This window comes from Streptomyces sp. NPDC042638, from assembly GCF_040647235.1.
Classification (GTDB): domain Bacteria; phylum Actinomycetota; class Actinomycetes; order Streptomycetales; family Streptomycetaceae; genus Streptomyces; species Streptomyces rameus.
The window spans coordinates 1-114,678 of the sequence record NZ_JBEZBT010000009.1; the positions used below are offsets into that span (position 1 = coordinate 1).

A 114,678-nucleotide genomic window follows, 5' to 3' on the forward strand; every position below is an offset into this window, starting at 1 on the left:
GAAACCCCAGGTCACACCCAACAACTGAGATCTCTACCGAACCCGGAACGGTTCAAAGTTGGCGTTCCCGCTCCTGTTGCACGTGCCGCTGTGACGGATGGAAGAGCTCGCCCCATGCCTCAGCAGTGGATGCTCCGCCGCCGCCATGCCTGCGCCGCCGCCAGCCGACCGAGGTAAAGAGGATCAGCCATAGGCAGATGACGACACTGCCAGTCGCAAGAAGCAAGGGTTCTCACCTTCCGGGCACCGCTGGTTCGTGCTGACAGTCTGCTGACAACCGTGCACAACAGCCAGTGCAAGCCGAGCCAATGACTTGGCGGTAGGAGAGGCAGCTCAGCCGCCGGTGTCTCATGAGACACCTCGCAGTCTGGAGAAGGACGGCTTCCGCGCCCAGCTCGCCGTACAGCCCGGCGGGCGAGTGCTACTGCACTCAAGGCAAGGCACCAGCATGACCGGCTTGTTCCCCGAGATCCGCGCCGCTGTGCTCACGCAGCTGCCCGCGGACGCCGGCCTGGACGGCGAGCCGGTGGGAGCGCACCGGTCCGAGGGCGCGTCCGCGCACCTGGCAGGAGTCGCACCGATCCCGGCCTCGTCCGGACGAACCCACCACCACCGCCTCAACCGCGGTGGCGACCGGGCGGCGAACAACGCCCTGCACGCCATCGTCCTCACTCGCACGCGCTTCGACGAACGCACCCGCGCCTGCGTCGACCCCCGCACCAGGAAGGGCTGAACGATAGGTCATCCGCCATCGCCCTCATGTCATGGGGCCGGCGTCACTCGGGGAAGGCGTCTGTGTCCACCGTCGGGGCAGGCAGTTCCGCCCAGATGATCTTTCCGTCAGCGGTGTGGCGGGTGCCCCAGCGCGCGGCGAACTGCGCCACCAGGAAGAGGCCGCGGCCCCCCTCCTCCACGATCTTCGCCCGTCGCATGTGGGGCGAGGTACTACTCCCGTCCGAGACCGCGCAGATGAGACGGCTCTCCGTCCGGATCAGCCGCAGGGAGACAGGGCCGCGCCCATGCCGGATCGCATTGGTGACCAGTTCGCTGACGATCAGCTCGGCCGAGAAGGTCAGATCCTCAAGCCCCCATTGGGCAAGGCGCTCGCTGCTCAGCGCGCGGGCCCTTCCGGCCGTTTCCGGTGCGAAGGCCAGTCTCCAGGACGCAACGTTGCCGACGGGCAGCGGGCGGGGCCGGGCAACCAGGAAGGCGACATCGTCCGGAGGATGATCGGGCAGCAGGATGCGCTCCAGCGTGCCGGTGATCTCCTCCAGGGGACGGTCCGGATGGGCGAGCGTGAAGCTCAGTCGAGCCAGTCCGATGTCCGGATCGGTTGAGGACGCTGTGATGAGGCCGTCGGTGTACAGGGCCAGGACGCAGTCGTCCGGAATGTCACACTCCACTGCTTCGAAGGGCATGCCGCCCACGCCGAGCGGGGGGCCGGTCGGGATATCGCAGAACTCGACCGGTTTGTCCCTGTGCGCGAGGGCAGGCGGTGGGTGTCCGGCGCTGGCGAACGTCGCACGTCGCGTGACCGAGTCGTAGACGCCGTACAGACAGGTGGCGCCGACCACACCCTCGGCGCCGTAGGGATGCGCCGTCTCGGCCTCATCGGCCAGGCGTTGCACCAGGTCGTCGAGGTGTGCCAGCAGTTCGTCGGGCGGCAGGTCCAGGTCGGCGAGCGTGTGCACAGCCGTGCGCAGCCGGCCCATCGTGGCAGCGGCTCGCAGCCCGTGTCCGATGACATCGCCGACCACCAGCCCCACCCGGCCACAGGCCAGGGGCAGCACATCGAACCAGTCACCGCCCACTCCCGCCTCCGTGTCGGCGGGCAGATAGCGGTAGGCGGCTTCCACGGCCGCGTGAGCAGGCGGTTCGTGCGGAAGCAGGCTGCGCTGGAGCATGAGGGCCGAGTGGCGCTCTCTCGTGAAGCGGCGTGCGTTGTCGATGCATACCGCGGCCCGGGCCGCGAGTTCCTCGACGGTGAGCAGATCCTCCTGCGTGAAGGGTTCGGGAGTGCGCCACCGCATCAGGGTCGCCACGCCCATGGTGACGTCCCGCGCCCGGAGCGGGACCACCATGTGGGAGTGAATGCCCAGCTCCCGCATGCGGGAACCGCGTACATCGTCCGCGGCCAACCAGGAGCTCGACGGCGCCAGCACGGCGTCCAGGACGGGTTCTCCGTGTGCCAGGCACCGCCACTGCGGAGACCCTTGCGCGTATCCGACCGCGCCGCCGGGTGGGACAACGACTTCTGGCAGGTCCTCGCGGACGGACTGGTGGAAGACCCTGCGCATGTCGCCTGTGCGGCCGACCGACCGAGCGTCCGGCTCCCGGCTGTCCAGTACCGCACCGAGCAAGTCGACAGCGATGAAGTCGGCGATCTCGGGCACGGCGATTGCAGCGAACTCCTGTGCGGTGCGGCCCAGGTCCAGGGTGCTGCCGATCCGGGCGGCGGCCTTGTTCAGCAGTGTCAGTCTCTGCCGGGCCCGGTACATGTCGGTGACGTCGACCGATTCCTCACAGACCCCCAGGGGCCGGCCGGCTGCGTCCTGCAGTCGGTAGTAGGACAGTGACCACACGTGCTCGCGGTCCGGGTCCGCGAGCGTATGCCCCCGGTACGGCAGGTCGACGACGGACTGCCCGGTGAGGAGCACTTCGCTCATCAGATGCGTCACCGAGGGCGGGCCGCCGGTGGACAGTACCTGTCTGCCGGGGTAGAGATCGCCTTCGCCGAGCCCCACATACTGTGTGAACTCCCCCGGCAGTTCCTTGCGCGCCGCGGCATTGGCCCATACCATCCGCAAGTCGGGGCCGTAGATCGTCAGGGCGATCGGGGACTCGGCTGCGAGACCGTGCAGCATGGCCTGCCGTAGTTGCCACTCCGCATGTTCCTCGGCGTCCGCCAGCAGCAGGAGGTAAGCGGTGCCGGCCGCCTCCGGGAGCCTGCACAGCGATGTCGCCGCCCGGAGCAGGTGGCCGGACCGATGACGGAGGACCAGGCGCCCAAGGGATCCGCTGTCCGGTTGGGAGCTCAGCCAGTCCGAGTTCGCCACGCCTGCCTGTGCCGACAGCGAGCCGATCGTTTGGCCAAGCACCTCCATGGCCTGGTAGCCGAGCATCTGTTCGGCCTGCGGACTCCAGCCGGTCACCTGTGTCCGGTCGTTCAGCATGACAACGGCTGCCCGCGTGATACTCAGCGGGTCGCCCTGATCGTCCGCCCCGGGGGCAGGTGTCAAGCTGGTCACCACATGTCCGTCCTCGCTGTGTCACTGTCGAGGGCGCCGTCAGCGCTCTACCTTCCAAGCATCTGCTTGCAGGAGCGGACGCACAACGGCTGCACCCCTCGACGGCGCCACGGTCCGAGCAGCGACTCGCACGCTCCGCAGTCCCCCGCGCTGAGCTGCGCGCCATTGACCTCGGTCCGCCCCGTCCTTCGTAGGGCGTGCCCGGGCCGATTCGTTGCCAGCCGTAGGGGACGAGGTCGGCGCGCAGTGACCGCCATCGGTGACGCCGAGGACCGAACCGGACGGGAGCGATGGCGGACGCGTGGCAACGAACGGGGGCACCGGATCCCGGCTGATCACACCCTCGCCCCCAGGTCGCATGCAGCGCCCCACCGGCCGAAACGCAGACAGGATCGTTGCGCAGACCGGAAGCGGGCCGGACGGCTGCCAGCCGCCCGCCAGCGGAGACCGGCGTGGAAGGGACGGCTCGTGGTTCCGATGCAGCACCGCACGAAAGGGCCTGGCGTACTCGGCGCCACGCCGGAGCAGCCCATCGGGCCATTCGGCTGGTGGGAGGACGACAACCGGGGCGAAGACGCCCTCTCGTCCGGGACACCGACGGGTTCCGCGACTTCGCAGAGTACGGACGGGGACCACTGTGCCTGGGTCACCCATCCCGCACGCCTCGCGCAGGGTGCCCGGGAGCGAGGAGATGCGGGAGATGCCGGCTGTCCTCGTGCTGGTCATGGGCCGTGCCGCCCGGAGACCGGTGCCGGCGTCACGGATGGTTACCGGGGCGCTCGAACGTAGACCTGATGCACCAGGAGACCTTCTCCGCATGGATGAGGATGCCTCCATGGCCACGCGGTCACCGGGGCTGCCGGCTGCTTCTGCTCAGTGCGGGAGCACTCATACGACCGTGGCGAGGTTCTTCGGTGAGAACCGGGCGAACCGCTGGTCGGCGTGTGCCGAACGAAGACGGCGGCTTTTGTGGCTCGCCCCTCTCCTCGACCACGGGGTGAGCCTGACATACGGACGCCGATGGCACCGAGCACCAGACCTTTTGAGCCTTCGGCTCGGGCCCTCGCCCCGCCGACGGGGTCACAAGCCACCGACATCGGTATCTCACACCGTCGCCGTCGGTGTGTCCGCCCACCTGATCTTTCGCGGCTCGGGAACGGCAGTCGATGATTCAGCTCAATACCCGGCCGGCGTGGCGCCCACGCCGGGGATCACCACCAAGGGCGACCGGGCTGCTTGCTCAGTGAGACTTCCGGCTGTGCGCCCGGGAACCAGGCCGGGAACACGCCGCGGAGGGGAACGCAGGACGGCACCGGAACAGCCCTGCTGGGGCGCTGTCTCGAAAGCTGAGCGGATCGCGGTCCGGGACACGGGCCGATGTGGCCCCGGTCTCCTGCTGCACCCCCCGGCGCGCTGCACGGGTTACCCAGACCGGTTCCTCGTCGCCGCTCCCGCCCCCGACAGCACCCGTCGGAGACGGGTGAACACGGCGCCGGGCCGAGAGCTGCCCAATCCGGCCACGATGGCCGCCACACGCCCCGAGGGAGCCTTTACCGGCTCCGCGCATCGCCAAGCACTGGGAGGGAGGTGTTTCGACCGTATGCACAGGGGGATCCGGTGGGCGGAGGACGCATCGCGTGCGGGTTCGGAAGTGAGCGCGCACCCCATACGCCCGCCCGCCCTGCCGTCCGGCTTCTCACGCGGGCGGCAGCGGTGTGGTGATCTCGCTGTCGCTGCTCGGAACCGCTGACACCTCGGCCTTCACTCATCGCGGAGATGACAGCGGCAACCCGCAGCCGGGCCTGAGCCATACCGGTACCGGCGCAGTTCCTTCTGTCTGTCGAAGGGCCCGTACGTGGCGCGCCGTGGGGAAGCCCAAGGCGAACTGATCGGCTGGTCGGGGAAGACCCTTGCACCGCTGGCGAGTAACGCCTGTGTCGGCGGTCTCTGAACCTGGGTTCTGGATCACTTTCAGTGCCGGGGCCACGGAGGGTCACCACAACCGCGATCATGAACGGCCTCACGCCGCGAGGAGGACCCGCTTGCGGAGCAGGTCGAAGTTGGCGCGGCCGAACATCTGCCGCTTGATCATCTTGATCTTGTTGTTGTGGCCCTCGACGGCGCCGGAGCTGTAGCGGAGGCTGAGCCCGGCGACGACGGCGTCGAGGTCTTGGCCGAGGCCATTGACGAAGCCGTGCAGGGCGGACAGATCGTCAGCCTGCACGCGATCCATCCATTGACCGAGGTCCTGGCCCCGGCGGTCGTTCATCAACTCGGCGAAGGCACGGACGTGTTCGGCAGTTCGGTCGAGGGCGGGGCAGCGGACGAGGATCTGCTTGAGCCGCTGGGCCTGGTCGTCGTCGAGGCGGTCGGGACGGCGGGTGATCCAGCTGGCCACATCCCGCACGGATGGGTGCTTGCGGGGCGGATCGTCGTGCGGGAAAGCTTCGCGGAGCCGTTGGACGTACCTTTTCACCACGCTCTCGCCACCGGGATAGCCTCGCTCGCGGACTTACTCGAACAGACGGCCGGCGACGGTGCAGCCTTCCGCCCACCGCTGATGCAGATAGGGCTTGTAGGGGTCGAGGATGCTGGTCCGGCCGGTCCACCGTCCGACCAGGAGCTCGTCCGCGGTGGCCGCATGGGCGAGGCGGCGGACGGTGTTGCGGGCCAGGCCCAGCCGACGGGCGATCGGCCGCAGCCCGAGCCCCTCATCCAGCAGGGCGTGGACGGCCGCGTGCTGCTCGCGCACCCGGTCGGACAGACGGCCCGACTGTCGTGGTTCACCCGGGGAGGACGGTGCGGGATCCAGGCTCTCCGGGGGTTCGGCGGCGTGGACCGGGGCGGTGTTCTCCGGCTCGCGCAGTAGGGCGCGGTGCTGGATGACCGTCTTTTCGACGGCCTCGGCCAGGTTCTTCCAGACGTGCCACCGATCCGCGACGTGGACCGCGTCCGGGGCGCCGAGTCGTCCGGCCTCGGCGTATGCGGTGGACCGGTCACGGCAGATCACCTCGACGCCGGGGTGGTCGGCGAGCCAGGCGGCCACCGTCGCTGTGGTCCGGTCGGGCAGCAGATCGATGGGCCGGCGCGTGTCGATGTCCACCAGGATCGTGCCGTAGTTGTGTCCCTTGCGCAGGGCGAAGTCGTCCACCCCGAGGACCCGCGGCGTGTGCGCTTCGGGCTCCGGCAGACGGCGTATCAGCCGTAGGAGCGTCGACCGGCTCGTCCGGACCGCGAGCGTGTTCGCCAGGCGGGCGCCCGCCCGGCCGGCCAGCATCACCGCTAGCTGTTGCAGCACCGTCTGCAGCCCGGTGCTTCGCCGTCCGTGCCGGACGGTGAGTCCGTCGACCTGCTCGACGAACGTGGCCTGCCGGCAGGCGCGGTCACGGCAGCGGAACCGCCGGACCTGTAACTCGATCACCACGGGACGCCCGGCGACTGCAGTATCGGCGAGGCGGCGTACGTACCGGCTGTGCACCCGGCCCGACATCGTTCCGCAGGCGGGACACGTGGCCCGCCCTGCCGATGCGCGGCCCGCACGATGACCAACTCACCGTCGACCACTGCGTTTTCGATCACTACGCCGTCGACCTGGTGGAACCACAGGTCCTGGAGGAACACATCACCCACGGCCGTTCATGATCGCGGTTGTGGTGACCCTCCGTGGCCCCGGCACTGAAAGTGATCCAGAACCACGGTTCACGGAGCGGCGACACGCCTGTCCAGCCACTCGATCGACCAGGTTACCTCCGCTGCCTCGACGGCACACCGACGTCCTAAGGACTCCCGAACCGCGTTGGAAGGAACCGGAAAGCGATGCGGCCAAGGGGGTCTTCCGCCGTGACCTGCCGCAGTGAAATCCATCTGGTGCAGGAACACTTCATATCGGCCGCGTGATCACATGACGAGATGACATGCTTCGCTTCAGCAAGCGTGCGCGTCGTGGTTGACCGCTCCACGTCGCCCCGGGACGCGCGTTCCGCATCAGGTCGTAGCGCATGCTGCCGATGCGCGCTTGCTTCGCCAGCCCTCAAGAGGACAACCGATTGCGAAGCCGCCCACACCGGCGTCATCACCCACCTGCTCAGAAGCCACGTCAGGCCGCACCCGCGGGGCTCCTCGTCGCACGGACGCCTCTATAACGCGGGGGCGCGAGAAATCAGTCTGACCAGGTTGAAGACCTCGCGGGCGGCATATCGCTTGAGGCATCGGATGATCTCACGGCGGGTCTTGCCCTCCTGGGTGCGGCGTTCGTAGTACACCTGGGTGCGCGGGTCGTGGCGCAGGCGGGTGAACACGATGCGGTGCAGGGCGGCGTTCGCCTGCCGGTCGCCGCCGTAGTTGAGCCGACGCGTGCTCCGACGGCCCGACGAAAACTCAACGGGGCTGACTCCGCAAAGGGCAGCAAAAGAAGCCTCGGTGTTCAGCCGCTCGGGGTTGTCCCCCATGGTGATCAGGAGAGTGACGGCACTGTCCGGGCCGATGAGTCATGGTGGTTCGCCTCCCGCGTGGTGACGTGCTGGGTGGATGGCACCGGCCCGTTCGGGCGGTCTGAACCGTGATGGCGCCTGAAAAGACGGCTAGCCTGTGACTGGACACTGTGGTCATAGATCTCATGAGTCAGACCCCCGCCCTGGACGGCACGGCGCAAGCGTCCCATCGATCCCGCCACAACGGCGCGACTCGGTCACCGCCGGATGGCTTCGAACGAACCGACGCTCAACCTGTCCTGGGCGAGCTCACAATGAGCTGTCTCTTCGTCCACTCGGGACCGGCATTGACGGATTGCCTTGTGGGCTGTCTTACCAACAGTCCTTCATCGACCATGGCACGAACGGCCCGACGACGCGGGACAGGGCTGACTCCGCACAGCGCGGCGAAGGACGCCGAGTTGCCCAGGCGTTCCAGGTTGTCCCTACCGCGTTGATGGCCTCAGGCAGCGATCGCGGTGGGACGGGCGGCGAGATCCTGCGGCTGTGTCCGTACGTCGTCGACCGCGGCGGCCTGGTACGGGCGCGCCGCGCCCAGCGAGGTGTGAAGCCGAGAGGCCACAAGAGTGGAGTCGCCGCGACAGCGCTCCGGTGTGCAACGCCGCGATGACGCCGCCGTCCATCAGAAGGTCGGAGCCGGTGATTAAGACCGTGTCCTATGTGGCGGGTCGTCGTTGACCGGCGAGTGCTGGGCCGCAGCCAAGAGCGGCCGGTGCCGCCCCGCCATCCGACAGCCTCTGCGACCTACACGCTGTCGACGGCGGTCACCAGCTCCACATCCAGAGCCAGCAGAAGCGGCCCCAGATCAGCGCCTCCGCAGTGCTGGTAGGGGTTGCTGAGCGGGAGCTGGGCGACGTTATTCAAGAAACCAGATGTGTGCACGGTTTCGGCCACAGCCTTGCTTGTGTGATCGATGGTGATACAAGTGTTGTCGAATGCCGGGCTTCCGATGACACCGATACCCCCGGCTGCCGCCGGCTCGGCGCTAGCGATTCCAGCACCCATCGCTACAGCCGTCAGGCCCACCGCCACAGTGCCTCTGCATGTTTTCATGCTTCAGCCAACGACACATGCCCCTCCCAGTCACGGCGAGTAGTTAACAAGCCAGCCTGCCGGCCGAGCTGGAACGCCGCCGCCTCGGCGACCTCGTCGGGGTGCCGACGCGCCCGGCGGCCGAGGTCTCGATCATGCGGTGGTATCCCTCGCTGCCGGGTCCGGACATCTCGTCCCGGGCCAGCGGAGTGAGGATGATGCCAGGGCTGATGCAGTTGACGCGTGCCCCGCGCTCGCCCCAGACGACGGCCTGGGCCTCCTGGCAGTACGGCAGCACTCGGTCATCCAGTCCCGCGTCCACAGCGACGGCTCCGACTGCACGCCGCCGTCAACCAGCCCTTCGGTGTGGCGGCACCCACCACCTACCGCCTACAGGAACTGCTCTTGAGACCCGGGGACCGCCTGGTCCTGCTCACCGACGGATTGCAGGAACGCGGTGCCGCGGCCGTCGACCTGCCCTCGGTCATTCACGACACACGCGCGCTGCACCCCGAGAAGCCGTTCAAACCCTGACCGCGGCGGTGTACAACGGCTGCCACGGCAGCCTCAAGGACGACGCCACGGTCCTGATACTGGACTGGCACAGCGATCGCAGCCGTCCGGCGGGATGCAGCCCCGACCCCGCAGCCATGATGGCCTACTCCTGATTCCCTACCCGGAGCGAGCCTGTTCGACGGTGGGGTGGCGGGGATGACCATGGTGATACCCAGTCACCTGTGAGCGTCACCCACGCCCCGGTGAGCGGTGGTGAAGACGTTGATCGGTCGCTCTCGGGTCGTTGATAGCTGGCCCGGCCGATGGGGTGTGGCGTGAGGCCGCCGGCTTGGACCTCGCAGACGATCTGGTCGCTCTCGGCCCGGCTCCGCAGTGGGCCCGAGTCGGTGCCGTGGACGACGCTGTTGGTGGTGAGCTCCGCCACCGCGCTCAGGAGTCGAGGCTGAGTTCGGCCCAAACCGTTTTGCCGGGGTGACCCGGGGTGACGTCCCAGCGTCGGGCGAGTCGGTCGAGGAGTTGCATGCCAAAACCGCCGGGCTCGGTGTTCGCAGTGGCGCGCTTGCGGGGCCAGCGGTCGCTGGAATCGCTGACGGCTATGCGCAACCACCGCCCGTTCCAGGTGAGCTGGATCAGGGGTGAACCGGAGCCGTGGCGGATGGCATTGGTGATCAGTTCCGATACGAGCAGTTCGGCGGTCTCGATCATCCGGTGCTGGCGCAGCGGGCCGCCGAAACCGTCCGCGCAGTCGCGGACCCAGTGTCGGGCCGCGGTGATGCTCGCCCTGACTGCGGGGAAGCGCATCTCGCAGGATGGGATAGTCGATTCGCCGTTCACGCGGTTCCTCCAGCACGGATGGCTTTGGGCCGCCGCCGACCAGTGCTCTGCACAGCCGATGGGAGCCATCTGCCGGGTTACTCATGCCTGCCCGGCGAACCATCTGTATCTACCGGGTGACCAGCAGGTCCCGCGAAGTCATCCGGCGTGAGTCCGACAGTGCCGGTATCTGCTGGGCGAGTGCGCTGCAGCACCCTCGCCGCCTTCGGCACTTGGATGGACGACAGGCTGCGTCGTGTAGGCGGATTACCTCCTCGCGACAGATCCGCGATTCCGCGAGCACGGTGACTGAGGCGGCGTATGGCGTCGGTGCAGCCCAGCGCGTGAGCGCCCTCTGAGATCGCGGTGCCCTGTTCCCCGAGAGCCAGGACCGACCCGGCACACACGCAGTGAAGGCCCGGTGGATGCCTGGCCATAGGTATGGCCGGGTACCCCTGCCCTGGCGCCGTCACTCCGGGCCGAAGCGCACGGTCCGCACGACCGCTGCAATCGCCCCGAGGTCCACGCCCTCATAGGCGGCCGAGACGGCACTGATCGGCAGCAGTTCTCGGGCGCCGTACCACTCCCCGGCGGCCCTGCCCGGCGCTGCCGCGGATGCGCACGCCCGGCAGCAACAGGCGGGCGGCCCTGCCGTCAGCGCGCTCCGTGCCGGACGGTGGGCAAGCGCGACGGACACGGTCGGCAGCGCGAAGCCCAGAAGCCCTCGCCGGTCTGGTGGTGAAACGAAGGTCGAGTGGCCCGGCGGTGACGGTTCGGGCGTCGTCCGTGACGCTCACCTCGACCGGGACGACACGGATCGCGTCGCATACGTAGGTGCCGCTAATGAAGTTCGCAGTGTCGCGTCTCGGGGCAGCAGCAGTCCGTCCCGCCGGCCCCCCTCCAGCATCACGTCGCTGACTGCTCCGAAGGGCGAGCCCTGCTGGTGCCCGAGCACGATCCGTGTGCCGAAGGAGGTTCCCACCGCCCGCGATCCAGCCGTCGAAGCGCACTCGCGGGCGTCGGGTGACGGCGCCGGAACCGCGGCGAGGGGTGTCAGGACGGATGGGAGACGCGCTCCGGGATGCACGGCCTGGAGGGTCCGAGCCGTAGATACCTGACTCCACCCGAGAAGTGCACCAGGGGCTCACCGAGGGGGGCTCCGCGAAGGCCCGCCGTGGGTCGTTTCGCTCGGATGGGTTCGGAGACCCGGTGAGCGGAGGTCGCGTCGCATGTGGGTTCGGAAGTGAGCTGGCATTCAATTCGTCCGCCCGCTCTGCCGCCCGGCTTCGATCGCGGGCACTGTGCTGTGTTCAGGGCGCGGCGGCCGGTGTTGTGTCAAGAGCGGCGCGCATCCAGTGGCACGTGTCGCGACAGGGCAGAGGCGAGGTGGTGCCCCCTCACCTTGTCGGCCCTCGGCTGTGAGGTGCACACCCTTACGAGCAGCCGCAGTATCACCACCGTTCTGACGTTGGAGAACGGCCCATCAGGTGACGCGGCCCCTACCTGTGCCGTGCCCTTCGACCCAGCCGCTTCCGGTTGCGGCCGACGTACGGTTGAAGTACCGAGGGCATCACGCACTCCGGCTGCCACGCCGGGTCGTCCTTGGCGAGAGACGAGTGAATCCGGGTCGCCCCAGTGGTCGGCGCGGAGACGGGTCGAGGCCATGTACGCCGCGGTCGAAGCAACTCAGCGCGAGCTCATCACGGCAAGGGCTGCGCTGAGCGCCCGTGCAGGTCCGCAACCCCGCCGAGGGGAGACGTGATGACCTTTTCCCGGCTGGACATCCATCGGCGGAACCTAGGAGAGCGGACGCTCGTCACGCTTGCCGGCGACATAGGGCCGGCCACGACGCCGCTGCTGCGGGCCGCAGTGGAGCAGTGTCTGCTGGACGGTGTCACCGTGATCGACATCGACCTGACCACGGTCGGCTCCTGCGACGCCAGGGGCTTGGACGTCCTGCTGTCGGCAGCACAGCGCGCCGACCGGGTCCACGCTCGCCTGCGGCTGCACCATCCGTGCGCTCAGATCACCCGGCTCCTTGATGCCACGGGATCGACTTCGCTGCTCCCTACGGCCCCCACGAGTCCTGTGCCGCCCGCCGCGTCCGACGACCTCATGAGTGCCGCGACGGGGGCGCCCGAGGACCCCGCTCGCCGACCGGACCAGCCGGTCCTCAAGGACGGGATCCGCCTTCGTCGGCTGACCCGCTGGCAGGCAGAAGACATGCGCGCGGACATCGCGGACCTGGCTGCGGAGTCCGTCGCAGGCACCACGGGCGAGCGGTACCACAATCGCGGGGACTTCCTGCACCGCTTGTCGATCACCGCCCGCCGCCCCGGCTTCGCCCTGCTGGTCGCCGAGACGACGGTGCTGGTCGGTTGCGCCTTCGGTTGTCCGATGGGCTCTGAAGGCTCCGGCAGCCGGGGGTCCGACGGAACGCTCCAGGCGATCATCCAGCGGCTCACCTCCCGCGCACGGTTCGTCGCCCTCACCCAGGTCGTGGCCCACCCGCACGTTCAGCACCGCGACATCGCCCGCCGGCTGCAACAGCGTCTGCTCACAGAGCTGCACTCCTCCCTCGGGATCACCCTGCTGCATCCTGCCGACCGGGCAGGACAGGCCGCCTTCTCGTCCTGGGGCTGGCAGAACGTAGGGGAGGTCGTCGGGCTGCCCGGCTCCATTGCCCCATGCGTGTTGACTCTGTCCCTCGAAGGGCAGCTCTCGGCACGCCGATGACGTGGCAGAGGAGCGATGAGCCGGCGGTCGTACGGCCGGGGCGGTCACGTGACCCGTTGTCCGCCGTACCGAGGTGTCTCCACGGGATGGCTGCCTGCTTCTCGGCGCGATGGCTGCGCACCACGCCGCCCGCCACGGCTGGGAGTAGCGTGTCAGCTACCGAGAACTTCCGGGCGCACGACCACGGCGGCGCCGTTCCCGGCGAGTGACTGACACCGGCAGCCGGAAAGCAGCGCCCGGAACGGGATCACACGATGAACGCCATCACAAAGCCCGCCGAGGGTACCGCGCCAGGTCACGGACACTCCTACCGGATGCCCATACCCCGGCTGCGCCTCACGCCGGACGTCAGCCACGGCCCGCTGGACGGCGCATGGTGGCCGCGCTGCGACGCACTCGAACTCGAATTGCCCGCACTGGTCGGTTCCCTGGATCCGAGCAGCGGCACCGTCACCCGCGTGACCGTGGGGACCGCCGCCTGGCCCGGTGCCCCGCAGGAGGTGATGGCGCCCGGCCACGTGATCGAGGTGGTCCTGACCGAGTCCGCCGCCGAGGCGCATGCCATCACCGTGGACTGTGGCACCGTGGGACGCTGGGAACTGCTGGTGATCCCCCCGGACGAGCCGGCCGGAGCAGCCACCCGGCTGCTGACCGCCGCCGCCGACCCCGAGAACACATTGTCGGCTCCGCGCCTGCTGGCACTCGCCGAGAGCGGCCTCGACGGACAGGACGCTTGGGAGTCGGAAGGCGGAGCCGGACCGAGATGGGCAGCCCGACCCGGCCGACTCCGTGACCGGCAGGCCGGGGCGTCCACGACCACGTGATGGAGCCATGGCACCGACAGACCCTTCGTCGTCCTGGCCCGCCCCCACACGAAGCGTGACTGCGGCAGGTGAGGGGATGACGGCAGGACAGCGTACGGACCGGTCCGAAAGCTTCGGGGAAGCTCTCCTGGGAAAGATCCTCGACAGCGCCCACGAACTCCCGCCCCACCTCATCGGGCCTCTGGTCGCCGACGTCGTGGAGCGGCTCGGTGGCCGCCGTCCACAGGTGCTGTTGCAGGACTACGGCCAGTTGCTGCTCGTACCGCTGCCTGGTGAGGGTCTCGCCGGCGGGGAACCACAGGTGATCGACGGCTCCGAGGCGGGCCGCTGCTTTCTCGACGCGGTCCCCGTGGAGGTGCCCCGGGAGGACGGCGTCCGGATCCATCTGCCTCTGCTGGACGGCGGTGACCAGGTAGGGGTCATGGCGGTGACGCTGGACAGCATCGACGCCCACGACCGCCGCCTGCTGCTCAGGATCTCCGGCCTGGTGGCCGACCTTCTGGTGACCAAGCACGGCTACTCCGACCTGTTCTTCGACGTCCGACGCGGTGAGGCGATGAGCGTCGCAGCGGAGATCCAGTGGTCACTGCTGCCACCACTCGCGATGATCATGCCCCGGGTCGCCGTGGCCGGGATCCTGGAACCCGCCTACGACGTGGGCGGCGACAGCTTCGACTACGCGCTCAATCACGACGTCCTCCACGTGGCCATGATCGACGCGATGGGCCACGGACTGGACGCGGCCACCATGGCCACCGTGACCATCGGCGCCTACCGCCACGCCCGCCGCGCCGGCATCGGACTGTCGGAGACCTACGCGTTCATGGACCGCGCCGTGGCCCGGCAATTCGGTCCCGAGCATTTCGTCACCGCGCAGATGATGCAGCTGGACACGACGACGGGACGGGTGCAGTGGGTCAACGCCGGACACCCGCCGCCGATCCTCGTCCGCGACCACCGCGTCGCGCGGCGTCTGGCCGCCCCGACGACCCTCCCCGTCGGCCTCGGTGGTTCGGAGCCCCGGATCAGCGAGCTGGGGCTGGTGCCCGGGGACCGAGTCCTCTGCTTCACCGACGGAGTGGTCGAGGAGCACAGGAGCGGTGGGGAGGAGTTCGGGGAGGACCAGCTGATCGACTGCGTGAACCACCTGGAGAGGACCGGCCGCGGCATCCGGGCGGTGACGCGCTCCCTGTCCCACACGCTCAAGCAGGCGCGGGGCGGACAGACCAGCGATGACGCAACGCTGCTCATGGTGGAGTGGCGCGGCTGATCTCCCCCGCCGTCCGACACCGCTCGGCCGGTCACGCCCAGCGGCAGGCCCGTCAGCCCGGCGAACCGTGCCCGCTCACGGTGTCGATGAGAATCTGTTCCGCCTGGCTGATGTTGTCTGCCCGGACCGCCTGGGCCATCGCGGCGCGGGCGGCGTCCGGTGCCGCGTCCGGCGGGACTTATAGGCGCGAAAGCTGGACCTGGGAGCCTCCCCTGAGTGGTAGACCCGTCCCGCAGTCGGTCGACGGCCACCGGGTTGGTCAGGTCAGCGCCCGGACCGGCGAGATCGCCGTGGGGGGACAGCGCGGCCACCGCCTCGTCATTCACGTCCCTACCCGCGCGTGGCCGGGGCGCGCCATGCGCTACGCGGATCGTTACAGACGAGTAGGAGGGTGCGATCGCAAATCAGGCACTCCCAGATCGTCGCAGGAACCCAGACTGCGTGAGCCGCCGACTGCATCGTCCGCGCCAGCGCAGCCGGTCTCACGGCGCAGCCGCACCGGAGCGATCCGGTGCGGCTGCGCCGTCTCAGGGCTCCGCGTAGAGTCCCGGCAGGAAGGACCCCGGCGGGGCCTCGTCGTATCACTGACGCCCCTATAACGGGGGAACGCTGGATACCGTTCTGACCAGGTTGAAGACCTCGCGGGCGGCATATCGTTTGAGGCATCGGATGATCTCGCGCCGGGTCTTGCCTTCCTGGGTGCGGCGTTCGTAGTACGCCTGGGTTCGGGGGTCGTGGCGCAGGCGGGTGAACACGATGCGGTGCAGGGCGGCGTTGGCCTGCCGGTCGCCGCCGTGGTTGAGCCGTCGCGTGATGCGCCGCCCGGAGGAGTACTCGATGGGGCTGACTCCGCAAAGGGCAGCAAAGGACGCCTCGGTGTTCAGCCGCTCGGGATTGTCCCCCATGGTGATCAGGAGAGTGACGGCGCTGTCCGGGCCGATGCCCATCGGTACGAGCAGTTGCGGCGCGTGGCGTTCGACGAGCCGGGTCAGGCGTTGGTTCAGCTCGTTGATCTGCCCGGTGAGCTGTTCGATGCGTTCGGCGAGCATGCGTAATGTCATGTGGGTGGCCTGGACCACCGCGTCCTCGTCTCCCCCACCCTCGGGAGAGCCGAGGCGCGCGCAGGTGCGGAACAGCTCGGCATTGCCCAAGCTCGACAACCGTTCCCGCAGGGCGGGGTCGGCGATCACTAGGACGGCCTTGAGCTGGTTGATCGCCTGTGTGCGGGCCTTGACCGCGGAGTCCTTGGCGAGTTTGTAGATCCGGGCGCCTTGCACGGGTCCGTCGCCGGACTTGGCCTGGGCCCGGGTGCGACCGCTGAGCACGGCTCGCGCTGCGGCCTGCGCATCGAGCGGGTCCGACTTCCCCAGCAGCCGGCGGGCCGACCGGTCGGGCCGGTTTACCTCATACACCTCGACCTGCTGAGCCAGCAGGTAGCGGGACAGGCCCGCGCCAAAGGTGCCGGTGCCCTCAACACCAGCCCGGCGCACCGTACCCCGCTTGCGGGCCCACCCGAGCAACTGTCGGTAGCCGGCCGCCGTCGCCGGAAAGGACTCGGTGCCCAAGATCTTCCCCAGCGGGGACACCACGGCGGCGACGTGCACCTCACCGTGCGTGTCCACGCCCAGTACGACCTCTCTCGGCACGGGAGGATCCGTACTGGAGGAGGTGCTGCGCTGTCTGATCGTCAAGGTGGTTCGCCTCCCGCGTGGTGACATGCTGAGTGGACGGCACCGGCCCGCTCGGGCGGTCTGAACCGTGATGGCGCCTGAACTCGGCAAGGCCCCTATAGGGACACGCCCCCGTAGCTCGGTACCTGCAGGTGCTGTCCCGCAACGTCAGTCGACACGCCTGTGACTGGACACTTCGGTCATATATCTCATGAGTCAGACCCCCGTCCGGGACGGCACTGCGCAGCCGTCCCATCGATCCCGGTACAACGGCATGACCCGACCACAGCCGAAAAGCTTCGCCCGAACCGGTGCTCAACATGGCCCGGACGAGCTGCCCCTGTGTTGACTCTTCGTCTACTCACGACCGGCATTGACGGACAGCCTTGCCGCCCGCCTTACGAGCTGTGGTTCGTCGACCATGGCACGAACGGCCCGAGACACCGTCCACGGGGCGGGCCTCGCGCAGCCCGGCGAAGGACTCCTCACTGCCGAGGCGTCTCGGGTCGTCCCCCGTCGAGCAGCTGCGGGCGTGATGTTTCCCGAGTCGGACCGGTCGGCCTTCACTTCCTGCCTGAGTTGCCTGCTTCGCATGGCCAGCCGGCACGAGGTGATTCGGGTGTCCTACGACTTCGCCTCTTCACTATCTTGGTTGTTCTTGCCGACCTCGGTGAGCCGTGCGCAGGAAGGAAATGCTTGTATGGTTCCGCCCGGCTTCGCCGCCAGGCGGCCCGTGAAGGCCGCCTGTGCAGATGCAGTCCGTTCCGGCGAGATCACCGCCGCCCTCGAACCGCTCGCGCTCCTGCTCAACGCATGGGATAATTTCCATGATTACACCGTAATGATGCAACTCAGGTCGGGTGCTGCGCCTTCGGCGACTGCCCCATTCTGTAGTTGACCCGTTTCCAGACCGGGCCCCAGCGTGCTCGGACATTGGGCCTCCTGGCAGATACCAGGTACCCGGACCGGACTCACACCGGCCAGCGACGACGGGCTTACGACGAAAGATCACCTGCACGAGGTCGCCTCCCGTCTGCTGGGCGCATGAATGATCAGAGTTAGTGCCGAGGCGATGGATAGTTTTCGGACAAGGGTGGATCAACAGCGGCGACCTCCGCCAGTCGCCGACAGTGCCGGGCACACTCGGGACCATCAAGTCCAGCAGTACTCAAAGGCTGTACTTGGCCGCCAGATATTACTCGGGTGGAGTTCAGCAGAGCCACAAGCATTGAACGAACGGGACAAGCGAGACCGACTTGGAGGAGCGACAGATGTCATCCGAGTTCGTTCGTTATACCCCTGAGGTCGAGACCATCGATCCCCATCTCGACGAGCTGCTGGCACAGATCATCGATTTCTGGGAGAAAAAGGGCCGTGAATCGCCGAGTACCGAGGGCACCGGGCGGGCCGTCCGTGGCGCGCACGCGAAGTCATTCGGCCTGGTCAAGGCAGAAGTCGAGATCTTGGCTGATGTGCCGGCGGCGTATGCGCAGGGCATCTATGCCAAGCCGGGCCGCCACGGCGCACTGATTCGCTTCTCCAGCACGTCCACCCACCTGGGCACGGACGCACAACTCGGACCCGGCCTTGGCTTCGCGATCAAAATATTCGATATCGACGGACCAAAACTCGTCGAAGACGAGCCGGACTCGACCACCTTCGACCTCGTGCTCAAAAATAATCCCATCTTCATCAGCAATACGGCGAAACACTACCTGTTCATCGAGGACATCGCGAACAACGCGCAGGACTACGTGACGCGCGGCAAGGCGGGTCTCCACGAGCTGCTGGCGGATGTGCTCACGGGCAAGGGCCAGCTGCAGCAGCAAGAGTGGGCATGGGACGAGGTATTCGCGATCGTGAGAGTGGCAACGCAGACGCATGTGCGCAATCCGCTGCTCACCACGTTCTGGAGCATGGGCGCGGTACGTCATGGGGACTACATCGCCAAGATCCGTGTCGCGCCGGCCGCGGAGAGCGCCACGCACGTGATCCATCGTGAACTCGACCTCACGATTGGCCCGGACGTGTTTTATCCGACGCTGGCGGACGAGCTACAGGCGAGACCATTCGATTTCGATCTTCAGGTCCAGCTGTGCACGGACCTCGCGGCGATGCCAGTGAATGTCCTGACCGTGGAATGGCCCGAAAAGTTGTCTCCCTTTGTCACCGTGGGACGCGTGCATCTACCGCGCCAGGACATCTCGGGACCCGAGAACTTCGAGAAGGGTGACGCGCTCGCGTTCAATCAGTGGCGCGTCACGTCCGCTCACCGCCCGCTGGGCGAAATCATGAACGTGCGACGGATCTACGCGGCGTCGGCCAAGGTCCGCCGCACGCTCAACCACCAGCCGCAAACCGAGCCGACCAGTGCCGATTCGGTGTTGCCGTGATCAGAGGCCCACGGGCCCGGCTCAGGCCGCGGCGCATCGGTGGGTCGTGTGGCCATTATCCGGGCGCAGGAATCGAACCGGATCGAAAGGACAGGACAGCTATGACAATGCAAGAAGGGACAGCGACCGCACCGGAACCCGATCAGGCCGTGGAGCAGAACATGCAGAAGCTGCGAGAGCTCTACGCCGACGCGCCGGAGGTGGGAAAGCACGCGTTGGAGAACGTACTCCAAAAAGGCGCGACGTCGTTTGTGGGGAAGCCGCGAACGCGGATGGAATCCGCTGGCCGGGTCGGCAGCCGTCAGGGCAGGGTCTCGGAGCTCACCCTGATCGCTCCGTTCGTGGAAGGTGGAGCGGAGCGACTGCGCGCCTTCCTGCAGCTGCGGGACGGAAACTTCGATGACACAGACAGGGTTGGCACCGTCCACGATATGCGCTTCGTATTCCTTGACAATGACACGAAGCTGCTCTTCTGCACCGCCTACGACGATGAGTGGGACCCCTACATCGACGACTTCGCAACGAAGATCCCGGACGAACTGGATCTGTTTATGTGCAATTGCGTGGGATGGCCGGGAACGCGCAGCCCGTCGGTGAAGGACTGGATCGCGAAGTACCAGATCCCGGCCGATGGCTGGTACGTCGCGAATCCAGATCTGACGGTGGCGGAGACCAGGCGGCTGAACCGCATCGGCCACGCGCTGGAAGAATTCCTGGACAAGATCAGCGACTAGTCCAGCCACCCGGACAGTCTGCGGGGTGCGGCCGCGCCACCCGGCGAGAGTGTCCCCGTGAGCCGGCTCGTCTCGGTTTCTTGTGGGAGAACGCCATGCCGCTCGTCGATCGCCTAGGAGGCGACCTTCCGCGTGCCCCCGTCACCGTGGAGCTCGACGACATCCAGGCGACGGTGCTGCGCTACCGGCCCGAGCCCTACTACGGCACGCACGTCATGCTCCACGTGGAGGATGCCCAGGCCGGCCGAGAATTCGTGCAGCGGCTGACACCCTATGTCGACTCCGCCGCCGACTGGTGGCAGGCCGGCGACGTCTGGACCTCAATCGCCATCAGCTCCACCGGGCTGGTGGCTCTAGGTCTGCCGGAGGATTCTTTCCGGTCCTTCCCCGAAGCATTCCGCGTGGGGATGGCCGCACGCGCCGACAAGCTCCGGGACTACGGACCAAACGACCCGACGAACTGGGAAAGGCCCTTCGGCACCGGGGAGATCCACATCGCGGTCAGCATTTTTAGCGACACGGAAGACAAGTGGCGCCGCGCGATGGAGACCGCGGGCCGGCAGTATCAGGGGTTCTCCGGCGTCACCGTCATGCTGATGCGGGACTTCGGCGCCCAGCCAGGCGACCTCAATCCGCTGGGCTACAGAGATTCGATCGGCCAGCCGGCCATCGAGGGCTGCGGCGTCGACTCGTTGCCCGGCCAGGGACCACCGATCAAGGCCGGCGAATTCATCCTCGGCTACCCCGGCGAGGCCGGCGTGCCGCTGCCGATGCCGCGTCCGGACGTGCTGGGCCGCAACGGCACCTTCGTCGGGCTGCGCAACTACCAGGCCCGCGTCGGGACGTTCAACCGGTTCCTGCGCGAGCACGCGCAGACCGAGCAGGAGCGGGAACTGCTCGCCGCGAAGCTGGTGGGCCGCTGGCGCAGCGGCGCGCCCTTGACGCTCGCCCCGACGCAGGACGACCCAGCGCTCGGCGCGGACGCGCGCCGGAACAACGACTTCACCTACGTCGCGGATCCGCACGGCTGGCAGGTGCCGCTCGGCTCACACATGCGGCGCATGAACCCGCGCGACACCGAGATGGCCCTACTCGCCGACGTGAACGTTCACCGGATCATCCGGCGCAGCACGACCTACGGGGCACCCTACGACCCTGACGCGACCTCGGAGCAGGACGACGAGGTACGGCGCGGCACCTACTTCATCTTCCTCAGCGCCAAGGCAATGGCCACGATGGAGTTCCTGCAGCAGGAGTGGATCGACAACGGCAACTTCATGGACCTGGGCGACGAACGCGATCCGAACGTCGGGCTGCAGGAGGACGGGGCGACGTTCACCATCCCGCAACATCCGGTGCGGCGTCGCATCCACGGCATCCAGACATTCAACGTGTTGCGCGGCGGCGAATACTTCTTCATGCCCTCCCTGTCCGCCTTGAGATGGATCGGGGAGCTCCGCCAATCCAGCGGCCACGCTGATGCACGAGCCGAACCATCCTGAAAGCCGTCGCGACCCCCTGACGACCGCAAGCTTCACGAACCCCCGAGTTGCACCGATCTGGGTCAGTGTCGGCGACGGCTGAAAAGTGGACCAGCGGCGACGCTTGAAAGTTGACCCCCTCCAGGGGCTTGGCTCGTTGAGTCAGGCCGGGAGGAGTGGTGATCAGCGTGGAGGACTGGGCGGAGATCCGGCGGCTTCATCGGGCCGAGCAGATGCCGGTGCGGGCGATCGCGAGGAAGCTGGGGATCGCGAGGAACACGGTCCGCAGAGCGATCGCGGACGACGCGCCGCCGAAGTATCAGCGGGCCCCGAAGGGGTCGATCGTGGACGCGGTCGAGCCGCAGATCCGTGAACTGCTCGAGCAGTGGCCGGAGATGCCGGCGACGGTGATCGCCGAGCGAATCGGTTGGGACCGCGGTCTGACTGTGCTCAAGGACCGGGTCCGGGACCTGCGGCCGGCTTATCGGCCGGCGGATCCGGCCTCGCGGACCGTCTATGAGCCGGGCGAGATCGGCCAGTGCGACCTGTGGTTCCCACCCGCCGACATCCCGCTCGGCTTCGGCCAGGTCGGGCGGCCGCCGGTGCTGGTCATGGTCGCGGGCTACTCGCGGTGGATCACCGCCCGGATGTTGCCCTCCAGGTCGGCGGCCGACCTGATCGCCGGGCACTGGCGGCTGCTGACCGAGCTGGGCGCCGTCCCGCGGGTGCTGGTCTGGGACAACGAGGGAGCCGTCGGTTCCTGGCGGTCCGGTGGTCCTCAACTGACTGACGACTTTGCGGCGTTCGCCGGACTGCTGGGCGTCAAGTTCCTGCTCTGCAGGCCCCGTGACCCCGAGGCCAAGGGCCTGGTCGAGCGGGCCAACGGCTATCTCGAGACGTCGTTCCTGCCCGGGCGGGTGTTCACGTCACCGGCGGACTTCAACATTCAGCTCGCCGACTGGCTGACCAGGGCGAACCGGCGCATCCACCGGACCTTGCAGGCCCGCCCGGCAGACCGGCTGGAAGCGGACCGCTCCCGGATGCTGGCTCTGCCGCCGATCGCCCCGCCGGGCTGGTGGAAGGCGTCCCTGCGGCTGCCCCGGGACCACTACGTCCGCCTGGACACCTGCGACTACTCGGTGCATCCGCTGGCCGTCGGCCGCCGCATCGAGGTCGCCGCCGACCTGGACCAGGTCCTGGTGACCTGCGACGGCGTCGAGGTCGCCCGCCATGCCCGCAGCTGGGCCCGCCACCAGACCATCACCGACCCGGACCACGCGGCCGCTGCCGCAGCCGCCCGCAAGGCGGCCGCCGGCACGAAACCGGCGCCGGTGGACGTGACGGAGGTCGAGGAGCGGTCGCTGGACACCTATGACCGGATCTTCGGTGTCATCGACGGCGGGCTGAGCACGGGTGAAGGGGCAGCGTGATGAGCACGAAGAACGGCACGAACCAGGCCCGGGCCAGCCGCGACGTCGGCTCCGAACTGATCTACCTGACCAAGGCGTTGAAGGCCCCGGCCCTGCGGGATGCGGCCACCCGGCTCGCCGAACGGGCTCGCGACGAGGGCTGGAGCCACGAGGAGTATTTGGCCGCATGCCTGCAGCGGGAGGTCGCAGCCCGTGACTCCCACGGCGCCGAGGGACGCATCCGGGCGGCTCGTTTCCCCTCTCGCAAGTCGCTGGAGGACTTCGATTTCGACCACCAACGGTCCGTGAAACGCGAGGTCATCGCCCATCTGGGGACGCTGGACTTCGTCGCCGGAAAGGAGAACGTGATCTTCCTGGGGCCGCCCGGCACCGGCAAGACCCACCTCGCCACCGGGCTCGGTATCCGGGCCTGCCAGGCCGGACACCGGGTCGCCTTCGGCACCGCCGCTCAGTGGGTCACCCGCCTAGCCGAGGCTCATCAGGCCGGACGTCTGAGCGACGAGTTGACCCGGCTGGGACGGATTCCGCTGATCGTGGTCGACGAAGTGGGTTACATCCCTTTCGAGCCCGAGGCGGCGAACCTATTCTTCCAGTTCATCTCGGGCCGCTACGAACGCGCCTCCGTGATCGTGACCAGCAACAAGCCCTTCGGGCGCTGGGGCGAGGTCTTCGGCGACGACACCGTCGCCGCGGCGATGATCGATCGACTCGTTCATCATGCCGAGGTGATCTCGCTGAAGGGCGACAGTTACCGCATGCGCGGCCGCGACCTCGGACGGGTTCCCGCCGCCAACACCGGGGAATGACCAACATCAACTGACGCAGCGGGGGTCAATTTTCACCCGCCGGAACCGGCTCACTATTCAAGCGTCGCCGACAGGTCAGGACGCGCGGACCTGGCCCGCTGAGGACGGGAGGTGCCCGCGGTGGGCGAGGGTACGGCCGGCCCCGATGCCGGGAGCGGCGCTTCTGCTCGTGGCCTGACCATCAACAAGTTCGAGACCGATCCCACACACGCCTCTTGCCGTCCACGGCTCGTCCACCAGAAGCGACCGTGTTGATGTTGACTCAGGCGGATTCGAGCAGGTGCCGGCCGTCATGTGAGCGGACGTGCGGAGCGGTTGCGGTGTCCAGGGCATCGAGCACACGGACCGCGTAGACCTCCCCCATCGCCCCCTCGACTTCCTCCGGGGTCAGCCATCTCACGGCGGTCGACTCGCTTGACGTGCGTTCTGCACCGGCGACCGGTCGACACAGGAAGACGAGAGCAACGACGCCACGGCTCATGTTCTTGTAGAGCGCCGTGTGAGCGCCCTCCCTGGCCGTCCTCGGGCCGTCGAAGGACGCTCAGTCGCCGCCACGTCACAGCGGATCGATGGCGACAGAGCAGAGAAGCAGCGCGGCTGAGGCCGGTGGGGGACCGGCGAGGCATACGCGCGCCTGAACGGTCAGCGCACCCGTCGTCGTGGCCGGCTGTCGTCGGCTGAGGCTCATTAGGGTGCTCCGCATGACCGAAGAAGCCCCGGCCTGTCCAGAGTGCAGCCAGCCCATGCGGTTCGGCGGCTTCGTGCTCTGCAAGCGGGAGGACGATGGCCGGCGGACCTGTCGGGCGCTGTGGTGGTGTGCCGGTCGGCACGTCTGGTGGGGCTGGGCCGACCGGCCGGATGAGCCGCTGGAGGTCTGCCCCTTCCCAAAGCTGGGCCTCTGACATCCACGAGTGACATCAACGGCAGCGGACGGCGACGACAACCAGCAGCCGCGTGCGGTACCAGTGCATGAGGCGAGCCCCCGCCGGACCGGGACGAGAACGAACCCCTGAAGCGGGTGTCGCAGGTTCGAATCCTGCCGGGGACACCAGCCGAAAGGCCCCGGACCGATCATGGTCCGGGGCCTTTGACATCTACTTCTGACATCAACGTGGGTGGTCACTGACGACCAGGACGCTTCCTCAGCAGCCGATCCATGTGACTCATGGCCTCGCGCTGCGCGTCCTGGACGACGTGGGTCTACACGTCCATGGTGATGCTGATCTGGGTGAGTGCCCGAGGATCTCCATCACGACACGGGGCGCGACTCCGGCCGCGGTGAGGAGCGTGACCGTGCCGTGGCGAGCGTCGTGCAGGCGGATGACGCGGAGGCCGGCGGACTGGGCGATGCGGGTGAAGGAGCGGTAGACGTTCCGCGGCTCGGCCGGGCGGCCGGTCCGGGTGGTGAAGACGTAGTCCGAGTCCGGCCACAGCTCCCCTGCCTTCGCGCGAGCAGCTGCCTGCCGCATGCGGTGCCAGCGTAGAGGCGCCATGCAACCGGTGCGGGGGCGGCAGGCGTGACGGCACGGGGCACCGGCGCCACGGGGGCCGGGGCGGGGCGGGGTCCTGGGGCGGGTACTTCGGCGTGAGCACGATGGTTCTCCTTTCGAGTCGGGATTAGTTGAGGAGGGATCCGACGACGGGGCCGAGGAAGCTGTGGGCGAGGAGGTAGCCGCCGAGGAGGAGGGCCACGAGCCACCTCGACGGGCGGGCGAGCTTGATGCCATCTCTGAGACTTGGCGGACGCCGACAAGCTGCGGATGTGGCCCGCAGGGGCAGGGCGTAACGTGGGCCATACATCCGGACCGCGCCCGCTGGGCGTGAAGTCCCGCGTGCCCCGCACCCATTGTTCTGTAGCTGGGGGTGCGCTTGGACGAGCGGAGGATCTGCGATGGGTACGGTCACGACCGACGACGGCACCACGATCTTCTACAAGGACTGGGGTCCGCGGGATGGGGAGCCGATCGTCTTCCACCACGGGTGGCCGCTGAGCGCCGACGACTGGGACAACCAGATGTTGTTCTTCCTGGCGCAGGGCTACCGAGTCATCGCCCACGACCGCCGTGGCCACGGACGCTCCACCCAGACCGCGACCGGCCACGACATGGACACGTACGCCGCGGACGTGACCGCGCTGACCGACGCCCTCGACCTGCGGGGTGCCGTGCACATCGGCCACTCCACCGGCGGTGGCGAGGTCGCCCGCTACGTCGCCCGCGCCAAGCCCGGCCGTGTCTCCAAGGCGGTCCTGGTGGGCGCGGTGCCACCGCTGATGCTGAAGACGGAGGCCAACCCGGGCGGCTTGCCGATGGAGGTCTTCGACGGCTTCCGTGAGGGCGTTGCCGGCAACCGGGCTCAGTCGTTCATCGATATTCCCTCGGGGCCGTTCTACGGCTTCAACCGTCCCGGAGCTCAGGTGTCGCAGGGTTTGATCGACAACTGGTGGCGCCAGGGCATGATGGGCGCGGCGAACGCCCACTATGAGTGCGTTGCGGCGTTCTCCGAGACCGACTTCACCGAGGACTTGCAGCAGATCGAGGTGCCCGTCCTCGTCGCGCACGGAACCGACGACCAGGTCGTCCCGTACGACGACTCGGCACCCCTGACGGTCAAGATCCTGAAGAACGGGACCCTCAAGTCCTACGAGGGCTATCCGCACGGGATGCTGTCGACGCACCCGGAGGTCCTCAACCCGGACATCCTCGCGTTCATCCGTTCCTGACCCCGGCGGGCTGGCTCAGCGTCCGGCCCGTTCCCCGGCGTACCCGTAGTTCGCATGGGGGAGCGCACCTGGTCAGGCGGACGTCCGGCCGTCTCAGTTTCCGTCTCATTCAGCGACGGACACCACCGTTCAGGCAGGTCCGGTCCTCACCTCGCAATGAGCGCTCTGCTGATGGATCAGCGCGGCGCGAGAGCTGCTGTGGCCCCGGCCGCCAAGAGCTTGCTGCGCCGGCTCCGCACGCGGGCGGTAGTCACATCGGCCACCGTTCCGGCCCCGAAGGTCGGGAGAACGCCCCCCCGGTTGCGTCCTGGCCGTGCGGGCCGCAGTCTGCCGACATGGTCTACAGCCCGGAAGCAGGCATGCGGCCCATTCTGGTGACCGGTGCTGCGGGCAGCGTCGGGGCTGTCGGCAGGACCGTGGTCCAGGGTCTGCGGCGCCGGGGTCTCCAGGTCCGTGCTCTGGTGCGCCGTGATGACGACCGTGCTCAGGCGCTGCGCGCGACGGGCGCCGAGGTCGTGGTCGGAGATCTGACGTGTGCGCGTGATGTCACCGACGCCCTCGACGGCTGCGGTCGGATGTATTTCGGCATGGCCGTGTCAGACCAGTATCTGCTGGCTGCCGTGACCACGGCGGCGGTCGCGCGCGCCTACGGAAGGCTGGAGGCGTTCGTGAACATGTCGCAGCTGACCGTCTCCGAGATGGACTCCACCAGCGGCTCCGAGTCGCACCAGCATCGACAGCAGTGGCTGGTCGAGCAGGTTCTCGACTGGTCGGGCCTGCCCGTGGTTCAGGTGAGGCCCACCGTCTTCATAGAGAACCCGCTCTTCCAGACCGTGTTTTCCTCGATCGCCGAGGACGGCGTGATCAGGTGGCCCTTCGGCGAGGCGCGAACCTCCCCGATCGCGGCCGATGACGTTGCCGCGGTTGTCGAGGAGATCCTGGCCGACCCGGCCGGTCACATCGGCCGGAGCTACGAGCTGACCGGCCCCCGGTCACAGGACGCCGCCGGCCTGGCCGCGGAGATTTCCGATGCTTTGCACCGTACGGTCGGCTACACGGCCGTTCCGTTGCAGGAATGGCTGGACAACGATCTCGCGGCGCTGGAACTGCCGGCCCATGTACGTCAGCACATCTCCACCATGGCTCGCCTGCACCTGGACGGCCGCTATGACCGGCAGGCAGAAGGCATGGCAGAGGTCACCGGGCGGTCCGCCGAAGGAGTAGCCGACTTCGTCCGCAAGAACCCCGAGCTGTTCACGCGCTGACGCCGACAGCCGCCGTGAGAACCAGACCCGACGCCGGCCGAAGAGAGAGACCCTGCTCAGGCACGAGATCACCCAGGTTCCTCCCATGTCGGCCCTCTGGTGTTCGGGCCCGTAGCGTCACGCCTGTGGCACGACCTTCACCCCGACCGTGGGGTCAGGTGGCGACCCACGTGCGTCGCCGCCTCAGGCGGGGACGCAGGCCCACCAGGATGGCGGCGATCAGCGCCCACAGGGCGAGGGTGGTCAATGGCTGCACCGCCTGCGCGCCGTGGAAGTAGCTCAGGTCGGTCACGGCGCGGACGGCCGCACCCGGCGGCAGCAGGGCGGAGACGGCGTGTGCGGCGGCGGGCAGGAGGTCCGGGCCGATGGCCGCTCCGCTGGTGGAGTTGCCGACGGTGAGCAGCAACAGGGTGGCGACGGGCACGCCGACCGGGCCGAGGTAGGTGCCCAGCAGCTTGGTGGTGAACGCGGCTGCCCCGGCAAGCAGGGTGAGGGCGAAGGCCAGCGGCATCACCGGCGCGGGCACCGCCCCGAGGATGGGTCCGGCGATGACGGTGGCGACGATGCCGATGGCCACAGAGGCGCCGGACAGCAGCCAGAACCGGTGTCGCAGGTGCAGACGGTTCGCCAGACCCAGAACGTTCTGGGCGAGGACGAAGCCGGCCAGCGTGACGCCGAACGCCAAGTAGAACCCGGCCAGTCCACGAGAGTCGAAACGGACGAACGGGACGACATCCACCGTGGTCACGCGTTGGCCCGACCCGTGGGCATAGGCGCTGATCAGGCTCTTGACGGCCGTCGTGGTCGACTGCCCGTTGGCCCCGCCGACCTCCAGGCGCAACCGGTCGGAGGCCGTGCGGCTGCTGAGGGCGGCCACGACATCGCGGCGCTCGACCTCAGCGCGCCCCGTGGCGGCGTCGGCGACGGGATGGACGTCGACGCTGTCACCGAGGACCTGGCCCATCTCGCCCGCAAGCTCCTGGCCGGCGACGGCCACCGGCACCCGGTGCGGCTGGGGGTTGCGCTGGAGACCGACGTAGCAGCCGATGAAGGCCGCCACGACGACCAAGGCGATCACGGTCGGCTGGAGCCAGAGCCGGGCCGGTGGCGCACTTGCGGAGGAGGTGGCAGTGGCGGTGGTCAGGTCGGCTTCGGCGGCCGGGCCGAGGCGAGTGGCCATGAAGTGTCTCCCGTGAAGGGGGCGCGCCCCTGGACGAGGGGAGGGGCGCCCCAAATAGATGATGCAAATAATCTAAACAGCACCGTACGATAGATGTCATCCAGCATCCACAGGGAGGTGCCCTATGGGTCGCGTCTCACAGGCGCAGGCACAGGCGAACCGCCAGCGGGTCGTGGAACGGGCCTCGCAGCTGTTCCGCGAGCAGGGCACGGGCGTGAGCGTCGCGGATCTGATGAAGGCGGCCGGCCTGACGCACGGCGGCTTCTACAAGCAGTTCGCCTCCAAGGAGGCCCTGATCGACGAGGCGGTCACCCACGCGTTCGGCGAACTGGCCGAGTTCCACGCCACCACACTCGAAGAGCACGAGGGTCACCGTGTCGAGGCGCAGCAGTCCCTGATCGACGGGTACCTGTCCGTCCGGCACCGGGACAACCCCGCCTCGGGCTGCCCCGTCGCCGCGCTCGCCACCGACATGGCCCGGGACAGCGGCGGCAGTCGGCGCCTGCAGGCCGAAGGCCGCGGAGACCAAGCCAAGGGCAACATCAAGCAGGCTGGGGCGAAGATCAAGGACATCTTCAAGCACTGACCACTCCACCCCGGCCCGGCGAAGTACGGGTCGACGGTTCCAGCCGGGCCCGGCGAAGGTAGGGGGCGACGGTTCCAGTAGGGGCCGTTCCGCCAGGGGTGGACGCCGTGCAGAGCGGGGACTTTTGCTGTCTGCGGGGAGCTTTGGTGTCCGCCAGTGGGTGGGTGATCGTTTCCGCCGCCGGGGAGATCAAGGTACCGCCGCCACGTGCTGCTTCTCCCGCCGTGGGTTTGCTGAGAGCAGGTGTTCACCATGGATTGGCTGACAAGGCTTCCTGGCATCGCACGGCTGATGCGTACGCACGTGTGGCGGGCGTACGAGCGGCTGGCCAAGACCCACTGGGCCCGGCTCGCCGCCGCCATCACCTACATCAGTTTCGTCGCCCTCTTTCCGCTGATCACTGCGGGCGCGGCGATCGGCGCCAAGCTGCTGAGCAAGGACCAGCTCAGCAAGCTCCAGGACAAGATCGCCGGCCAGGCACCGGGCCTCTCCAACCTGCTGAACCTGAAGGGCCTCGTCGCGCACGCCGGAACCGTCGGGCTCATCGCCGGCGCGCTGCTGCTCGTGATCGGCATCAACTGGGTCGGCGCCCTGCGCGGGTGCCTGCGTGCGGTCTGGGAAAAGGAGCAGGACCCGGGAAACCCGATCCTGCTCAGGCTCAAGGACACCGGGGTGCTGGTCGGTCTCGGCGTGGTCGGGCTGATCGCGATGGGCAGTTCGGTGTTCGCGAACAGCGCGGTCGGCTGGGCCGCCGACAAGGTCGGGATCGAGGGCGGGGCGGGACGGGCGCTGCTGTTCTTCGCCGGCCTGGCGATCGCCCTGCTCGTCGACTTCCTGCTCCTGATCTACGTGCTCACCCGGCTGCCGCGGGTGCATCCCGGCCGGCGTGCGGTCGTGGTCGCCGGTCTGATCGGTGCGGTCGGCTTCGAACTGCTCAAGCTGCTGCTGACCGGCTATTTTCAGGGCGTCGCAGGGAAGAGCATGTACGGCGCCTTCGCCGTCCCGGTCGCCGTCGTGCTGTGGATCAACCTCATGGCCAGGCTGCTGCTGTACTGCGCCGCTTGGACGGCAACGGGCACAGCAGCGGAGTCCAGCGGAGCAGACGCAGGTGAGGGCCCGGCTCCCCTTGAGGTGGCTGCTAACGCGGTCGCGCGAGCGCGGCCACCAGACGGTCCAGCAGGGCCGGTGCGGAACCGGTGGGAGCGAGCGTGAGGCGAAGGACGGGGCGAGCCCGCCTTCGGGTGAAGCCGGGCGGGAGATGGTCGCAGTCATGACGCGAACCCTGCCTCGGGCCGACCGGAACCGGCCCGGCGTATTGGATCACCGAGAACTACACAGACATGAAGGCCGATGTTCGAAGGGTCCTCCGTAACTCCAGCGTACTTCCGGGCAGTACGACTCAGTGGTCTGCGTCGTAAGTCTTTCGGGGGTTGACTTCGCGGCTGGGCGTCGGCGGGCTTGTGGCCAGGTGACGGGGCGGATCTGGCATGCGATGCCGAGGGCATTCTCGGGTGCCGATGGGAATGCCGGCGTACAGGAGGCGTCTGATCGGGGGAGGCTGGCTCGCCCGGGCCCGCCTTGTCCCGGGCGCGCCTGGGGCCGAGGCGGCGGAGGGATGTGGCGTCAGGAGTCAGGCGACGGGCTGTGCTTCGAGGAATGCGAGGGCTCTGGCCACGAACTCGTTGTGGAACTGGAAGATCCCGCCGTGTCCGGCGTCCGGGTAGAGGGGGACGAGTTCGCTCCGGGGCAGGCGTGCGGCGAGGTCGAGGGTGTTCTCGCTCGGCACCATCCGGTCGCTCTCGCCGTTGGCCACCAGGACTGGCTGGTGGATGCGCGACAGGTCCGCGGGCGCCTGCAGGCCCCATCGGTGGATGGCCTTGAGCTGGGCGCGGAACGACGTCAGCGAGATGGCCCTGTCGCGGTCGCTGGTGCGTTCCTTCAGCCGTTTGAGGAAGGCGCGTGCTTCGCGTCGGCCGTGTTCGGTGTCGGTGAAGAAGAGGAACTGCTTGGGGTCCCTGCGGGTCAGGAAGCCCTTCAGGATGTCCCGGAGGGTCAGTGCGGTGACCTTGTCGATGCCCGGGCCTCCGGCGGGGCCGGTGCCCGCGAGGACGACCCTGCGCACCAGCTGCGGTTCCTCGGCTGCGATGACCTGGGCGATGAAGCCGCCCATCGACAGGCCGAGCAGGTCGACCTGCTCGAAGCCCAGGGCTCGGATGAACAGCACTGCGTCGCGGGCCATCGCTTCGATGGTGACGGGGGTGGAGCCGCCCGACGCGCCGACTCCGCGGTTGTCGAAGGCGATCACCTGGCGCCGGGCGGCGAGTCCGTCGACGACGCGGGGGTCCCAGTTGTCCAGGACAGCGGTCAGGTGGTGGAGCAGGATCAGTGGTACGCCGTCTCCTTCCGAGCCGAGCTGGCGGTAGACGAAGTCGACGCCGCGCACGGACACCGAACGGGTCGGTGCATCTTTGTACGTCGACGGGGCGGGCCTGGGGGTGGGGGACCTGCGCGGTGCGCTCATGATCGGTTCCTGGGGTGTGGAGGGTAGGGGTGGTGGGGTGTGGGATCCTCTCGCCGCCCGGGGCCTGGCGGTGGAGCGGCGGGGGCTGGTGCTCACACCGTCGCGATGACGACCTTGCCGGCCTTGGCGCGTCCCTTCTCGGCGTACTCCATGGCTTCGCGGCCCTGCTCGAAGGGGAAGACACAGTCGACGACGGGGCGGATCTTCCCGGCGTCGACGAGCCGGGTGATCTCGCGCAGCTGCTCGCCGTCGGCCTTCATGAACAGGAAGGAGTACGTCACGCCCTGGCGCTTGGCGTGGCGCCGGGTCGTGAAGCTCAGCGCGTTCATCGCCTGGCGCAGGACCGGGTTCGCGCCCAGCTCGCGGGCGAAGTCCGCGTCGGGGGGCCCGGCGATGCTGATGACCTTCCCACCGGGCTTGAGGATGCGCAGGGACTTCTCCAGGGTCTTGCCGCCGAGGGTGTCCAGGACGACGTCGTAGCCGTCCAGGACGTCCTCGAAGTCCTGGGTGCGGTAGTCGATGACGACGTCCGCGCCGAGCTCCTTGGACAGGGCGGTATTGGCCGCGCTCGCGGTAGTGGCCACGTGTGCGCCCAGGTGCCTGGCCAGTTGGAGGGCGATGGTGCCCACCCCGCCGGAGCCCGCGTGGATGAGGACCTTCTGGCCCGGCCCGACCCGTGCCTTCTCGACCAGCGCCTGCCATGAGGTGAGGGCGACCAGGGGAAGGGAGGCGGCCTCCGCCATGGTGAGGGTGGCCGGCTTGTGGGCCAGGTCGTCCTGGTGGACGGCGATGAGTTCGGCGAAGGTGCCGATGCGGTCCTTGTCGGGCCGCGCGTAGACCTCGTCGCCCACTGCGAAGCGGGTGACGGCCGAGCCGACCTTGACCACCACTCCAGCGAGATCGTTGCCCAGGATGAGAGGCAGGCGGTACGGGAGGATCCGCTTGAAGGCACCGTCGCGGATCTTGAAGTCCAGCGGGTTGACGCTCGCCGCGTGGATCTTGACCAGCACGTCGTCGGCGCCCGGCTTCGGATCGGGCAGCTCGGCGGCGCGCACCGCGGACTGGTCACCGTACTTCTCGATCAGGTACGCCTTCATCATCATCTCCGTTTTCCGCCCGCAGGGGGACGGGGTCTCCGCTCGCTCCAGGCTTGCCCCGGTACGAGGTACTTTCTTGTCTGCACTGCTGGTTCAGAGGGCTCCGCGCCGATGCGGCGGGGGCGCCTCACCCCGCATTCGGCGCGGCGGCCAGGCCCTGCTTCACGTGCCGGGTGACGTCGTCGGCGAGGACCTCGGGCAGGCCCGTCTCGATGCCTGACAGAGCCTGGGCGGCGACCTCGGCCGGGTCGGCCTTCTGCTCGGCGGGAACGCTGGCGGCCATGTCGGTGTCCATGTATCCGACGTGCAGCGCCGTCACGGCGATGCCGCGGGGCACCAGCTCCTCCCGGACCGCACCGGTCAGCGCCCAGGCGGCGGCCTTCGCCGCGGCGTAGGAGCCGAGGCCGGCCGGGTGCAGCCAGGACAGGACGGACAGCACGTTGAGCACAGCGCCGCCACCGTTGGACTCGATGACCGGGGCGAAGGCCCGGGTCACGGCGAGCGGGCCGAAGAAGTTCACCTCCATCTCCAGGCGCACCGCTTCCAAGCCGCCCGCGATCAGCGGCGTGCCGGTGGAGATGCCGGCGTTGTTCACCAGCAGCGTCGCGTCAGAGGCGGTGCGGGCCGCCTCCCGGATCGACTCCGCGTCCGTCAGGTCGAGCCGCAGCGGGACGGCCCCGGGCAGGTCCACCATCTCGGGGCGGCGGGCCGCCGCGTACACCTTGGCCCCGCGCGCCATGAGCTGGGCGGCCAGATGCCGCCCGAGCCCCCGGTTGGCGCCGGTGACCACCGCGACCGCGTCCTTCAGTTCCATGAGCACTCCCAGCGTTGAGCGCGGCGACGATCGCACGATAGATTGCATCCGTCATCTAAATCTCAGCCTAGAATAGATTTCGCTCGACATCCAACTGGGAGGGGTGACCGATGGGCCGCGTATCGCAGGCACAGGCACAGGAGAACCGCCGACGGGTCGTGGAGACCGCCTCTCGGCTGCTTCGGGAAGAGGGCACCCGCCTGAGCGTCGCCGACCTCATGAAGTCGGCCGGCCTGACCCACGGCGGCTTCTACAAGCAGTTCGCCTCCAAGGAGGCCCTCATCGACGAAGCCACCGCCCACGCGTTCGCCGAACTCGCCCAGCACCACAAGGACGGGCTCGATCAGTACGCCGGGCAGCGCGACGCCGCCCAGCGGGCGCTGATCGACGCCTACCTCTCCGTCGAACACCGCGACAGCCCGGCTGACGGCTGCCCCGCCGCCGCACTCGCCACCGACATGGCCCGCGACGGCGGAGAGACCGAGGCCCACCGCGTCTACAGCCAGGGGGTGGGCGACTTCGCCGACTTCCTCGCCACCGAGGACCAGGACGGCATCACCCGGCTGTGCACCATGCTCGGCGCACTCGTCCTGTCCCGAGCCACCAACGGCACCCCGCTCTCCGACGAGATCCTCACCGCCGCACGCACGGCACTGATCGGCACCAACTGACCACAGAGACGGTGCAGGGCGGCACGCCGCAGGAAGGGCGCGCTTCTTTGCACCCCGTCGCCATCCACTTCTCGTGCACGGCTCTCCCGCGTTGCATCGCACCGCCGCATGCCCGATCGTCCTGACGGCCTCCGAGCGTGAGCGGCTGAAGAAGATGGCCTACGGCCACAAGACAGAGCACCGGCTGCGCCAGCGCGCCCAGGTCGTCTTGTACGCGGCTCGGGGCCGCTCCAACGCGCGCATCGCCCGCGAGACCGGGCTGCAGGTGGAGACCGTCCGCACCTGGCGCGACCGTTTCGCCGGGAACCGGCTGCCCGCCCTGTCCGACCGCAAGCGTTCCGGGCGTCCCGCTTCCTTCGCCCCGTTACAGAGGGCCAAGGTCAAGGCGCTGGCCTGTCAACTGCCCGCGGAGAGCGGCACGCCACTGTCCCGCCGGTCGGCCTCGGAGCTGGCCCGCGAGGTCATCGCCCGCGCCATCGTCGACACAATCTCCGCTTCCACAGTGCGACGCTGGCTCGTCCAGGACGCGATCAAACCCTGGCAACACCGGTCCTGGATCTTCATCAGCGACCCCGGCTTCCGGCTCAAGGCAGCCCGTGTCCTTGCCCTGTACACCCGCGCCTGGGACGGCGAGCCGCTCGGCGCAGACGAGTATGTGATCAGCGCGGACGAGAAGACCTCCATCCAGGCCCGCTGCCGCTGTCACCCCACCCCTCGCCCCCGGGCAGGCCAGGGCGGTGCGGGTCAACCACACCTACGGGCGCGGCGGAGCACTGGCCTACCTGGCCGCCTACGACGTCCACCAGGCCAAGGTGTTCGGCCGCTGCGAGCCGACCACCGGCATCGGCCCGTTCATGAACCTGGTCACCCAGGTCATGAGCCAAGAACCCTACCCAGCGCGAAACGCGTGTTCTGGATCGTCGACAACGGCTCCTCCCACCGCGGCAAGGCCGCAGCAGCCCGGCTGACCACTGGGTTCCCGAACGCGGTACTGGTCCACACCCCCGTGCGCGCCTCTTGGCTGAACCAAGTCGAGGTCTATTTCTCCGCCGTACAGCGCAAGGCCCTCTCGCCCGACGACTTCACCGACCTTTGCCAAGTCGGGAACCGGCTCCGAGCCTTCGAAGACCGCTACAACGCCACGGCGCAGCCGTTCCAGTGGAAGTTCACCACCTCCAACCTGGACGATCTGCTGGCCAGGCTCGACCGACACGCCGCCGATCGCCCAGAAGAATGCTTGCCCCGACGCGCCGCATGATCAACCCCCGAAGGACTAACGACGAAGACTACTTAGACCGGTCGAGACGAGCCCGTTCCCTGCCGCTCGGGCATAGCGTTGATGCAGGTCGTACCGATCGTTGTCAACTCCGCAGTCGTCGATCTGCTGGTGTATCGGCCTGCCAACGCGTCCGCGGTTTCCGGCGAGGGTTTGCATGGCTGGAAAGGCGGCATGGTGGAGGACATGGGAGATGAGGGGCGGTGCCGGTCGGCGGCCGAGCCGGATTTCTGGCGGCAGGTCGTCCGACGGCTGGGCACAGCTCTCATCGTGGTGGACCCCACCGGACGGATTCTCGCGGCCAACCCGGCCGCCGAGCGCCTGCTGGGCCGTGCCGCCGCCGCCATGCGGGGCGAGGACGCACACGACCTGCTGCACCGGGATGCGGCCGGCGGCCCGGTGCCCCGGGAGCAGTGCCCACTACTGCGGTCCCTGGCCGAGAGAGCCGAGGCACGGGGGGAGGGTGAGATCTGGCTGCGCGGTGACGGCCGTCTGACCGCGATCTCCTGGTCCGCTTCCCCTCTGAAGGACGACAGCGCCTTCCAGGGCATGGCCGTGCTGTTGACCGACGCCGCCGGCAACCGCAGCACGCACCGGGAGCGTGCGGCCTACACGCGGGCTCTGGAGGACCGCACCGAGCGGCTGACGCTGGTGGCGGAGATCACCGACGTGCTGGGTCAGACACTCGAGATCGACGAGGCCCTCGCCCGGCTGGGCCGCCTGCTGGTTCCCCGTCTGGCCGACTGGGCGGCGGTAGACCTGCGGGTCGGTACCGGACAGGTCCACCGTGTGGCGGTGACGGGCCCGGGGGGCCGCCACGCCGCGCAGGAGGACTGGCGCGAGCGCCTGCCCCAGACGGAGGTGGGAAGAGCCCACTCTCCGCTCGTCCAGGTGTTGAACGGCGGTGATCCCGTCCTGCAGCGCGAAGCAGACGTCACGGAGCCGGCCGGCTCCGCCCTGGCCGCCGTCCACAGCGGCTTCCTGCGGGCGGTGGGCGCGACATCCGCGATCACCGTGCCGCTCGGCTCCGCCCGTCAGGTCACCGGCGCCCTGACGCTGGTGCGCACCGACCCGGAGACCCCCTTCGACACCGACGATCTGAAAGTGGTGGGCGACATCGGCCGCCGGGTCGGCCTGGTCATCGACAACGCCCGCCGGTTCGGCCGCCAGCGCGCCGTCGCCGAGGCCATGCAGCGCAACCTGCTCGCCCCGCTGCCCCGGCTCGGCCGCCTGCAACTGGCCGCCCGCTACCAGCCCGCCCCGGCCGGCTCCCAGGTCGGTGGCGACTGGTACGACGCCTTCGAGCTGAAGGACGGCACGCTCGCGCTGGTCATCGGCGACGTCGTGGGTCACGATCTCACCGCCGCGGCCGGCATGGCACAACTGCACGGCATCCTGCGGTCACTGGCCTGGGACCGCCCCGGCCCACCCGGTGCTGTCGTGGACCGCCTCGACGACGCCCTGCCCGCCATCACCACCGTCCCCATGGCCACCCTCGTCCTCGCCCTGCTCGAAGGCAGCCCGCACACCTGCCCATGGACGCTGCGGTGGACCAGCGCCGGGCATCCGCCGCCCCTCCTGCTGGCCCAGGACGGACAGGCGCAGTACCTCGAAGCCGGGCAGGGGCTCCTCCTTGGCGCCGGTTCGAGCACCGTCGGCAGCCGACCGAACGCCGCGCAGTCGCTGCCGCCGGGTTCCACCCTGCTGCTCTACACCGACGGCCTGATCGAAATCCCCGGCAGCGACCTCGACACCGGCCTCACCCGTCTGCGCCACCACGCCCTCGCCCTCGCCCACGAACCGCTCGACATCCTGTGCGATCAGCTACTCGACCGCATGCCGCCCGGCAACACCGACGACGTGGCCCTGCTCGCCCTGCGGATGCCGTCCTGAACCATGCCGTGTGCAACTGCAGGCGTGGACATTTATCTTGAGAAGCGGTCGCGGAGCGTTACCCCCCTGGTCGATGACGAGGAGACGGGTTCGCGTGAGACTCGCACGCCTGCCCTTCTTGGTGGAAGGGATCTGGTGTGACGTGGACGCGACCGCTTCCAGAACGTCGGCCGCACGACCACGCACCGAGTTCACCGACGCTGGGTCGGTCGCGTGGACGCGGTTCGCGATCCGCCCGGCCTCGGAGAGACATGCCGTGCCGTAGACACTCCTCAAAGGCCGATGAGTTTGCAGAAGCGAAGAGCGCCTCCCGCTTGGGCGCGGAGAGTCCCTGGGTGACAGGCTGCGCCTCGGCCGTCAGAGCGGCGGCGTCGCCCCCTCCTTGCTTCGGGTGCTCAGGAGGGGAGAAGCCGGGCACAACGGTGACCTCGACGGACGTTGCACGCACCTGTTTGAGAAGCCCCGTCGGACCGCACCGGCGAGGCTTCTCGTCGAACAGACGCCCCTATAACGCAGGGGTGCGGGAGACCGTTCTGACCAGGTTGAAGACCTCGCGGGCTGCGTATCGCCTGAGGCATCGGACGATCTCGCGTCGGGTCTTGCCCTCCTGGGTGCGGCGTTCGTAGTACGCCTGGGTGCGCGGGTCGCGGCGCAGCCGGGTGAACACGATGCGGTGCAGGGCGGCGTTCGCCTGGCGGTCGCCGCCGTGGTTGAGCCGGCGGCCGGTATCCACCGCTTGCCGTCGCCGGCCTACGCCCGGGTCAGTGGTTGAAGGCCAGGAGCTTGGCGATGCCGTTGCGCTGTATCTCGGACGTGCCGGTGAGGACGCGGAACATGCGGATCTTGCGGAAGAGGTACTCGATCTCGTTGCCCTGGGTGAGCCCCTCCTTGCCGTGGATCTGCACGGCCTCGTCGAGGATACGGAAGGCCGACTCGGCGACGAACAGCTTGCACATGAAGGCTTCCGCGGGCACCTCGCGGCCCGCGTCCAGGGCCGCCAGCGCAGCGTAGGTCATGGAACGCGCGGCATAGAACTCGGTGGCCATGTCGGCGACCTTGTGCTGGATGGCCTGCAGCATGAGGAGGGGTTGACCACCGGCGACCTTGCGGGTCCGGGTGCGTTCCAGGGTGAGGGCGAGGGCGCGGCGAGTGGCGCCGAGGACGGTGGGGCAGTGCAGAAGGCGGTTGGTGGTGACCCGGCCGAGTGCGATCCGCATGCCCTTGCCCTCTTCGCCGAGGAGGTTGGCGGCAGGGACGTGGCAGTCGTCGAGGACGATGTCGCTCTCGATGTGTTCGCCGGACATGGGGGTGGCCCCGTCCTCGACCCGGCAGCCGGGACTGTCCAGGTCGACGAGGAACGCGGAGAACTGCGGCTTGTCACCCTCCTGCTCTCCGGTGCCGGCCATGCGGGCGACGACGATCGCGAAGTCGGCGAAGGGGCCGGCGGAGGAGAAGACCTTGTGGCCGGTGAGCCGGTAGCCGTCGCCGTCGCGTACGGCGACGGTGCGCATGGAGCGGACGTCGGAGCCGGCGTCGGTCTCGGTCAGGGAGAAGCAGCACGCCCTCTCGCCGCGGATGAGTGGCAGCAGGTACTTGTCCAACTGGTGCTCGCTGGCGTGCTGGAGGATGTCGCCCGCGCGCAGGGGGCCGCCCATGTCGCCGAGCACGCTGTGGCCGAGGACGCGCCCGCTGGCGCCGATCTCCTCCTTGAGGGCGGCGAGCTGGGTGTAGGTGAGGTTCTGGCCGCCGTACTCCCCGGGCAGGTGGATGCCGTAGAAGCCCAGCTCGCGGCTGCGGCGCCAGACCGGTTCGAGGTCGGCGCGGGTGAGCCGGCTGCCGGGGGTGAGGCCGCGCTCTCGTTCGTACTCGGCGAGTTCACCGTCGAGGTAGTCGCGCAGCCGGTCGACGAGTTCGGCGGTGCGCAGGTCGTCGTAGGCGGGGTGGAGGGAGAAGGTCACGGGAGGGGCTCCGAACGGGGTGGGGTCAGTTGACGCGGCGGGCGGTGTGCGCCCAGAAGGGTTCGCGTACGGTCTTGCGGTCGAGCTTGCCGTTGCGGTTGTGGGGCAGTTCGGGCACGAAGTCGACCGAGCGTGGCTTCTTGAGGCGGTCCAGCCGGTCGGCGCAGAAGGCGATCAGTTCCTCGGCCGTGACAGTCGTACCGGCATGGGTGACGACGACGGCCTTGACGGCCTCGCCCCACTGCTCGTCGGGCACGCCGACGACACATGCCTCCTGGACGGCGGGGTGTTCGTACAGGGCGGCCTCCACCTCGGAGCAGTAGATGTTGAAGCCGCCCGAGATGATCATGTCCTTCTTGCGGTCGACCAGGAAGAGGTAGCCGTCCTCCCGCATCCACGCCAGGTCGCCGGTGTGCACCCAGCCGTCGCGGAACGTCTCGGCGGACAGCTCCGGCTCCTGCCAGTACTCGCGGACGCAGTCCGGGCCGCGCACGATGACCTCGCCGACCTCGCGCGGACCCAGCTCCCGGCCCGACTCGTCGACGACGCGTATCTCGGTGTCGTAGGACGCACGGCCGCACGACTGAAGCAGCTCCGGGTCCTCCTTCACCGCGCGGGCGATCTCCTCGCTGCTCAGGCCCGCAACCACGCTGGTGGTCTCGCCCAGCCCGTACCCCTGGGCGACGACCGGCCCGAAGAACTCCACCGCATCGCGCAGGCGTTGGGGCGAGATGGGTGCGCCGCCGAGGCGCACGCTCGTCAGCGAGCGCAGGTCGTGGTCCGCCGCGCCGGGATGGGCGAGCACCATGTTCAGCATGGCCGGCACCAGGAAGGTCGCGGTGATGCGTTCCTTCTCGACCGTCTCGAGGAAGCCCTGCGGGCTCCAACTCGGCAGCACGTAGGTGGTCGAGCCGCCGAACACCCCGGCCAGCAGGCCCATGCCGGTGGCGTGGGTGATGGGGCCGCAGGCGAGGAAGCGGGTGCCCGGGCGGGGCCGGGACTCGTCGGCCATCAGCTGCTTGCGCATGTTGGCGAGGCGGTTGCCGACCGTCTGCACCGCCGCCTTGAGCGCACCGGTGGATCCGGAGGTGAAGTTCAGGACGCAGGGGGCGTCCTCGCCGACCTCGACGTGGAACGGCAGCGCATCCCCCTCGGCCAGCAGGTCGCTGTAGGAGACCTCGCCGGGCTGCGCGCCGTCCAGGCAGACCGGCAGGCACCCGGTGCCCGCCGCGGCGATCGCAGCGAGGGCGTCCTCGCGATGCGCCGCGTCGTAGAGGAGCACGCGGACCGGGGCGTAGCGCAGGATGTGCCCGATCTCGCCGGTGCCGAGCCGGGCGTTGATCGGTGCGCGCGTCAAACCGGCCTTGTACAGCGCGAACTCGACCTCCACCAGCTCGCCGCGGTTCCAGGCGAGGGAGGCCACCGCGTCGCCGGGACGCAGGCCCCGGGCGGCCAGGGCGCTGGCCAGGCGGTCGGCCGCCCGGTCCAGGTCGGTGAAGCTCCAGACGCGGCCCCCGCAGACGAGGGCGGGGGCCTGGGGCCAGTAGCGAGCGCTGCGCGAGAGGTAGATGCCGAGGTTCATGAGGGCCTACTCAGTAGATGGCGTTCGTAGATTTACATGTCGATTGTTTGCAGACACTCTGTTCAGTAACCGACGGTCGTGTCAAGAGTCTCTAGACTGGCCCCGCACGCGTCACCGCGGCCGTGCGGGACGATCGACGAGGAGGGGTGCATGGCTGAGGACAGGCGGACCAGGCGCTCGCGCCGGGCTCTGGGGGCTGCCCTGGTGGAGCTGGTGCTGGAGCGGGGGTTCACGGCGCTTACCGTGGAGGACATCACCGAGCGCGCGGATGTGGCCCGGGCGACCTTCTACGCGCACTTCCGCGACAAGGAGGACCTGTTCGCGCGCGTGACCGCCGACCTGCTGGCCGAGCTGTCCGAGCGCCTGGTTCCCGCGGTCGCCGGCAGCGCGGCCGGCTTCACCGGCAAGCCGATCCTGGAGATGCTGCGGCACGCGCGCGAGGACCGTGATCTGTACCGGATCGTGCTGCGCGGCGAGGGCGACGGCAAGCCGCTGCAGATGTTCGTGGACGCCTGCGCGCGGGCCACGGCCGAGGAGTTCCGCGCTCGCGCGGAACGCAACGCCGTACAGCCGCGCATCGATCCCGAACTGCTGGCCCGGGTGTGGGTCGGGGAGCAGATCGCGGTGCTGCGGTGGTGGGTCGAGCAGGAGACCCCCTCGCTGCCGGCCGAGGAGGTCGTCCGCATGCTCCTCGACCTGGCCCTGCACGGCCGCTACTGGGCCAGCGGCTTCGAGCCGCCGGCCTGAGCCACGCGTTTCTCACCGGTTCACTCGACCGGGAGCAACCGGCGGATGTCCCGCTCGGGCCGGATCGCGGTCAGGGCGACCAGACCGCAGACCATCATCACCGCGGCCGACACCAGGAAGGCATGGATGTATCCGGTGCTCTGGGAGGATGCCGAGTCCAGCAGGCGTCCGGTCAGGTACGGCGCGATCAGCCCGGGCAGGGTTCCGGTGGCGGCGACGATGCCGAACACCGCGCCCCGCTGCGAAGGCGGCACGACGGCGGCCGTTGTCATGTAGTGCAGGGGGAAGGTGATGGCGTGCGCGCCGAACGCCAGCGTGACCAGCGCCAGGAGCAGCGGCCGAGCCCCGGCGAAGGGGAAGGTCGCCATGGCCAGCGCGGCGAGGGCGACGGAGATCCCCTGCGGCGCACCGCTCGACCAGCGGCTGCGCACGCCCCGCCGGTTCAGCGCGTCGACCAGCGGTGAGACGACCAGCAGCAGAACGAAGCTGAACGCCGAGACGCCGCTGATGAACGCGGCCGCCGTACCCGGTGACATGCCGAGCTGCGTGCGCAGGTAGGCGGGCAGCCACGCCTGACTCAGTGACAGGGCCCAGGAGGCGCCGAAAGCCCCTGCGATGCTTCCCGTCACCGTGCCGTTCAGCAGCAGCCTGCGGTACGGCAGCCGGCGCGCCGACCCGGAGCCGGAGGCGCCTGCGGGCGCGGACGCGTGGCCGTACGGACCGTCGTGCCCCGCGCGCCACCACAGCAGGCTCCACACTGCGCTCGTCGCCGCGAGCACTCCGAACGCCGAGCGCCACCCGAACGCGGTGATCAACCAGGTCATGACCGGCGCGGCGATCAGCGTGCCCAGCGCGGCACCGCTGATCTGCAACGCCGACGGCAGTCCCCGCCGGTCTTCCGGGAACCACTTGTACAGCGCGTGCATCGACATGGGTGCGGCCGGCCCCTCGGCCGCACCCAACAGCACCCGTCCCGCCACCAGCGCCGGCACCGAGGCCACGAAGAGCACAGGCAGCTGCGCCACCGCCCAGACGGCGGCCATGGCCACCAGGAGCACCCGGCTCGAGACCCGAGCGGAGACGAACCCTACGACCAGCCCGGAAAGGCTGAACAGCACGGCGAAGGAGCTGGAGATCAGACCGTAGGTGCTGTTGCTGATATGCAGCTCATCCATGATCGGCACGGCCGCGAGCCCCAGGACGGACTTGTCCGCGTAGTTGATCAGCATGAACGCCACGATGAGCGCGGTGACGAGCCAGGCATGCCGACGGCCGGACCGCGGGTCCGGCGGAGGATCGGGGACGTTCGGGTAAGCGGCGGGCCGGGGATGCTGCGTGGCCATGGACACTCCTGCGGCTCGGAACTGAAAGGTGAGTACGATGCCGGACAGCTTGTCTTGTAGCGAACGAACTGGTTTGGCAACCTAGGCGCCAGACAGCCGCAAGGTCAACGCCTTGACGAGCCCCACGCTCGGAAATCTGATCCGACAACAGGAGTGACCCATGTCCGAGACAGTTCCGCTGAGCGATCTGCGGTGGGCCCGCGGCTACACGGATCCCGCCTGGATCCGCCGCTTCACCTCACAGGGCCGTGAACTCTCGCCCAGCCGGCGGGTGTGGCGGGGTCGGGAGCTCGCGCGTCCCCTGACCTGCACCGAGGCGGACCTCGACGCCCTTGTCGTGACCACCGACACCGGCGTACTCAAGCTCCCGGGCCTGTTCGCCGCGGCCCAGACGGACGCGTTCCTCGTCATGCACCGGGGCCAGGTCGTCTACGAGCGCTATCCGCACGGCGCTGACGCGCACACCCCTCGCTTCAACGCCTCGGCGGCCAAGTCCTACCTCGGGCTGGTCGCGGCGACGCTGGCACACCAGGGGCTGCTGGACCGTACGGCGACGGTCTCCGCCTACGTCCCCGAACTGGCCGGAACGGCTTTCGGCGACGCACGGGTGCAGGACCTGCTGCACATGGGCACCAAGGTGAGCTATGCCGGCCGCCCCTTCGACAAGGCGATCGAGGCCCAGCGGTACCACGCGGTGATCGCCGCGCAATTGCGGCCCTTCGACTACAGCGGGCCCACGACCATCCGCGAGCACCTCCTGACGGCCCGCGCCACCGGGGCTCCGGGAGAGGAGTTCCACTACGAGAACGGCAACGTGGAGACGCTGGCCGAAGTCCTCCGCCGCGTCACGGGCCTGACCACGTCCGCGCTGCTCAGCGACCTGCTGTGGGCGAGGATCGGTGCGGAGGAGGACGCGTACTACGCCCTGGACGGCGACGGGATCGAAGCAGCCTGCGGAGGCTTCAGCGCGACAGCACGCGATGTGGCCCGGCTCGGTGAGATGCTGCGCTGCGGCGGAGCGGTCGGGGATCAGCAGGTGGTTCCGGAGGAAGTGGCCCGCACGATCACCAGCGGCGTGCCCGACGGCTACCCCCGCCGGGTGCGCTTCCCGGCCGCGCCCCCCGACTCACCGGCCACGCTCTCGTACCACGACCTGTGGTGGGTCCTGAACGACTCCTACGACTCCTATATGGCCAGTGGCATCCACGGCCAGCGGCTTTTCGTGTCGCCGGGCCTGGACCTCGTGATCGTCCACTTCGGCTCGCAGGTCATGTCGCCCGCCGTGCCGCCGGTCCCGCTGGTGCAGGCGTTCGTGCGGATCGGCGAGCACCTCAACTCGTAAAGCCGCGCTGAAAACAGCGGAGTCCGTGACCGGGTGACGGTCACGGACTCCGCTCGGCTGTTGCGTCAGCGCGGGTTCTCCTGGAAGGTTTCGCCGACCGCGACCGGGGCGCCGGGCCGGTGCCGGTCGTCGCCGCCCGTCGGCTGGTCCGCGGCAAGCTGTTCGCCCTCGATGTCGAGGTCGGGCAGCAGCCGGTCGAGCCACTTCGGGAGCCACCAGCCCGCCCGGCCGACGAGTGCGAGGACGGCGGGGACAAGCGTCATCCGGACCAGGAAGGCGTCGATGAAGACGCCGACGGCCAGGGCGAAGGCGATCGGCTTGAGCATGGTGCTGCCGCCGGGAATGAAGCTCGCGAACACCGCGAACATGATCAGGGCGGCGGCGGTGACCACGCGGGAGGCGTGGCGTGAGCCGGCCAGGACGGCCTCGCGGGGTGCGGCGCCGTGGACGTGTGCCTCGCGCATGCGGCTGACCATGAACACCTCGTAGTCCATGGCGAGTCCGAACAGCACCGCCATCACCAGGACGGGCAGGATGCTGACCACCGGCCCGGTCTCCGGGACGCCGAGTGCGCTCGCCAGCCAGCCCCACTGGAACACGGCCACGACCGCGCCGAAGGTGGCGGCCACCGACAGCAAGAAGCCCAAGCTGGCCTTCAACGGGACGACCACCGAGCGGAAGACCAGCAGCAACAGCAGCAGTGACAGGCCGACGACCACGAGCGCGAAGGGGATCAGGGAGCTCGCCAGCCGGTCGGAGACGTCGATGTTCACGGCGGTCGTACCGGTCACGGAGACCTCGGCCCCTGTCCGCTCGTGCCAGGTGGGTGCCTCGTCGCGGATGTGCTGGACGAGGTCTTTCGTCTTCTGGTCCGAGGGTCCGGTCTTCGGTACCACCTGGATCACGGCCGCCTCCCCGTGATCGATGACCTGTGGTTTTCCGACCGCGGCGACGCCGTCGGCGGTCTTCAGGTCCTTGACGAGGCTTGCGGTGGCCGCATGCGGGTCCGGGGCGTGGGAAGTGTCGGCGTGGACGAGCAGCGGGCCGTTGAAGCCGGGCCCGAACCTGTCGGAGACGGTGTCGTACGCCTGCCGCTGACTGCTGCCCACGGGGGCCGAACCGTTGTCCGGCAGCGCCAGTTGGAGGTCCCTGGCGGGTACCGCGACGGCGAGCAGGCCGACGAGTACGGCCAGCAGGGTCAGCAGCGGCCGGCGGATCGCCAACCTGCCCCAGCGCTCCCCCATGGTCCTGCGGCTGCCGTGCCCGGTGCCGCGCGCGGACTGTTCGCGGCGGGCCGCGCGCGAGCCTGGCTTCGGACGTAGCCGGTCACCGGCGAAGCCCATCAAGGCCGGCAGGAGCGTGGTGGACACGCCGACCGCGATCAGCACCGCGGCGGCGCCGGCCACGCCCATCACGGTCAGGAAGGGGATGCGGACGACGGACAGGCCGCACAGCGCGATGATCACCGTAAGACCGGCGAAGACAACCGCGCTGCCCGCGGTGGCGGTGGCCCGGGCGGCCGACTCCTCGGTGTCCATGCCGGTGGCGAGGTGGGAGCGGTGACGGGAGAGGAGGAAGAGGGCGTAGTCGACGCCGACCGCGAGGCCCAGCATCGAGGCGAGGGACGGGGCGGTGCTGGAGATGGTCAGCACACCGGTGAGCGCGGACAGTCCCAGCATGGTGACGGCGACGCCGGCGACAGCGGTCAGCAGCGGCATGCCGGCCGCGAACAGCGAGCCGAAGGTGATCGTGAGGACGACGAGGGCGACGGCCGCTCCCAATAGTTCCTTGGTGTGGCCGGTGCTCTTGCTGCTTCCGTACGCGGACCCGCCGACCTCTACGGTGAGCCCGGCGTCCTTCGCCGGCTCTGTGGTCTTCTCCAGCGAGGTGAGGCTGTCCCCGTGCAGGCCGGCGCGGGTGACCTGGTAGCGGACCTGGCCGAGTGCGGCGGTGCGGTCCGGCGATATGACCTTGTTCCGCGCAGGGTCGGTGACGCCGACGACCTGGGGCGCCTTGTAGGCCTTCGCCATCGTGGCGCTGACAGCGTTGGCGTACCTCGGCTCGGTGATTGCATGACCCCTGGGCGCGACGAAGACGATCTGGGCGCTCGTCCCGGCTGCCGAGGGCAGTTCCTTCTTGAGGGTGTCCATCGCGGTCTGGGCCGGTGAGCCCGGGACGGTGAACTCGTCGTCGGTCGTGCCGCCGAACGTGATCACGCAGGTGACGGCCGCGGTCAGCACCAGCAGCCAGGCGGCCAGCACAGCCCGGCGATGCCGGAAGGCACCGCGGCCGAGCCGGTAGAGGAGGGAAGCCATGGGAAACGTGCTCCTTGAGAGGGACTTGCGGGGCTGAGCGGCACCTTCGGGGAGAAACCCGCGGGCAGACGCCGGGAAGCGCGGGATCAGGCGTCGAACGCGGCGCGGCCGCCGCTCAGAGTGAGCCGGAGGCCGTCATCGGTGACCTGGAGCCGACGCGGTGCCAGTTCCAGCGGGAGGTCGGACAGGGGGACGGTGCGGCCGGCTCTGGCCGTGACCTTCTTCGCCAGGGCGTCGGGGAGGGGGCGGCCGGCGAACGTGGGCCGACCAGGCGTGACCCGGATCGTCAGGCCGTCCAGAACCGGGGTGACCGCGACAGCCAGAGCACCGGCACGGCCGATGTGCACGACCAGCCGTCCGTGCGCGGGATCGGGCACCACCACGCTCTCCGCAGGGCCCGCGCTCGCGCCCGCGACCAGAGACGCGGAGCAGATGTCGACGGTCACGGTGGACGAACCGACCGTGCCGCCCTTCCGGCTCCGGCGCACCTGACGAAGGTGGGCGTCGACACGGAGCCCGGTCAGGTGCCGAGCGGCCACGTCGTCTGCGGTCAGCTCGACGTCCGCGAAGGCGCCCCGCGCCAGCTGCCAGAGCACGGGTGTGGCCCCGAGCCCGACCGCCGGTCTGGTGCCCAGACGCTTCGCGGCCGCCGTCGCGATCCGATCTGCGATCCGTCCCCGCGTCACCACCTCTGCCGTGCCGGCGAGAGTGACCAGGACGAGCACGGAGGCCAGGGAGACCACCGTGCGGCGAGGGAAACCCAGCCCGACCAGTCGACCAGAAAATGTCATGACTGACACGGTACCCGTACTGTCAGGACTGACAGTTTCAGGAGAGCGGATCCCGGTCCCGGACGGCGGGCGTGCCAGGATGAAGGCGTGGAGGAGCGCAACGTGCAGGAGATGGGGCGGCGGGACCGCAAAAAGGCCGCCACGCGCGGGAGTCTGCTGCGTGCGGCCACCCGCATGTTCGCGGAGCGCGGCTACCAGGAGACGACGGTCAAGGACATCGCCGCGGCGGCCGGTGTGACCGAACGCACCTTTTTCCGCTACTTCCCCTCGAAGGAGGACCTGGTCTTCGCGGAGATCCTCGACTTCGTGCCGCTACTCGTGAAGGAGATCGCCGGCCGCCCGGCGAGCGAGCCGCCCTACACGGCCGTACTCAACGGCCTGCTCACCGCCGCCCAGGGCCTCAACGGCGGCCTGGGCATCCTCTTCGTCGGCGTACCACCTCGCGCCCTGTCCACCGGCACACGGCGCAGCGGCGTGCTCACCGACCTCGAGGACGGCATCACCGAAGCACTCGCCGACCGCCTCGCACGCCGGTCACCGGACGAACCGGCCCCCACCCGCTCCCTGCACGCCTCCGTCCTGGCCCGCGCCTCGGTCGCCGCCGTGCGCAGCGCCCTGATCGCCTTCACCACTCGCGACGAACCGGTGGCCGGGCCGCCCACCCCCGTCGAGGACTTCACCCAGCTCCTGCACCAGGCGTTCGCCGTGCTGCGCGGCAACGGGGCATGACGGGGACGCGATGCTCGGCCGCGCCCTGGCATCGAGCCGGTGGAGGCGTTACCGGCCCGCCCGGCGACCAAGGGGCGGGCCGCAGCCCAGCAAGGCGCAGCAGGCATTCCCGCGCCTCGGTCCTCCGCTGGGTGTGCCACTCCCCCGGCGTCGAGGTGCCGGCCGTGCTTCGCTCGACGGGGCCCGTGCCGTCTCGGACGTCCCGTGGGACAGCGGCCGGCCCGGAGACTTCGGCAGCCAGCAGGCGGGCCGGCCGGACAGGAAGCTCGCGAACACCGTGAACGTGGTCAGCGTGGCCGCCGTCACCGCGCGTGAGGCGCGGCGCGAGCCGCTCAGGATCGTGTCACGCGGGGCCGCCGTACGGGGACAGCAGGGTCCGGAACGGTGAGTCCGGGGCGCACGTCGCGAGCGGTGTGTGCCTGGTGCCGTCGTGGAGGAAGTCGGAGTCCGTCTCGTCGGCCGGCAGGATCAGGTCGTGTCCGCGGGTGATGTCGTGATGCCGTCGAGGATCTCACCAGGCCGTACGGCCCCCGTGGTGTTGCTGGGATTGATCACCACGCCGGCTTGGTCCGGCAGCGGTTCGGGATCGAGCCCGTAGCGCCGCATCCTGGCGGCCAGCCACCTGAGGGCCCGAGCCGGGTCGCCGGCGCAGATCGGGAGGAGTCGCCGCGCGTCAGCCCGCGGCGGCCTCGTTGTCGTAGCGGGCGCGGTCGGCGGTGACCTCGTCGTGGTGGGACCGCCGTCGTCCGCGACCGGGCGAATCTCACCGAGCGGCACGCCGATCCGACGTCAACACGGAACGACTTTCTCGACCGCGCTCGGTCACCGCCGCCGAGAAGGGGCAGGACGTCGTCGTCAGCACCGTCGTCGGGTCTGGGACTCCCCCGGCCTGCCCGACTCATGCACGCCCACGGCGACGCCCTCGACCACTACCGCACCGTCACCGACGCCACTTCCCTGATGATTGAGCGAGTTCAAGCGTCAGGGGAGGCGTTGGTTGAACGAGTGGCATGTGGTGCGCGTGCCGGATCCGGAACGCTGGGGGACGCTGCCGCCTGAGGGGGTCCTGGGGGCACAGGACCCGCCGGCGGCGGTCGCCCGGATGGGCTTTGGGCCCGGTGATCCGGTGGTTCGTGGCGCCGGATGGCACGGTCGACCGGGATCTGCTTGCCTTCGTCCGCTCTCATGAGTTTCGGAACCTGGAGCGGGAGACGAAGCGGATCCAGTACGGCCACATGCGCACCGTCCTGGACGCACGCACCTCCAGCGGCTAGGGCTCCCGCGGCATCCACGCCATCCTCGACGTCGAAACGGCATTGGCCGCCGCCGACACCGCCGCGCGGCTGCGGGACCACGCTGCGGCCGGCGAGAAGATCTCCGGTCCCGCCGCCCGCAGGGCCCTGACCGCCGCCGCTCGCACCTAGCGCTTCGAAGGCCGCCTCGTCCCCCGCACCTTCTCAGCGCGTTCTGCCAGCTGCACCCGCTACTCGATCGTCCACGTCAACGCATCCGCGATGAAGACCCCTCCCGCCGCGGAACCTACGCAACAGGCCGAGGATCTTGCCCGAGAACCGCAGAGGACACCCGTGACAGACGGTCACGTGCTACCGATCTCCACCCGGACCAGCACGAGCACTTCCCCGGGACAGCACACCAGCTCCGCCGATCAGCAGACAGGTTGGCGTGGGCTCGCTGCGGAACACCCCCGCTGGAGCGGGGGTGTTCCGCAGCGAGCCGCCGTCAGAGGGTCGGAGGGGTCAGCAGATCCGGCTCTGTCGGCTTCTCCCAGGGGCGCAGGTCCGCAGCAGCCGCGCGGGGCCGCCGCGCCTGTCGGCCTTCGTTGACCGGGGGGTCAGGCGGCCGACCTCGGGTCGATCTTCCAGCGCATGTTGGTGGGCGCGTTGGTTCCGGTGAAGTGCTTGAGGGTCACGTACACATCAGGGTGGGGGTAGTTCTGCGACTGCGAAGTGATCGCCCACTGCCGGAAGTTCGCTCCGGCCGGGGTGATGGTGTAGGTCTCGGAGGTGCCGTCCTCGCGGACGATCCAGTCCTGTGCCGGACCGCCGTTGCAGTTGGTCACGGTCAGCGGGCCGTTGTCCTTCGCGTTGTCCGGCACCGTCAGACAGGCCGGGGTCGGGTTCTTGATCGGTTCGGTCTCGATGACGTAGTGGTCGCCGTACTTCTGCTTGAGTCGCCAGACCGACCCCGAGCCCTCATTGGCCAGCGGCCACGGGTACCACACCTGGACGTACTGCGGCCGGTTCTCATTCTGAGTGTCGGTCTGCAGGTAGAAGCCGGTCGATGCGTTGCTGATGATCACCGCCTGGTCGCTGGGAGGGTAGCCGGGGCCGTTGGCTGCGGCCGGGGCGGCCGCAGCCACGCTTGCGGAGAGAGCCAAACCGAGCAGGAGAGCGATCTTGCGCATGGACGGTCCCTTTCGTCGAGCGGCATCTGCCGGGGGTATCTGTCGTCGACGTCCCTGCCCCTACGGTCGACTGCAAAAAGAGCCCGCCCCGGAATGACTCCGAATGAGGGAGGGGTGTTCGGATTGGCGTACGGCTCGACGGCCACTTCTGGAGCCGTTGCGGAGATTGTGCAGGATGCGGCCGTCGGGGCCGACGAGCACCGCCCCGGCGGTGACGTGGCCGGGCCAGGGGTTTGCGGTTGGTGAGGTCGTCGCCGTCGTCCAGAAGGCCGAGGAACCGCATCGACATCCACCAGGTCGCAGTCATCGGCACGGTCGTGCGCCCCTGGTTACGCCCCCGGTGTGCATCTTCGTCACTCCTTCGTGGCATTTCGGTCTCGGACTGCAATGGTGAAGATCAACTGTGTGGCGCGCCGGGGGTTCGATCCGGTCGGCGCCGCATCCCCGTGGGTGCGTCGAGAGGAGTGAGCTGTGACCTTGACGGCTGAGACCGTGGAAGCCGAGATGGAGGCCGCAAACCAGGAGTGAGACCCGGCTGCGGACGCGCTGGTGTCCGATCTCATCGACAACAGGGAGGTCGACGGCGTCAACGGCCTGTTCCGCACCATCGGGACACTCAAGCCCCGCATGCCCATGGACGAGCTGTCCAACCTTCCGGAACGGCTCGCGCAGTTCCTGCACGATGCCTCCGAACAGCCGCCCGGCTGGAGCGAGGCCGACGTCAAGGCCGCGGAGGGCTTCTTCGCTCACCATCACGGCGTGGCCTCCATGCTGCAGGGCACCGTCGGCCTGATCGGCACTTACCTCTCCCCGACCGGCGCCCACACCCTGCGCACCACCGGGCGCCTGGGCGGCGTGAACGGTTTCGGCCGGCGGCTGTCGCAGTCCTCGCGCCTGTTCATCGGCATGGGTGACAAGGACGCCCTGCGCAACGGCACCCTGGCGGCGACCGTGACCAAGGTACGCCTGGTCCACGCCTCCGTCCGCCAGCTGCACAAGAAGAGCGGCCAGTGGGACTACGCCAAGTGGGGCGAGCCGGTCTCCCAGAAGTACACCACCGGCGCCATCGGCGTCTTCAGCGTTCAGATCCTCCAGGCTATGAAGAACCTCGGCGTCCATGTGGCGCACGACGACGCGCAGGGCTTCGTGAACGCCTGGCACTACATCAACCACTACCTCGGCACCCCCGGGAAGTGGCTGATCCCCAAGGACGTCGACCTGGTCGACCGGATCTGGAGCATCATGCGGGAAAGGGAGTGGCAGCCGGGCGAGGACTGCAATGTCATGACCGCGCAGGCGCTGAAGTTCTACAAGGAGAAGATGCTCCCGCCGGGCTTCTACGAGCCCTTCATCGCCATGGTCCGCACCGCGTTCACGGACAAGTACGCCGACATGGCCGGCATCCCCAGGAGCGCCGTCGACCTGGCGGCCAAGCCCGCGGCGGCCATGCACAGCCTCTTCAGCAGTACTGTCGGCGGCGTGGGCGGCGGCAGCGCGAAGAAGGCAGTCGGGGTCAACCCCCACGACGAGATCCTCGGGGTGGCGTCGAAGGCGTTCAATCAGGTCGAGCTCTACGCCCTCACTCACGACCAGGACGACCAGCCCCAGATGCACCAGGAGCTCCACGACAACCGCTGAAGGCTCAGCCGACTCCGATACCGCCCTCGCGTGCGGGTGACATGGTCGTCGGCCAGCCCTGGCCGCACTCGGCCTGGACGCCGTGGCCGCCCGCCTCCAGGCCTGCTCCGGCCCGCCGGGTGCCAGACGGCTGTGCACACCAAGGGCATCGCTGAACAAGTTCCATAGGCACCTGATGATCAGGACGGAGATCAAAGACGTCCGGCCCCTGGGTACGGGGCAGCGCGACAGCCGCCGCCATCAGCGGCGCCGGCACTCGGAGGTGCCCGAACTCGTCGTGATCACTCTGCGTCGGCTCTCGTCCGGCGGGACCACGAGGAGCGGGAAGGGCGGTGGTGGTGGAGGACGAGCAGCGCCAGGGCCCCGGTCGCTGCGGACCAGGCGAGGGAGAGCAGGCCGTGGGACCAGGGAGTCTGGGGGGTGAGGGCTGAGCTCAGCGCCAGCTGGTTCACGCCGTACAGAGGAAGCGCGGAAACGCCTGCCACATCCATGAGTGTGTTGAAGACGGGGTTCTGCAGACCGGTGTCGACCAGGCTGAGCATGATGATCAGGAAGAAGCCCTCCAGCTCGCCCCGGACCAGGGAGCCGAGGAGAAGCCCGATGCCGCCGTAGGCGAGGCCGGCGCCCGCGAGGGCCAGCCCCAGGGGGCCTGCGTGGCGTACGGGCAGGGAAGCGCACAGCAGGATCGTGGTGTAAAGGGCCAGCGCGACGGCGGTGAGGGCGATGGCAGTGAGTTTGGCCAGCAGCATCGGCAGCCGGGGGTAGCCGGCCAGCAGCAGACGGCGGTCCATTTGACGGGACTGGAAGGTCTCCGTGAAAGTGATGAAGCCGGCGACCATGGTGACGGCGCCGAGCGCGCTGGCCACCTGGCCCAGCTGGCTGGCCGGAGCAGAGACGGGGACGCTGATGGCGTCCAGCCGGATGCGCACCACTTGGTCGGATGTGCACAGGCGTGCCACGGCGATCCAGACGGGAATGAACGCGACAGCCAGAACCAGGGCCAGCCGGTTGCGCAGGTGGCCCAGCAGAGTGCAGCGCAGGAGCTCGGTGAAAGCCGCGCAGGTGAGTTTCAACGCTCGGTCTCCTCGAAGTGCAGACGGCCCTGGCGCAGATGCACGATCGCGTCGAAGTGGTGTGCGTCGTGCAGCAGGTGAGAGACCACGATGATCGACCGGCCCTGATCGCGCAGGGCGGCGGCTAGGGCCCAGAACCGCTGGTGGGTGTCCCAGTCGAAGCCCTGGTAGGGCTCGTCCAGGACCAGCAGGTGTGGATCGTGCATGAGAGCGATCAGCAGGTTCAGCTTCTGCCGCGTTCCACCACTGAGTTCGCCGACCTTCTGTCGTCGGCAGGCGGTCATCGCCAGCAGCTCCATCAGCTCGCCGGCCCGTTCCAGTGTCGGCAGCCGGTAGGCCCTCTGGAACAACCGCAGATGCTGTTCGACGGTGAACGCGTCGTTCAGTACGGACCGTTGCGGGCAGTACCCCACTGCTCCGGTTCGTGTCACCGTGCCGCGGTCGGGTGCGAGGTGGCCTACGGCGATCTGCAGCAGAGTGCTCTTGCCCGCACCGTTCTCGCCGACGATTCCCACCAGTGTCCCGGCAGACACGTCAAGGTCCACCTCGCGCAGGACCTGCCGGCCGCCGTACGCCTTGCGAACTCCGCTGATCCGCAGCCGTGGCCGGGGGCGCGTCGGTACTGCTTGCACATGAACCCCTCGAAGGAATCGGACAGGTGGAGCGAGCCGTTCCGGAGGGATCCCCCGTGGAGGCCGGGGCCGCGCAGGCTCATGCTGTGCTGGCCTGCGCGGCTCATGACCCGGTAGGGACCTGCGAGTAAGGGCGGCGCCGCCTCAGCCCCTTGCGGGCCGGCTCTCGGGACGACGAACCCTCGCGCAACGTCTGCTGCCGGGTGACCAACGAGTCCGCACCGCCGGTGTAACGGCAGTCACCTCCTGTGTGACATCTGTGAGTTGGGCGTGACGTAGGCCCTGGTCTGCCGTTGTAGGAGGTGATGCCCCCCACACCACAGCGAGACTTCAGTGCTCCCACGATCGTGATCGGAGCCGGCCCGCACGGCTTGGCGGCCGCCGCACTGCTGAACCGCTCCGGCGAGCCGGCCGTGATCCTGGAACGGTCGGACCGCGTGGGAGCGAGCTGGGCGCAGCGCTACGACCACCTGCGTTTGCACACCACTCCCGGCGCGTCGAAACTCCCCGGCCTGCCCATTCCGCGTCAGGCGGGTCCTTGGGTGAGCCGGGACGACTATGTGCGCTACCTGGAGCACTACGTCGCTCATCACCGACTCGACGTCCGGGTGAACACCGAGGTACAGCGCATCGAACGGGCCGAGCCAGGTTCGAGAGCACGATGGCTGGTGCACACTGCCGACGGTCCGGTACCCGCTGGTGCGGTCGTGGTGGCCACCGGCCGTTGCCACACGCCCCACACTCCACGCTGGCCAGGGCGTTCGACGTTCACCGGCACCCTGCTGCACTCGGCCCACTACCGCTCTCCGATCCCCTACTGGGGGCGGGACGTGCTGGTGGTCGGCGTCGGCAACAGCGGTACCGAGATCGCGAGCGTCCTGGCCGGGGCCGGAGCCGCACGGGTACGGATCTCAGTTCGCACCCCACCCAACATCCTGCCCCGCTCCAGCGCCCGATGGCATGCGGCCGGCCGGCTGACTGAGGTCCTCCCACTGGCGTGGCGGGACCGCACCTCCCTGCTCACGCAACGTCTCGCGGTGCCCGACCTGACCTCACGGGGACTGCCCCGGCCCCGCACGGGTCTGTACACCCGCAACGTCCGAGAAAAGGTCAACCCGGTTCTCGACCACGGCTTCGTGGACGCCGTCCTGTCCGGCCGGGTCGAGCCGGTCGCCGCCGTCGAGGCGTTCGACGGCCCGGACGTGGTGCTGGCCGACGGCACCCGGCTGCGACCCGACACGGTCATCGCCGCCACGGGGTTCCGGTCCGACCTGCACGACCTGGTGGGGCCCCTGGGCGTACTCGACGACGCCGGGCAGCCCCTCGCCGTAGGCGGGCAGTGCCACCCTACGGCCCCGCGCCTGTACTTCACCGGATACACCAACCCCCTCACGGGTGTCCTTCGCCAAGCGGGCGTCGAGGCGCGCGCGATTGCCCATGCGTTGCGACGGGAGAAGGCGCGGCCAGCCCTTCCCCTCCCTCTGCCCGGCGACCGCACGACCCGCGCACTCGACAAAGGGCACGCACCGGGCTGACGAGGTCGCGGGTAACCGACCGCCCCGGCCGTGCGCAGCCTTGTGGCCACTGACCGAGATCGGAGTGATGCCGGTGTCGGTATAGGAGGGGGTGTGGTGGAGCGCCCGCAAGTTCGCGATGTCGTGGCGGGTGAGAAGGCCCTGTTCCAGTAATGCGAGGGCGGCTTGGTCGAACGTCGCCATCCGAAAGGCGTCGGTCGCACTGCGATCGCCTACGACGCCCGGGGCTGGAGGACTCGACCATGGTCAGGCCGAGCTCGGTGAATCGGGCCGCGAGAGCATCGGCCAGCACTGGTCGGATCCGACCGTCCCGGCGAGAAGCTTCTCGCCGGCGCGGGTGAGCCCCCTCCCCGCGGTAGCGGCCACCGGGCGTCGGTCGCCGGGTCGAGCACGACACGGACGCAACCGCAGCGGAGGGGTACGACTCATGGCGGGCTCAGGTCAGCTTGGTGTTGGCCAGGACCCGGCGCAGGATGCTCCAGGAGAGGTCGGACTCGGTGGCGAAGGCACGCCGCTTCTTGGACTCCTCGTCGATGTAGTTGAAGGCATCGCGGCTGTAGCTGTCGCCGTCGTCGTCCTCGACGCCGGTCTCCTCCGGGTTGAGGTAGACGTGGAAGCTGGCGCCGAAATCGGCGGAGGCGTTCATGTAGCCGGGGCCAGTGGATCCGCCGCCGCCGTCCAGCGGGCAGTACACCCGGTGCACGGCGTAGTTGTCCCTGGACAGCCAGGCGCACTGCCCGGGGGTGAGAGTGATCAGGCCGAGTTTGCGGGCGTTCCAGTCGAGGTGCTCGTAGACCATGACGTCGAGCTGGCCGTCGAGGCAGAAGACGATGCCGGTGGTGTGGCCGTGGGAGTGGATGGGCGAGTAGTGCTGAGCGGGCCAGATCTCCAGGACGACGGGCGAGCCGATGTCGCCCTTGGGGTGGTCGTCGGGGTGGAGGTGGCCGTGCTTTGCTGCCAGGTGGTCGTAGTCGCCCCGGCCGGTGCAGGCGACACGGATGTACGGCGGGTGGGACGGATCGTGCTTGTACTTCTCCACGAGGATCTGGCGCAGCAGGCCCACCTCTTCGCCGGGCGCGGTGGCGGGGGCGAGGTGTTTGCGCATCGCTTCGGTCTCCCACGCCGACAGGCGCAGGTCTTCGGCCTTGCGCGCGAGGTCCATGACAGCCGGCGGGATCATCAGCTGGCGGGCGTACTCGTCGAAGGACGTGGCCTGCCCGATCACAAGGGACGGGACGGCCTCGGCTCCCAGGAGACGCAACTGCCGTTCTTCTTCCCTGGTGATGTGGAAGGGGTACGTCGCATCGCCGTACTCTGGCTGCCCGGCGGGCGTCTGTTCGGCGGTCAGGCTCATGAGTGAGGACTCCTTCGTGTGCAGGGGTGCCGCGGCTCGGCGCGGGACCCGATGACGCCACGCATGTTCGGTGCCACGGCTCGAGGCGGGTTCTGAGCGGTGTGATCAGTGGCTGGGCAGGCGTGTCGCCCTGAGGCCGTCGAGGGCATACTCCGGGGGCAGGTGGGCGGGGTCGCCCGGCACGGTGATCAGCACGACGCACCGTCACCGGTCACTGGGGTCACTGGTCACTAGTTACTGGTCGACACAATGTGATCAGCAGACCGCGGTCGGCAATCACAGGAGTCAGATTTCACCGGCAGGACCCGCCTGCCGATATCAACCGGCACATCGCACGGAAGGCCGCGGCCGGGTGCCCAGCTGACGACGGCATTGGCGTTCGGGCGTGTAGGCGATTTAGGCTGCGTCGGTTCGTGCCGTTCACGGCGGCAGCCCATCGACGGCGAGGAAAGCCGACAATGCAGCAGGCATCGGCCACCGACCCGGCTCCCGGGCGCCGCACCGAGCTGGTCCCCGACCCGGATGCGGAGGCGGCCCGTATAGCGGCGGTGCGCCGCTACGACATCCTCGACACCCCGCCCGACGGGGCGTTCGACCGGGTGGCGGCGATGGCCGCCCGCCTCTTCGACGTGCCGGTGGCGACCGTCACGATCGTGGACACCGACCGCATCTGGTTCAAGGCCGCCCACGGCCTGGAGGGTGTCGCGCAGATCGGCCGTGATCCGGGCCTGTGCGGCTCGGCGATCCTGCGCGACGACGCGATGGTCATCCCCGACACCCTCCAGGACCCCGTCGCGGCGGACAATCCGCTGGTCGCCGGGGAGATGGGGGTGCGCTTCTACGCCGCCGCACCGATCATCACCCCCGACGGGCACCGGCTGGGCACGGTCAACGTCCTCGACACCCGGCCGCGCTCGATCACCGAGGAGGACACGGCCACTCTTGCCGATCTAGCCGCGATCGTGCTGGACGAGATGGAGCTGCGACTGTCGGCGCTGCGCGCCCTGCGCGACGAGCAGGCCCGCCGGGAGGCGGAGACGCGGCACGCCGAGGCGGAACGGGCGCGGGCCGAGGCGGAGCGGGCGGCGCGGGAGAAGGCGGAGCAGGACAAGGCCGCCATCGCCGCGTTCGCCTCCACCCTTCAGCGCACCCTGCTGCCACCGGCCCTTCCCGTGGTGCCGGGCCTGGAACTGGCCTGCCATTACCGCACCGCCTCCGCCCATGACGTGGGCGGCGACTTCTACGACGTCTTCCCCCTCGACGGCGACCGGTGGGCGTTCTTCCTCGGTGACGTGTGCGGCAAAGGCCCCGAGGCGGCGACCGTCACCGCCCTGGCCCGCCACACCCTGCGCGCCACGGCCCAGATCAACGCCGCCCCCGTCACCGTGCTGAGCGCGCTCAACACCATGCTGCTCACCGACGTCACCGCCGGCCGCCGCTTCTGCACCGTCGTCTTCGGCCTCCTGGAGCCCAGGGACGACGGCGGCTTCACCGTCACCGTCGCCACCGGCGGCCACCCGCCGGCCTACCACCTGCGCCCCGACGACAGCGGCGCCGTCTGGGTGCGGGCCGTACGCCCCCAGGGCGGCATGCTCGTCGGCGCCTTCCCCCAGGCGCCCTTCGCCCAGACCACCTTCTCCCTGACGGCCGGCGAGAGCCTGTTCCTCTACACCGACGGGCTGACCGAAGCCCGCACCACCGAGGGCACCATGCTCGGCGACGACGGCCTCACCGGCTTCCTCCACCAGCGCACCGGACCCGTCACCGCCACCTCCCTGATCGAGGACAGCATCACCCTGCTGGCCTCGCTGCCCGACGGAGCCGGCGACGACGTGGCCCTGCTGACCCTGTCCGTCCCCCACCCTCACACCATGCCCGACGGCAGTGTCACAGCGACCGCCCACACCGCCGCCGCGCCCGAACACTTCGGCCAGGAGTGATGACCGACGTGACCGACACGCTGTACCTGACCGTCCAGCACCCCCGCCCCGGCCTCGCCATCGCCGCGGTCGTCGGGGACGTGGACATGCACACCGCGGAAACCCTGCGCCGCGACGCCTCGATGATCATCGAGCGAGGGCGCCCGCACCTGGTTCTGGACCTGTCACAGGTCGGTTTTTGCGACTCCGCCGGTCTGAGCGCGCTCATCGGTCTCTGGCACGCCGCCCAGGCGGTGGGCGGTGCGCTCGGGCTCGCCAACGTCCCCGACCGCCTGATGCGGATGCTCGTCCTCACCGGTGTCGACACGATCCTGCCGGTTCATGCCACCACGAGCGAAGCAGTCAACACCATGATCGCCGACGAGCCCACCAGCGTAGGGCCGCAGGGCTCCGTCGACTGTGTGAGCACCGCCGACGGGGCTGGTGCGCCGGCCGGAGGGGGACGCACGGCCTGCGACAGCGCTCGTCACCCCTCCGCGAACCTGAGCTGATCGCGCGGACACGCCACGACCAGGCATCTGTACCAGCGATCGAGCCCGGCGCTCCTACCGCAGTACTCCCTCGCTGGCTGTGCCGTTCCCCGTGTGCCGCGGCGGCCCGCGAGCGATCGGCGGCATCGGCGCCTTGGAGACGCAGCCGGCGTTCACCCTGCGTACCGAGGTCGCTCAGCTGATCGGCCGTCCCGCGGCGGCGGAGTGGGACGAGCGCGAGGAGACTCCCTGGCCGGTGGCGATGCTTCAGGACGCGGCCATCGTCGCGGTGATCGCGGCCCGGCGGTGGCACCAGTTCCGCCAGCACGATCAGCAGGTCATCGCCGGCCGGCGAGCCCTCGTCCACCTACAGTCGGCCTGCGACCATGCAGCCGTAGTACCACTGGCCCTCCTCTCTCACGGCAAGCCCCGCCACCCACGGTCCAACAGGTTCAGCGCCTTGGTGTGTGCAGCCGTACCCACGTACGCCCGGCAGATCCTCGGCGGCCCTGCCTGGGCGGCCCTGGCCGCCCCCCTTGCCGACGCGGAAGCGGCCGGCCATCAACCAGCCACGCTGCCGAGCTGAGCCGCTCAGCAGCGGACGCTGGACGATTGTCGACGCGCACCCGCGAGCACGAGGAAGTCCGTCGAGCGCTCACCCGTGTGGTCCGGAATGTGACGTCGATCGTGTTGCCGCACCGGTGACGCAGTCGTACCCGGCCGGTCGCCGGCACGGGTGCGGCCCTGCGCGGGTCGTGCGGGAGGTCGGCCACGAGCTCCCGCACGGGGCGGCCGTGGACCTCGTCGGCGCAGAACCCGGTCAGGTCCTGTGCTGTGCCGGTCCACCCCACCACCGTGCCCCGATCGTCGAGCACGGCGGCGGCCAGACCGTCGAAGGCGGGCGGCCGGCCGCCGGGGCCGGCGCCGGAGACGCTCGTCGCACCTCGAAAGGCGCCTGCCGGGTCGGCGTTTTCAACATCCGATGGGTCCATGTCTCTGGCTTTCATTACGAGGTTGCGCGACTACGGCAGAAGGGGATCCCGTGGCGGCTGTCGGCGCTCAGCGGGCACCTGTTGGGGATGGCAGGTCCTGTTCGGCCCAGACGACTTTGCCGTCTGTTACAGAGCGGAAACCGCACCTGCGCGACAGCCGACCGACCAGGTGAAGGCCGCGGCCGTGCTCGTCGAGATTGCCGGGATGGCGGGAGCGTGGCTGAGCGGTGCTGGTGTCGAAGACTTCGCAGGTAAGCACCCGGTGCTGGATGAGCCGTAGGCGGATCGGGCCGTCGCCGTGGCGGATCGCGTTGGTGACCAGTTCACTGACGAGCGACTCCACGGCCGTCACCAGCGGCTCCAGACCCCATTCACGGAGTTGACGGGCGGCCAGACGCCGGGCCGTCGGGACGGTGACGAGTTCGTGCGGCAGATCCCAGGAGGCGACCTGGGCGGGTGGCAGGGCGCGCGTCCGCGCAAGGAGCAAGGTGACGTCGTCGGCCGGTGCCTGCGCCGACAAGGTCTCCATCGCCCGCGAGCACAGGTCCTCCAGGGCGGCACCGGGCTGTGCCAGGGCGGCGCCCAGACGCCGTAGGCCGACGTCGATGTCCTCGCCGCGGGACTCCACCAGGCCGTCGGAGTAGAGGACGAGTACGCTTTCTTCGGGCAGTTCCAGTTCCACGGACTCGAAAGGCACCAGGCCGAGACCGAGGCCGAGCGGGGCTCCGGCCGGCAGGTCGGGGACAGTGACCCCGCCCCGCGCGTCGACGACCAGGGGCGGCGGATGCCCGGCCCGTGCCAGCGTGCACCGTCGGGAGACCGGGTCGTAGACGGCGTACAGACAGGTGGCACCGACGACCGCGGGAAGCCGGTCGGTGTCGTCGGCGTCCTCGTCGTTCAGTCGCCGGACCGTGTCGTCGAGGTGCGCCAGCAGTTCGTCCGGGGGCAGGTCGAGGTCCGCGAGCGTGCGCACGGCGGTCCGCAACCTGCCCATGGTCGCCGCGGCGTTGATGCCGTGTCCCACCACATCGCCGACAACCAGGGCCACCCGTGCGCCGGACAGCTCGATCACGTCGAACCAGTCGCCCCCCACACCGTGGTCCATGTCGGCGGGCACATAGCGCGAAGCGACCTCAAGGGCAGCACCGCCGTGCACCCGGTGAGGGAGCAGGTCGCGTTGCAGCGTGAGAGCGGCGGTGCGCTCGCGCGCGTACTGGAGCGCGTTCTCCAAACAGAGCGCGGCCCGGGTGACCAACTCCTCGGCGAGGAGCAGGTCGTCCTCCTGGAACGGCGTCTGTTCCGTGGAACGGCCGAACAGCGCCAGTCCCAGCACGCAGCGCCGCGCGCGGATGGGTACGACCATCAAGGAGTGGACGCCGCTGTCGCGTACCTTCTGCGCACGCGTCGGATCGTGGTCGACCCAGGGGCCGGCATGGGTGTCCAGCACCGGTTCCAGGTGAGACCTGCCCGTGCGTAGGACGGCGGCGAACGACGAGGTCGGGGGGACGTGGATCACCTCTTCACGCACCGCTGGCATCTCCAGGACACCCTGGTCGACGGAGGCCACCCCGGCACGGCGCAACACAGGGCGGCGTCCGCTCGTCGTGCCGATCCGTGCGGCGGGCTCGAGTCCGAACGGAACCGACTCCACCAGGTCGACGACGGCGTGGTCGGCCAGCAGGGGCACGGTGAGCTCTGCCAGTTCCTGGGCGGTCTGCATCACGTCGAGGGAGCTGCCGATGTGCGTGCTCGCCTCGCTGAGGATGGCGAGGCGCTCGCGCGCCCGCTTGTTTCCGGTGACATCCACGGTCATGGAGCACACGCCCAGCGGCGTGCCGTCCGCGCCTTGGAGACAGAAGAAGGAGCCGGAGAACGCGTGCTCGCGGGGGCGGTCCGCAGGCGGCCACGCACGATACTCGTGCACCGTCGTCGTGCCGCTCTGCAGCACCTGTCGCATCACCACCTTGAGCGCTTCGGCCTCGACGGCGGGCAGTGAGTCCTTCAGACCGCGCCCGAAGCGTCGGTGACGAGGCACGCCGTCGTGCCGCTCCATGGCGTCGTTCACCCAGACACAGCGCAGCTGCGCGTCATAAACGACGATGCCGATCGGGGCTCGGGCAAGGAGCGACTCCCGCACCGGTCCCCCGGTCGCCCCCGAGGACAGGGAACCTACGTCCGTCACGGACGCCAGCCACCGGGTGTCGTTGCCCTGTCCCCGTAGCGGCGAGACCCGCAGCGTCATCCTGAGCGTGTGGCCGTCGCGGTGGCCTATCGCGACGGTGCCGGACCAGCCGCCCCGCGCACGGCACTGCTCGGCGAACGCCAACGCCCTCCGGGCGTCCTCGGGAGGCGGCAGCACGTGTGCGGCGGACCGGCCCACGACCTCCCCGGCCGCATAACCGACGAGCTGCTGGGCGGCGTGCGTCCACCCCACGACGATGCCCTCGGCATCGATCATCGCTATCGCGGCGTCGGGCACCTCGGGGAGGCTCACCGGCTCGGCGAGGAGGGTGTGGTCAGTGTTGGTCATTCGCGGTTCATCCCATCGGTGCGGAAGTAGGAGCGTCGGCCTGTGGTCCGGCGACCCTGTGTGCAGCGGTGGTGAACGGCGATGTCCCGGTGAGCGGCACACGGTGGGGTATGTGTCATATCAGAGCAAATTGCCCATTCCTGATGAAATCATCAGACGTAATGGCTTGGACGTCAAGACCCTCACAAGTGATCGAAAAATCAGACGTGTGGGCTCCAGCTCACGGCTCTACAGGTGAACGGACGGGCAGCGGGTTCCGTGGAGCATGCACGGCGGGTGGGAGCGGCTCCCCGAGGCTCAGACCACCCGCCGGATGGCGGCCCACCCTGGCGGTCGCCCGGCAGACCGGGCGCCGGGACGACGCAGGGGAACCCATACCCGCAGGGCCATAGGACTGATACGGCACCGCACGGGGGTCGGCAGGCTGACGGCTTCGCCGTCCAGCCCGGCGGGGAGGGCCGGGACGTCGGCGTGGACGACGACGTCGTCAGGCGTGGCGAGACGGGTGAGGCCATGAGGTTGCCCGCTGCGCAGCCTCATGGCTGTTTCGGCGGGCGTCTCCGCTCTGACGGCCAGTACTCCCAGGAGACCGGAGTCGAGGTGTGCCCGCCGCCCCGGCCCGGCCGGGTCATCCACTTGGTAGGGGTTGTTGCTCACCAGTACGGCATCCGGCCCGTCCACGGTGAGCAGCCCGGTACGGACCACCAGCTCCGGGCCCTCGTGGCGGGCCAGGAATTCCGGAAGGATGCGCACAGTCGTGCCAAGCTTGTCGTCCCGATAGGCCGGGTCCTGCACCAGGGCGGCATAAGCACCGAACGAGACGTTGTTGACGAAGACCCGCTCGCCTGCGTACCCCAGATCCACGCGCAGCTCGACGCCGTCCGTGAGGGCGTCCAGCGCGGCCGAAGGATCCTCACGGTCCAGGCCGAGATCCATGGCGAAGTGGTTGCGGGTACCCGCCGGAATGACCACGAAGGGCAGGCCGCTCTCCGCGGCCACCTCGGCGACAAGCGCCTGGGTACCGTCTCCGCCTGCCACGCCCAGCAATCCGCACCGTCGTCCACCGCACGTCGGGCGACACTCGCCAGATCCTGGGGCAGGGAATGATCGATCAGGATCACCTGGGCTCCGAGCGCGCGGGCGCGTTCCGCGATCCGGAACCGGCTCGCCTTCCCTCCACCCGAACGCGGATTCACGATCAGACAGGGCCGCCGCGCGCCGGTCGTCGGCCGCGCCGCGTTCTCGCTCACGGCGCGTACCCGAAAGTCGCCTGCACCAGCCGGGCGCAGCTCACTGGCGACAACAGGACTGCCGCGATCACGCCCGCAGCTGACGGCTCCGTCCCCCACCGGGCCGACGGTCCGGCGATCGCGCCTGCGGCCACCGCCACCATGACACTTCCTTCGACAGATACGGCTTACGGCATCAGCTTGCAGCTCGGCCTGGGGATCCGCACCCGGGATCCAGCGGTGTCTGCTCACTACGGTGCGCTTGTCGTCCACACTGCGGTGCGCGTCAGGTGCGACAGGGCAGGGAAGTGCGCCGGTCGAGGAGGTCTCCTCGTTTTCCCGTGACCGGGGCTGGGCACCCGACGCCCATGGCGCCGCGTCCGGTTCCGGTGCGAACCATCCTCGCCACCATCGGTCTGGTGCTCGCCACCTACGTCGCACTCGAGTTGGTGGTCCAGGCTCGCCGGGTCCTGATCTGGGCGGTCATCGCGTTGTTCCTGGCCGTCTCCCTTCATCCAGCGGTCGAAGCGCTACAGCGACGGGTGCCACGGTGCCGACGGCCGACGGCCACCTTGCTGGTCTTCCTGGCCGCGGCCGCGGCCGTCGTCGCGGTGGTCGCCCTGTTCGTCATCCCCCTGGCCCAGGAGGGCAGCCGGTTCGCCGGTCGCCTGCCCGCGTTGATCAAGGACGCCCAGGTCGGGCGTGGGCCAGTCGGCAACCTGCTGGAGCGGACGCACGCTCTGCAGTATGCCCAGCACCATCAGGCGCAGATCCGCGCGTTCGCCACCGGCCTGAGCAAGCCCGTCGCGAAGTTCCTCCGTGGTGCCGCGAGCACCGCGGCAGGCGCTCTCACCATCTTCGTGCTGGCCTATCTGATGGTGTTGGAGGGCCCCAGGGCCATAGACCGGTCCCTGGCCCTCGTGGACGAGGCGCCCGCGGCCCGCATACGCCGCGTCGGAGCCGCGTGCGCCCGTACCGTGAACGGCTATCTGACGGGGAACTTGCTGATCAGCGTCATCTGCGGGCTTCTGACCTACGTCGTGCTGCTGGTTTCCGGAGTGCCGTTCGCCGGCCTGCTGGCCGTCTTCGTCGCCGTGACCGACCTCATTCCCCTGGTGGGGGCCACCATAGGAGCTGTCGTCGCCTCCGCGGTGGCGTTCGTCCACTCCCTGCCGGCCGGCATCGGAGCCATCGTCTTCTTCATCGTCTATCAGCAGGCCGAGAACCACCTCCTGCAACCGGTCATCCTGTCCCGGACCGTGAAACTCAACCCCCTCACCGTGCTGCTGGCCACCCTGATCGCCGCCGAAGTCGCCGGGATCCTGGGTGCCCTGCTGGCGATTCCCGTCACCGGCATCATCCAGGTCGTCCTCGGTGACCTCTGGGCGCATCGCGGCGGTCGGTCACTGGGACTACCGATACGGGCAGACGACAGCCCCGAGAACTCCGAACGGTCCGACGCCCCCGGAGACGGCCCCTGAAATCCGGTCGCCACACGCGCAGCGAGGTGTTCGCCCAGGTAGACGCCTGCGCCTTTCCTCGTCAGGCGAAAGATCGTCGACGGGCCGGTCGGGCTTGCGGGGCACAGCTTGAACGGACAGACCTGGCAGACAGCGAAGACCCGGTGTGAGAGCGGCCTGCTGATCGCCCTCACCTGGTCAGTGTTCGAGCGGGACCCGGACGTCGGACTGACCGAGTACCTCGGCTGCCGCCTGCCGCCCTGATGAATGAGCCGACGTCCGAGATCGCCCCGCCCGGTTGAGCACGCAGCACGACGCCGGCGTCGCCATCACAGCCGCGCCGCACGATGCGCGCGAAGGACCGTTCGCCGGCCGCCGACCCGCGGAGGTGGCGCGATGTCGCCGCTCACCGCGTCGGGCCGATCCGGCTCCGCCGATCAGTGCTGGGGGTGCGCTCGTGCGTGGAACAGGGGGCGCCGCTGAGGAGCGGTGCCGGCGGCCAGATGGCCGATCTCGACGCGTGTCCTGATGGCACGGACCACCTCGGTCAGGCCGACGACGATGGCCATCACACCCACCACCAGCGTGAGGGTCGCGATGGAGGCGAACGGCATGACGATCATCACGATGCCGGCCATGGTGCCGATGATGCCGAAGGCCACGTGCCAGCCACGGGCCGGCATGGTCTCATCGGAGGCCACCGCGACCGTCTCCAAGGTGCCCCGAAGCAGCCAGCTGAAGCCGATCCACAGGGCCAGCAGGAAAAGTGACTCCAGGGGTCCCCGGAAGCAGATCAGTCCCAGCAGGATGGAGGCCGCGCCGGTGACGAAGTGCAGTACCCGAAGATGCCGGGGGACGTGGGTGCCGAAGGCGGCGGCGAGCTGGAAGACGCCAGTGGCCAGCAGGTAGACGCCGAAGAGCACGCCGACGACGCGGAGCGTCTCGCCCGGCCATACCAGGGCGATGACGCCCAGGGCGATGGTGGCGAGGCCCATGGTGAGCAGGATCTGCCAGCCCATGTTCGCCAGGGCGGCCATACCTTAGGCCGCAGGGCCCTCTCGTGGTTCGGTGCCACGTGGCGGAACGGAACCGGGGGAATCGGAAGGAGATGTCATGGCACCTACCTCCTTCTGTGAGCAGCGTGGTCACGTCACTACAGGTCCATCGTCACCCGATCAGCCTCATGCCGCTCGGTGGGAAGAGCGAGGGTCCGTGGCGCATGAGGTAGTCCGAGCAAGCTCCTCCGTCCTGCCGGAGCCGGGGGCGATTTCGCCGGACCTCCCGGATACCGGCGACCAGACACAGTCGCGGTGTCCGTTCGCGTTGACGACCGCGTTCACGCGTGGGGAGTGATGACGGCGCGTCCTTGGATCCTGCCGTCGTGCAGGAGCTGGTAAGCCTCGTTCGCGCGGTGCAGGGGGAAGTGCTCGACCAGCACATTGATCCTTTCCTGCTGGGCGAGCGTGATCACTTCCATCAGTTCGGTGAGGGAGCCCCAGTAGGGGGAGGCGACCGAGCACTCGTGCGGCGGGCTGGAGAAGTCGACGGGCAGGGCTCCGCCGCCGAGTCCGACGATGGTCAGGTGGCCGAGGCTCCTGGCCACCTGAGCGGCCATCCGCAGCGTCGGGTCGATGCCGACCATGTCCAGCACGAGCTGGGCGCCCTGTTTCCGCGTCATGTCCATGATGCAGGTCACCGCCTCGTCACCCGAGAGCAGAGCCTCGTCGGCGCCCATGCGCTTGGCGGTCTCCAGCTTGCCGGCGTCGGTGTCCACGGCGACGACGGTGGTCGCAGCGCTGAGCGCGCGCAGAATCTGGATGGTCATCTGGCCCAGACCGCCGACCCCGATCACGACCGCGGTCGAGCCCGGTCCCAGCAGGTGCAGCGACCGCTTCACGGCGTGATAACTGGTCAGCCCGGCATCACTGAGGGGGGCGGCCTGGCGCGGGTCGAGGGCGCCGAGCGGAATCAGGTAGCGCGCCGCCGGGACCAGCAGGTACTCGGCCATGCCGCCGTCGTGACCACCGCCGAGGCCCGGGCCCTGACCACCGAGGTTCTGGCAGTAGTTCTCCTGGCCCTGACGGCAGTTGGTGCAGATGCCGCAGCCCCAGGACCCGTAGACGATCACAGCGTCTCCGGGCTCGAACCCGGTGACGCCCGGTCCCAGCCGTTCCACCCATCCCGCGTTCTCATGGCCGAGCGTGAAGGGCGGGGCCGTGAAGCCGGGGAGCGGTTCGGGTGCCTGCATGATGTGCAGATCGGAGTGACAGGCACCGGCACCGGCGACCTTCACCAGGACCTGCCCCGGGCCGGGCTCGGGTGCTGGCACCTCGCGCAGCTCGGGCGGTTGCCGCCAACCGACGAGTTGAAAGGCCCGCATGGCGATCCTTTACGCAAACGCTGGTCAGTCGCGGATGCCGTCGATGTCGACGAGGACGTGTCGCGGGCCGCGGAAGATCTGGTTGTGCCGATACGGCGGCGGGTCCTCGACCAGCCGGGGATTCTGCACCCGGCGGACGAACTCGCCGACCGCGATCTGGACCTCGAGCCGCGCGAGCGGGGCGCCGAAGCAGAAGTGGATGCCCTGGCTGAATCCGAGGTGCTGGTTGTCGCGGCGTTCGAGGTCGAGTTCGTCGGGGTCGGTGAACCGTTGCGGGTCGCGGTTCGCCGAGCCGTACGCCAGGAAGATGGGCGCCCCCATCGGGATGGTGGTGCCCGCGATGTCGATGTCCTCCACGGCCGAGCGGGTGTGCCAGAACTGGACCGACGACTCGAAGCGCAACAGCTCCTCCACCGCGGGCACGATCAACTCCGGTCGGCGGCGCAGCTTTTCCAGCGCCTCGGGATGGCGCAGCAGCGTGAGCACGCTGTGGGCGATGAGGTTGACCGTGGTTTCGTGCCCCGCGAAGATCAGGAGCAGGGCGTTGCTCGCGAGCACACCCTTGGACATCCGCCCCTCCGAGCCGTCCTCGTTCACCAGCGCGGAGAGCATGCCCGGGCCGGGCTGCCGGGCGTACCGGTCGAGTAGCTCGGCTGCGAACTGTCCGAACTCCTGCACGGCCTGGCGGCCCCCGGCCAGTCGGCTCCGCATCTCTTCGGAGGCGGCCTCGGGGCCGAAGTCCAAAGCGTTCAGGGCCGTTTCGATCCACTGGTGGAAGCGTGGCTCGTCCTCCAGCGGCACGCCCAGGACCTTGCAGATCACTCTCACCGGCAATGGGTAGGCGAAGTCGTCGACGGCGTCGATCCGGGTCTTGCCCCGCATGTCGTCCAGGAGCCTGGTCACGATGCGGCGGATGTCGGGTTCAAGGTCGGAGATCAGGTGAGGGGAATGGGGAGGGCCGACGAAATGCGGCATCATCGTCCGGCGGTCCCTGTCGTGCTCGGGTGGATCCTGGGTGATGATGTTCGGCTCCAAGGAGACGACCGCCTCCGTGATCGGCTCGGCCTCCGCCTCCGCCGCTCTTTCGGCCGGGGCGGCGGCCGGAACGGGGCACTTGCGTGGATCCGAGCTGACCCGGGGGTCGTGGAGCAGCGTGACGATCTCCTGGTAGGTGCTGACGACATAGGTCCCATCCGGCTGCCGCGCCACCGGTGTCTTGCGCAGTTCCTCGTAGAAGGGGTACGGGTTGGCGCGGTTGGCGTAGCGCAGCGCCTGCTGCCAGGGGGTTTCCTCGACCACGAGGCTGCCCTCCTTCTTCCTGTCGGTGCTGTCCACTTGCACGCTCGGCCCCGCGGGCCAGGTCAGTGGGGCCGAGGCCGGAACTCGGCCTTCCGCTCGCTCGGGGCGTGTCCGGTCAGGACGACGTCGGGGATCGCCGTCGGGACCCTTGGGTCCGGGAACTCGGCCGGCACCGGCTTCATGTCGTCCGGCTGGTCCCAGCCCGGCGGTGGAGGCGGGAACGGACCGGATCGCTCGATCAGCTTCCCGTAGTACTCCAGCCACTTGCCGTGATCGAAGGTGACGGCCGCGACGATGCGGCCCCGGCGGCCGTAGGCGGCGGCGAAATGCCGGTCCGACACGGACCCTTGGGTGAAGACGATCTCGTCGCCGAAGGGCGGCACACCGACGGACTTGATGTTCACGCCGAACTGACCGGACCAGAAGCCGGGCAGCAGCAGATGCGGACGATAGTGGGGTTCGAGGTTCACCATGTTGTGCGCCGCGACCTCGGCGCCGAGAACGGCGTTGTCCCAGTGCTCCATCGCCAGGAACTGGTACTCGTACAGCACATGCGGCGCACGTGCCACGTCACCTGCGACGTAGACGCTGTCGGTGACGACGCCGTTGATGTCGAAGGCACGACCACCGGCATCGCATCCGACGCCCCAGAAGCCGGCCGCCAGCCCCGAGCCCTCCAGCCACTCCACGTTGCGGATCGACCCGAGCGAGGCCACCACCACGTCGGCGTCGACGGTGGATCCGTCGGACAGATGCGCACGCCGCACGTGCCCGCCGGAGTCGCCCTCCAGCGATGACACGCCCAGCCCGCAGCGCAGGTCCACGCCGTGCTCGCGCTGCATCTGCGCGGCGATCTCGCCGATCACCCCGCCGAGCGCGCCGACCAGCGGCGCCGAACCCCGCTCGACGACGGTCACCGGGATGTCGAGCTCCCGGCAGACGGAGGCCACTTCCGAGCCGATGAACCCGGCGCCGATGACCAGGACCCGCGACGGCGGCTCGGCCAGCGCCTTTTGCAATTGCTCCGCATCGTCACGCGAACGAATCGTGTGGACACCGTGCAGGGCGGCCTCGGCCGGGTTCGGCCACTGCCGCGCGCGGGTGCCCGTGGCGATCAGCAACCGGTCGTACGGAACCTGCTCCCCGTCGGCCAGGGACACCTGCTTGGTCGCGCGGTCCAGTCCGACGGCGGCCACCCCGAGCCGCCAGTCCGCATCCACTTCTCGCATGCGGGGCAGCTTCGTGTGGTCGGCCGGCACCCAGCCCTTGAGCACCTGCTTGGACAGCGGCGGACGGTCGTAGGGCTCGTACGGCTCGTCCCCGATGATGGTCAGGGAGCCGGTGAAGCCCTCTTCCCGCAGGGTCTCCGCGGCCCGCAGGCCGGCCAGGGAGGCGCCCACGATGACGATCCGGCCGCTCGCCCGGAACTCGCGCACCAGCTCTGCGACCGTTGCCCTCAAGGTCATGACGTCTCGCCCCGCTCCGCGCCGTCCACGCGGTCGATGACGATCGCCTGCACCGGACAGGCCGCAGCGGCTCGCTCGACCTGCAGGCGCCGCTCGTCATCGGGGTTCGGCTCGTAGGTGAGCGCCTCCTGACCGTTCAATCTGAAGACCTCGTGCGCCAGGTACACGCATTGCGCGTATCCCTGGCAGCGATTCAGGTCCACGACGATCCGCATGGGCAGGCTCCTTCCGTTCTGCCTACCGCCCCACGGCAACGATCGACCCGGGTCACGAAGCTGGGGGTGCTTCTCAAGCCCCCCGTCCGGCGGCGGGGCTGGATGTCCCACCCGTCGCCGCCGACAGGCCGTTCGGTCCTGTTCGCTGCGCCGCAGCCTTCGCGGTGGCGCTCGCTCGGCTGTGAGCGGCACAGCGCAGAGGGCGATACATCCTCGACGTCGGCATCAGGGTGCGCCTTGGTCGGTACGGCCCTAATAGAAATGGTCGTCCCGCCTTGCGGCGATCGCAAACCCGCCACCGCGGCGAACTGGATGCGTCCGTGACCTCGAGCCCTCACTCCCCGGGCTGAGGCGATCTCCGGGCCGGTCACCACCGATCGCCAGGTCCCGCTCCAGCCGCCGTCCCGCCGTCCGGCCAGCCCGACCGCGTCCTGGCGCGTGCGCCGGGGGACCGGCGGCGGGCAGCTCGCCATGAAGAGCGAGATCTTGGCGCTCCTGCCAGCCGGGCAACGGTCGCCTTCGTCACTTCGACATTTCCATACGACGTATGGTAACAATGAAAGCGCGCTTCCATACGACGTATGGAAATGCTCGCCCAGACCACACCGGGCGTCATACATCGCCTGACAGAACCGCCGTTGGCGCAGACCACCCCCCTCGGGAAGGAAAGATCATGAACAAGCTCACGAAGCGCATCGCCCTCACTGTCTCCTCCGTCGCGGTCGCCGGTGCCTCCGCCCTCGGTGGCGGTGGTACCGCTTCGGCCGCGCCCCTTGCGTCCACGCACGTCCAGCACCCGAGCGGCGGGGCCGTGGCCGCCGACTACAGCTGGGACCACGGTGTCGGCTACCTGCTCGAGCGGGGCTACTCCTGCGACGAGTCCCGCGGCTGGCACCAGGACCGTCACGGTAGCGATTCGGCCCGGCACGACTGCGACGGGCTCTACTACCGCGATGGTCACTTCTACCGCTGGGACGGCGAGGGACACGGCTGGACGTCCGACAGGTCTTACCGCCACGACGGGAACCGCTGCGAGCACGACGGCGGGAGCAGGAATCACCATGACCTGAGCCGCGACGACCGGTGAGACGGGTATCGGCCATGAGCACAAGCAGTTCCCCTCGGCCCCGTCCCTGCCGGCGACGGGGATCCGTCTGGCGGTCGGGGGGCGGCGTCCCCGACCGCCGGCCGAGTGAGTGCAGCGCCACTTCTCATGCGGTGCGCCGGTGCCGTCCGGCGCCCGCGCCCCGCCGTACCGCCTCCGCCCGACCTGCCTCTTCGCCACAGGCCGGTGGGAGGCACCGCCGAGCCCTACCCGGGAGCGGAAGCCGATGAAGAAGTCCCTGAAGGCCGTAGAACGGCGGGTGGCCGTGCAGCTGGTCGTCTCGCACGCCTATTCATTGCCCCTCTGCGTACGTCTGCGGTACGAGCCCGCTGATCCCTATGTCGTCCGTGCCGCCTTCTTCGTCGACTGTGACCACCCGGTCGAATGGGTCCTTGGGCGGGATCTTCTGGCCGACGGGCTGGAGACGTCCGCAGGCCACGCGGACGTCCGGATCTGGTCGGCCGCAGGGCGGGGTGACGAGTCGATCTACATCGCCCTCGGGTCTTCCGCGGGAACCGCCTTGCTCGAGGTCCCCGTGCAGGACATCTCGTCCTTCCTTCAGGACACCCAGGCTCTGGTGCCGCGGGGTACCGAGTCCGGGCTCATCGACTGGGATGCCGAACTGGCACACCTCCTCCCCCGCGGCTGACCGCCGACCATCCATGCTCAGAAGCAAAGGAACCAGTGTCATGTCCAAGTACCAGCTTCGCGTCTACACCCTGCGCAGCTCCAACGCGCTCTCCGCCTACGAGAAGATCTGGGCCCAGCACATTCCCGGTATGGCCAAGCACCGGATCACCACACACGGCGTCTGGACGGTGCCCGCGGTGCCCGGAAGCGACACTCCCCGGCTGTACGCCCTCGTTTCCCGCAAGGACACCGACGACGTGCGGGAGCGGCTGGAGGCATACCTGTCGAGTCCTGAATTCCGCGCGGACATGGAGGGCTTCGACATCAGCCAGATCGTCGGCCTCGACGAGACCCTGCTGACGCCCACCGTGGACTCACCCTTGCGCTGACGGTCGGCCTGCCACGAGTGACGCCAGAAGGGCCGGTATCCGGCGGCCCCGCGATGGTGGTTCCGGTGTCGTCGACGGCGACCCACCACTGGTGGCCCTTGCCGGCATCGACACCGACCCATGAGCAGGGCTACCCGTGTGGTCATGTGCGTCTCCTCGGACTCGGAGCGCGTGCCGTTCCGGTCCAAGCACGGCTCTGCCCTGCGTGGCCGGGCCCCGGCGACCACGGCCGACGTGGAAGTGGGGACCGTGACGAGTCGGTACACCACAACCACGACCGGTACAGCGTCGATCGCTGAGACCAAGGGCGCCCTTTGCCGGCAACCGCCGTCGGCCACATCTCCGTGATGGCCCCGGCCGGCCGTGGTGGCCTCGCCTGCTCCCGTCGGGGAATCCGACGACAGCCCTTCCGATGGCCCTCGCCAGATGACTCGAGCCACCAGGAGCAAGACCCAATGAAGTCATTGAGAACTGTGATCCAGGGGCTACCTGCGAAGCTTGTCGGCGTGCATGCGACGTCCCCGCCCATGATCATGAATCTGCGGTACGAGCCGAGTGATCCCTATGTGGTCCATGCCGCCTTCACCACCGATGCCGACAGCGACGAGTCGGTGGAATGGATCATCGGACGCGATTTGCTGATCGACGGCCTGGAGGGCCCCGCCGGCGAGGGAGACGTTCGCATATGGCCCACCGGCGAGGAGGGCTGCCGCGACTTGTACATCCTCCTCAACCCGCCGTCCGGTACGGCCCTGCTCAAGGCCCCAGCGCACGAATTCAAGGCGTTCATGCAGGAAACGGAGGCAGTGGTGCCCCGGGGGGCCGAGCTCGGCCACAGCGACTTCGACCGCTTGCTGGCACACCTCCTCGCCGAAAGGTGAGTCCTGTCAGGGTGCGACCTGAGGCAGGCACACGGACGTCTGCGCCTCGGCGTTCACCGCCATGGTGAGTGGATGTCCGCAGTCGTGGCGTCGAGGGCGGCCGGGTCGATGCCGGCCTCGGTAAGGATGTTCGCCGCGACTCCGCGGCCGACCCGCCCCAGTGAGACCAGCCGCCGCGGCAACCCGCTACCTGCGTCGCATCGCCCGCCTTCCCGCGCTCCGTGGCTCGCCGCTCATCGGCAGGCTCTGCCCCAGGGACGCACCTGAAGGCGTTTACCTCGTCGTGGTGTGCCCCGCAGCGGAAGTCTGGCCGCCGTTTGTCCGCTTCGCGCTCGCCCCGCAGGCCCGCCGGCGGACGACGGCCGAGTTGCGGTCAGCCAAAGTGCTGGCCGAGCCTGCTGAACTGCTCGACTCATGGACGGCCATTGGGACGGGCTGCGGCTCCGATGAAGAGATCTCGCTTGAGTGAGCGGCCTCAACGCCGACCGTGGGCACGCTGGGCCCCGCTCCCCGAACCCTGACGGGCTGTACACGCCGGTGCAGCGAACCGTCGTCTTGTGGACTCCCCTGCGGACAGTCTCGTGTCCTGTGCCGCCCGTGAGGTCAGCACGGCGTCCACGGTGTCGCGCCCCAGATGGTTCCCGGCGAAGAAACGCTCGAAGAACAGCGGCCCGGTGGAGGCCATGGCGAATATCTCGGGGGTGACGCCGGGCCGGAGCTGGCCGCGCTCGACGGCTGTGGTGACCGCGGGACGCAAGGCGTCGGCGATCTGGTTCAGCAGCGCCTCCCGGAGGCGGCGCATACCTTCGTCGTGCCGTGAACCCCGAGGACCGCGGCAAGGACGGCCCCCGATTGCTCGTCGTCCCAACGCTCGGCGAGCACGTTCGGACGGTAGATGAGATCCGCTCGCGGATCGTTGCCCGAAGCGGCCCGAAGCAGCCCGAAGCTCCTCGGGTACCGGAGGGAGAGGGGGCATGCCCGCCTTCAGCGCGGCCAGGCGGAGGTCGAGAGGGCTCGGCCAGTGCCGGTAGACGGTTGCCCTGCCGGCGCCTGCACGAGTCGCAACCGTTCGATGTGTCACGGCCTCCAGCCCACGATCCGTGAGCAACGCGGTGGCCGCCGCGACCATGGCCTCACGACTACGCAATAGACGCGGATCTGCGCAATAGACGCGGATCTGTTCGATCTTCCACCTGGTACACCTTCCGCTGAAAAACCCTAGTCGCAGCCCACTATGAGACATCCATGGGGAGGGGAGGGGAAGGGAGGGGAGCCGCAAAGAGCCCGTACGGCAATTTTCGAAGGTGGGCCCTCAGGGCACTGTCTGTCCGCTACATGTGCACGGCAAGTGCAGCGTTCTCGCTCTGCTTGGGCGCACCCCGGCGGTAGACCAGGCCGGTGACGAAGACGGCCGCCGACCACCAGTAGGCCGTGGAATAGCCCTCAAGGCGGGCCTGAGCCAGCACGCCGGGGTCCTTGGGGTTGCGGCCGGAGAGATAGCCGGTCGCGGCGTCGGATGCCATCGTGCTGAGCATGGCGATGCCAATGGAGCCGCCCACCTGCTGAAGCGTGTTGACAGCGGCCGACGCAACGCCGGCATCGGCGGCCGCCACCCCCGAGGTCGCCAGGCTCATGGCGGGCGCGATGACCGTGCCCAGCCCGATGCCGACGAGTACCAGCTGCGGCAGTACCTGCGTCACGTATCCGCTGTCCAGGTCCAGCGTGGTCATCCAGATCAGCCCGGCGGCCGCGATGGCCATGCCCAGCGGGACCACCGGCTTTGGTCCTATGCGCGCCACCAGGACGTTGTTGGCCACGGCGGAGGCGGACGACGAGGCCACTACCAGGGGCAGAAAGGCGAAGCCGGTGTTCAGAGCGCTGTAGCCGAGGCTCTGCTGCAGGTAGTAGGTCAGGAACAGGAACACGCCGAACATGCCCGCGCCGGTGACGAAGAGGGCGGCGAAGGACGCGCCGCGATTGCGGTCCAGCAGGACTCGCAGGGGCAGCAGCGGATACGCCGCCCTGCTCTGCCACCACACGAAGACGGCCACCAGTACGGCACCGGCCGCCAGCATGCTCCAGGTCGCGATCGAACCCCAGCGGTGCGTCTCGGCGTTCGAGAATCCGTAGACCAGGCAGAACAGTCCGATGGAGGCCAGCAGGGTGCCGGGAACATCGAGCTTCGAGGACGTGTCGCGCGGGGTGCGGTGCAGCAGGGCCGCCCCGCCGACGAACGCCACCACCGCGAAGATCACGTTGACGTACATGGTCCAGCGCCAGTCCAGGTACTGGGTCAGCACGCCGCCGAGGATCAGGCCGATGGCTCCGCCGGCACCGGCGACCGAGCCTGCGACGGTGAAGGCCCTGGCCCGTTCGCGCGGATCGGTGAAGGTGGTCATCAGGACCGAGAGGGCGGAGGGGGCCAGCAGCGCGGCGAACAGCCCCTGCACGGCCCGCGCGATGACGAGCGCGGCGAAACCGTTCGCCGCGCCGGCAACCATGGAAGCGGCCGCGAAGCCGGCCAGACCCACCAGGAAGGTGACCTTCCGACCGGCCAGGTCCGCGACCCGGCCACCGAGCAGCAGCAGGCTGCCGAAGGCCAGCGCGTAGGCGGTGACCACCCACTGCCGGTCGGCGTCCGAGAAGCCCAGGTCGTGCTGGGCGGACGGCAGGGCGATGTTCACGATGGTGCCGTCGAGGACACCCATCAGCATCGACAGCGAAACGACCAGCAGAATCCACCAGCGCCGCCGGTACGACAGCTCGGGCACATTCTCAGGTGCGGTCTCGGCGCCGCGAGCGGCGACGGTGGCGTTCTGGGACATGGGGGCAGCCCTCCGGACGGGCGGATGGGGGATGGAGGAGGAGAGAAAAGAAGTGATCGAGAGATCGGGTGGGACTCATCCGACACGGGGCGCCACTTCGCGCTCACGGGCGGGAGCACTCGGCGGCGTAGCCGCCTCGGTGAACGGATGACGCGGGTGATCCAGCTCGGCGAGGCTGACGGTCTCCCCCTTCAGGAGGGAGACCGGGAACAAGCCGACGACCGTGGTCATTTCACGGTTCAGCGTCGGCATACGGCTGCCGTGCAGAGGCTGGATGTGGAACCACCCCGCCGGGCGGTCTCACCTGATGTGACGGGGTGGCTCCCGTGTGCCGCAGCCTGGGATCGCCCGGCTGCCGGCACGCGTCAGGCGCGAGTGCCTATGGCGCGGCGTCTCAGGCCGACTGGCTCAATGGCCGGCGTCCCAGCGGGCACGACCGGCGGTGAGCCGGGTTTCCAGGCCCGTGATCAGCGTGTCCAATACTAGGCGGAACATGTGGTCCTGGTCAGGGCCTTCAGGGGCCGCACCCGTAGAGCCAGGGTCTGCGTCCGCGGCCCCGTCTTCGTCGGCTTCAGGGCCGTGGGGCTTGAGGGTCGACCACTGGTGGAGAGCGCCGTTCAGTTCTGCGGTGAGGACACCGATGACGACGGCGACCATCAGCGCGGCGATCTCCGAGACCTCTGACTGCGGCACGCCGGCAGCGGCCACGATGGCGGTGAGGGCGGTCCAGAACGGGTCGTCGGGCTGGATGAAGTCGGGCTGGTGGCTGAACGAGTACGCCAGCAGCTTGGGGTGACGGTGCGCCAGGGACCGGAAGTCCGTCGCCAGCAGGCGGATCCGCTCCTGCCAGGGAGCATCCTCCAGCGTCACCGTGCGGAACTGCGCTCCGACCATTCTCGTCACGCCGCGCAGCACGGCATCCTTGTTCGGCACGTGGTGGTACAGCGACATCGGGTTCGCGTCGAGCTCGGTGGCGAGTTTGCGCATGGTGAGCGCCTCGACCCCGTCCTCGTCGATGAGCCGCAGGGCGGCGGCGTAGATCCCGGCCTCGGTCAGAGGGACGTCCCTCTTCCTCGTTCCCCGCGGGGGACGCCTCACCTTCTTTTCCATACCTCGTACGGTATCAGTTTCGTACGCCGTACGGAAGCGACCTGGATCACAGCGGCCACCAGAGCGATCGAGCTTGCTTCCTATTTCCATACGTCGTACGGTACTAATTCCATACGGCGTATGTTTTCCGTACGGCGCCAATGGCATCGACCTGAGCAGCGCGCCCTTGCCCATCCCCTCCGCGCAGAGGAGCAAGACATGACCACGCACCCCGCGAACGACCTTCGCCCCATCCGGTCCCCGCGCGGGATCCCCCTCCTCGGCAACACGCCGCAGATTCCCGACACCAACCCGGTGGAGTACTTCGGCAAACTGTCCAAGCAGTTCCCCGAGGGCATCTATGGCATGGACATCGCCGGTATCGAGCAGGTCTTCGTCTACGACCCGGACCTGGTGGCCGAGGTCAGCGACGAGACACGGTTCTTCAAGCAGATCGACAAGACGCCGCTGCACCACCTGCGAGACTTCGCGGGCGCGGGCCTGTTCACGGCCCACCAGCACGAAGAGGAATGGGGCAGGGCGCACCGGATCCTGCTGCCGGCGTTCAGCCAGCGGGCCATGAGGGGCTACTTCGGGCAGATGCTGGAGATCGCCCAGAACCTGGTGGGCAAGTGGGAGCGCCGGGAAGGCAAGTCGGTCAAGATCACCGACGACTACACCCGGCTGACGCTGGACACCATCGCCCTGTCGGGGTTCGGCTACCGGTTCGAGTCCTTCGACAAGGAGGAACTGCACCCGTTCCTCAACGCGATGCTGGGCGCGCTGACCGAGTCGATGCGGCGCTCTCAGGAGCTGCCGATGATGACCAAGATGCGCAAGGCCGACGCCAAGAAGTACGGCGAGAACATCCAGGTGATGCGCGAGCTGGTCGAGAGCGTGATCAAGGAGCGCCAGGAGGGCAAGGGCAGCGCTGAGGACGATCTGCTGGGCCTGATGCTTGAGGCCACCGACCCGGACACCGGCAAGCGGCTGGACGTCGACAACGTGCGCGACCAGGTGCTGACGTTCCTGATCGCCGGTCACGAGACCACCAGTGGTCTGCTGTCGTTCGCCACGTACTCGCTGATGCGCAACCCGCATGTCCTGGCCCAGGCGTATGCCGAGGTGGACCGGCTGCTGCCGGGCGACACCGTGCCGGACTACGACACGATCATGAATCTCGATGTGATCCCGCGGATCCTGGAGGAGACCCTGCGGCTCTGGGCTCCCATCCCGTTGATCGCCAAGGCGCCCATCGACGACACCGTCATCGGCGGCTGCTACGAGCTGAAGAAGGGCACACGGGTCAGCATCCTTGAAGGCCCGCTGCACACCCACCCCAAGGCGTGGGACCGCCCGGAGGAGTTCGACATCGACCGGTGGCTGCCGGAGAACCGGGCGCAGCAGCACCCGCACGCCTACAAGCCGTTCGGCAACGGTGTGCGTGCCTGCATCGGCCGCCAGTTCGCGCTCACCGAGGCCCGCCTGGCCCTGACACTGGTACTGCAGAAGTTCAAGTTCTCCGACACCACCGACTACAACATGGACGTCCGGGAGGCGCTGACGCGCAAGCCCGGCGACTTCGAACTGGTCGTACGCCGCCGCCAGGAGCACGAGCGGACCGTCTTCGGCGCCGCGGAGCTGCAGACCGGGGACACGCAGGCGCCGGCAGCGGTCAGCGGTGTCGGGGTGAACCTGACCGTCGCCTACGGCTCCAGCCTCGGCTCGTGCGAGGACCTGGCCCGTACCATCGCCGACCGCAGTGAGCGCTCCGGCTTCGGCACCACGCTGGTGAGCCTGGACGAGCTGGGCGACAACCTGCCCTCCGAGGGCCTGCTCACCGTCGTCGCCGCCAGTTACAACGGCAAGGCCCCCGACAACGCCCAGCGCTTCGACGACCTGCTCGCCGCCGGACTTCCCGAGGGCTCGCTAAAGGACGTGCGGTTCGCGCTGCTGGGCGCCGGCAACACCCAGTGGGTGGCCACCTACCAGGCCTTCCCCAAGCGGATCGAGGAAGGTCTGCTGGCCGCCGGCGCCACCCCCATCGTCGAGCGCGGCATCGCGGACGCCGCCGGTGACTTCGACGGCATGGCCACGCGGTGGATGAACACCCTGTGGGCCACTCTGGCCGAGGAGTACGCCGCCGACACCTCCCAGGCGAGCGGCCCGCGCTACCAGGTCCAACTGCTCACCGAGTCCGACGTGCGCCCCGCCATCGTCTCCGAGCAGGCGTACCCGCTGACCGTGGTGGCCAACGAGGAACTCGTGGCCGACGCGACCGGCCTGTGGGACTTCAGCATCGAGCCGCCGCGCCCGTCCGCGAAGTCCATCACCGTCGAGCTGCCCGAGGGCGTCACCTACGACACCGGCAACCATCTGGCTGTCTTCGCCAAGAACGAACTCGCCCTGGTGGAGCGCGCACTGAGGCGGCTCGGCGTCGACTACGACCAGGTGCTCCGGCTCGACCAGCCGGCCGGTGGCCGCACACACCTGCCGGTCGGCACCCCGGTCACCGCCGGCATCCTGCTCACCGAGTTCCTCGAACTGCAGGACGTGGCCACCCGGTCCCAGATCCAGACGCTCGCCGAGCACACCGAGTGCCCGTGGACCCGGCCGCAGCTCCAGGCGTACACCGCCGACACCCAGGAGGCCGAGGAGCGCTACCAGAAGGAGATCCTCGGCAAGCGCATCTCCGTCCTGGGGCTGCTGGAGCGCTTCCCGGCCATCGAGCTGCCGCTGGCCGTCTTCCTGGAGATGACGGGCCCCATCCGCCCGCGCTTCTACTCCATCTCCTCCGCCCCGTCCGCCAACCCGCGCCATGTGCGCCTGACCGTCGGCCTCCTGGAAGGCCCGGCCCTGTCCGGCGACGGCCAGTACCGCGGCACCTGCTCCGCCTACATCGCGACCCTTGAGCCCGGAGACGTCGTCTACGGCTACGTCCGCGTACCCTCCCCGACGTTCGCCCCGCCCGCCGACCCCGCCACGCCGCTGATCCTCATCGGCCCCGGCACCGGCATCGCGCCGCTGCGCGGCTTCCTGGAGGAGCGGGCGACGCAAGCCGCGAACGGCACGCAGGTGGGCCTGTCCCAGGTGTTCGTCGGCTGCCGCCACCCGGAGCACGACTACTTCTACCGCCAGGAGATGCAGGACTGGGAGCAGGCCGGCATCGCCCAGGTGCACACCGCATACTCCGCGGTGACCGGCCACCCGGCCCGGTTCGTGCAGAACGCCATAGCCAACGCCGCCGACACCGTGTGGCAGGCGATCGAGGACGGCGCGTACATCTACGTCTGCGGTGACGGCCGCCGCATGGCCCCCGCCGTCCGCGAGGCACTCGCCGCCATCCACCGCCAGAAGACCGGCAGCGACGACGAGACCGCTCAGAAGTGGCTCGCCCAGCTGGAGGCGGACGAGCGCTACCAGCAGGACGTCTTCGCCTGACCGTCGCACGCCGTCAAGGCGCGCCGATCCCCAGCCGCCGGGAGGCGTGCGGACGTCCTGCCTCCCCCGCCCGCCTCCCGGCCCCACCAGCCACTCAGACACCCCACGGCACCCATGGCCCGCACCACCGGGCCGTGCCGCTCACAGAAAGCACATCACCATGGACACCATGCTCGCCGGACGCTTCCACCTGGACAGCAAGAAATTCGCCGTGGAAGAGGTCCCAATCCCCGTGCCGGGCCCGGGCGAAGTCCTCATCGAGGTCAAGGCCGCCGGCGTCTGCCTCTCCGACGTCCACCTCCTCGACGGCTCCCTCGTCCCACTGTTCGCCACCTCCGACACGGTCACCGTCGGCCACGAGGTCTCCGGTGTGATTCACACGCTCGGCCCCGACCTCAAGCGCGGCCTGACTCCCGGCACCCGCGTCACCCTGGAAGCCGGCAAGACCTGCGGCAGGTGCGCCGGCTGCGTGCGCCGCCGCCCCTGCACCCAGATGCTCACCGCCGGCATCGACTACGACGGCGGCTGGGCCGAGTACGTCATCGCCCGCGAGGACACCCTCATCCCCATCCCGGACAGCCTGCCCTTCGACCAGGCCGCGATCATCCCCGACGCGGTGTCCACCCCTTACGCCGCCGTCGTCGCCACCGCGGGCGTCCGTCCCGCGCAGTCGGTCGGCATCTGGGGCGTGGGTGGAGTGGGCGCGCACAACGTGCGCCTCGCCCGCCTGGTCGGCGCCGCCCCGATCATCGCCGTCGACCCGCTGCCCAGCGCCCGCGAGCGCGCCCTCGCCTTCGGCGCGGACTACGCCCTGGACCCGGCCGCCCCCGACTTCGCCGACCAGGTCCGCGCAGCCACCGACGGACGGGGCCTGGACTTCGCCTTCGACTGCGCCGGCGTACCCGCCGTCCGCGAGCAGGCCGCCTCGGTGCTCGGCCTGGGCGGCTCCCTGATCCTGGTCGGCATCACGCCCAGGCCGCTCACCATCACCGAGGGCCTGACCTTCAACTACCTGCAGAAGCAGGTCCGCGGCCACTACGGCGGCTTCCCCGAGTCCGTCTCGGAGCTGGTGCGGCTGAGCGCGGCAGGCCGCCTCGACCTGGCCCCCTCCATCACGGACCACATCCCGCTCATCGACGCGGCCGACGCGGTCAGCCGTCTCGAGAACAAGATCGGTGATCCGATCCGCCTCATCCTCGTCCCCTGACGCCCGTCAGCAGGACCACAAGCCACCCTGGGCAGGGGTGAGTGGGCGCCGGTGCGTGAGGGAGCACCGGCGCCCACGGCTTTCCGGCCACCGCGGAGAGACAGAACCATGCAGACGACCGATCCCCCGGGCCGCACTGCGCAGCGCAGGGACACTCGCTCGAACCGTCAACGCATTCTCGCGGCCGCTCGGCAGAAACTGCGGGACGACCCCGACGCAAGTCTCGACAGCATCGCTCAGGCGGCCGGCCTCGCTCGACGCACCTTCTACGGACACTTCTCCAACCGGCGAGCACTGATCGCCGAGTTGGCGCAGGAAGCGGGCCAGGCGCTTCAACAGGCGTTCGCCGCAGCCCGTGTCCCAGGTTCTGATCCGCTGGAGGCGATGGCGCGGACGGCCCTGGCGGCATGGGCCGTCGGCGACCAGTACCGCATGCTCATCTCCTTGGGGCGACACCATCTGGGAGAGGAGACGATCCGCGCCACCTTGGCACCGGCCCGCGAGGAAGCCATCGCGGCCATACGACGTGGCCAGCACGAAGGCGTGTTCGCGGACCACGTTCCCGCGCCCGTCCTCGCCCGGGCGCTGGAAGCGCTGATGCTGGCCCTCGCCGCGGAGAACACCGCGTCCACCTGGGTGGACCCCACGGGTGAAGCTGCGGCGACCGCGTTCCTCGTCGCCGCCGGCGTAGCACCACAGATCGCGTCGCGCCGGGTTCGAGCCGTGTTGCATGAGCACGTGGTTGCTGTGATGCGGCTATGACATGAGCGGAGCGCTGCCTGGCTGCGGTGGGCGAGCAGGCCCGGCGATCCGGACGAAAGCCCGCTTCTGTATACGAGCTTCATCCTCGTAGGAGTTCATTCATGCCTGCCATTCTCATCCACGGCGTACCCGACACCCACCATGTGTGGGACGGCGTGCGTGAGCACCTGACCCGCAGCGACGTGGAGGCTTGGGACCTGCCCGGCGGCCGGTCGCGTGGACGAGACCATGCGCGACAGCATTCTCAAGCTGTACCGCTCCTCATTGACGGTCGGTGCGGAGTGGGAACCGGATCTCGCGGACCTGGCCGGACCCTCCCTGGTGTTCTGGGGGCGTTCGATCCAGTCTGCCCCGTCGAGTTCGGCGAGAAGATGGCCGCGTCCGTGCGCCCCACCCGTTTTCTGAGGCTGGACAGCAGCCACTGGACGCCGATCCAGAAGCCGGTTGAGGTCGCCGCCGCCGTCGAGGAGCACTGGAGCAGCTTCCGGGGGTGACTGGCCCGCCCCGCCGAGCGCGCGCCGACGGGGGCTCGTTGTGGGCGGCACTGACGTCCGGCTCACCGGCCCTTACGAAGAGGCTCACCGACTGAGAGCTCGAGGATCCTGGTGGCCGCCACAGGCCCGTGGCCGATCTCGTGGCGGATCCGATCAGCGATAGGGCCGTGTACCTGGGCCGATGACACCGGAGGCGACCCAGTCCTCATGATTGATCGCTGGCCGCCCGGCGTGGAGGGCGACGGTTGCCGTCGTACCGCGTCCACCGCGCCCTGGCCAGCGGCGCCACAATCGCACCGGACCCTCAGCCGAAATCGGGGAGCGGGCGCCGGGTGACCTCGTGCGCATCGTCCGGGGGGAGGCCCAGCATACGCAGGACCATCGCGGCCAGGTCGGAGGCGGCCTCGTCGCCGTCGAGGTCGGGGCGGGCCAGCCGCAGCGCCACCAGGGACAACAGGGTCCCGCCCAGAGCGGACAGGGCCGTGGTCGGGTCGGTGCCGGTAAAGCGGCCCGAGGTGATGCCGCGCTCCAGATCACGAAGCGCTCGTGGAGACAGGCCATGCTCGGAGTGGATGTGGGCCAGGCCGCGATCGCGCAGGATCCGCATGAGCTCGGGGTGGGAGTCGGCCATCCGTGCGGCAAGCCGGAAACCGGCGGCGACCAGCTCGGCGGGGTCGTCGATGCCTTCCACACGCGCGTCGATGACCTGTCCGAACTCCTCCAGCGCATCTGTCACCGCGGCGTCGAACAGCTCCGTCTTGGACTCGAAGTGGTTGTAGAACGAGCCGAATCCGACGTCCGCGCGCTCGGCGATGGCCTGGATGCTGGCGCTGGTGTCCCCGGTCTCCGCGAGGATCTGCCGGGCCGCACGGACGAGCGCCTGACGGGTCTCGGCACGGCGCCGCTCGAAGCGGTTCCTGGGCGGGGCTGACATCGGCATAGGACGAGTGTAACAACCGTGCGATGAACACCGCATCACTGATGATTCTCTCAACTATTTGGGACTCCTCTATTGACGATGAGAGTCGGCAAAGTTGATGATTTCCTCATTACGGCAGTGTTGCTTGGAGGACACCATGTCCCACACCCCCGCTAACAGGGCCGATCCCCAGACGCCCCACCAAGATCTCCACAGCGAGCTGGGCGCCCTGCGTGGTGAACACCCCGGACGCGCCCGCAACCCCGTCATCAAGGTGGCCGACCTGGCCTGGCTGGAGTTCGCAAAGCCGGACCTGGACCGGGCCGAGGTGTTCGCCCGTGACTTCGGGTTCGCCATCGCCGCTCGCACCGAGCGGGAACTGTGGCTGCGCGGCACCTTCGCGGGCTCCCCCTGCATGGTCATCCGCCATGGGCCGGCGTCCCGCTTCATCGGGCCGGCGTTCCGCACGGCCGAACGGGCGGATCTCGGCCGGCTGGCCCGCGCGACCCGCACTGACGTACGGGACATCGACGTACCCGGCGGCGGACAGGCGGTCGCCCTGCTCGATCCCTCCGGCTTCCCAGTCCGAGTCGTGCACTGCGCCGAGCAGCTGCCCGCGCTGTCCGAGCAGCAATCGCTGACCCTCAACACCGGAACCGAGCACCGCCGTACGAACGCCACCCAGCGTCCACCTCGCGAGCCGTCGCGTATACAGCGGCTCGGGCACGTGGTGCTGGAGACGCGGGTGTTCATGCGGGCCCTGAACTGGTACCTGGACACCCTCGGGATGATCGTGTCCGACTTCCTGTTCCTGGACGGGCAGCGCCAGCGCGGGCCGACCATGGCGTTCATCCGCTGCGACCAGGGCAGCCTGCCCGTGGACCACCACACCCTCGCCCTGCATCTGGGGCCCGGCACCGATTACGTCCACTCCGCCTACCAGGTCACCGACCTCGACTCGATCGCCGCCGGCGGCGAGTACCTGGCCGAGCGCGGCTACCGGCGCAGCTGGGGCATCGGCCGGCACATCCAGGGCAGCCAGCTCTTCGACTACTGGCGCGACCCCGACCGCTTCATGCTGGAGCACTTCGCCGACGGCGACCTGTTCTCCTGCGACCTCGAACCCGGATGGGCGCCGATGTCGGCGAGCGGCCTCGCGCAGTGGGGTCCGCCCGTCACCCGGGACTTCCTGGGCGCCAACCCCTCCCCCGCCAAGCTGCGTGAGGTCATGACGGCCCTGCGCGGCGACAACGAACTCGACCCCACACGCCTGCTGGGCCTGATGAAAGCGATGAGCTCATGAGCACCAACGTGCTGCGCACCCCCGACGGCTGGTGGGCCGTCCGAAACGAGCGCGCCGTCCGCATCGAGACCAAGGCGGTCACCACCGCCGAACTGCTCGCCGACCGGGCCGCCGTCCGGGAGGCCGCCGCCTCCGACGAGAGCGGCACACCCGTCGCCGACCTGGTCGCGCTGCCCCCGGTCACCACCCCCTGCCGGGTGGTCGCCCAGATGGTCAACTACCGCAGCCACGCCAAGGACTCGGGCTTCACGGGCGACATACCGCCCACCTTCTTCCGCAAGGCGTCCGGCTCGGTCAGCGGCCCGCACGACGCCATCGTCCGCCCCGCGCACGTGAAGTTCCTCGACTACGAGGTGGAACTCGGCCTCGTCATGGGCGCGCCGCTGCCGGTGGCCACCGTCGTGGAAGAGCAGGACCTGCCTACGTATGTCGCCGGCCTGGTCCTCACCAACGACGTCAGCGCCCGCGACGTCCAGCTGACCAAGACCCAGTTCTACGAAAGCAAGTCCTACCCGACCTTCACGCCGACCGGTCCGTATCTGGCCCTGCTGGAGCCAGAGGACTTCGCCCACCTGCTGAACCTTCGGCTGCGGCTGAACGTCAACGGCGTACCGCGACAGGACCGCACCCTCGCCGACATGATCGTACGACCGGCGCAGGCGCTCACCCTGCTCGCTCGTTTCCAGACCCTCGCCCCGGGCGACCTGCTGCTGACCGGCACACCCGGCGGCACCGCCCTCAAGGCCCCGCCCAAGCCGGTCGAGAAGATCAGTGCCCTGCTGCCCCCCGCACTGAAGTGGAAGGCGTTCTTCAAGGGCCAGGCCAAGAACCCCCTCTACCTGCGCAGCGGTGACCTCATCACCGCCACGATCGCCACCGCGGACGGGCGAATCGAGCTCGGCGAGCAGCGGACCCCCGTTACGGACGCACCATGAAGGCAGCATCCCAGAGGCCGGTGGTGATCATCGGTGCGGGACCCGTCGGAGTCACGGCCGCGCTCCTGCTCGCCCGGCACGGAGTGCCCAGCCTGCTCCTCGAACGCCACCGGGACATTTACCCCCTGCCGCGCGCCGTCGTCGTGGACGACGAGGTTCGCCGGATCCTGCAGAGCGTCGGCGTCCACGAGGAGTTCGCCGCCATCGCCCGGCCGGCGCCCGGGCTACGGCTGCTGGACGCCCGGCGCCGCGTGATCAGCGAGTTCCCGCGGTCCATGCACGGACTCCACGGCTTCCCGCAGCTGAGTATGTTCAACCAGCCCGAGCTGGAACGTCTGCTGCGAGGCGCCCTAGCGCGCCGCCCGGAGTGCGAGTTGTGGAGCGGGGTGGAGGTCGTGTCCGTCACCGAGTCCGACACTCCGAGCACCGACGCACCCGACGATCCGGCGGGTCCCGTCCGGGTCACCTTCCGGCGCGGCGGCAGTGACGAGGAGGAACACCTGTGGGCCGATGCCGTCCTCGGCTGCGACGGGGCGGGCAGCCTCACTCGTGACGCCATCGGCGCCGCCTGGGAGGACCTGCACTTCCAGGAGAGCTGGCGGGTCATCGACGTGCGCACCAGCCTCCCGGTGCGCACCTGGGAAGGCGCCGAGCAGATCTGCTGCCCCATCCGGCCGGCCACCTTCATGCGCATCAGCGAGGACCGCTACCGCTGGGAGTTCCGGCTGGCCGACGACCAGAACCTGGAGGGCCCGGACGGATGGGAGCGCCTGCGCGAGCTGGTCGCCCCCTGGGTGGACCTGCCGGCCTCGCAGAGTGACGACTTCGAGGTGGTACGGCAGGCGCAGTACACCTTCCAGGCCCGTCTCGCCGACCGGTGGCGCAGGGGGCGTGTCTTCCTGCTGGGCGACGCCGCCCACCTGACCCCGCCCTTCGTCGGGCAGGGGCTGTGCTCCGGCCTGCGCGACGCCAACAACCTCACCTGGAAACTCGCCCGGGTCCTCCGACAGGGCGCGCCCGAGGAACTGCTGGACACCTACGAACGCGAGCGCAAGCCGCACGCCCGCCATGTGATCCGCGTGGCGGTGGCCGTCGGCTGGGCCATGACCGGCGGACAGGACCGCGGTGCGGCCTTTCGCCGGGCCGTCGTGAGCACGGTCTGTCGCATCCCCGGCGTGACCGAGGCGGTGAGCCGTGACCTCAGCCCCGCCCTGGCCGCCGGCCCGCTGGTACGGCGCCGGCCCAGGCTGGCTGGCCGCGCGCTGGCCGGCACCTTCTGCCCGCAGCCCTGGATACGGCACGACGGCAGGCGAGTGCGTCTGGATGACGTCGTCCGGGACGCCTTCGTCGTCCTGACCGCCGTACCGGCCACGGCGCAGATGACGGCAGTGACCACGGCACTGGGCGCCCCGACGATCCACGTCGATGACCTGGACGACGACGGCACGCTCGCCGCCTGGCTGGCACGCGGCCGAGCGGACGCCGTCCTGCTGCGCCCCGACCGCGTCGTGATGGACAGCGTCCCCGCCGGATCCGGCCACTTCCCGGACCCCACCGCCTGGGCCTCCCTGCTCCACACAGCCCGCCGTACCACCGATGCCCGATCCGTCTCCCTGCCGAGGAGCACCGCACCGTGACCATCCCTCATCCCACGCCGCATCCGGCACCGTTCCTGCCACCCGACCCGAAAACGGCCGCCGGCAGCCGCATCGCGGACTTCGCCCGCTGGGCCGCCCGGCACCAGGGCGCCAAAGGGGTTCCGGACCCGACCGACTACCAGGCCCTGCACCACTGGTCCGTCACCGACCTGGAAGGATTCTGGGCGGCGGTGTGGGAGTACTTCGACGTCGACGCCACCACTCCGTACGAGCGGGTGCTGGCCGAGGAAGCCATGCCCGGCGCCCGCTGGTTCCCCGGCGCCACCCTCAACTACGCCCACCACGCGCTGCGCAACCTGCACCCGGACGCCCCCGCGATCACCGCGCTGGACGAGACCGGCTCCGGCTACGAGATCACAGGCCGACAGCTGCGCGCCCAGGTCGCCTCCGTCGCAGCCACCCTGCGAGACCTGGGCGTCGGACAGGGCGACAGAGTGGTCGGCTACCTGCCCAACACCCCCCACGCCGTCATCGCTTTCCTCGCCACCGCCAGCCTGGGCGCGGTGTGGTCGGTGTGCGGCCAGGACTACGCACCCCAGGCCGCAGCCGACCGCTTCGCCCAGCTCGAACCCACGGTGCTCATCACGGCGGACGGCTACCTCTTCAACGGCACCGCGCACGACCGCCGCGCAGCCTCCCTCGACCTGGCCGCCGCCCTGCCCACGCTCAAGGCCACGATTCTCGTGGACCACTTGGGCCTTGCGTGGCCCGCGACCCGGGTCGCGAGGCTGACGGTTCCCTGGGAGGACGCGGCCGGCCGCACCGAGTACCTCGCCATCACCCCGGTTCCGTTCGACCACCCGCTGTGGATCGTCTTCTCCTCCGGTACCACCGGGCTGCCCAAAGGCATCGTCCACGGCCACGGAGGCGTCCTGCTGGAACACCTCAAGATCCTCGGCCTGCACTGCGACCTGGGCGTCGGAGACCGCTTGCTGTGGTACACCACCACCCACTGGATGATGTGGAACCTGGTCGTCGCCACCCTGCTGACCGGCGCCGCCACCTGCACCTACGACGGCAGCCCCGCGCCGGTGGCGCGCCCGGACGTCCTGTGGGAGCTGGCGGCCCGCCACAAGGTCACCGTCTTCGGCACCAGTCCCCAGTACCTGCTGGCCATGGCCAAGCTCGGCGTCGACCCCGCCGTGCACGACCTGTCGGCGATCCGCGTCATCGGCAGCACCGGCTCCGCCCTGCCGGCCTCCGCCTACCCCTGGGTCCGCGACCACGTCGGCGCAGGCGTCCAGCTCGCCTCCACCAGCGGCGGCACGGACGTCGTCTCCGGCTTCGCCGGCAGCGCCCCCACCACCCCGGTGTGGGCGGGTGAACTGTCGGCCCCCAACCTCGGCGTGGCGCTCGCGGCGTACGACGGCGCGGGCCGGCCGGTCGTCGACCAGGTCGGTGAACTGGTCGTCACCCGCCCCATGCCGTCGATGCCGCTGTACTTCTGGAACGACCCTGACGGCAGTCGCTACCGCGACGCCTACTTCAGCGCCTATCCGGGCGTGTGGCGGCACGGGGACTGGATCACTCTCACCTCCCACGGCTCGGTGATCGTGCACGGCCGCTCCGACGCCACGCTCAACCGCAACGGCGTACGCCTGGGCAGCGCCGACATCCACGACATCGTCGAACGCCTCCCCGAGATCACCGAAGCCCTCGTCATCGGCGCGGAAGAACCCGACGGCGCTTACTGGATGCCGCTCTTCGTGGTCCTCGCCGACGGGGTCGGTCTGGACGAGTCCCTGTGCGAGAAGATCCGTGACGCGATCCGTACCGGCGCCTCACCCCGCCATGTCCCCGACGAGATCCTCGCCGTACCGGCCATCCCGCACACGAAGACCGGCAAGAAGCTCGAGGTCCCGGTCAAGCGCCTCCTCCAGGGCGCACCCGCCGAGCAGGTCCTCAACCCCTCCGCGGTCGACAACCCCGACCTGATCGCCCACTTCGCCGGCCTGGGAGCCGAACGCCGCCAGGCCCGTCGTCCGCACACCCCCGAAGGCGTCTCGTGATCCTGTCCGCCTCGCTCTGTCTCATCGCGTTGATCTTCGCCCTGCTGGGCGCGGCCAAGATCCTGGCCCTGGGTCCGATGCCCGAGCTGGCCGCCCACGCCGGCTTCACCACTGCGGCCTACCGGGTCATCGGCGGGCTGGAGCTGGCGGGCGCCATCGGCGTGGCCCTCGGCCCGGTCGTACCGCTGTGCGGCGGGCTGGCCGGTATCGGGCTGCTGATGCTGCTCGCCGGTGCCGTGACGACGCACGTCCGCAAGGGCGACGGGCTGACCAAGCTCCTCCCCTCGGTGACATGCGCGGGCCTGGTCGCCTGGTATCTCGTACTCCTCGCCGGCCTCTGACCCGTTCCGGGAGACTGTTGGCGGCCACTCGTCCTGTTAGCGAGCCCACGGCGGGGCTGGCAGACTGACTCTGTGCTTCCGCTGATGGTCGCGGCGGATCAGATCGCGTCCTCATCTCTTACCGGCGCCAGTGTGGTGTCAGTCTGCGCACTGCTCTTCACCGTCGCGTCGTTCTGGTGGCTCAACGCCCGACAGGGACGCCTGCAGGCGTGGGAACCTCATTCCTTCGCGGCCATCGTCCACGGTTCCACGGCACGCCTACGACTGCCTCTCGTCCTGCACAACACCGGTCCCAAACCGATCGTCGTGCAGGACCTCATCCTGACCTTCCCCGATGAGCCCGCCTCTCATCTGCCACTCCTGTGGGTGTCCTCCGCGTCCCGGCTCCAACCGGGGCCGGACGAGGAGGCGAAGCTGCCCGCCGGGTTCGTCGTCCCCGGCAGAGAAGCGCAACAGCTCTTCCTCGAGTTCGAGGCACCGTTTTCCGGATTCCTCCCGGAGGCCCGTGACTACAAGGCCCAGATACAGGTGCGGGTCGGCCACCGCAAGGGTTGGCGGCCCCTGCTGACGTTCAGCTTGAGGGCCGCCAACATCATCGATCCAGGTCGCTACACCGTCTACAACAACGCACCGGTCGAGCTGACGAAGGAAGATCAGAGGAGAGCGGATGCCGCGCTCCTCGAACTGCTGGAAGAGCACGGGGACCGCTCCCCTCCGGGCGGCAGGAGACAGGGAGACCCTCCGAATGACGAAGGTGACGCCGACACGAGCCGCTGACAACGCCGTCCGTCCTCTGACGTGGACAGCGGTGGCACCGGCCCCGCCGGGCCACCACAGCCACCGCACCGATCACTCGCGTCAGTCGACGCAACCGGCCGCCGCGAGGTCGAGCGCAATGTCCGTGATCATGCCCGCCTGGCCGCCGACCATCCTGCGCCGGCCGGTTTCGATAGGGATCGCCCGGGTGTCCAGGCCGTGACGGCGTGCCGCGGCAACGGCGTGCTGGAGGAACCCGGAGTACACGCCCGCGTACCCGAGGGCGAGCATCTCGCGGTCCACCTGCACCTCGCGGGCCTGCAGGGGGCGGACGATATCGGTCGGCAGCGTCCATCAGGCGGAACAGGTCGCAGCTTCCGCGATCATGAACAGCCTGCGGACCTACGACCTGTGCCATGTGGTACCCAGTGAGGGACCCAGGATCAGGACGGGGGCTGTTCTGGCCCGTCAAAGCGGTATTGCAGGGTGTTCGGGTCTTGCCCTGCTGGGTGCGGCGTTCGCAGTACGCCTGGGTGCGGGGATCAAAGCGATGCGCTGGGCCAGCAGGCTCAGGGTGATGCGGGTGGCCTGGGCCACGGCGTCCTCATCTCCCTCGCCGTCGCGCGGGCTGAGGCCCGCGCAGGTGCGGAACAGCCCGCGGTTGCCCAGACTGGACAGCCGTTCCCGCAGGGCCGGGTCGGCTATGACCAGAACGGCCTTGAGCTGATTGATCGCCTGGGTGCGAGCCTTGACCGCGGAATCCTCGGCGAGTTTGAACATCCGGGCGCTGTGCACCGGACCGTCGCCGTTTTGGCGCGGGCCCGGGCGCGACCGCTGAGCGCGGCCGGTGCAGCAGCCAGCGAATGGCAGTGCCCACAGCTCCTTCGTTATCCCGGACCACGTCGGGTGGGGAGGTGGTGGCCACTGACCGTAACGCCCGGGACGCCGACCGTCTTCGACAGCAGGCCGTCCAGGTCGGCGTCAAGGTGGCGGGGCCGCTGGAGGTCACCAGTGACGTGGGTTTTCGCTGGCAGATGGAGACCAACGCGCTCGGCACGTCCCGGGTGACCAAGTCGCCTCCCCGCCCTACGCGCCGCACGACGAGGGCAGCTGATCTTCATATCGTCCGTGGCGGGCTTCGCCGTGCGCCCTTGTCCCGCCGCGTACTCCGCGAGCAAGTCCGCCGTCGAGGGCATCGCCGAGGCCTGTTCTTCGAGCTCGCCTCTGTCACCATCGCGGTGAGCCTGATCGAACCCGGCGGCCTCCCCACCGCCTGGGCGACAGCCGGCGCCCTGCCCGGACCCTCTGTCTGGACCAGAGGTCGAAATCGGCTCGCCCCCGGATTTCTCCCACGCTCTTCCGCAGCCGCCCGGTTGTCAGATTCCGGCCCGTTCGGATCCACCGCGGCGAAGGGCCGGGGACTATGCTGATGAACGGACGCCCAGGACCTCGGTGGACGCACGGCCTGCTGACCACGATGCCACGGGAGCGGATTCTCGTCCGGACCCGTCGCATCTTCGAGGAGTTCCCTGTCGGGCACCGAATCCAGGAGCGCGGAACCCCGGCCTGGTGACTCACTCACGTCCTGGTACGCCCCGACCTCGGTCGCACCCCGCCGGGTACGAAGCACCGCGCCTCGCGGGCGGTGCCCGGTAGCGGTCCCGAGAACACCTGAACGGCTGGAACAGAGGTGTCATGCCTTACTCTGCGGCTGTCCATCCGCCTGCGGGGCTCGCGTCCGCTCGCGCCGCCCTCGTCCCTTCCAGCGGGCGGAGGCGCCATGATCATCTCTCCGGCCCGCGGTCAGCCGTGGAGCGGAGGCGGTCGCGAACAGCCCGCCGTGGAAGCGATGTGCCCGCGCCGGCTCAGCCGCCGGCAGCCCGCCTGTTCCCGCGGGGATCTTGCGGGTTCATCGCGGAGTCCCGTGCGGCGGCGTCCGGCGAAGATGCGCGCGAGCCGAGCCCGGAAGTCCGTCCAGGACGCCTCGCCGTCGCCGTACGGCAGCCCGGATTCTCCGTGGTGGTCTCGGAGGCCGCGGCCCTGGAGGGCTGCGGGTTCGGATCTTCCCCGGGGTGGCGGCACCGGCGGCTCCCCCACGCGGCCCCGGCCCCCCGTGCCGTACGCGGTGACGGCTTCGGGGGGCCGGGATTCGGCGGAGGGCTCCCGCCCGCCGCCGGCCGGATCACCGGCGCCGGCGCCGGCTTCGCGGGGCTCCTGGTTCACCCGCACGAGCGGCACCGGGATGTGGCCCGACGGTTGCGGGAACCGCTCCTCTCCGAGCGCCAGGCATCACTCGGTGTCGCCTTGGCGGACCGGGCCGACGAGCCGATCGTGGCCTCCCGGCGCTCCTGGCGCGGGAAAGGCGTCGGAAACGTCCGCGGGCCGGCCGACGGTCCCGTGTTCCTGGCGCTGACTCCCTCCTTGATCCCGTGGTCACCGTGATCCCCGGCAGCCGGTCGGCGCGGATCCAGGCTCTCGTGGCCGAGCAGGCGGCCCTGCGCGGCCACCGGGTCGGCCTCCTCGACGTGTGTACGGCGGCGGTGGCGGCGCTGCCGGTCGGCGGGGCCGGGGTGTCCGCGATGTCCCGCGACCGGGCGAGTCATCCGCTGTGCAGCACCGACTCCGTCAGTCAGCAGCTGGAAGAACTCCAGCTCACACTGGGCGAGGGGCCGTGCGTGGATGCCTTTGTCCTCGGCTCCTCGGTCCTCTGCACCGACTTGTTGGCCGCTGAACTCCAGCGGCATTGGATGGTGTTCGCCGACGCGGCTCTGGAAGCCGGAGCCAGGGCGGTCTTCGCTTTCCCCCTCCAGATCGGTGCCATCAGTCCCGGCGTACTCGACCTGTACTCCAGCAGCTCGGTCGAGCTGGACGCGGACGAGGTGGCCGACGCGATGGCCTTCGCCGACACCGCCACGTTGCTTCTGCTCGACGCCGGGATCAGCGAGACGGGCGCCCCGTCCGACACCGGCGCGTCCGGCACCGACGTGAGCGGCACCGACGTGAGCGGCACGGACCGGCCGGACGCCGCGCCCTTCGACGACCTGGGCGGTTACCGGGCCGAGATCGACCAGGCCACCGGCATCCTCATGGTCCAGCTCGGCGTCGGCGTCGAGGAAGCCTTCATCCGGCTGCGCGCCCACGCGTACGCCCGGGGGACACGGATCTCGGCGGTCGCCGCCGACGTGGTCGCCCACCGGCTCCGCTTCCCCCCGGAGACGACACCGTCCGACGTGAGACCGCCGGATGCGCGTCCCGCCGATACGCAACCGCCGGATGTGCGACCGCCCGACGAGGAGCCCTGATGCTCACGCCCCACAAACAGAGGTGTGCACGATGAAGGAACAGCTGATGGCCCGGACGTTCGTCGAGCTGGCGGACAGTCTCGTCGCCGACTTCGACCTCATGGACTTCCTGCGCCTGCTCACCGACCGCTGCGTCGATCTGCTCGACGCGAGTGCGGCGGGCGTCCTGCTCGCCGACCGCGACGGAGTGCTGCGCGTCATGGCCGCTTCCGACGAACGGGTGCGCCTCCTCGAACTCTTCCAGCTCCAGAACCACGAAGGCCCCTGCCTGGACTGCTTCCACACCGGGACCACCGTCTCCGTTCCCGACCTGCGCGACGAAGCGGCGCGCTGGCCTCTGTTCACCGCCCAGGCGCAGCGCCTCGGCTTCACCGCCGTCCAGGCGCTGCCCATGCGCCTGCGCGACGAGGCCGTCGGCGCCCTCAACCTCTTCCACACCACCCCGGGGCCCATCAGCCCCGCCGCCACCCCCTTCGCACAGGCCCTCGCCGACGTCGCCACCATCAGCCTGCTGCAACAACGCACCACCGAGCGCAGCACCCTCCTCAACGAACAGCTGCAGACCGCCCTCAACAGCCGCGTCCTGATCGAACAGGCCAAGGGGAAGCTCGCCGAACGCCGCCACACGGACATGGAACGGGCCTTCACGGCGCTGCGCGCCTACGCCCGCGCCCACAACCGCCGCCTGGCGGACGTCGCCCGCGCCTTCATCGACGAAACCGAGCACCTCCCCGATCTCAGTCCGGGAAATTCCTGATCATCCCCTGCGAGAAGGGTTCGTCATGCCACTCGGCCCCCCTACCGGGATCACCCTCGACACTCCGGGCACGCCCGACCGCCTCGACCAGGAGGAGCTGAGCGCTCTGGACGCCCATTGGCGGGCGGCGAACTACCTGGCCGTCGGGCAGATCTACCTCATGGCCAACCCTCTGCTGACCGAGCCATTGGCGCCTGAGCACGTCAAGCCGCGACTGCTCGGGCACTGGGGCACCTCACCGGGCCTGAACCTCGTCCACACCCACCTCAACAGGGTCGTCAAGGCGAGGAACCTGGACGCGATCTGTGTCTGGGGGCCCGGTCACGGCGGGCCGGCCGTGGTGGCGAACTCCTGGCTGGAGGGCACCTACACCGAGACGTACCCGGACATCACGCGGGACGCGGCCGGCATGACCCGCCTCTTCCGGCAGTTCTCCTTCCCGGGCGGCATCCCCAGTCATGTCGCACCCGAGACCCCCGGATCGATCCACGAGGGCGGCGAGCTGGGTTACTCGCTCTCGCACGCCTACGGGGCCGCGTTCGACAATCCGGGGCTCCTGGTGGCCTGCGTGATCGGCGACGGTGAGGCCGAGACGGGCCCACTGGCCGCCTCCTGGCACTCGAACAAGTTCCTCGACCCGGTACGGGACGGTGCCGTCCTGCCGATCCTGCACCTCAACGGCTACAAGATCGCCAACCCGACGGTCCTGGCCCGGATACCGGAGCCCGAACTCGACGCCCTGCTCAGGGGATACGGCCACGAGCCCCTCCATGTCACCGGGGACGACCCTCACGCCGTCCACCAGACGATGGCTCGCGCCATGGACGAGTCCCTGGACCGTATCGCCGCCTTCCAGCACGCCGCCCGCACCGGTTCCGTCATCACCGAACGCCCACGCTGGCCGGTGATCGTGCTACGCACACCCAAGGGCTGGACCGGGCCGGCCGAGGTCGACGGCTTCCCGGTGGAGGGCACCTGGCGAGCGCACCAGGTGCCGCTGCGGGCCGTACGCGAGAACCCGGACCACCTGCGGCAGTTGGAGCGGTGGCTGCGCTCGTACCGGCCCGAGGAACTCTTCGACGAGCATGGACGCCCCCGGGAACAGGTCCTCGTCTGCGTCCCCGACGGTGCACACCGCCTGGGCGCCAGCCCGCACACCAACGGCGGCCTGCTGCTGCACGACCTGCCCATGCCGTCCCTGGAGCGGTTCGCCGTCCCGGTCGACAAGCCCGGCGTGACGGCGCACGAGCCGACCCGCGTCCTCGGCGACCTGCTGGCGCAGGTGATGGCCGACACGGGCGAGCGGCGCGACTTCCGGCTGGTCGGGCCGGACGAGACGGCCTCCAACCGCCTTCAGGCCGTCTACGAGGCGAGCGGCAAGGCGTGGGAGGCCCAGGTCCTGCCCACGGACGAGCACCTGGAGCGCGGTGGCCGGGTGGTGGAGATCCTCTCCGAACACCTGTCAGGGCTGGCTGGAGGGCTATCTCCTGACCGGCCGGCATGGCCTGTTCTCCTGCTACGAGGCTTTCGTCCACATCGTCGACTCCATGGCGAACCAGCACATCAAGTGGCTGCGCGTCGCCCGCCGGCTCCCCTGGCGCCGGCCCATCGCCTCCCTCAACTACCTGCTGACCTCGCACGTGTGGCGCCAGGACAGCAACGGCTTCTCACATCAGGACCCCGGTTTCGTCGACCACGTACTGAACAAGTCGCCCGAGGTCGTGCGGGTCTACTATCCGCCGGACGCCAACACCCTGCTGTGCGTCGCGGATCACGTGCTGCGCAGCCGCGACTACGTCAACGTCGTGGTCGCGGGCAAGCAGCCCTGCTTCGACTGGCTCGGCCTCGAAGCCGCCCGCGCGCACTGTGCCCGCGGCGCCGGCATCTGGGACTGGGCCGGCACCGAGTCCGAGCCCGGCGAGCCCGACGTGGTGCTCGCCTGCGCGGGCGACGTACCCACCCTCGAAGTGCTGGCCGCGGCCTCACTGCTCCGCCGCCACCTGCCCGAACTCGCGGTACGCGTGGTCAACGTCGTCGACATCGCCCGGCTCCTGCCCGCGGAGGAACATCCGCACGGGATGCCCGACAGCGAGTACGACGCGCTGTTCACCCCCGACAAGCCCGTCGTCTTCGCCTACCACGGCTATCCGTGGCTCATCCACCGGCTCGCCTACCGCCGCGCCAACCACCCGCACCTGCACGTACGCGGCTACAAGGAGGAGGGCACCACGACGACCCCGTTCGACATGGTCGTACGCAACGACCTCGACCGGTACCGGCTGGTCGTGGACGTCATCGACCGGGTGCCCGGTCTCGCGGTCCGCGCGGCCGAGCTGAGGCAGCGGATGGTCGACGTCCGTTACCGCCATCACGACTGGATCCGCGCCCATGGGGCGGACCTGCCCGAGGTCGCCGAATGGACCTGGAGTCAGTGACCACGGAGTCGGTGACCACCCGTACGGCGGAGCTGCGGGTGGGGGACGCCGCCGCCGAGGACGCGGAGGCCGTGCTGGCCGCGCTCGCGAGCAGCCCCGACGGCCTGTCGGGGGGTGAGGCGGCCGAGCGGCTCGCGGCCTTCGGGCCGGACGCCGTTCGCACGCACCACGTCCGCGTTCTGGCGGTCCTCGGGCGGCAGCTGCGCAGCGCCCTGCTGATCCTGCTGGCGGTGACGGCCGGGGTCTCGTTCTTCTTCGGCGAGCGGACCGGCGCGGTCATCATCGCGGGGATTCTGGTGCTGAGCGTGGCGCTGGGTTTCGTCAACGAGTACCGGGCGGAGAAGGCGGCACAGGCCCTGCACTCGCGGGTGCGGCACACGGCCGTCGTGGTCCGGGACGGCCCGGCCACCGAGGTCGACGTGACCGAGCTGGTGCCGGGCGATGTCGTGCGTCTGACGCTGGGGCAGGTGGTGCCCGCGGACCTGCGCCTGCTGGAGTGCACCGCGTTCGCCTGCGACGAGAGCGTCCTCACCGGGGAGTCCGCCCCCGCCGACAAGGACCCGGAACCGGTCGCCACGGGGGCGGCACTGGCCGAGCTGACCTCCTGCGCGCTGATGGGGACCGTGGTGCACGGGGCAGCGCCACCGGAGTGGTCGTCGCCACCGGTGGCTGTGCCGAGGTCGGGCGGATCGCGCTGGGGCTGGGAGAACGGCAGCCGGAGACCGACTTCCAGGCCGGGCTGCGCCGCTTCTCCATGCTCCTCCTCAAAGTCGCCGCCGCCCTCACCACCGGAATCTTCGTCATCAACCTCCTGCTCCACCGCCCGCTGCTCGACGCCCTGCTCTTCTCGCTGGCCATCGCGGTGGGCATCACCCCGCAGCTGCTGCCCGCCGTGGTGAGCACGAGCCTGGCCACCGGCTCACGGCAGCTGGCGCGGCGCAAGGTCCTCGTCAAACGGCTGGTGTGCATCGAGGACCTGGGCGACATGGACGTCCTGGTCACCGACAAGACCGGCACGCTCACCGAGGGCCGCATCCGTTTCGAGGCGGCCCTCGACCCGGCCGGTACACCCTCCGACACGGTGCTGGAGCTGGGCCTGCTGGCCACCGAGGGCGACCTCGACCACGTGGGCGGCAACGCGCTGGACAGCGCGCTGTGGCAGGCGACGGCTACACCCCCGGCCGGACACCACCGGCTCGCGCTGCTGCCCTTCGACCACGACCGACAGCTGGGCTCCGCGCTCGTCGAGCGTGCGGACGGCAGCCGCCTGCTCGTCGCCAAGGGTGCGCCCGAGGCGGTCCTGGCCCGCTGCGGTGACGTACCGGAGGCGGCCGCGGCGGTGCTCCAGGAGCACTTCGCGGCGGGCAGCCGGGTGGTCGCCGTGGCCACCCGGGCCGCTGATGGGCAGACGTCCCTCACGGCCGCCGACGAGTACCGGCTGCGTCTGGCAGGCTTCCTGGTCTTCCTCGATCCGCCCAAGGCCGGTGCCGCCGCCTCGCTGCGCCGCCTCGCCGGCCTCGGCATCACCGTCAAGATCTGTACGGGCGACAACGCGCTCGTCGCCCAGAAGGTCTGCGCCGACCTCGGCCTGCCGCCCGGCCGCGCCCTCACCGGCCAGGACATCGGGGAGCTGGACGACGACCAGCTGACGAGGGTGGCCGAGACCACCACCGTCTTCGCCCGCGTCTCGCCCCAGGACAAGGCCCGAGTCGTACGGGCGCTGCGGCGCCGGGGCCGGGACATCGGGTTCCTGGGCGACGGCGTCAACGACGCGCTGGCCCTGCACGCCGCCGACGTGGGGCTGTCCGTGGACACCGCGACCGACGTGGCCAAGGACGCGGCCGACGTCCTGCTCCTGGAGAAGGACCTGGGGGTTCTCGCCGACGGGGTCACCGAGGGCCGCCGGATCTTCGCCAACACCATCAAGTACGTCCTGATGGGCACCTCCAGCAACTTCGGCAACATGTTCAGCGCGGCCGGAGCCTCCCTGGTGCTGCCGTTCCTGCCGATGCTGCCCTCGCAGATCCTGCTCAACAACCTCCTTTACGACGCGGGGCAGTTGACCATCCCCACCGACCACGTCGACCCGGAGCAGCTGCACGCGCCCTCGCACTGGGACATCGCCTTCATCCGTCGCTTCATGCTCTTCTTCGGGCCCGTCAGCTCCCTCTTCGACTTCCTCACCTTCGCGGTCATGATCGAGATCTTTCACACCGGCGCCGAGCTGTTCCGCTCCGGTTGGTTCGTGGAGTCCCTCGCCACGCAGGCGCTGGTCGTCTTCGCCATCCGCACGCGCCGGGTGCCGTTCTACCGCAGCCGGCCCAGCCGCCCCCTGCTGGTCAGCGCCATAGGTGTCGTCGCCGTCGGTGTCGCACTGCCGATGTCCCCGCTCGCGGGACCACTCGGCTTCCGGTCACTGCCGCTCGGACTCGTCCTCGCCCTGGCCCTGATGGTCGTGCTCTACCTGGTACTGATCGAGGGCGCCAAGCATGTCTTCTACACCCGGGCCGACGCACAGGCCGCGCTTCCACCGGTACGCCACCGCACCCTCCGGCATCGCATCCAACGGCGTGCCGGCCGCTTCAGCCACCCCGGACCGCTGCGACCCCGGTGACACGCTGTCACCAGGGCCGTCAGCGGCACCACCCCACGGAGACGATCACATCATCCCGGGTGGCCCGGAACGGTCAACCGCTCAGTGATTCCTCGGCGTCCCGGCGCGTCGGCCAGTTGTCCCGCCGCTCCCGGGCGACCTCCGCACGGCTGCCGGCCCGCTCCCCGGGCAGGGAGACCGACGGTGCGAGGGCCGGTGCGGGGGTGGCGGGCTCGGGGATCACGGCGCTGGTGGACAGCGCGGGGCGCCTGGTGATCCGGTGCACGCGCCGTCCGGCCGACTCGCCGTCGGTTTCCCTGCTCTGGTGGTCGAAGAAGCGGAGCATCTCCACGGGGAACGGCATCACGAGGGTGCTGTTCTTCTCGGCGGAGACGTCCACCACGGTCTGCAGCAGGCGCAGTTGGAGTGCTCCGGGGGTGTCGGCCATCGTCGCGGCGGCGTCGGTCAGCCGCTGGGACGCCTGGAACTCTCCGTCGGCCGCGATGACCCGCGCGCGGCGTTCCCGCTCGGCCTCGGCCTGCTTCGACATCGAGCGCATCATCGACTCCGGAAGGGCTATGTCCTTGATCTCGACGCGTTCGATGCGCAGTCCCCAGGGCTCCTCGGTGGGGGCGTCCATCACCTTCTTGAGTTCCGCGTTGATGTGGTCGCGGTCGGAGAGCAGCGTGTCCAGGTCGGCCCTGCCGATGACCGAGCGGAGCGACGTCTGCGCGATCTGGGAGACGGCGGCAGGATAGTTGCGCACGTTCACCAGGGCCTTGACTGGGTCGATGACCTTGAAGTAGACGACCGCGTCGACGGTGAGCGTCACGTTGTCGGCGGTGATGGATCCTTGCGGCGGGATGCCGAGGACCTCGGTCTGGACGGACACCTTCCTCATCCGGTCCCCGATCGGCCGGATGACCCGCAGGCCCGGCCCGCGGATGTCCGGCAGCAGCCGCCCGAAACGGAACACGACGCCCTTCTCGTACTGCTGGACGTTGCGCACGCTCAGGGCGAGCAGTACCAGCCCGGCCACGGCGCACACCGCCAGCACGGCGATCAGAACACCCATGGTTGTCACTTTCCTTACGTCGATGACGGTCCCGGACCCGAGCGGTCCGGGAAGCACACGGCACGGGAGACCCCGGCCTGTCGTCTGCGGTGCGGCCGGGGTCTCGGGCTGCTTTTCTCTGGTGTGTCGGTCCCGGCTCAGCCGGGAGCACTCTGCGGTACGCCGGTCCGGGCTCCGCCGACCGTGGCCCCGGTGGCCGCTGGAGTGCGTACGGCCCTCACCTCGCCGTCGGCGGAGCGGACACCGCCGGGATCTGCGGGCGCGCCGCGGGATCGCGGACTTCGTGGTCTTCCTCGGAGTCCCAGGCAGCCTGAACGGCCGAGTCGGTCTCCGACATCGTGCGCAGAAGCGCCGCCTCCACCATCAGCCGGTTCACGTGCGAGGTGCGCAGGCAGTCTCTGCCGGCGGCCATCAGCCAGAGGGCCGAGACGGGCGTCGGCTGCATCTGGCCGCCGAAGAGCACCGCCCCCAGGCCGGCCGGCCAGTACGGGCGGTTAGTCAGGCCCCCGGTGATCAGCCCCGACAGCGGATCGAGCACGGCCGTCGGCGAGGAACCGGGAGGAGCGGAAGGGATCCGGAGTGACGTAGAGAAGGCCGGACTCCCGGGGATCGGCGTGGGGGAAATGGTCGCAGTCATGACGCGAACCCTGCTCCGGGCAGACCGGAACCGGCCCGGCGTGATCAAATCGCCGAAAGTGACAACGACCGGAAGCCGGTGCACGAAATACCCTCGGTAACACCAGCGTACTCCGTCGACGGTCCGAGCGGACTCCCCGTCCGGGTGGCGCGGCCGGTCCAGGGCCGGGCACGTGGAGCCTCCCCGGCCGGGTCCCGTGACGACACCCCCGGGCCCGCACCCGGGGGTGGTCCGAAGGCCACCGTCAACGGACTGCGACTCCCAAGTCCACTCCGTCCCGCACGACGGCGGCCATACTCTCCATGAGCCGCTCGGCCTCCGCGTCCGTGGCGGAGGGCGGCACCACCAGCAGGTCCCACCGGCCACGGCCGGGCGCCAGCAGGCAGACGGTGGACGGGGAGCGCTGGGTGGTCGTCCGGCGCAGGCGTACGACCTGGTTGGCGACGAGCAGCCGGCCCGAAAACGGGGACCATACGGCCTCATCCACGAGGACGCTGGTGACCTGTCCCCAGCCGTGCGGCAGGACGCCCAGCAGCCCGGGCAGTTCGGACGCCAGGTCGGGCGACCGGGGCCACCAGGCGCCGTCGATGCGCCGGGCCATGTGGCCCTGTGCCGGCTGGGGCACCAGGCGCAGGCGGACGGCGGACGTCGAGGAGAGCGGGGGCGGTGGGGCGAGTGTCATGGGAACTCCTGAAGGGGATGCGGCCGTTCGGATTCACACGCGGCGGGCGGCGATACGGTCCGGGGTGGGCCAGCGCACGTCCCTGACCCGGCCGAGGCGTTCGAAGAAGCGGATCAAGGCGGGCGGACGGATCGAGCCGGCCGCGGTCGACGCCGTGCCGGGCGCAGGCGGGGTCGGCGTGGTGCAGGTTGTCCGCCCTGACCGCCCTGCTGTGGGCGGGACTTGCCCCATCGCCCTGCTCCACCACGTGACGTGGAGCGTGCACTCTCTCTGCCATGTGACCGGTGAGCGCCCGTTGGGTACCCGTCGTCTCGACCGCGCCACCGACCTGTGGCCCGTGGCCAGCGATGGGGGTCCCCCCGCGCGAGCGAAGCCGAGCGCGGGAAAGCGTCGCGGACGTGCGGTCGTTGCGGAACGACCAGCCGACGTGGGCATCCACGAGTCCCCGCAACCGGCCGCATACGGAGGTGCCGTAGCGATACGGGGAGTGAGGATCGCCCGGCCGGTCGGTGAGGGCATGATGGCGGCGATGGATGGCGACCCAGCCGATCACGTCCCCTTGGAAGCTCATGGACCCGGCCACCGCGAGCGCGGGGCGCAGCGGCCGTACGGCCCGGTAGCTGCCGTGGGTCGGACCACGGTGGAAGCCGACCGTGACGCCGAGGCCCGTGACCGTGCAGAGCACCGCGGTGAGCAGGACATCGACGGGATGGATCAGGCGCCCCCACAGCAGCCGGACGGCCGGACCGAGTGCCAGGAACGGGAGAAGGACGATCAACGCCGAGATCGCCAGGGACAGCCGCTGGGTACCGGTGCGCTCGGCAGCCGTTCCCTCGCGCGGGAAGGCTGCGCTCCCGTCGTACTCCGGGGACGGCGGGGCGCCTTCCGGCGGGACGGCGGACGGGGAGCGGAGAATACGGAGAGACATGCGCGGTCCTCGACCTCGGTGACGACAGTGCGGCCGGGGTCTTGGGCTGCGCCGCTTCGGCGTGGGTGCGTAACGGCATCGCTGAGAGCGGATGCGAGTCGCACGGACGGTGGATACGGGAGCTACAGGGGCTTGGGCTGGTGAGGACGTGGGGAGTGGGCGGCGGGGCCGTCAGGCGGTCTCGCCCTGGTGGGTGCGATCGGCGGGCGGTCTGCTGGAGTCGAGCCAGGAGCCGAGCGGACCGGCGGCACGCGAGGCGTCCAGTGTGAGGTGCAGCCGCGTCCCGGTTCCCGAGGGGCCGGGATAGCTGCGCTGTTCATCACCGGCGAACAGCAGCCGGAGCGCGTCCGCGACGCGTCGGGCCGCTTCGGGGTCCGCGGAGACCAGGCGGACCTCCACCCGGTCCTGCTCGCTCGGCTCGTGCTCGGCTTCGGGACGGGGTGCGCGGTGCGGGGCTTCGGATGTCATAGGGCGGAACCTGGCCCGGACCTGAGCGGCCCACATCTGTCGTGCGACGAGGACGAGACCGGACCGGACACCGGCGTACGACGTGCCCTCGACGTTTTCAGCCTACTCCTGCCGCTCGGGACAGCCGCTCCGGCACATCCGAGTGGTGCGGTAGCGCCGAGTCACCGGCCGCCGCCCGATGATGGGTTGACCGGGCGGCCGATCATGAACAGCTCCGCGGACGACGAAGTGACTCGGCGGCCAGTCACACCGTTGACCTTGCCGTGTGGCAGGCCGTGGGCGGCGGGGCCGTCAGGCCGCTCTGGTGGGGACCGGCGGGGGCCGCCCCTGGCGCGCTCGGCTTGTGCGGCCGGACCGGTCTGATCACCTGCGCCGGCCCCTGGTTGCCCTCGGCCCACTCCTGCCGGTACGACGGCCACCGCGGCGAGTGGCGGAAGGAGTACGGTGAAGACACCGAGGGTATTTCGCACACCGGCTTCCACGCCGGGTCGTTCTCGGTGAGAGATGAAACCCGGGCCGTAACCCCAGGGGCGGCCCGGAGACGGGTCCGCACCATGACCGCGACCTTCGAAGCGACCCTGCCGCGGCCCGCCCCCGTAGCAACCCCTCCCGCCCGCCTCGTACTGAAGGCGGACGGCCCCTCCCGTGGGCTCCTGGACGGCGCCTGGTGGCCGCGCTCGCGCGACCTGCTGCGCGAACTACCCGCACTGACCGACGCGCTGGACCCCGTCTGGGGCCGCATCACCCGTATCGCCGTCAACCCCGAGCACTGGCCTGTCATCCCGCACAAGGTGCCCGTCGACGGTCATGTCGTGAAGGTCGGCTGGTTCACGCCGGAGATCGACCCGCACAAGCTGTTGCTGCTCTCCTACGGCACCGGACGCTGGGATCTGCTCGTCATCCCACCCGAGACCGGCGCGCAGTCGGCCGCCCGCCTGATGGCGGCCGCATCCGACTACGACGGCCCACCGCTGACCGCGAGCGCACTCATCGCCGCGGACCTGGCCGCGCACGCGGTCTCCATGGCCGACCGGCCACTCGGTGCGGACGAGGCTTGGGAGTACGAGGGCGGTGCCTGCGTGACGTCCGCAGCGGTACCGGCAGAGACCGGCGACGTCAGCCGCCTGATCATCGGCATGTGAGACAGCCGTAGGTGTGGTCAGAGCCAGTCCCAGTGCTTGAAAGCGAAGTACAGCGTCAGAGAGAAAGCGACGATGACGGCGCTGGAAACGATGAATCCCGACTGGTGTCCGAAGCCGGGGTAGGGAAGGTTCTGTCCGTAGAAGCCAGTGATCGCCGTGGGCACGGCGATGATCGCGGCCCAGCTCGTCACCTTCTTCATGATCAGGTTCATCCGGTTCGCCTGCACCGACAAGTTGGTCTCCATCACCGAGGCCACCAGGTCGCGCAGCGACTCCGTCCACTCGCTGGCACGCAGCACGTGGTCGTACACATCTTGGTAGTAAGGCAGCAGGGGAGCGTCGACGACGTCGAGGTCGGGGCGCATGAGGGCGTTGACGACCTCCCGCATGGGCAGGACCACGCGACGGAGCCGGACCAGTGATTTCCGCAGGGCGTAGGACCGGCGCTGTACGGTCTGGATCTGCCGGCCGCCTTCGGCGAAGAGCAGATCGTCCAGTTCCTCGATACGTTCGTCGAGCTGCCGTACCGCGGCGAAGTGCCCGTCGACGACATGGTCGAGCAGGCCGTGGAGCAGAAAGGCGACCCCGTGTGCCGCCAGAGCCGGGGCACGGTCCCAGCGGGCGACCAGCTCGTCGAGGGCGAACGCGGCGTCCTTGCGGACGGTGATCAGCGCCTGTGGCGTGAGGATGACCGCGAGCTCGCTCATCGTCAGTCCTGCGCCGTCCGGGTCGACGGCGACCGCGTAGACGCTGAGGAAGTGATGGGTACGGTAGTTGTCGAGTTTCGCCCGCTGTCCCTCGTGCAGCGCGTCCTCGAGAGCCAGCTCGTGGAGGCCGAGTTCCGCGCCGACCGCCGTGAACTCGGCGCGGTCCGGGCGGTACAGGTCCAACCACACGGTCGAAGACCGGTCCGCCAGATGCTGGGAGATGTCCCGGACCGGGAAGTCCTCCTCGACCAGGGAGCCGTCGCGGTACAGCCGAGTACGGGCCATATCGCGCACCCTAACGGCACTGGCGGAACATCAGCGGACACCACTACCGGGCATCCACTCCGAAGGGCGGCACCGCCTCGATCGCGTTGAAGTCGGGGGCCTCCCGGCAAAGACGGCCCTACGGGCGCCCGGACCTCCAGAGCGTGGCGTTTCACGCCGGTCCGAGGGTCCGCCGTGGGATCGGCTGTGCCTGATGGGTGCCGGTGGCGATGAGGATCTGTGCGGCATGGGTGACGTTGTCGGCTCGGAGGGCCCTGGCCATCGCGGCAAGGGCGGCGTCGGGTGTCGCGTGCGGCGGGACCACGAGAAGGGAGAAGTGGTCCCCGTCGCCCCGAGTGATCAGGACGGTGTCATCACCGGGAGCAGACCTGATCATGGCCGTCGACCGCTACCCCACGCTCGCCGACCTCACCCCCGACACCCTCCGCCGACTCACCTGACACGCGCCCACCAGCCTCGCCCAAGCTCGTCACCGAACGGACCACACGTCGCGACGAGCAGACCCGTGTCCAGCAGGATCAGATTGTCCGCACCTGGTCAGGTCTCCCCACAACGTCGAAGAAGGCATCACGGCGCCGAAGACGGCGTCCGGCCTCCCCAGCTGGAAAGTCGGTCGTAACCATGTCTGAGAAGTCCACTGTCCGCAGCGTGACCTACGACCTGCTGCGGACCCTGAAACTCACCACGGTCTTCGGTAACCCCGGCCTCGCTGTCGGGGGCGACCCGGTCGCTCACCGTCCGCACCCGCGTAAAGCCGGACAGGGGACGCTTCACCTGGTGGCGGCCTACCACGGCAACACGCCCCTGATCATCACCTCCGGCCAGCAGCATCGGGAACTGGTCGTCGGAGACCCGTATCTCGGCAATCCTGCAGGGCCAGGACGTAGGTGAAGTCGTCGGGGAAATCCTGCAGGAACGGCTGCTCCGTGGAGGCGTCGGCCATCGCGATGGCCGACGCCTTCGCGCAGCGATGGGCAGCGCCTGCGCGCCTTCGCCGACCGCATCTCCGCCAGCCGTCGCCCCGCACTGGTCTTCGGACCGGAGGTGGACCGCGCGGGCGGCTGGGACGCGGCCGTCGCCCTGGCGGAGAAGCTGCGGGCGGCCGTCTACGGCGCCCCGCTGCAGGACCGCGCCTCCTTCCCCGAGGACCACCCCTCTTCGGCGGCCCGCTCGGCATATCGGTGAAGACCGTCAGCGACCGGCTCACCGGGCACGACCTCGTGATCGTCATCGGCGCGGAGGTCTTCCGCTACTACCCCTATGTACCCGGCGACTACCTCCCCGCAGGCACCGAACTCCTGCAGATCACCGGAGACCCGGCGGTCGCCGCGGCGGCGCGCGTGGGCGACAGCCTGCTGGGCGATCCAAGGACGGCGATCGAGCTGCTCGTGGACATGGTCGCGGAGGGATCGGGGCGGACCGCGCCGGAACCGATGCCGCGCCCGCGTGAGCTGCCGCAGGCGCCGAACACCCCGCTCACCCCACCGGAGGTGTACGCCACCCTGAGCAGGGTCCGGCCGGCCGACGCGGTCATCGTCAACGAGTCGACCTCCACGATGGCGCAGCAGATCGAGTGGCTCCCCATCAACCGGACCGGATCGTTCTTCGCCACGGCCAGCGGAGGCATCGGCTGGGGTACTCCGGCGGCGGTGGGCGTCGCGCTCGGCGACCGTGACAGGGGCGTCGAAAGGCCGGTGATCGGACTGATCGGCGACGGCTCCTTCCAGTACTCCGTGCAGGCCATCTACACGGCGGCCCAGCACAGCCTCCCGATCGTCTACGTGGTCATGCGCAACCAGGAGTACTCCATCCTCAAGTCCTTCGCGGTACTCGAGGAGACCCCGGGCGTACCCGGGCTGGACCTGCCCGGGCTCGACATCGCCTCCGTGGCCCGCGGATTCGGATGCCGCGGGGTCGACGTGGAGACCACCGAGGACCTGGAGCGGGAGTTCGAGGCGGCCCTGACCGCCGGCACCACCACCGTCATCGTCGTCCCCACACAACCCCAGGAGGCGATGTTGTAGGCGAGCGAGCGAAGGCACCCGGTCATGGTGCCGTGGAGAAGGTGCTTCGGGCCCAGTCGGCGAACGACGTCCAGCGCAGGTGGGGGTGGGTGGCGTGCAGCGCCGGCAGGTCGACGCCGTAGCCGACGCTGCGCAGGAACGCCCACATCGCTCGCATGTCGTGGTTGCCGATCTCGTCGAGCTGCACCTCGTTGTGCCGACGTCACAGCCCGGCGGCGCAGCAGCCCCTCCCACCCCTGTCGGAGATTCACCGTTAGTTAGGCATGAGTCGTCCGGGTCCGAAGATTCCGCCGTTGTCCGTGACTGATGCCCAGCGGGTGGTGTTGGAGGGCTGGTTACGTCGCCGTACGACGGCTCAGGCTTTGGCTCAGCGGTCGCGGATCGTGCTGGAGTGCGCCGAGGGTCATTCGATCACGGAGGTGTCCCGCCGACTGCGGATCGCTCCGGACACAGTCCGCACCTGGCGGCGCCGCTTCATCGAGCGGGGACTGGACGGCTTGTGCGACGACCCAAGGCCCGGTGTCCCCAGAAAGATCACCGATGCCGACGTCGAGCGGGTCATCGTCAAGACGCTCGAGGAGACGCCGAAGAGCGCGACCCACTGGTCGACGAGGTCGATGGCGGCCGCGACGGGGATGTCGCAGTCGACGGTCTCGCGGATCTGGCGGGCGTTCGCCCTGGCCCCGCACCGGTCGGAGACGTTCAAGCTGTCCACCGACCCGCTGTTCATCGACAAGGTCCGCGACGTGGTGGGCCTGTACCTGGACCCGCCGGAGAACGCCCTCGTGCTCTGCGTGGACGAGAAGTCGCAAATCCAGGCTCTGGACCGGTCCCAGCCGGTCCTGCCGATGATGCCCGGCGTTCCCGAACGCCGCAGCCACGACTACATCCGCGCCGGCACCACCACGCTGTTCGCCGCCCTTGAAGTGGCGACCGGCAAGGTCATCGGCTCGCTTCACCGCCGCCACCGGGCCGCCGAGTTCAAGAAGTTCCTCGCCAAACTCGACAAGGAAGTACCGGCCGGCCTCCAGGTCCACCTGATCCTCGACAACTATGCGACCCACAAAACGCCCGACATCAAGAAGTGGCTGCTGGCGCACCCGCGGTTCCACCTTCACTTCACGCCCACCAGCGCATCATGGCTGAACCTGGTCGAGCGGTGGTTCGCCGAACTCACGCAGAAGAAGCTCAAGCGCGGCGTCCACCGCTCCGTCCAAGCCCTCGAACGCGACATCCGATCCTGGCTCGCCGACTGGAACGAGCACCCCAGACCGTTCATCTGGACCAAGACAGCAGACGAGATCCTCGACAAAGTCGCCGCCTACTGCCACCGAATCTCTGACTCAGGTCACTAGCGCCCCTCCCGGCACTGGGAGCGACACGTTCGAACCGAGTTGAATGAGCGATCGCGCTGCGGTACGCGACCCTCGGTGCCGACATCGTCGTGAACTACGCCGGATGTGAACGACTGCCTGTGCCGGACGGCGAGCCCCGCGCTGACGCGCGACGCCCGCCCCGGTCCACCGAGGCGGGCGTCGCGGAGTCGGACAGCTCAGGCGGGAGTGATGTTCTCCGCCTGCGGGCCCTTCTGGCCCTGGGTGATGTCGAAGTTCACCTTCTGGCCTTCCTGCAGCTCACGGAAGCCGGAGGCGTTGATGTTCGAGTAGTGGGCGAAGACGTCCGGGCCTCCGCCGTCCTGCTCGATGAAGCCGAAGCCCTTTTCCGCGTTGAACCACTTGACGGTTCCGCTGGCCATGTGTCCTCCAAGGGGACTCGAAGTCGGCTCCCGCACCTTGCGGAAACCGGAGGTGGTCGTCCTGGTCCTCAGAGACGCTGAACAGCAAGCTGCCCGTGAACTCGCGTCCACGGGCGGTACTTCGGAACCACGACTGCTGACCTGGACGCTACACCGCCCCGTGCGGTCGAAGCTACGGACAACGGGGAGTGCCCTGTCCATAACTTCGACAAGTCGTCGACGACGGGACCGTCGTCACCAGTGCCGAAGTGTCGGCCGGGATCGAACACGGCCCTGCACCTGGTGGCCCGCTACGACGGGCCCGGGGCGGCCGAATCCACGCGGTCGGGGATCCAGTACGAGGCCCCGGAACCCGACCGGGGCTGCGGGGCCTGACGCGGACTCACCGCCGGTTCAGTGAGCGTTTTCACCGTTGCCTCTCCAGAAGGGGATGGCAGCGCAGATTGACGACATTCGGTTCGGACTGCACCGGGCCCCGCGCAAGACCCGCCAGGACTTGAGTCGTGCGATGCCGCGCTCGACCGGTGCCCGTGCAGCGGACAGCGCGCGGTTGACGGTTTGCTGAGTTGGCGTGAGGTCGCGGCCCGGCAGGCGTCTGAGGGGTGTTGTTACCCATGGACCGGCTCCCATGTATGCCCGGTCGGCGAGGATCGGGATGCCTTGGCGTTCGCAGATCCGGATGATTCGGTGGCCGCGGGCCGCGGTGAGGTCATGGGTGCGCCCTGGCAGTGCGGGCGAGATCCACAGCAGTCGTCCGGCCGAGTCCGTCACCACCTGAACATTTACTCCGTGTCTGCGGTGTTTGTGGGAGTAGTCGGCCCGGCTGTCGCCGACCCGGTCGCATTCCGCGAGTGTGCCGTCGAGCAGGACATGATCGGGACTGGTCTCCCGCAGGACGCGCAGCAGGCCGGGGGCACGCTGGGCGAGGTGGTTGATGACGGCAGTGGCGTAGGCGTGCGTAGTGCCGACGCAGATACCGAAGGCGGCGGCGATCTGCGCAAGGGTGTCGTGCCTGCGGAGGTAGACCAGGCCGACCAGGGCTCGCTGGTGGGGCGGGAGCTTGCAGCGGCGGTCACCCTCGCGGGTGACGATGAGCATGGTTACCCACTCGACCAAGCCGTGAGGCAGGTCGAGTGCGGCAGGATGGGGAACCAACGAGGCATCTCCTGTGCCGGTGAGTTGAGACGTGGAACACTTGACCAGTGACCATGGCGACTCTTGCTGACTAGAGGACACCTCCGTTGGCACGGATGTTCTGGCCCGTCAGCCACCGTCCGTCCGGCCCCACGAGGAAGGCGACGACGTCCGCCACGTCTTCGGGCTGGCCGAGGCGTCCGAGCGAGGTCATTCCGATGGCCATCGCCAACTCCTCCGGCTCGTTGGCCGCTCTCAGAAGATCGGTGTCCGTGGCGCCGGGCGATACGGTATTGACTGTGATGCCGCGTGCGCCCAGCTCGCGTGAAGCTACCAAGGTCAGCTGCTCCAGGGCGCCCTTGCTGGCTGCATATGGGGCGTTGCCGGGTGCGGGGAAAACGGTGTTGAGGGTGGAGATGTTCACGATTCGCCCGCCGTCACGCATGCGCCGTGCCGCGTAGCGCATCGTGAGGAAGGCTGACTTTGCGTTCACTGCCATCACTCTGTCGAAATCAGCCTCCTCAGTCTGTGCGATGGGCACGACTTCGGAATGAGTAGCCGCGTTGTTGACCAGAATGTCCAGGCCACCGAGCTGGCGTTCGGCTGTGGCCAACAACTCCTCGGCTCCGCTGGGCTCGGCCAGATCCAGCTGGACCGCAATGACGTGGCCGCCCGCTTTCTCGGCCTGCCGCACGACCTCATACGCAGCATCCCGGCTTTGCGCGTAGTTGAAGACCACAGTCGCTCCGTCCCGCGCGAGCCGCAGCACGACAGCCCGGCCGATCCCCCGCGAGCCTCCGGTGACGACAGCTGTCCTGCTTGTGAGCACCACCATGATCCCTCCCTGCATTGATGACCCGTCTGCCGCGAACACTCATGCCTGCCCAGCGGCTTGGCACCGCGCCCGGTGCGCTCTACCCGCGCTGCCGGCAGCGACTGCTGCCGATGCGCGAAGGAGTTGCTCCGTGCTGGGGATAACGCCGCCAGCCAGGTTGGCACCGCGTCCGCACACAGTGCCCGGAGTCAGCGCCTTCAACTCACCTGTCGTTACTTTGCTTCATGCCTTCGCACGGACGGGAGTGCCAGTACCACCGCGACTGCGGTCAGCTGCCACAGCACACCGAGCCCCAGGAGTCGATCTGCTCCCATGACGCCCGACACCGGCCCGGCCAGCGCCAGTCCGAGCGGCCCCAGGGCGAAGGAGCCCAGGCCGCCGAAGGCGCTGATGCGTCCGCGGACGTCGGCGGGGACCTCGTGCTGGATGACGGTCGTCAAGAGGGTCTCGCACACTGCTGCACCGCCCCCCGCGAGGAGTGCAGCAGCTGCCACCCAGGCCAGCGGCACCCGCGCGGCCAGCGCGGCAGCCGGAATGGCCCAGCCGGCGGATGCGGCCATGGACCAGGCGAGCGCCCGGCTGGGGATCCGGCCGAGCAGCGCCAGGCCGCCGACGATTGAGCCGATGCCGTACAGGGCCAGTACCAGTCCCCAGGCCCTCGCGCCGCCGAGCCGCTGCTGGGCGAGGGTCGGTCCCAGGACCAGGAACGGTGCCCAGAGGACGAAGTTGAAGAGGCTGATGTGGAGGGTCGTGGCCCACAGCCATGTGCGGGAGGTGAACTCCTTCCAGCCGCGTCCCAGGTCGGTGAACAATCCTCGGCCGGGCGCGGCTGGCTGTGACAGGGGCAGTCCGGCCAGGGCCAGGACGCTCACTCCGTAGCTGACAGCGTCGACAGCGACCACTGTGCCCGCATCAGAGACCGCGATGAGCAGACCGGCCAGGCCTGGCCCCGCTACCGAGGCCGCAGCCTGGGCGATCTGCAGCAGCGCGTTGGCGTCCGCAAGGTCGTCCGCAGGAACAAGGCCGGGCACCAGAGCCGTCAGGCCCGGGCTGAACCCTCCCTCCCCGATTCCGAGGACCATCGCCAGCGCGACGACTTCCCAGATCCTCGCGCTGTGGGTGAACAGCAGCACGGCCAGCACGCCCTGGGAGGCGAACCGGAGCAGATCCGCTGTCAGCATGACCGCACGGGCCCCGAGCCGATCGGTGAACACGCCGCCGAGCACCAGCACGATCAGCACCGCGAGAATCCGAGCCGCCATCACCACGCCGACAGCGTCGACCCCGCCGCCGGGCAGCTGCAGCACGGCGAAGCTCGTAGCAATCGTGTTCATCCCGGAGCCGAGCAGCGACGTGCTCTGGCCGACGAGAAAGCGGCGGAACCGGGAGTGCCGCACCGCGCGCAGACGGTGAGCGGCTGTCCGGGGTGTGGATACAGCGGAAGGCTGAGTACGAAGCGTCATGAGTCCGCACTCTCCCTCCGCCTCTCTATTTCCCGCAAGCGTTTCAGGGAAAGAATGCTGAGCCCTTCACGAGCATTTACACCTCCGCAGAAATTGGCGCAGTAAATGACCCATATTTACTGCAACAGGCCTGGTGATAGGGTCAGTTACGGAAGAGCAAGGCAGTCTCCATGAAGCTGATTTACTGCGGATGGCTAGCATGAGTAAGCGTCAAACCGACGACGTGGGCACACTTCGCCTGGCGCCGGTGGAATACAGCGCCGCCGTCGACCGCTACCTCGCTGCGGCCGATCTCGGCAGAACCTCCCGCCGCGTCTACCGCATCTCGCTGCACGGGTGGGCCTGGCCATTGGTCGACCGCCAGGCCCCAACCGGTCGCGAGCGCAGGGGGGCCCACCCGCCCGTCGTTCCTCTTGCCCTGCTCGACGACCCGAAGGCCCCGGAGCGGCTGCAACGTGGACTGGCCGACCGTGCCGCCGCCACGCAACCACGCACACTGGCCCGCGAACTGGCCTGCCTACGAGCAGCTACGGCGTGGTGGCTGGCACAAGGCTGGATCACTACAGACCCGACCACCGGACTGGCACTGCCAACGCCGTGTCGTGGACTGGCGCCTACCGCATCGGAGGCCTCCACGACCGCTGCTACGAGGGCGACCGCCGCCGGCCCGGATCGGGCCCGCGCCGTCCTCGCTTTGCGGGCTCCGCTCAGAGAGTTGACTCTCTGGCATCTCCTCCACGAATCACGAGGCCCCATTGAGCAGGTGCTCGCTCTCGACATCGAGCACCTCGACCTACC

At 69.4% G+C, this 114,678-nt stretch carries 91 protein-coding genes and 15 pseudogenes; 55 read left to right on the forward strand and 51 right to left on the reverse strand.

The annotated features are described in order from the left end of the window. Positions 1-538: 538 nt before the first annotated feature. Positions 539-700, forward strand: a pseudogene (locus AB0B40_RS10300) (transposase); the annotation flags it as partial. 76 nt (positions 701-776) lie between these two features. Here AB0B40_RS10300 and AB0B40_RS10305 read toward each other — a convergent pair. From AB0B40_RS10305 to AB0B40_RS10325, 5 genes and pseudogenes are all read right to left on the reverse strand, one after another. Continuing rightward, positions 777-3,173, reverse strand: a complete 2,397-nt coding sequence (locus AB0B40_RS10305) for a SpoIIE family protein phosphatase (protein WP_362263676.1) — start codon at positions 3,171-3,173, stop codon at positions 777-779. A 2,095-nt stretch (positions 3,174-5,268) separates the two neighbouring features. Further along, positions 5,269-5,655: a transposase gene (locus tag AB0B40_RS10310; protein ID WP_362263677.1), complete on the reverse strand. Its 387-nt coding sequence runs from the start codon at positions 5,653-5,655 to the stop codon at positions 5,269-5,271. A 105-nt stretch (positions 5,656-5,760) separates the two neighbouring features. Beyond that, entirely contained in the window at positions 5,761-6,738 is a 978-nt protein-coding gene (locus AB0B40_RS10315) for an ISL3 family transposase (RefSeq protein ID WP_362263678.1), read from the reverse strand. A 646-nt stretch (positions 6,739-7,384) separates the two neighbouring features. Further along, positions 7,385-7,732: pseudogene (locus tag AB0B40_RS10320) on the reverse strand (IS110 family transposase); the annotation flags it as partial. 1,102 nt (positions 7,733-8,834) lie between these two features. Then, a complete protein-coding gene (locus AB0B40_RS10325) occupies positions 8,835-9,092 on the reverse strand; it encodes an SDR family oxidoreductase (RefSeq protein WP_345047758.1) in 258 nt (85 codons plus the stop codon). 23 nt (positions 9,093-9,115) lie between these two features. On the opposite strand from AB0B40_RS10325, the pseudogene AB0B40_RS10330 reads away from it, so the two are divergent. Then, positions 9,116-9,438, forward strand: a pseudogene (locus AB0B40_RS10330) (SpoIIE family protein phosphatase); the annotation flags it as partial. A 176-nt stretch (positions 9,439-9,614) separates the two neighbouring features. On the opposite strand, the pseudogene AB0B40_RS10335 reads toward AB0B40_RS10330, so the two are convergent. Then, positions 9,615-9,713, reverse strand: a pseudogene (locus AB0B40_RS10335) (sensor histidine kinase); the annotation flags it as partial. Between the two features lie 2 nt (positions 9,714-9,715). Beyond that, positions 9,716-10,120, reverse strand: a complete 405-nt coding sequence (locus AB0B40_RS10340) for an ATP-binding protein (RefSeq protein WP_362263679.1) — start codon at positions 10,118-10,120, stop codon at positions 9,716-9,718. 1,740 nt (positions 10,121-11,860) lie between these two features. On the opposite strand from AB0B40_RS10340, the gene AB0B40_RS10345 reads away from it, so the two are divergent. From AB0B40_RS10345 to AB0B40_RS10355, 3 genes are all read left to right on the forward strand, one after another. Further along, a complete protein-coding gene (locus AB0B40_RS10345; RefSeq protein ID WP_362263680.1) occupies positions 11,861-12,835 on the forward strand; it encodes an STAS domain-containing protein in 975 nt (324 codons plus the stop codon). 254 nt (positions 12,836-13,089) lie between these two features. Next, positions 13,090-13,659, forward strand: coding sequence for a DUF5994 family protein (locus AB0B40_RS10350; RefSeq protein WP_362263681.1), 570 nt, complete (start codon positions 13,090-13,092; stop codon positions 13,657-13,659). 76 nt (positions 13,660-13,735) lie between these two features. Beyond that, positions 13,736-14,929, forward strand: a complete 1,194-nt coding sequence (locus tag AB0B40_RS10355) for a GAF domain-containing SpoIIE family protein phosphatase (protein ID WP_362263682.1) — start codon at positions 13,736-13,738, stop codon at positions 14,927-14,929. 593 nt (positions 14,930-15,522) lie between these two features. Here the strand turns inward: AB0B40_RS10355 and AB0B40_RS10360 are convergent. Continuing rightward, positions 15,523-16,551, reverse strand: a complete 1,029-nt coding sequence (locus tag AB0B40_RS10360; RefSeq protein ID WP_362263683.1) for an IS110 family transposase — start codon at positions 16,549-16,551, stop codon at positions 15,523-15,525. 667 nt (positions 16,552-17,218) lie between these two features. Between AB0B40_RS10360 and AB0B40_RS10365 the strand changes: the two genes are divergently transcribed. From AB0B40_RS10365 to istB, 6 genes are all read left to right on the forward strand, one after another. After that, on the forward strand, positions 17,219-17,497 hold the full coding sequence (locus AB0B40_RS10365; protein WP_362263684.1) for a hypothetical protein: 279 nt from the start codon (positions 17,219-17,221) through the stop codon (positions 17,495-17,497). Between the two features lie 373 nt (positions 17,498-17,870). Continuing rightward, complete coding sequence (locus AB0B40_RS10370) at positions 17,871-18,992, forward strand: catalase family protein (protein WP_345047766.1); 1,122 nt, start codon at positions 17,871-17,873, stop codon at positions 18,990-18,992. Between the two features lie 101 nt (positions 18,993-19,093). After that, positions 19,094-19,726 carry a hypothetical protein gene (locus AB0B40_RS10375; RefSeq protein ID WP_362263685.1) on the forward strand — a complete coding sequence of 211 codons (633 nt, stop codon included), beginning with the start codon at positions 19,094-19,096 and terminating at the stop codon, positions 19,724-19,726. A gap of 95 nt (positions 19,727-19,821) precedes the next feature. Further along, positions 19,822-21,228 carry a peroxidase gene (locus tag AB0B40_RS10380; RefSeq protein WP_362263686.1) on the forward strand — a complete coding sequence of 469 codons (1,407 nt, stop codon included), beginning with the start codon at positions 19,822-19,824 and terminating at the stop codon, positions 21,226-21,228. A gap of 158 nt (positions 21,229-21,386) precedes the next feature. Further along, positions 21,387-22,637: an IS21 family transposase gene (gene istA / locus AB0B40_RS10385; RefSeq protein WP_362263687.1), complete on the forward strand. Its 1,251-nt coding sequence runs from the start codon at positions 21,387-21,389 to the stop codon at positions 22,635-22,637. Next, positions 22,637-23,443 (forward strand): IS21-like element helper ATPase IstB, encoded by an 807-nt coding sequence (gene istB / locus AB0B40_RS10390; RefSeq protein ID WP_362263688.1) that lies wholly within the window; start codon positions 22,637-22,639, stop codon positions 23,441-23,443. The genes istA and istB overlap by 1 nt, the downstream gene beginning before the upstream one ends. A 262-nt stretch (positions 23,444-23,705) precedes the next feature. Here istB and AB0B40_RS10395 read toward each other — a convergent pair. Continuing rightward, positions 23,706-23,942: pseudogene (locus tag AB0B40_RS10395) on the reverse strand (DNA mismatch repair protein MutT); the annotation flags it as partial. 202 nt (positions 23,943-24,144) lie between these two features. Between AB0B40_RS10395 and AB0B40_RS10400 the strand changes: the two are divergent. Then, the gene (locus AB0B40_RS10400; protein ID WP_345047771.1) at positions 24,145-24,345 is read left to right on the forward strand and encodes a dehydrogenase; all 201 of its coding nucleotides are present in this window, start codon (positions 24,145-24,147) and stop codon (positions 24,343-24,345) included. 217 nt (positions 24,346-24,562) lie between these two features. On the opposite strand, the pseudogene AB0B40_RS10405 reads toward AB0B40_RS10400, so the two are convergent. Next, a pseudogene (locus tag AB0B40_RS10405) lies at positions 24,563-24,939 on the reverse strand (tyrosine-type recombinase/integrase); the annotation flags it as partial. 395 nt (positions 24,940-25,334) lie between these two features. Here AB0B40_RS10405 and AB0B40_RS10410 point away from each other — a divergent pair. Both AB0B40_RS10410 and AB0B40_RS10415 read left to right on the forward strand, forming a co-directional pair. Further along, positions 25,335-26,165 (forward strand): alpha/beta hydrolase, encoded by an 831-nt coding sequence (locus AB0B40_RS10410; protein ID WP_345047772.1) that lies wholly within the window; start codon positions 25,335-25,337, stop codon positions 26,163-26,165. A 335-nt stretch (positions 26,166-26,500) separates the two neighbouring features. Next, complete coding sequence (locus tag AB0B40_RS10415) at positions 26,501-27,430, forward strand: NAD(P)H-binding protein (RefSeq protein ID WP_362263689.1); 930 nt, start codon at positions 26,501-26,503, stop codon at positions 27,428-27,430. A 154-nt stretch (positions 27,431-27,584) separates the two neighbouring features. On the opposite strand, the gene AB0B40_RS10420 is transcribed toward AB0B40_RS10415, so the two are convergent. Further along, on the reverse strand, positions 27,585-28,610 hold the full coding sequence (locus AB0B40_RS10420) for a hypothetical protein (RefSeq protein ID WP_345047775.1): 1,026 nt from the start codon (positions 28,608-28,610) through the stop codon (positions 27,585-27,587). Positions 28,611-28,734: 124 nt separating this feature from the next. Here AB0B40_RS10420 and AB0B40_RS10425 point away from each other — a divergent pair, with 124 nt between their 5' ends. Both AB0B40_RS10425 and AB0B40_RS10430 read left to right on the forward strand, forming a co-directional pair. Beyond that, positions 28,735-29,196, forward strand: coding sequence for a TetR family transcriptional regulator (locus AB0B40_RS10425; RefSeq protein WP_345047776.1), 462 nt, complete (start codon positions 28,735-28,737; stop codon positions 29,194-29,196). 252 nt (positions 29,197-29,448) lie between these two features. Then, a complete protein-coding gene (locus AB0B40_RS10430; protein ID WP_345047778.1) occupies positions 29,449-30,408 on the forward strand; it encodes a YihY/virulence factor BrkB family protein in 960 nt (319 codons plus the stop codon). A 418-nt stretch (positions 30,409-30,826) separates the two neighbouring features. On the opposite strand, the gene AB0B40_RS10435 is transcribed toward AB0B40_RS10430, so the two are convergent. The 3 genes from AB0B40_RS10435 to AB0B40_RS10445 form a co-directional block, all read right to left on the reverse strand. Next, positions 30,827-31,717 carry an alpha/beta hydrolase gene (locus tag AB0B40_RS10435; protein WP_362263690.1) on the reverse strand — a complete coding sequence of 297 codons (891 nt, stop codon included), beginning with the start codon at positions 31,715-31,717 and terminating at the stop codon, positions 30,827-30,829. 92 nt (positions 31,718-31,809) lie between these two features. After that, positions 31,810-32,814, reverse strand: a complete 1,005-nt coding sequence (locus AB0B40_RS10440; RefSeq protein ID WP_345047954.1) for an NADP-dependent oxidoreductase — start codon at positions 32,812-32,814, stop codon at positions 31,810-31,812. 127 nt (positions 32,815-32,941) lie between these two features. Next, positions 32,942-33,628 (reverse strand): SDR family oxidoreductase, encoded by a 687-nt coding sequence (locus AB0B40_RS10445; RefSeq protein ID WP_362263691.1) that lies wholly within the window; start codon positions 33,626-33,628, stop codon positions 32,942-32,944. A gap of 110 nt (positions 33,629-33,738) precedes the next feature. On the opposite strand from AB0B40_RS10445, the gene AB0B40_RS10450 reads away from it, so the two are divergent. From AB0B40_RS10450 to AB0B40_RS10460, 3 genes are all read left to right on the forward strand, one after another. Beyond that, on the forward strand, positions 33,739-34,299 hold the full coding sequence (locus tag AB0B40_RS10450) for a TetR/AcrR family transcriptional regulator (RefSeq protein WP_030645405.1): 561 nt from the start codon (positions 33,739-33,741) through the stop codon (positions 34,297-34,299). A 73-nt stretch (positions 34,300-34,372) separates the two neighbouring features. Beyond that, complete coding sequence (locus AB0B40_RS10455; RefSeq protein WP_362263692.1) at positions 34,373-35,557, forward strand: IS630 family transposase; 1,185 nt, start codon at positions 34,373-34,375, stop codon at positions 35,555-35,557. Between the two features lie 204 nt (positions 35,558-35,761). Beyond that, entirely contained in the window at positions 35,762-37,468 is a 1,707-nt protein-coding gene (locus tag AB0B40_RS10460) for a SpoIIE family protein phosphatase (RefSeq protein WP_345047785.1), read from the forward strand. A gap of 505 nt (positions 37,469-37,973) precedes the next feature. On the opposite strand, the pseudogene AB0B40_RS10465 reads toward AB0B40_RS10460, so the two are convergent. The 3 genes and pseudogenes from AB0B40_RS10465 to AB0B40_RS10475 form a co-directional block, all read right to left on the reverse strand. Then, a pseudogene (locus tag AB0B40_RS10465) lies at positions 37,974-38,186 on the reverse strand (IS110 family transposase); the annotation flags it as partial. Positions 38,187-38,229: 43 nt separating this feature from the next. Further along, a complete protein-coding gene (locus AB0B40_RS10470; protein ID WP_362263693.1) occupies positions 38,230-39,426 on the reverse strand; it encodes an acyl-CoA dehydrogenase in 1,197 nt (398 codons plus the stop codon). A 25-nt stretch (positions 39,427-39,451) separates the two neighbouring features. Continuing rightward, positions 39,452-41,008 carry an AMP-binding protein gene (locus AB0B40_RS10475; protein ID WP_362263694.1) on the reverse strand — a complete coding sequence of 519 codons (1,557 nt, stop codon included), beginning with the start codon at positions 41,006-41,008 and terminating at the stop codon, positions 39,452-39,454. Between the two features lie 150 nt (positions 41,009-41,158). On the opposite strand from AB0B40_RS10475, the gene AB0B40_RS10480 reads away from it, so the two are divergent. Further along, the gene (locus tag AB0B40_RS10480; RefSeq protein WP_362263695.1) at positions 41,159-41,755 is read left to right on the forward strand and encodes a helix-turn-helix domain-containing protein; all 597 of its coding nucleotides are present in this window, start codon (positions 41,159-41,161) and stop codon (positions 41,753-41,755) included. Between the two features lie 20 nt (positions 41,756-41,775). Here the strand turns inward: AB0B40_RS10480 and AB0B40_RS10485 are convergent, their stop codons facing one another. After that, positions 41,776-43,098, reverse strand: coding sequence for an MFS transporter (locus tag AB0B40_RS10485; protein ID WP_362263696.1), 1,323 nt, complete (start codon positions 43,096-43,098; stop codon positions 41,776-41,778). 160 nt (positions 43,099-43,258) lie between these two features. Here AB0B40_RS10485 and AB0B40_RS10490 point away from each other — a divergent pair, with 160 nt between their 5' ends. Next, the gene (locus AB0B40_RS10490) at positions 43,259-44,440 is read left to right on the forward strand and encodes a serine hydrolase (RefSeq protein WP_345047791.1); all 1,182 of its coding nucleotides are present in this window, start codon (positions 43,259-43,261) and stop codon (positions 44,438-44,440) included. Between the two features lie 65 nt (positions 44,441-44,505). On the opposite strand, the gene AB0B40_RS10495 is transcribed toward AB0B40_RS10490, so the two are convergent. Both AB0B40_RS10495 and AB0B40_RS10500 read right to left on the reverse strand, forming a co-directional pair. Further along, on the reverse strand, positions 44,506-46,755 hold the full coding sequence (locus AB0B40_RS10495; protein WP_362263697.1) for an MMPL family transporter: 2,250 nt from the start codon (positions 46,753-46,755) through the stop codon (positions 44,506-44,508). 86 nt (positions 46,756-46,841) lie between these two features. Beyond that, positions 46,842-47,546, reverse strand: coding sequence for a DUF2993 domain-containing protein (locus AB0B40_RS10500; protein ID WP_362263698.1), 705 nt, complete (start codon positions 47,544-47,546; stop codon positions 46,842-46,844). An 87-nt stretch (positions 47,547-47,633) separates the two neighbouring features. Between AB0B40_RS10500 and AB0B40_RS10505 the strand changes: the two genes are divergently transcribed. Then, positions 47,634-48,275 (forward strand): TetR family transcriptional regulator, encoded by a 642-nt coding sequence (locus AB0B40_RS10505; protein WP_345047795.1) that lies wholly within the window; start codon positions 47,634-47,636, stop codon positions 48,273-48,275. A gap of 468 nt (positions 48,276-48,743) precedes the next feature. Here AB0B40_RS10505 and AB0B40_RS10510 read toward each other — a convergent pair whose 3' ends face one another. Continuing rightward, positions 48,744-48,881, reverse strand: a complete 138-nt coding sequence (locus AB0B40_RS10510) for a hypothetical protein (RefSeq protein WP_345047797.1) — start codon at positions 48,879-48,881, stop codon at positions 48,744-48,746. A gap of 614 nt (positions 48,882-49,495) precedes the next feature. Here AB0B40_RS10510 and AB0B40_RS10515 point away from each other — a divergent pair. Beyond that, positions 49,496-49,696: pseudogene (locus AB0B40_RS10515) on the forward strand (integrase); the annotation flags it as partial. 431 nt (positions 49,697-50,127) lie between these two features. On the opposite strand, the gene AB0B40_RS10520 reads toward AB0B40_RS10515, so the two are convergent. Then, positions 50,128-50,700, reverse strand: coding sequence for a hypothetical protein (locus AB0B40_RS10520; protein WP_345047798.1), 573 nt, complete (start codon positions 50,698-50,700; stop codon positions 50,128-50,130). Positions 50,701-51,249: 549 nt separating this feature from the next. On the opposite strand from AB0B40_RS10520, the gene AB0B40_RS10525 reads away from it, so the two are divergent. After that, positions 51,250-52,338 (forward strand): oxygenase MpaB family protein, encoded by a 1,089-nt coding sequence (locus AB0B40_RS10525; protein WP_345047800.1) that lies wholly within the window; start codon positions 51,250-51,252, stop codon positions 52,336-52,338. 281 nt (positions 52,339-52,619) lie between these two features. On the opposite strand, the gene AB0B40_RS10530 is transcribed toward AB0B40_RS10525, so the two are convergent. Both AB0B40_RS10530 and AB0B40_RS10535 read right to left on the reverse strand, forming a co-directional pair. After that, positions 52,620-53,411, reverse strand: a complete 792-nt coding sequence (locus tag AB0B40_RS10530) for a hypothetical protein (RefSeq protein ID WP_345047801.1) — start codon at positions 53,409-53,411, stop codon at positions 52,620-52,622. Continuing rightward, positions 53,408-54,043 carry an ABC transporter ATP-binding protein gene (locus tag AB0B40_RS10535; RefSeq protein ID WP_345047802.1) on the reverse strand — a complete coding sequence of 212 codons (636 nt, stop codon included), beginning with the start codon at positions 54,041-54,043 and terminating at the stop codon, positions 53,408-53,410. The genes AB0B40_RS10530 and AB0B40_RS10535 overlap by 4 nt, the downstream gene beginning before the upstream one ends. 305 nt (positions 54,044-54,348) lie before the next feature. On the opposite strand from AB0B40_RS10535, the gene AB0B40_RS10540 reads away from it, so the two are divergent. Then, positions 54,349-55,578 (forward strand): NAD(P)/FAD-dependent oxidoreductase, encoded by a 1,230-nt coding sequence (locus tag AB0B40_RS10540; protein WP_362263699.1) that lies wholly within the window; start codon positions 54,349-54,351, stop codon positions 55,576-55,578. Between the two features lie 436 nt (positions 55,579-56,014). Here AB0B40_RS10540 and AB0B40_RS10545 read toward each other — a convergent pair whose 3' ends face one another. Further along, on the reverse strand, positions 56,015-56,932 hold the full coding sequence (locus AB0B40_RS10545) for a hypothetical protein (protein WP_362263700.1): 918 nt from the start codon (positions 56,930-56,932) through the stop codon (positions 56,015-56,017). Between the two features lie 458 nt (positions 56,933-57,390). Here AB0B40_RS10545 and AB0B40_RS10550 point away from each other — a divergent pair, with 458 nt between their 5' ends. The 3 genes from AB0B40_RS10550 (at position 57,391) to AB0B40_RS10560 (ending at position 59,928) form a co-directional block, all read left to right on the forward strand. Next, positions 57,391-58,872, forward strand: coding sequence for a GAF domain-containing SpoIIE family protein phosphatase (locus AB0B40_RS10550; protein ID WP_362263701.1), 1,482 nt, complete (start codon positions 57,391-57,393; stop codon positions 58,870-58,872). Next, positions 58,872-59,363, forward strand: coding sequence for an STAS domain-containing protein (locus AB0B40_RS10555; protein WP_362263702.1), 492 nt, complete (start codon positions 58,872-58,874; stop codon positions 59,361-59,363). The genes AB0B40_RS10550 and AB0B40_RS10555 overlap by 1 nt, the downstream gene beginning before the upstream one ends. A gap of 133 nt (positions 59,364-59,496) precedes the next feature. After that, positions 59,497-59,928: a hypothetical protein gene (locus AB0B40_RS10560; RefSeq protein ID WP_345047808.1), complete on the forward strand. Its 432-nt coding sequence runs from the start codon at positions 59,497-59,499 to the stop codon at positions 59,926-59,928. 473 nt (positions 59,929-60,401) lie between these two features. On the opposite strand, the gene AB0B40_RS10565 is transcribed toward AB0B40_RS10560, so the two are convergent. Continuing rightward, positions 60,402-62,864: a SpoIIE family protein phosphatase gene (locus tag AB0B40_RS10565; protein ID WP_362263703.1), complete on the reverse strand. Its 2,463-nt coding sequence runs from the start codon at positions 62,862-62,864 to the stop codon at positions 60,402-60,404. A gap of 297 nt (positions 62,865-63,161) precedes the next feature. Continuing rightward, positions 63,162-63,902 carry a diacylglycerol kinase family protein gene (locus AB0B40_RS10570; RefSeq protein ID WP_362263704.1) on the reverse strand — a complete coding sequence of 247 codons (741 nt, stop codon included), beginning with the start codon at positions 63,900-63,902 and terminating at the stop codon, positions 63,162-63,164. Between the two features lie 559 nt (positions 63,903-64,461). Here AB0B40_RS10570 and AB0B40_RS10575 point away from each other — a divergent pair. Beyond that, complete coding sequence (locus AB0B40_RS10575) at positions 64,462-65,574, forward strand: AI-2E family transporter (RefSeq protein WP_345047812.1); 1,113 nt, start codon at positions 64,462-64,464, stop codon at positions 65,572-65,574. Between the two features lie 108 nt (positions 65,575-65,682). Next, positions 65,683-65,817 (forward strand): hypothetical protein, encoded by a 135-nt coding sequence (locus AB0B40_RS10580; protein ID WP_345047813.1) that lies wholly within the window; start codon positions 65,683-65,685, stop codon positions 65,815-65,817. A gap of 173 nt (positions 65,818-65,990) precedes the next feature. Here the strand turns inward: AB0B40_RS10580 and AB0B40_RS10585 are convergent, their stop codons facing one another. The 5 genes from AB0B40_RS10585 to AB0B40_RS10605 all read right to left on the reverse strand — a co-directional run bounded on the left by AB0B40_RS10585 (position 65,991) and on the right by AB0B40_RS10605 (position 70,913). Next, positions 65,991-66,590 carry an HdeD family acid-resistance protein gene (locus AB0B40_RS10585; RefSeq protein ID WP_362263705.1) on the reverse strand — a complete coding sequence of 200 codons (600 nt, stop codon included), beginning with the start codon at positions 66,588-66,590 and terminating at the stop codon, positions 65,991-65,993. 299 nt (positions 66,591-66,889) lie between these two features. After that, positions 66,890-67,933, reverse strand: coding sequence for an NAD(P)-dependent alcohol dehydrogenase (locus AB0B40_RS10590; RefSeq protein ID WP_362263706.1), 1,044 nt, complete (start codon positions 67,931-67,933; stop codon positions 66,890-66,892). A gap of 24 nt (positions 67,934-67,957) precedes the next feature. Then, positions 67,958-69,268 carry a cytochrome P450 gene (locus AB0B40_RS10595; protein WP_362263707.1) on the reverse strand — a complete coding sequence of 437 codons (1,311 nt, stop codon included), beginning with the start codon at positions 69,266-69,268 and terminating at the stop codon, positions 67,958-67,960. 26 nt (positions 69,269-69,294) lie between these two features. Further along, positions 69,295-70,698 (reverse strand): FAD/NAD(P)-binding oxidoreductase, encoded by a 1,404-nt coding sequence (locus AB0B40_RS10600; protein ID WP_345047820.1) that lies wholly within the window; start codon positions 70,696-70,698, stop codon positions 69,295-69,297. After that, positions 70,695-70,913 carry a ferredoxin gene (locus tag AB0B40_RS10605; protein WP_345047821.1) on the reverse strand — a complete coding sequence of 73 codons (219 nt, stop codon included), beginning with the start codon at positions 70,911-70,913 and terminating at the stop codon, positions 70,695-70,697. Before AB0B40_RS10605 ends, AB0B40_RS10600 begins: the two co-directional genes overlap by 4 nt. Before the next feature lie 673 nt (positions 70,914-71,586). Between AB0B40_RS10605 and AB0B40_RS10610 the strand changes: the two genes are divergently transcribed. From AB0B40_RS10610 to AB0B40_RS10625, 4 genes are all read left to right on the forward strand, one after another. After that, a complete protein-coding gene (locus AB0B40_RS10610; protein ID WP_362263708.1) occupies positions 71,587-72,000 on the forward strand; it encodes a hypothetical protein in 414 nt (137 codons plus the stop codon). Positions 72,001-72,244: 244 nt separating this feature from the next. Beyond that, positions 72,245-72,667 carry an SsgA family sporulation/cell division regulator gene (locus AB0B40_RS10615; RefSeq protein ID WP_345047823.1) on the forward strand — a complete coding sequence of 141 codons (423 nt, stop codon included), beginning with the start codon at positions 72,245-72,247 and terminating at the stop codon, positions 72,665-72,667. 40 nt (positions 72,668-72,707) lie between these two features. After that, the gene (locus tag AB0B40_RS10620; RefSeq protein WP_345047824.1) at positions 72,708-73,037 is read left to right on the forward strand and encodes an NIPSNAP family protein; all 330 of its coding nucleotides are present in this window, start codon (positions 72,708-72,710) and stop codon (positions 73,035-73,037) included. Between the two features lie 455 nt (positions 73,038-73,492). Beyond that, on the forward strand, positions 73,493-73,918 hold the full coding sequence (locus AB0B40_RS10625) for an SsgA family sporulation/cell division regulator (protein WP_345047826.1): 426 nt from the start codon (positions 73,493-73,495) through the stop codon (positions 73,916-73,918). Positions 73,919-74,393: 475 nt separating this feature from the next. Here the strand turns inward: AB0B40_RS10625 and AB0B40_RS10630 are convergent, their stop codons facing one another. The 4 genes from AB0B40_RS10630 to AB0B40_RS10645 all read right to left on the reverse strand — a co-directional run bounded on the left by AB0B40_RS10630 (position 74,394) and on the right by AB0B40_RS10645 (position 77,853). Continuing rightward, positions 74,394-75,161 carry a TetR/AcrR family transcriptional regulator gene (locus AB0B40_RS10630; protein ID WP_345047827.1) on the reverse strand — a complete coding sequence of 256 codons (768 nt, stop codon included), beginning with the start codon at positions 75,159-75,161 and terminating at the stop codon, positions 74,394-74,396. Positions 75,162-75,249: 88 nt separating this feature from the next. Next, the gene (locus tag AB0B40_RS10635; protein ID WP_362263709.1) at positions 75,250-76,743 is read right to left on the reverse strand and encodes an MFS transporter; all 1,494 of its coding nucleotides are present in this window, start codon (positions 76,741-76,743) and stop codon (positions 75,250-75,252) included. Between the two features lie 75 nt (positions 76,744-76,818). Next, entirely contained in the window at positions 76,819-76,995 is a 177-nt protein-coding gene (locus AB0B40_RS10640) for a hypothetical protein (RefSeq protein WP_345047829.1), read from the reverse strand. Between the two features lie 156 nt (positions 76,996-77,151). Continuing rightward, entirely contained in the window at positions 77,152-77,853 is a 702-nt protein-coding gene (locus tag AB0B40_RS10645) for a TetR/AcrR family transcriptional regulator (protein ID WP_345047831.1), read from the reverse strand. 198 nt (positions 77,854-78,051) lie between these two features. Here AB0B40_RS10645 and AB0B40_RS10650 point away from each other — a divergent pair, with 198 nt between their 5' ends. The 4 genes from AB0B40_RS10650 to AB0B40_RS10665 all read left to right on the forward strand — a co-directional run bounded on the left by AB0B40_RS10650 (position 78,052) and on the right by AB0B40_RS10665 (position 83,736). Further along, positions 78,052-81,273, forward strand: a complete 3,222-nt coding sequence (locus AB0B40_RS10650; protein ID WP_362263710.1) for a cytochrome P450 — start codon at positions 78,052-78,054, stop codon at positions 81,271-81,273. Positions 81,274-81,433: 160 nt separating this feature from the next. Then, positions 81,434-82,480 (forward strand): zinc-binding dehydrogenase, encoded by a 1,047-nt coding sequence (locus tag AB0B40_RS10655; RefSeq protein WP_345047833.1) that lies wholly within the window; start codon positions 81,434-81,436, stop codon positions 82,478-82,480. 108 nt (positions 82,481-82,588) lie between these two features. Next, positions 82,589-83,242: a TetR/AcrR family transcriptional regulator gene (locus AB0B40_RS10660; protein ID WP_345047834.1), complete on the forward strand. Its 654-nt coding sequence runs from the start codon at positions 82,589-82,591 to the stop codon at positions 83,240-83,242. 101 nt (positions 83,243-83,343) lie between these two features. Then, positions 83,344-83,736, forward strand: a complete 393-nt coding sequence (locus tag AB0B40_RS10665) for a hypothetical protein (protein WP_362263711.1) — start codon at positions 83,344-83,346, stop codon at positions 83,734-83,736. 304 nt (positions 83,737-84,040) lie between these two features. Here the strand turns inward: AB0B40_RS10665 and AB0B40_RS10670 are convergent, their stop codons facing one another. Beyond that, positions 84,041-84,676 (reverse strand): TetR/AcrR family transcriptional regulator, encoded by a 636-nt coding sequence (locus AB0B40_RS10670; RefSeq protein ID WP_345047835.1) that lies wholly within the window; start codon positions 84,674-84,676, stop codon positions 84,041-84,043. Positions 84,677-84,812: 136 nt separating this feature from the next. On the opposite strand from AB0B40_RS10670, the gene AB0B40_RS10675 reads away from it, so the two are divergent. The 6 genes from AB0B40_RS10675 (at position 84,813) to AB0B40_RS10700 (ending at position 91,678) form a co-directional block, all read left to right on the forward strand. Next, positions 84,813-85,958: a VOC family protein gene (locus tag AB0B40_RS10675; protein ID WP_345047836.1), complete on the forward strand. Its 1,146-nt coding sequence runs from the start codon at positions 84,813-84,815 to the stop codon at positions 85,956-85,958. After that, entirely contained in the window at positions 85,955-86,893 is a 939-nt protein-coding gene (locus tag AB0B40_RS10680) for a fumarylacetoacetate hydrolase family protein (RefSeq protein WP_345047837.1), read from the forward strand. Before AB0B40_RS10675 ends, AB0B40_RS10680 begins: the two co-directional genes overlap by 4 nt. Beyond that, on the forward strand, positions 86,890-88,530 hold the full coding sequence (locus tag AB0B40_RS10685) for a bifunctional 3-(3-hydroxy-phenyl)propionate/3-hydroxycinnamic acid hydroxylase (RefSeq protein WP_345047839.1): 1,641 nt from the start codon (positions 86,890-86,892) through the stop codon (positions 88,528-88,530). The genes AB0B40_RS10680 and AB0B40_RS10685 overlap by 4 nt, the downstream gene beginning before the upstream one ends. Beyond that, positions 88,527-90,560 (forward strand): acetoacetate--CoA ligase, encoded by a 2,034-nt coding sequence (locus AB0B40_RS10690; RefSeq protein ID WP_345047840.1) that lies wholly within the window; start codon positions 88,527-88,529, stop codon positions 90,558-90,560. The genes AB0B40_RS10685 and AB0B40_RS10690 overlap by 4 nt, the downstream gene beginning before the upstream one ends. Further along, complete coding sequence (locus tag AB0B40_RS10695) at positions 90,557-90,901, forward strand: DoxX family protein (protein ID WP_345047841.1); 345 nt, start codon at positions 90,557-90,559, stop codon at positions 90,899-90,901. Before AB0B40_RS10690 ends, AB0B40_RS10695 begins: the two co-directional genes overlap by 4 nt. Before the next feature lie 72 nt (positions 90,902-90,973). Then, positions 90,974-91,678, forward strand: coding sequence for a hypothetical protein (locus AB0B40_RS10700; RefSeq protein WP_345047842.1), 705 nt, complete (start codon positions 90,974-90,976; stop codon positions 91,676-91,678). An 81-nt stretch (positions 91,679-91,759) separates the two neighbouring features. Here the strand turns inward: AB0B40_RS10700 and AB0B40_RS10705 are convergent. Both AB0B40_RS10705 and AB0B40_RS10710 read right to left on the reverse strand, forming a co-directional pair. Next, positions 91,760-92,030 (reverse strand): annotated as a pseudogene (locus AB0B40_RS10705) (4-hydroxy-2-oxovalerate aldolase); the annotation flags it as partial. 95 nt (positions 92,031-92,125) lie between these two features. Then, positions 92,126-92,437 (reverse strand): hypothetical protein, encoded by a 312-nt coding sequence (locus AB0B40_RS10710; RefSeq protein ID WP_345047844.1) that lies wholly within the window; start codon positions 92,435-92,437, stop codon positions 92,126-92,128. Between the two features lie 309 nt (positions 92,438-92,746). On the opposite strand from AB0B40_RS10710, the pseudogene AB0B40_RS10715 reads away from it, so the two are divergent. The 6 genes and pseudogenes from AB0B40_RS10715 to AB0B40_RS10740 all read left to right on the forward strand — a co-directional run. Then, positions 92,747-92,899 (forward strand): annotated as a pseudogene (locus AB0B40_RS10715) (SDR family NAD(P)-dependent oxidoreductase); the annotation flags it as partial. Between the two features lie 1,196 nt (positions 92,900-94,095). Further along, positions 94,096-94,959 carry a GAF and ANTAR domain-containing protein gene (locus AB0B40_RS10720; RefSeq protein ID WP_345047955.1) on the forward strand — a complete coding sequence of 288 codons (864 nt, stop codon included), beginning with the start codon at positions 94,096-94,098 and terminating at the stop codon, positions 94,957-94,959. Between the two features lie 31 nt (positions 94,960-94,990). Further along, positions 94,991-95,716, forward strand: coding sequence for a GAF and ANTAR domain-containing protein (locus AB0B40_RS10725; RefSeq protein WP_345047845.1), 726 nt, complete (start codon positions 94,991-94,993; stop codon positions 95,714-95,716). Positions 95,717-95,741: 25 nt separating this feature from the next. Continuing rightward, positions 95,742-98,151 (forward strand): annotated as a pseudogene (locus AB0B40_RS10730) (phosphoketolase family protein). Beyond that, a pseudogene (locus AB0B40_RS10735) lies at positions 98,133-98,657 on the forward strand (cation-transporting P-type ATPase); the annotation flags it as partial. The pseudogenes AB0B40_RS10730 and AB0B40_RS10735, both read left to right, overlap by 19 nt. A gap of 143 nt (positions 98,658-98,800) precedes the next feature. Continuing rightward, entirely contained in the window at positions 98,801-100,765 is a 1,965-nt protein-coding gene (locus tag AB0B40_RS10740) for an HAD-IC family P-type ATPase (protein WP_362263712.1), read from the forward strand. A 73-nt stretch (positions 100,766-100,838) separates the two neighbouring features. On the opposite strand, the gene AB0B40_RS10745 is transcribed toward AB0B40_RS10740, so the two are convergent. The 5 genes and pseudogenes from AB0B40_RS10745 to AB0B40_RS10765 all read right to left on the reverse strand — a co-directional run bounded on the left by AB0B40_RS10745 (position 100,839) and on the right by AB0B40_RS10765 (position 104,534). Then, positions 100,839-101,819, reverse strand: a complete 981-nt coding sequence (locus tag AB0B40_RS10745; protein ID WP_345047850.1) for an SPFH domain-containing protein — start codon at positions 101,817-101,819, stop codon at positions 100,839-100,841. 217 nt (positions 101,820-102,036) lie between these two features. Further along, positions 102,037-102,357 carry a hypothetical protein gene (locus AB0B40_RS10750; RefSeq protein WP_362263713.1) on the reverse strand — a complete coding sequence of 107 codons (321 nt, stop codon included), beginning with the start codon at positions 102,355-102,357 and terminating at the stop codon, positions 102,037-102,039. 343 nt (positions 102,358-102,700) lie between these two features. Next, on the reverse strand, positions 102,701-103,138 hold the full coding sequence (locus AB0B40_RS10755; protein ID WP_362263714.1) for a DUF5994 family protein: 438 nt from the start codon (positions 103,136-103,138) through the stop codon (positions 102,701-102,703). Positions 103,139-103,171: 33 nt separating this feature from the next. After that, a pseudogene (locus AB0B40_RS10760) lies at positions 103,172-104,066 on the reverse strand (acyl-CoA desaturase). A gap of 171 nt (positions 104,067-104,237) precedes the next feature. Beyond that, the gene (locus AB0B40_RS10765; protein ID WP_345047853.1) at positions 104,238-104,534 is read right to left on the reverse strand and encodes a hypothetical protein; all 297 of its coding nucleotides are present in this window, start codon (positions 104,532-104,534) and stop codon (positions 104,238-104,240) included. 554 nt (positions 104,535-105,088) lie between these two features. On the opposite strand from AB0B40_RS10765, the gene AB0B40_RS10770 reads away from it, so the two are divergent. After that, the gene (locus AB0B40_RS10770; protein ID WP_362263715.1) at positions 105,089-105,676 is read left to right on the forward strand and encodes a DUF5994 family protein; all 588 of its coding nucleotides are present in this window, start codon (positions 105,089-105,091) and stop codon (positions 105,674-105,676) included. Positions 105,677-105,693: 17 nt separating this feature from the next. Here AB0B40_RS10770 and AB0B40_RS10775 read toward each other — a convergent pair whose 3' ends face one another. Then, the gene (locus AB0B40_RS10775) at positions 105,694-106,668 is read right to left on the reverse strand and encodes a magnesium transporter CorA family protein (RefSeq protein WP_345047856.1); all 975 of its coding nucleotides are present in this window, start codon (positions 106,666-106,668) and stop codon (positions 105,694-105,696) included. Between the two features lie 151 nt (positions 106,669-106,819). Further along, positions 106,820-107,041 (reverse strand): annotated as a pseudogene (locus tag AB0B40_RS10780) (DUF5994 family protein); the annotation flags it as partial. A gap of 275 nt (positions 107,042-107,316) precedes the next feature. On the opposite strand from AB0B40_RS10780, the gene AB0B40_RS10785 reads away from it, so the two are divergent. From AB0B40_RS10785 to AB0B40_RS10795, 3 genes are all read left to right on the forward strand, one after another. Beyond that, positions 107,317-107,559 (forward strand): hypothetical protein, encoded by a 243-nt coding sequence (locus AB0B40_RS10785; protein ID WP_345047857.1) that lies wholly within the window; start codon positions 107,317-107,319, stop codon positions 107,557-107,559. 153 nt (positions 107,560-107,712) lie between these two features. Next, the gene (locus AB0B40_RS10790) at positions 107,713-107,853 is read left to right on the forward strand and encodes a hypothetical protein (RefSeq protein WP_362263716.1); all 141 of its coding nucleotides are present in this window, start codon (positions 107,713-107,715) and stop codon (positions 107,851-107,853) included. Continuing rightward, the gene (locus AB0B40_RS10795; protein WP_362263717.1) at positions 107,850-108,692 is read left to right on the forward strand and encodes a thiamine pyrophosphate-dependent enzyme; all 843 of its coding nucleotides are present in this window, start codon (positions 107,850-107,852) and stop codon (positions 108,690-108,692) included. The genes AB0B40_RS10790 and AB0B40_RS10795 overlap by 4 nt, the downstream gene beginning before the upstream one ends. Before the next feature lie 22 nt (positions 108,693-108,714). On the opposite strand, the gene AB0B40_RS10800 is transcribed toward AB0B40_RS10795, so the two are convergent. Continuing rightward, the gene (locus AB0B40_RS10800; protein ID WP_345047860.1) at positions 108,715-108,879 is read right to left on the reverse strand and encodes a hypothetical protein; all 165 of its coding nucleotides are present in this window, start codon (positions 108,877-108,879) and stop codon (positions 108,715-108,717) included. A gap of 76 nt (positions 108,880-108,955) precedes the next feature. On the opposite strand from AB0B40_RS10800, the gene AB0B40_RS10805 reads away from it, so the two are divergent. Beyond that, a complete protein-coding gene (locus AB0B40_RS10805; RefSeq protein ID WP_362263718.1) occupies positions 108,956-110,047 on the forward strand; it encodes an IS630 family transposase in 1,092 nt (363 codons plus the stop codon). A gap of 197 nt (positions 110,048-110,244) precedes the next feature. Here AB0B40_RS10805 and AB0B40_RS10810 read toward each other — a convergent pair whose 3' ends face one another. From AB0B40_RS10810 to AB0B40_RS10825, 4 genes and pseudogenes are all read right to left on the reverse strand, one after another. Next, positions 110,245-110,448, reverse strand: coding sequence for a cold-shock protein (locus AB0B40_RS10810; RefSeq protein ID WP_098750155.1), 204 nt, complete (start codon positions 110,446-110,448; stop codon positions 110,245-110,247). A gap of 406 nt (positions 110,449-110,854) precedes the next feature. Continuing rightward, positions 110,855-111,603 (reverse strand): annotated as a pseudogene (locus AB0B40_RS10815) (transposase family protein). A gap of 70 nt (positions 111,604-111,673) precedes the next feature. After that, positions 111,674-112,417: an SDR family oxidoreductase gene (locus AB0B40_RS10820; protein ID WP_362263719.1), complete on the reverse strand. Its 744-nt coding sequence runs from the start codon at positions 112,415-112,417 to the stop codon at positions 111,674-111,676. A gap of 212 nt (positions 112,418-112,629) precedes the next feature. Continuing rightward, positions 112,630-113,880 (reverse strand): MFS transporter, encoded by a 1,251-nt coding sequence (locus AB0B40_RS10825; protein WP_345047865.1) that lies wholly within the window; start codon positions 113,878-113,880, stop codon positions 112,630-112,632. Between the last annotated feature and the right edge of the window lie 798 nt (positions 113,881-114,678).

What these genes read in the sequence shown, in the direction of transcription:
- AB0B40_RS10420 (WP_345047775.1), bottom strand. Translation starts at nt 28,610, where the DNA reads ATGGCCACTCGCCTCGGCCCGGCCGCCGAAGCCGACCTGACCACCGCC.
- AB0B40_RS10565 (WP_362263703.1), bottom strand. Translation starts at nt 62,864, where the DNA reads ATGACCAACACTGACCACACCCTCCTCGCCGAGCCGGTGAGCCTCCCC.
- AB0B40_RS10375 (WP_362263685.1), top strand. Translation starts at nt 19,094, where the DNA reads ATGACAATGCAAGAAGGGACAGCGACCGCACCGGAACCCGATCAGGCC.
- AB0B40_RS10355 (WP_362263682.1), top strand. Translation starts at nt 13,736, where the DNA reads ATGACGGCAGGACAGCGTACGGACCGGTCCGAAAGCTTCGGGGAAGCT.
- AB0B40_RS10680 (WP_345047837.1), top strand. Translation starts at nt 85,955, where the DNA reads ATGAGCACCAACGTGCTGCGCACCCCCGACGGCTGGTGGGCCGTCCGA.
- AB0B40_RS10620 (WP_345047824.1), top strand. Translation starts at nt 72,708, where the DNA reads ATGTCCAAGTACCAGCTTCGCGTCTACACCCTGCGCAGCTCCAACGCG.
- AB0B40_RS10550 (WP_362263701.1), top strand. Translation starts at nt 57,391, where the DNA reads ATGCAGCAGGCATCGGCCACCGACCCGGCTCCCGGGCGCCGCACCGAG.
- AB0B40_RS10600 (WP_345047820.1), bottom strand. Translation starts at nt 70,698, where the DNA reads ATGACCTTGAGGGCAACGGTCGCAGAGCTGGTGCGCGAGTTCCGGGCG.
- AB0B40_RS10805 (WP_362263718.1), top strand. Translation starts at nt 108,956, where the DNA reads ATGAGTCGTCCGGGTCCGAAGATTCCGCCGTTGTCCGTGACTGATGCC.
- AB0B40_RS10305 (WP_362263676.1), bottom strand. Translation starts at nt 3,173, where the DNA reads ATGCTGAACGACCGGACACAGGTGACCGGCTGGAGTCCGCAGGCCGAA.
- AB0B40_RS10655 (WP_345047833.1), top strand. Translation starts at nt 81,434, where the DNA reads ATGGACACCATGCTCGCCGGACGCTTCCACCTGGACAGCAAGAAATTC.
- AB0B40_RS10445 (WP_362263691.1), bottom strand. Translation starts at nt 33,628, where the DNA reads ATGGAACTGAAGGACGCGGTCGCGGTGGTCACCGGCGCCAACCGGGGG.
- AB0B40_RS10520 (WP_345047798.1), bottom strand. Translation starts at nt 50,700, where the DNA reads ATGCGCAAGATCGCTCTCCTGCTCGGTTTGGCTCTCTCCGCAAGCGTG.
- AB0B40_RS10810 (WP_098750155.1), bottom strand. Translation starts at nt 110,448, where the DNA reads ATGGCCAGCGGAACCGTCAAGTGGTTCAACGCGGAAAAGGGCTTCGGC.
- AB0B40_RS10630 (WP_345047827.1), bottom strand. Translation starts at nt 75,161, where the DNA reads ATGTCTCATAGTGGGCTGCGACTAGGGTTTTTCAGCGGAAGGTGTACC.
- AB0B40_RS10370 (WP_345047766.1), top strand. Translation starts at nt 17,871, where the DNA reads ATGTCATCCGAGTTCGTTCGTTATACCCCTGAGGTCGAGACCATCGAT.
- AB0B40_RS10615 (WP_345047823.1), top strand. Translation starts at nt 72,245, where the DNA reads ATGAAGAAGTCCCTGAAGGCCGTAGAACGGCGGGTGGCCGTGCAGCTG.
- AB0B40_RS10425 (WP_345047776.1), top strand. Translation starts at nt 28,735, where the DNA reads ATGGGTCGCGTCTCACAGGCGCAGGCACAGGCGAACCGCCAGCGGGTC.
- AB0B40_RS10400 (WP_345047771.1), top strand. Translation starts at nt 24,145, where the DNA reads ATGACCGAAGAAGCCCCGGCCTGTCCAGAGTGCAGCCAGCCCATGCGG.
- AB0B40_RS10670 (WP_345047835.1), bottom strand. Translation starts at nt 84,676, where the DNA reads ATGCCGATGTCAGCCCCGCCCAGGAACCGCTTCGAGCGGCGCCGTGCC.
- AB0B40_RS10380 (WP_362263686.1), top strand. Translation starts at nt 19,822, where the DNA reads ATGCCGCTCGTCGATCGCCTAGGAGGCGACCTTCCGCGTGCCCCCGTC.
- AB0B40_RS10415 (WP_362263689.1), top strand. Translation starts at nt 26,501, where the DNA reads ATGGTCTACAGCCCGGAAGCAGGCATGCGGCCCATTCTGGTGACCGGT.
- AB0B40_RS10545 (WP_362263700.1), bottom strand. Translation starts at nt 56,932, where the DNA reads ATGAGCCTGACCGCCGAACAGACGCCCGCCGGGCAGCCAGAGTACGGC.
- AB0B40_RS10315 (WP_362263678.1), bottom strand. Translation starts at nt 6,738, where the DNA reads ATGTCGGGCCGGGTGCACAGCCGGTACGTACGCCGCCTCGCCGATACT.
- AB0B40_RS10665 (WP_362263711.1), top strand. Translation starts at nt 83,344, where the DNA reads ATGCCTGCCATTCTCATCCACGGCGTACCCGACACCCACCATGTGTGG.
- AB0B40_RS10635 (WP_362263709.1), bottom strand. Translation starts at nt 76,743, where the DNA reads ATGTCCCAGAACGCCACCGTCGCCGCTCGCGGCGCCGAGACCGCACCT.
- AB0B40_RS10345 (WP_362263680.1), top strand. Translation starts at nt 11,861, where the DNA reads ATGACCTTTTCCCGGCTGGACATCCATCGGCGGAACCTAGGAGAGCGG.
- istB (WP_362263688.1), top strand. Translation starts at nt 22,637, where the DNA reads ATGAGCACGAAGAACGGCACGAACCAGGCCCGGGCCAGCCGCGACGTC.
- AB0B40_RS10350 (WP_362263681.1), top strand. Translation starts at nt 13,090, where the DNA reads ATGAACGCCATCACAAAGCCCGCCGAGGGTACCGCGCCAGGTCACGGA.
- AB0B40_RS10555 (WP_362263702.1), top strand. Translation starts at nt 58,872, where the DNA reads ATGACCGACGTGACCGACACGCTGTACCTGACCGTCCAGCACCCCCGC.
- AB0B40_RS10435 (WP_362263690.1), bottom strand. Translation starts at nt 31,717, where the DNA reads ATGAGCGCACCGCGCAGGTCCCCCACCCCCAGGCCCGCCCCGTCGACG.
- AB0B40_RS10540 (WP_362263699.1), top strand. Translation starts at nt 54,349, where the DNA reads ATGCCCCCCACACCACAGCGAGACTTCAGTGCTCCCACGATCGTGATC.
- AB0B40_RS10725 (WP_345047845.1), top strand. Translation starts at nt 94,991, where the DNA reads ATGAAGGAACAGCTGATGGCCCGGACGTTCGTCGAGCTGGCGGACAGT.
- AB0B40_RS10640 (WP_345047829.1), bottom strand. Translation starts at nt 76,995, where the DNA reads ATGCCGACGCTGAACCGTGAAATGACCACGGTCGTCGGCTTGTTCCCG.
- AB0B40_RS10820 (WP_362263719.1), bottom strand. Translation starts at nt 112,417, where the DNA reads ATGGTGGTGCTCACAAGCAGGACAGCTGTCGTCACCGGAGGCTCGCGG.
- AB0B40_RS10645 (WP_345047831.1), bottom strand. Translation starts at nt 77,853, where the DNA reads ATGGAAAAGAAGGTGAGGCGTCCCCCGCGGGGAACGAGGAAGAGGGAC.
- AB0B40_RS10475 (WP_362263694.1), bottom strand. Translation starts at nt 41,008, where the DNA reads ATGAACCTCGGCATCTACCTCTCGCGCAGCGCTCGCTACTGGCCCCAG.
- AB0B40_RS10510 (WP_345047797.1), bottom strand. Translation starts at nt 48,881, where the DNA reads ATGCGGCGCTACGGGCTCGATCCCGAACCGCTGCCGGACCAAGCCGGC.
- AB0B40_RS10490 (WP_345047791.1), top strand. Translation starts at nt 43,259, where the DNA reads ATGTCCGAGACAGTTCCGCTGAGCGATCTGCGGTGGGCCCGCGGCTAC.
- AB0B40_RS10485 (WP_362263696.1), bottom strand. Translation starts at nt 43,098, where the DNA reads ATGGCCACGCAGCATCCCCGGCCCGCCGCTTACCCGAACGTCCCCGAT.
- AB0B40_RS10775 (WP_345047856.1), bottom strand. Translation starts at nt 106,668, where the DNA reads ATGGCCCGTACTCGGCTGTACCGCGACGGCTCCCTGGTCGAGGAGGAC.
- AB0B40_RS10625 (WP_345047826.1), top strand. Translation starts at nt 73,493, where the DNA reads ATGAAGTCATTGAGAACTGTGATCCAGGGGCTACCTGCGAAGCTTGTC.
- AB0B40_RS10460 (WP_345047785.1), top strand. Translation starts at nt 35,762, where the DNA reads ATGGGAGATGAGGGGCGGTGCCGGTCGGCGGCCGAGCCGGATTTCTGG.
- AB0B40_RS10710 (WP_345047844.1), bottom strand. Translation starts at nt 92,437, where the DNA reads ATGTTCAAACTCGCCGAGGATTCCGCGGTCAAGGCTCGCACCCAGGCG.
- AB0B40_RS10440 (WP_345047954.1), bottom strand. Translation starts at nt 32,814, where the DNA reads ATGAAGGCGTACCTGATCGAGAAGTACGGTGACCAGTCCGCGGTGCGC.
- AB0B40_RS10495 (WP_362263697.1), bottom strand. Translation starts at nt 46,755, where the DNA reads ATGGCTTCCCTCCTCTACCGGCTCGGCCGCGGTGCCTTCCGGCATCGC.
- AB0B40_RS10575 (WP_345047812.1), top strand. Translation starts at nt 64,462, where the DNA reads ATGGCGCCGCGTCCGGTTCCGGTGCGAACCATCCTCGCCACCATCGGT.
- AB0B40_RS10430 (WP_345047778.1), top strand. Translation starts at nt 29,449, where the DNA reads ATGGATTGGCTGACAAGGCTTCCTGGCATCGCACGGCTGATGCGTACG.
- AB0B40_RS10585 (WP_362263705.1), bottom strand. Translation starts at nt 66,590, where the DNA reads ATGGCCGCCCTGGCGAACATGGGCTGGCAGATCCTGCTCACCATGGGC.
- AB0B40_RS10500 (WP_362263698.1), bottom strand. Translation starts at nt 47,546, where the DNA reads ATGACATTTTCTGGTCGACTGGTCGGGCTGGGTTTCCCTCGCCGCACG.
- AB0B40_RS10765 (WP_345047853.1), bottom strand. Translation starts at nt 104,534, where the DNA reads ATGACATCCGAAGCCCCGCACCGCGCACCCCGTCCCGAAGCCGAGCAC.
- AB0B40_RS10675 (WP_345047836.1), top strand. Translation starts at nt 84,813, where the DNA reads ATGTCCCACACCCCCGCTAACAGGGCCGATCCCCAGACGCCCCACCAA.
- AB0B40_RS10745 (WP_345047850.1), bottom strand. Translation starts at nt 101,819, where the DNA reads ATGGGTGTTCTGATCGCCGTGCTGGCGGTGTGCGCCGTGGCCGGGCTG.
- AB0B40_RS10480 (WP_362263695.1), top strand. Translation starts at nt 41,159, where the DNA reads ATGGCTGAGGACAGGCGGACCAGGCGCTCGCGCCGGGCTCTGGGGGCT.
- AB0B40_RS10410 (WP_345047772.1), top strand. Translation starts at nt 25,335, where the DNA reads ATGGGTACGGTCACGACCGACGACGGCACCACGATCTTCTACAAGGAC.
- AB0B40_RS10590 (WP_362263706.1), bottom strand. Translation starts at nt 67,933, where the DNA reads ATGCGGGCCTTTCAACTCGTCGGTTGGCGGCAACCGCCCGAGCTGCGC.
- AB0B40_RS10755 (WP_362263714.1), bottom strand. Translation starts at nt 103,138, where the DNA reads ATGACACTCGCCCCACCGCCCCCGCTCTCCTCGACGTCCGCCGTCCGC.
- AB0B40_RS10450 (WP_030645405.1), top strand. Translation starts at nt 33,739, where the DNA reads ATGGGCCGCGTATCGCAGGCACAGGCACAGGAGAACCGCCGACGGGTC.
- AB0B40_RS10605 (WP_345047821.1), bottom strand. Translation starts at nt 70,913, where the DNA reads ATGCGGATCGTCGTGGACCTGAATCGCTGCCAGGGATACGCGCAATGC.
- AB0B40_RS10650 (WP_362263710.1), top strand. Translation starts at nt 78,052, where the DNA reads ATGACCACGCACCCCGCGAACGACCTTCGCCCCATCCGGTCCCCGCGC.
- AB0B40_RS10610 (WP_362263708.1), top strand. Translation starts at nt 71,587, where the DNA reads ATGAACAAGCTCACGAAGCGCATCGCCCTCACTGTCTCCTCCGTCGCG.
- AB0B40_RS10685 (WP_345047839.1), top strand. Translation starts at nt 86,890, where the DNA reads ATGAAGGCAGCATCCCAGAGGCCGGTGGTGATCATCGGTGCGGGACCC.
- AB0B40_RS10825 (WP_345047865.1), bottom strand. Translation starts at nt 113,880, where the DNA reads ATGACGCTTCGTACTCAGCCTTCCGCTGTATCCACACCCCGGACAGCC.
- AB0B40_RS10770 (WP_362263715.1), top strand. Translation starts at nt 105,089, where the DNA reads ATGACCGCGACCTTCGAAGCGACCCTGCCGCGGCCCGCCCCCGTAGCA.
- AB0B40_RS10660 (WP_345047834.1), top strand. Translation starts at nt 82,589, where the DNA reads ATGCAGACGACCGATCCCCCGGGCCGCACTGCGCAGCGCAGGGACACT.